Origin of the sequence: Streptomyces adelaidensis, from assembly GCF_016598475.1 — a bacterium.
Lineage (GTDB): Bacteria > Actinomycetota > Actinomycetes > Streptomycetales > Streptomycetaceae > Streptomyces > Streptomyces adelaidensis.
In genome coordinates, this window is record NZ_JAEMUX010000013.1 from 1 (window position 1) to 115343 (window position 115343).

Sequence of the window (115343 nt, forward strand, 5' to 3'; positions counted from 1 at the left end):
ATGGTTCCCGCCTGAGCCGTGGGAGCACACAGGCGCCCTTGTGCGGCCCTATGTCGCAGCGCTGGGCGAGGTGCCGAGGAACGCGCGCGCAGGCTCTTGGGGGCACGTCCAGTGATGACCATTGCTGTGTACCGGATCGATCCGCAGACAGGCGCCCGGACCCTCGTACGCGCCGAGCACACCGTGAAGCCGTCGAAGGTCCCGGATTACTCAAGCCAATATCCGCCGTGCGCGTGTCCGCGCCACAAGGGCAGCGACCAGCGGGAAAGCAGGCTCCGCGCACTGGTGGCCGAAGCAAACCGACGTAGCAGGGGGACACGGTGACGCGCTCTATCATCAAAGCGGCTGAGTGGACGCTCGGCCCGGAAACCGCCCAGGGCGCAACGCAAGGCATCTACTCCGCCGAGTGCATCACGTGCGGCGCACAAGCACAGCCAACTGACAGTGAGCGCTTGCCAGTTGAGGTCTGGGCGTTGAAGCACACGGGTCTGAATCCGGCGCACCGTCAGTTCAAGGCGACGGCGGAAACCTTCTGGCGAGTCACGCCGACGGGAGACAACCCCTACGCCGAGCACGACCAGGCGGACACACAGGCGCCTAGCGCGCGCTAGCGGCAAACCGGATGGCTGCCGCTTCCTGGGCGCTGAGAGGCGCAAGGGCAGCACTGCATGACCACCCGTACTGACCAACCCCACTAGAGAAAGGCAAACAATGCTGGGCGCGATTCTGCGGCTGCTGTGCGACCGATGCGGACAGGAGTACAAGCCGACACCTAGCGGCGGTCTTGCCTGCGGATGCTGACCCTCAGCCGGTCAAGCCTCTAGACCCCCGCACCGGTGCCCCCCGCCCGGTGCGGGAGCGCCCCCGAGTACGTGAGCAAGGGCCGTAGTCGGGGGCGCCTTGCTGTGGCGGCGGTTACGTCTTCGCTACGACTGCCCTCGGGGACGTCCTGGAAGAGGAGGCGGCGGCCCTTGCCGATGCCGGTGAAGGGGTCGTACGGGTCGTCGGGGTGGCGGACGGCGGCGTAGCCGCGGAAGAGCTGGCGGCCGTTGTGCTCCGTGACGGCGGCTTCGGGGAGATCGCCCGTGGAGAGGAGGTGGGCGATCAGTTGGCCCGGGTCCTCCACCTCGTAACCCAGTGCGGCGGCCCAGAATTCGGCCAGGGGCTGGGCGTCCCGGGTGTCGATGACCAGTTTCCAGTTCAGTGCGGCAGTCATGTAACCGGTTATATTGGTTACATGGCATCGTCGTCCAGCGCATCGACTCCGGAGGGGGTGCCGGGAGTGTCGAGAGTGTCCGGAGCGTCGGGAGGGCCGGGCATCCGTCTGCGGGCCCACAGCGGGAACGTCTACCGGTTCGACCCAGGCGCCCTCTGCCTCGAACTGGTCGTCACCGGCGGCCCCGGCGCGCTGTCCCGCTTCGAGGTGCTGCACACCCCCGACGACCTGCTCGCCTGGGCCGAGCAGTCCCGGCTCACCCTCACACACCCCGCCCTCCACCTCACGGCGGACGATGTGGCGTACGCCCGGCGGCTGCGCGACGCGCTGACCCGTACGTTCGTCTCACGCGTCCTCGGCCGCGGGCTCCCCGAGCTGGGCATAGCCCCGGCGGACGCCGCCGACCTCGACGTCGTCAACGAGGCCGCCGCCCGGCCGCCGCTCGCGCCCGCCCTCTCGGCGGACGGCTCCCGGAGCTGGGCGCCCGGGCCCGCGACCGGTGCGCAACTCGCCTCCACCGTCGCCCGTGACGCCGTCGACCTGCTCACCGGCCCGTACGCGGAACGCGTCCGCATGTGCGCCGGCGAGCGCTGCCATCTCGTCTACGTCGACACCTCGCGGCCGGGCCGCCGCCGCTGGTGCTCGATGGAACACTGCGGCAACCGCCACAAGGTCCGCGCCCACCGCGCCCGCCACAGCGAGGAAACCGAGCAACCCGAGTAGACGGGCAACCCGAGTAGACGGGCAACCCGAGCAGACCGAGCAACCCGAGGAAGAGGCGATCCAGGAGAAGGAGTGATCCTCATGCCCACCGGACTCACCAAGGACGCCGGATGGGAGATCGGCGTCTCCCGCACCCTGCCCCGATCCCCCTCCACCGTCTGGGAGTTCATCAGCTCACCGCGCGGCCTGTCCCTGTGGCTCGGCCCCGGCGCCCGCCTCACTCCCGAACGCGGCTCCTCGTACGCCACGGACACGGGCGTCACCGGCGAGGTGCGCGGCTACCGTCCCGGCGACCGCATCCGCGTCACCCACGGCGACACGACCGTCCAGGTCACCGTCTCGGCAGCGACGGCGACGGCGACGGCGACCGTCGGCAGTGGCGGTGACGACGACCGGGCCGTACTCCGCTTCCATCAGGAACGCATGGCGAGCGCGGCGGAGCGTGAGCGTCAACGGGAGTACTGGCAACGGGTGTTGGACCAGGTGGCCGAGGCTCTCGACGACCTGGACTGATTGCGGAGGCGGCCCGGCGGAGTGAGACGTTACGAGTCCGTCGGGTCCACCGTCGCCTGGTGGGCCTCGGCGAGGTGCTCCTCGGCCTTCAGCCACGGCAGGAACTGCGCGCCCTTGCGCCAGCCGCACGTGTCGCATCTGATCGTGCGCTGCACCCCCGAGCGCTGTACCCGCACGGTGTGCTCCCGCCCGTGCTGGTCCCAGCGGCTCACCTTGCTCGTGTTGATCTCCAGCATGACCTCTCCAGCCGATCCAGCCGATCCTGCCGACACATCGGGAATCGTCGAGATTTCACGTATCCCTGTCCGTGAGGAGTGTGCAGCAAGAGCAACATCAACAGGGGTTGTCGAGCGATGAGTTGCCCCACTCCACGCTGCTGATCGACGGCCTGCGCCTGGCCGATCCCTCGCTCCGCGCGCCCCCGAGCCACGCCGTAGCCGTCGCCGTCCGAGCTCAGCGACCTGCTGACTGAGGCCCGTCCTCGTCGCGCTGGCGGGCGGCGAGGATCGCGACGTCGTCCTCGTACGCACCGTTCGTCAGGCGGGCCAGGAACGTGTCGAGCATGTCGTCCAGAGGGCCGTCCGCCGGCAGGCTCAGCGCCTCGAGCGCCCGCACCGACACGTCGATGTCTGTGCCACGTCGTTCTACCAGTCCGTCGGTGTAGAGCAGCAGCGTGGTGCCGCGGTCCATTCGTACGGTGAGCGATTCGTAGCCACCGAGTCCGGTGCCGATGGGCGGGCCGGCCGGGAGCCACAAGACCTCGATGCTGCCGCCCGGCCGCAGGACGGCGGGCGGCAGATGCCCGGCGCTGGCTGCCGTGCAGGTGCCCGCTCTGGGGTCCATGACCGCGAGAAGACAGGTGGCGAGGCGGTCGAGGCCGAGTTGCGCGACCTTGCGGTCGAACTCGGTGAGGATCGAGTCGATGCCTGTGCCGGAAGCGGCGATGGTGCGCAGCAGGGAGCGGTACTGGCTCATGGCGACCGCGGCCTGGAAGCCGTGGCCCATCACGTCGCCCATGACCAGCAAGGTGCGGGAGTCCGCCAGGGGGATCGAGTCGTACCAGTCCCCACCGACGAGGACGCTGCGGCCGGAGGGGAGGTAGCGGGCGGCCACTTCCACAGCGGGGTGGGGGGTGCGGGGTTCGGACAGCAGGGCCCGCTGGAGTTCCAGTGCCATGGTGTGTTCGTAGCTGTAGCGGCGCGCGCTGTCGATGGAGAGAGCGGCCCGGTCGGCCAGGGCCTGGATCGTCACGAGGTCGTCGTCGTTGAAGGGCTGCGACGCGCCCGCCCGCCCCAGAAGGATGACGCCGACCGGGCGGGCGGCCGTGATCAGGGGGACGATGAGAAGTGAGTGAATGCCGGCCGCGCGGAAGAGCTTGGTCCGTTCGGGGTCCACGGTCACCTTCTGGAACAGCTCGTCCGAGGCCAGGTTGCCCAGCCATGGCCGCCCGGTGTCCAGGCAGTGCCGTGTGGCGACGCCACGGGGAACGTCAATATATGGTCCTGTCCCGCCCAGCTGGCGCAGCAGCCATTCCATCCCAGGGGGCGCCGCCCCGGCCACTTTGCGCAGCCGTAGGAAGCCGGGAGGAGGCGGGGGAGACCCGGTGAACTCCTCTTCGACGATTCCCACCGCGGCCATGTCGGTCAGTGAGGGGGCCAGGAGATCGACCAGCTCCTGGCACGTGGTTTCGAGGTCGAGCGTGGTGCCGACGCGTGTGGTCGAGGCATCCAGCAGGGCAAGCCGCAGATGCGCGGTCTCCAGGTCGTCCAGATAGCGGCGCAGATTGCTGATCTCCACGCCGATCCCGCACAGACACGCACCCTGTCCGGGCAGATCCACACGGTGATAGACTGCCCGCCAGAGTCTCTTCCCCAGCGGCGAGGAGACGCCTGTCGTACCCGAGATGGTGGCCTCCCGAGGTTGCCCGTCCTTGAGCACCTCGAACAGGATGTCGTTCGGTCTGTGGAGGTCCGGCAGCACTTCCCCGAGTGTTCGTCCCAGGAACTCGGTGGCGGGTAGGCCACTGACCTTGACCCATGCGGGGTTGACGTACAGATGGCGCAGCCGCTCGTCGAGAACGACGATGGGGGCCAAGGTCCCCTCTACAAGCTGACGCGCTGGAAGGCCGTCACCTTCCGGAAAGTGCCACTGCGGCATGGGGCCCTCACCGTTCACAGGTTCTTTCTCGCTGTCTTCTCCGGAGCCGATCCATACCCCGTCGATGGAGTGGCCTCTCGCGTGAGAACCGCTCAACCTTCGCTGCGAGAGGTCAGGGCTCATCTGCCCATCGCCGGAGGTTCACCTGCCTGAGGGAACCGAGCCGTGTCGTATGGATCGCGTGTGCCGGGTAGGCGACCGCCACGGCAGGCGGTCGCCTGCGGCCGGCAGGCCCCGCGCGGCGGTGTAGTGGGGCCACGTATGGGCCCACCAGAGCCGCACCCAGGGCAAGAGGGCCGTACCACGGCAGCATGACGTCCACCGGATACCGGAAATCCCTGCGTACGCCGGCGGGCCGGCAGCTCCATCCGCACCTGCTCCGGCCGCCGTTCCTCGCACGCGACGTGCTCGGCGAGCCAGGCCGTCAGCTTGTCCGCGTCCGCAACGCCGCACTCGCTGAAGCCCAGGTGCTCCCGGATCCGCGCACGGCTACACCCGGACCCCCGCCGCGTCCCGCACCTCCGGCGACTCCAGCCGCTCAGCCGCCCGGTCGGCGGTCCCCCTTGCCCACGCCCCCGTCGTCAGCGCACCCAGCACCAGCACGGCGAAGCCGCAGGCCGCGACGATCCACCAGGCGGGCCGGGCCGCCGACACGAACGAGGCCGTGTACGAGGACGAGCCGATCCCCGCCGCCAGCACCGCGCCGACCACCGCGACCCCCAGGGTCTGTCCGATCTGGCGGCTGGTGGAGGCGACGGCGGCGGCGACGCCCGCCTGGGCCCGGGGCATCCCGGAGACCGCCGTGTTGGTGATGGGGGCGTTGACGCAGCCGAAGCCGAGGCCGAACAGCACGTACCCCACGAACACTGTGACGTTCGACGTCTCGGCCTCGAACGCGGCGAAGAGGACCCCGCTCGCGGTCATCGCCACCCCGGCGACCAGCAGCGGCAGCCTCGGGCCCCGGCTGCCGACCAGCCGTCCGGCCACGGGTGCGCAGACGAAGCACAGGAAGGCCATCGGGAGCATCCACAGGCCGGCGTGGAGGGCGTCCAGGCCGCGTACGTTCTGCAGGTACAGCGTCGACAGGAACAGGAAACCGCCGAGTGCGGCGAACGCGCTGACCGCGATCACCGTCGCCCCGCTGAACGGCGCCGAGCGGAAGAAGCGCAGGTCGATGAGGGGTTCGTCGCGGCGGGGCTCGTACCACAGGAGGCCGAGGAGCGCGGCGAGGGCGATACCGCCGAAGGCGAGGGTCCCGCCGAGGGGCGCGGTCGGCGCCTCGATGATCGCGTACGTGAGGGAGCCGAGCAGCGCGATGACGAGGAGCTGTCCGACGGGGTCGGGGCGGCGGGCCTTCGGGGCGCGGGACTCGGGGACGAATCGCCAGGTCAGCACGAGGGCGGCCAGGCCGACCGGGAGGTTGATCCAGAAAATGGAGCGCCAGCCGACCGAGTCCACGAGGACACCGCCGATGATCGGGCCGGCGGCCATGGAGATGCCCACCACCCCGCCCCACACACCGATCGCCCGGGCCCGTTCGCGCGGATCGGTGAACGTGTTGGTGATGATCGACATCGCGACCGGGTTGAGCATCGAGCCGCCGACCGCCTGCACCATGCGGAAGGCGACCAGCGATTCGAGGTTCGGGGCGAGGGAGCACAGCACCGAGCCGATGGTGAAGACGACCAGGCCCGCCATGAAGACCCGTTTGCGGCCGATGCGGTCGGCGGTCGACCCGGCCAGCATCAGCAGGGCGGCCAGGACCAGGGTGTAGGCGTCGATGGTCCATTGCAGACCCGCGAGACTCGCGTTCAGGTCGCGCTGTATCGAGGGCAGGGCGACGTTCAGGACGGTGTTGTCCAGGCTCACGATCAGGAGGCTGGTGCAGCAGATCACGAGCACCAGCAGGCGGTGGCGGCGGCTGAGCTCGGGCATGCGTTCCATCGTACGCTCGAATCGATAGTGCGCCTAACTAATGAATGGCGAGCATCGGCCGTCGTGCGTGACAATGGGGGAATGTCCGCGCCCACGACCACGCCCCTGTCCGCCTTGTCCCTGTCCCCCTTGCGGATCGGCCCGCACGCCGTTCAGCCGCCCGTCGTCCTGGCCCCCATGGCCGGGATCACCAACGCGCCCTTCCGGACCCTGTGCCGAGAGTTCAGTGGTGGCAAGGGCCTGTTCGTGAGCGAGATGATCACCACGCGGGCGCTGGTCGAGCGCAACGAGAAGACCATGCAGCTGATCCGCTTCGACGCGACCGAGCAGCCGCGCTCGATCCAGCTGTACGGCGTGGACCCGGCGACCGTCGGCAAGGCCGTCCGCATGATCGCGGAGGAGGGCCTCGCCGACCACATCGACCTGAACTTCGGCTGCCCGGTCCCGAAGGTGACGAGGAAGGGCGGCGGGTCCGCCCTCCCGTACAAGCGCCCGCTGCTCCGCGCGATCCTCCGCGAGGCCGTGAGCGGCGCCGGGGACCTCCCGGTCACCATGAAGATGCGCAAGGGCATCGACGACGACCACATCACCTACCTGGACGCCGGCCGTATCGCCGTCGAGGAGGGCGTCACCGCCATCGCCCTGCACGGCCGTACGGCCGCCCAGCACTACGGCGGCACGGCCGACTGGGAGGCCATCGCCCGCCTGAAGGAGCACGTCCCCGAGATCCCGGTCCTCGGCAACGGCGACATCTGGTCCGCGCGGGACGCGCTGCGGATGGTCCGCGAGACCGGCTGTGACGGAGTGGTCGTGGGGCGCGGCTGCCTCGGCCGGCCGTGGCTGTTCGCGGATCTGGTGGCCGCCTTCGAGGGGCGTACGGACGACATCGTGCGGCCCTCCCTCCGTGAGGTCGCCGACGTCATGGTCCGGCATGCCACCCTCCTCGGCGAGTGGGCCGGCGACGAGGCGAAGGGCGTCGTCGACTTCCGCAAGCATGTGGCCTGGTACCTCAAGGGCTTCGCGGTCGGCTCCGAGATGCGGGGGCGCCTCGCCATCACCTCCTCCCTCACCGAACTCCGCTCCGGGCTCGACGAGTTGGACCTCGACCAGCCCTGGCCGGACGGCGCCGCCGACGGGCCGCGCGGCCGTACCTCGGGCAACAACCGCGTCGTCCTGCCGGACGGCTGGCTCAAGGACCCGTACGACTGCGCGGGTGTGAGCGAGGGCGCCGAACTGGACACCTCCGGGGGCTAGTTGCCCTGTTCTGTGGGTGTTCCGGTCGTTGTGCGGCCGGTTTCCGTCATCTCGGAATGAGTGGGGAAATGTCCGGGTAGCGCCTTTTGGTGTGCGGAGCGAACGAGACACCGAAGCCACCGAAGAAGCCGAAGAGGCCGACGTACAAGCCGACGGAGAAGCCGACCGGGGCGTCGAGGACGTCGAGGGCGTCGAGGACGTCGAGGACGTCCTCGAAACGGCCCGTGCAGAAACCGCCGACCCGGCCCGGTAAACCGTCCCCGCCCTCGGCCCCGTACACCCCGCCCCCCTCCTACGTCCCCCACTGCGCGCACCACGTCTCCTACGTCCTCACCGTCCTCGACCGGCTGGTCCCGGCCGGCACCCGGTGCGCGGTCATCGGCGCGCCGCTGAACTCCAACGTCGGCGACAGCGCGATCTGGCTGGGCCAGCGCTCCCTGCTCGGCGCGCTCGGGGCCGAGGTGCGCTACGCCTGCGACCTGATGTCGTACGACGCCGGGCACCTGGCGGCCTGTCTGCCGGACGGGCCGATCTTGCTGACGGGCGGCGGCAACCTCGGGGACCTGTGGGAGGACAGCCAACTCCTCCGTGAACAGGTGCTGCGCGACTTCCCGGACCGCCGGATCGTCCAGCTGCCCCAGTCCGTGCACTTCACCGACCACGCCAACCTCACCCGCGCCCGGCGCGCCTTCGACGCCCACCCCGACCTCACGCTGCTGCTGCGCGACCGGCACAGCCTGCACCGCTGCCGCACGGTATTCGAGGCACCCGCGCTGCTCGCCCCCGACCTCGCCTTCGCCGTGCCACCGGACGCGCTGGCCGGCGGCACGGTCGCCCATGACGTCGTCTGGCTGGCCCGGGAGGACAAGGAGTCGGCGAAGGGACCACCGGCCGGGCGGGGCGCGGCGCGCAAGGAGCACGGCGGCCCGTACGTCTTCGACTGGGCCCGGGAGGGCGCCGACGCCGAGTGGCGACAGGCGAAGGAGGCGCTGTGGCGGGGCCGTGCCCGCGCCCTGTGCCGCGCCGGCTCCGGCGACCCGCCCGGCGCCGTGCCCGCCCTCCTCGCCGCCTACGACGGTCTCGCCCGGCTCCAACTCGCGCGCGGTTGCCGCCTGCTGATGGCCGGGCGCGTCGCCGTCACCGACCGCCTGCACGGCCACGTCCTCGGCCTCCTCCTCGACCTCCCCCACGTCCTGGTCGCCGACCGCTACGGCAAGGTCCGCAGTTACTGGGACACCTGGACCGAGCCCCGCCCCCCGACCACGGCCACCGCCTGGGCCTGGACGGAGAAGGAGGCGAGGGAAACAGCGGGAAAGCTACTGGCAGGACTTGCTTGAGGGGCCGCGCCCCGAAAGGGGCGCGGGGAACTGCGCGACCAGCCACGACGGACCCGCAGCCCGAGAACAACCCACGCCCCAACGAGACGCCTATGCCCACGCCCCAACGAGACGCCTATGCCCACGCCCCAACGAGACACTTACGCCCACGCCCCAACGAGACACTTACGCCCCGCCCACCGCGGTGAGCAGCGCCAACGGAGCCGCCGCGGACCGGGACTCCCGCACACACGCATGCGGATACGGCACCGGCTCCGGATGCGTGTCACGGCCGTACCCCGCGAGAACCATCGGCAGCCGATGCCCCGTCGCGGTCGCCGCGTCCACGAGCCCGAGGGCGACCGTACGCGCCTCGTCGTGCAGCCCGTACCGCGCGAGCCCCAGCGTGATGAGCGCGTTGTCGTGCGGCCAGACCGAACCCCGGTGATACGAGAGCGGGTGGTACGCGGGCTGGCCCGAGGCGACCGTGCGGATGCCCCAGCCGGAGAAGAAGTCGGGTTCGAGGAGCCGGCGGCCGACCATCTTCCCGTACTGCTTGTCCAGCAGCCCCGACCAGAGCAGATGGCCCGCGTCCGAGGCGAGGGCGTCGATCTGTCGGCCCGTGCTGTCCAACGCCAGCGCGGGGAAGGAGTGTTCGGGCATCCAGAAGTCCCGCTGGAAACGGTCGCGGAGGTCACCGGCGGCCTGTTCGAGGAGCGCGGCGTAGACCTCGTCCTCCCAGACCGTACGGGCGAGGACGGCGGTGCGGCGCAGCGCGTCGTACGCGTAGCCCTGCGCGCCCGCCGCCGTCACCGGGCCGGCGGCGGGCCGGCTGCCGTCGGCGGAGCAGATCGAGCCGGGGGAGTCCTTCCAGTTCTGGTTGGCGAGGCCGCCCTGGTCGGCGCGGTAGACGAGATAGCCGCGGGAGGTGAGGCCGCCGTGGTCCAGCATCCAGCCGATCGCGGCCCTGGCGTGCGGCTCCAGCCGGCGGGCCAGGGTGACGTCCCCGGTCCGCTCCACGTACGCGCCGAGCAGCACCAGGAACAGTGGGGTCGCGTCCACCGAGCCGTAGTAACGCCCGTACGGCACCTGCCCGAAGTGCGCCAGCTCGCCGTGCCGCACCTCGTGCACGATCTTGCCCGGCTGGGCCACCGCGTCGACGCCCACCTCGGTCGCCTGGGCCGCGGCGAGCGCGAGCAGTGTGGCGGCGGCCGGCTCCGGCCGGTAGGGAAGCGTGAAGAGGGAGGCCAGCAGCGCGTCGCGGCCGAGGAGCGTCAGGAACCAGGGCGCCCCGGCGGCGGGGACGCGCAGCGTCTCACCGTCCGGGCCGGTCGCCGGGATCTGGAGCGCGGCGAGGTCGGCGAGGCCGCGCGCGCAGGCGGCGGCCAGCTCCGGCCAGCCCGTGGGGAAGGCCACGCCCTCCATGAACTCGCCCTCCGTGGCGATGAGTTCATCGTTCACGGCGGCCGGTGAGCGGGGCACCCGCAGGGCCCGCTTGTCGCCGTGCGGCCGTGCCATCACCCGCAGGGTCAGCTCCGCCGAGCCGTGCGGTTCGAGTTCGAGTGCCCAGACCAGCCGCCGCGCCCCCGTCCCGGTCTCCTCCACACCGTCCGGCGCGGGCTCGGCCGTGACCGTCGTACAGGACCGCCACTCGCCGCGCCGGTAGCTGAACTCCACCCCGTCGTCGAGGACTTCGCGTTTTCGGACGACACCGCTCTTGGCGTACGTGCGGAAGTCGGAGCGCAGCTCGAACTGGTCGGTGAAGTCGGCGTCGGCCGTGACCGCGAGCCGGACCGTCGTCGCTACGGGGCTGTTGCTGGTGACGCGCAGCGATTCGATGAACGAGCTGTCGGAGACGGCCTGTTCACGGAAGAGCGTGTACGCGGGCGGCTCCTGGCGCCCGCCCCTGGGGACGAGCACACACCGCGCGGTGTCGCCGTCCGCGACCGGTGTCAGCGTCTCGGGAACCGCGCCGTCCACGGTCAGTTGCCACCGGCTCAGGTGCCGGGCGTCCCGTACGAATAACCCGTCCGGGGAGCTGACGCCCCGCACCCCGCTGATGTCGCCGCTGTCGTCCACGGCGGCGAACGTCCCGCCGCGCACGAGCAGGTGATGCCGGTCCGTCATCCCCGGTCCCCTCCCTTGTCACTCATGGCGCACGTATCGAACATGGCCTGGGCCTTGGTTGTCGCCGCTGTTGTCGTTGGCGTGCCGCTGTCCGCGGTCACGGTCCCGGCGGCGCTTGCGGTCGCTGTCGTCGTCCCGGTTGTGGCCGGTGCGGTGGTCGTCGCGGTCGTGGCCGTCGTCGTCCTGGTGCAGCAGGTCGAGGGTGAGCGCGGCGGTCCAGCCGAAGCCGAGCGCTCCGCAGGCCTCGCCGGTGTACGGGTCCACGTACTCGGCGAATCCGGACGACGCCGCGGTCTCCAGCAGCGCCGCCCGCAGCCCGTCCGCCCGCACCGACTCCCCTTGCAGCCGCAGCCCGCGCTCCAGCAGCCAGTTGGTGTTGAACCACGCCGGCCCCCGCCAGTACCGATGCGGATCGAACGCCTCCCCGGTGAGGTCGTACGACGGCACGAGCCGGGTGCTGTCGCCGAGGCCGAAGTGAGGGCCGTGGATCGTGCGTACGAGCGCGGCGGTGATCTCGCGGGGGAGGCCGGGGAGAAGGAGGGGGAGCAGACCGGAGACGCTGCGCTCGGGGATGAGAGCGCTGCTCTGCGAGCGGTGCTCCGGAGCGAGAGCGGTGCTCTGTGAGCGCTGCTCGCTGTCGGGAACGGCGCTCTGCGAGCGGTGCTCGACTCCGAGAGCACTGCTCCGCGAGCGGCGATCCGAATCGAGAGCGCCGCTCGCGCCCTGCGGTCGGGCCCCGTTCACGTCCCGGCAGAAGAACATCCCCTCCGCCGGGTCCCACAACCGCTCCACCAGCGCCGCCGTCAGCCGCTCGGCCCGCGCGTGCCGGGCCGTCCCCGGCGCGCCCAGCTCCTCGGCGATCCGCGCCAGCGCGTGCTCGGAGGCGATGAGGAGGGCGTTGAAGCCGGGGTCCTCGACGGCGAAGTCGCCATCGTCGGCGCCGCTTCCGCCACCCGCCCCATCCCTGTATCCGGCGTCCCGGTAGTCCGCGGCCAGGCGCACGTACCGCCCGTAGTCCAGATCCGTCGGCCGGTCCTCGGGGGCGCCGTGGTCGAGGTCGGCGCGGCGGAAGGAGCGGGCCGGGGCCGGGGTGATCCGGGAGAGGGGCGCGTCCCAGGTGGGGCTGTTGTCCATGCCCTGTTCCCAGGGGTGGACAACGGAAGCCAGCCCGCCCCCGCCGAGGTCGCGGCGGTGCAGCAGATAGCGGTGCCAGGCGGCCAGGCGCGGGTACACCCGGGGCAGGAAGCCGCGCGCCCGGGAGAGCCCGGGGTCCGACCGGTGCACCAGCCACGCGGCCAGCGCGTGCACCGGCGGCTGCACGATGCCCGAGGTCTGCGTGGTGTGCGGGGCGCCCGCGGCACGACCGGCGGTCGAGGAGCGCCAGAAGTCGGGGCTCGGGAAGTACGCGTCGAGCGGTACGGAGGCGTTGAAGACGATGTGCGGGATACGTCCGTCGCCCCACTGCGCGTCGAGCAGTGTCTCCAGCTCGGTCTGCGCCCGCAGCGGCGACAGATGGCGCAGCCCGATCGCGATGAACGCCGAGTCCCACGACCACTGGTGCGGGTACAGCTTGCGCGACGGCACCGTGGACCTGCCCGTCCAGTTGGCCTCCAGCACCTCCGCCGCGCCGAGGTGCAGCGCACCGGCCGACGTGGCCGGATCGTATACATCGACCCCGCCGGGCACGCCCGCGCCGAGGCTGTGATGTGCGACGAACTGGGTTGTGCGGTCCACTCAGGGCTCCCCGAGGACAAGGTGCCGACCGGTTCGGCAGTAGCTACCGTAGGGTTACGTCTATTTAACACGCAAAACTCAATATGTAATGCAGAGTTGGTGAGCGCAAGGGGGTGTGCGGCAATGAACTCCGAGTTACCGCGCGCCGTGGGCGCTCGAGGGGGCCGTCGGCGCGGGTGGATGATCGTGAGAGCGCACAGGTGAGCGGGGAGATGAGCGCGCACGCGGGCGAACGGGTGAGGATCGGGTGAGCGATCGGGGAAGTGAACGGGGAAGTGAACGGATGAGTGGTCGCGCGAGTGCGAGTGCGAGTGCGAGTGCGAGCGGGAGGGCCGTGAGAGTGGGCAGGGTGGGCGGCGGTCACGCCGGTGCCGGAGATCTCCTCGAACTGGTCCGCAGCGGGCGGGCCACCACGCGTGGCGCGCTCCAGCAGGCCACGGGTCTGTCCCGGGCCACGGTCGGCCAGCGCCTGGACCGGCTCTTCCGTGCGGGCTGGCTCCGCGAGGGCGCCGGTGGCCCCGTCGGCTCCCCGCTCGGCGGCCGCCCCTCCATCACCCTCGAATTCGACGACGAGCACGCGGTCGTCCTCGCCGCCGACCTCGACACCCGCCACGCCCGCGCCGCAGTGCTCTCCCTCACCGGAGAGATCCAGGCCGAACACACCGGCACTCTCGTCATCGAGGAGGGCCCCGACGTCGTACTGGACGAACTCGGGCGGTGGTTCGCCGGGTTGCTGGAGAAGGCGGGCCATCCGGCGGACGCGGTCTGCGGCATGGGGCTCGCGGTGCCCGGCCCGGTGGACACGGACACCGGCCGCGTCGTCCAGCCGCCGATCATGCCCGGCTGGGACGGCTACGACATACGCGGCCGCCTGGCCCGTGCCTTCACCGAACACGCGGCCGGCCCCGCCGGCACCCCGGTCCTCGTCGACAACGACGCCAACCTCATGGCGTACGGCGAACAGCGCACGGCCTACCCCGACTGCTCGGCCTTCGTCCTCGTCAAGGTCTCCACGGGCATCGGCGCCGGTGTGGTGGTCCACGGCTCGATATACCGGGGCATCGACGGCGGCGCCGGCGACCTCGGCCACATCCGGGTCCCGCAGGGCGCGAACGCGCTGTGCAGGTGCGGCTCGTACGGCTGTCTGGCGGCCGTCGCGAGCGGTGGCGCGGTGGCGCGGCGGCTGGCGGAGACGGGAGTTCCGGCGGCCTCGGGCTCAGATGTGCGCGACCTGCTGACCGCCGGCCACACCGGGGCGATGGCGCTCGCGCGCGAGGCGGGCCGGGCCGTCGGGGACGTACTGGCGACGGTCGTCACCCTGCTGAACCCCGGCGTCCTGATGATCGCCGGGGATCTGGCCGGAACACCCTTCCTCACGGGCGTACGTGAACTGCTCTACCAGCGGGCGCTGCCCCGCTCCACGGCCCACCTGGACGTGGTGACCTCCCGGCTCGGGGAGCGGGCGGGCCTGGTCGGGGCGGGTGCGCTGGTCGTCGAACACCTGTACGCGCCGCGACGGGCCGAGGAGCGGCTGGCGGCGCTGGGGGTGTGAACCGGTCGGATGGCGCTCTGAGCGGCGCGGAGGCCGTGTGACAGGCGTGTTTCCGTTCCGAGGACCGGTCCGCATGGTGAAATGGCGCCCCCTCGGACTGCGTGATTCTCGCCACCCTTGATAAGGGTTGCGCTCAGATGAGCGGATTGTGGGCGATTCTGCTTCTTCAAAGGGTGGCACTCAGTGCCACCCTTTGATCGTTCATCGGGCGAACTCAGACGTGTCGATTGCCGCTCATGTGAGCGTCGGGGTGCGTTGATGGATGTGGCCGCGTTCAAGAAGTGAACACATCTCCGTGTCGTTCCTTGCCAAGCCTTGACTTTCGATCTGCTGGCGGACGGGTGGTTACGGGCGCATGACGCGCAAGTGGACGTACCCAGGGGCCTTCGATCTGGGTATGTTCCTGGCCGTCAGGGCAGCCACCGCGTCCTCAAGGAGTTGGGACCTGTGTCGGAAAACAAAGATCCCCACGTAGGCCACGTAGCTCGAAGCGTTGAGGGCGTGAAGTTTGTTTATGACTTCACCGAAGGCAACAGGGACCTCAAGGACCTCCTCGGGGGCAAGGGCGCCAACCTCGCCGAGATGACCAACCTCGGCCTTCCCGTGCCTCCCGGCTTCACCATCACCACCGAGGCCTGCAAGGTCTACCTCGACAGCGGCGACGAGCCCGCGGCACTCCGTGACGAGGTCAGCGCCCACCTCGTGGCCCTCGAGGAGAAGATGGGCAAGAAGCTCGGCCAGGCCGACGACCCGCTCCTCGTCTCGGTCCGCTCCGGCGCGAAGTTCTCGATGCCCGGAATGATGGACACGGTCCTCAACATCGGCCTCTCCGACAAGTCCGTGAAGGGCCTCGCCGAGCAGGCGGGCGACGAGCGCTTCGCCTGGGACTCGTACCGCCGGCTCATCCAGATGTTCGGCAAGACGGTGCTGGGCGTCGACGGCGAGCTCTTCGAGGAAGCCCTGGAGGCGGCGAAGGCGGCCAAGAAGGTCGTGGTCGACACCGACCTCGAAGCGGCCGAGCTGAAGAAGCTCGTCACCAAGTACAAGAGGATCGTCAAGACCGAGGCCGGCCGGGACTTCCCGCAGGACCCGCGCGAGCAGATGGACCTCGCCATCAAGGCCGTCTTCGACTCCTGGAACGGCGACCGCGCCAAGCTCTACCGCCGCCAGGAGCGCATCCCGCACGACCTCGGCACCGCGGTCAACGTCTGCTCGATGGTCTTCGGCAACCTGGGCCCCGACTCGGGCACGGGCGTGGCGTTCACCCGCGACCCCGCCTCCGGTCACCAGGGCGTCTACGGCGACTACCTCCAGAACGCCCAGGGCGAGGACGTGGTCGCGGGCATCCGCAACACCGTCCCCCTGGCGGAGCTGGAGTCGATCGACAAGAAGTCGTACGACCAGCTGATGCAGATCATGGAGACCCTGGAGAACCACTACAAGGATCTCTGCGACATCGAGTTCACCATCGAGCGCGGCCAGCTGTGGATGCTCCAGACCCGTGTCGGCAAGCGCACGGCGGGTGCGGCCTTCCGGATCGCCACGCAGTTGGTGGACCAGGGGCTCATCGACGAGGCGGAGGCCCTCCAGCGCGTGACGGGTGCCCAGCTCGCCCAGCTGATGTTCCCCCGCTTCGACGAGGACACGAAGGTCGCGAAGGTCGGCCGGGGCATCGCGGCGTCGCCGGGCGCGGCGGTCGGCAGGGCGGTCTTCGACTCGTACACGGCCGTGAAGTGGTCGCGCTCCGGCGAGAAGGTCATCCTCGTCCGCCGGGAGACGAACCCCGACGACCTCGACGGCATGATCGCCGCCGAGGGCATCCTGACCTCGCGCGGCGGCAAGACCTCCCACGCGGCCGTGGTCGCGCGCGGCATGGGCAAGACCTGTGTCTGCGGCGCGGAGGAGCTCGAGGTCGACACCAAGCGCCGCCGGATGACCGTGCCCGGCGGGCACGTGGTGGAGGAGGGTGACCTGATCTCGATCGACGGGTCGTCGGGCAAGGTCTACCTGGGCGAGGTCCCGGTGGTCCCGTCCCCCGTGGTGGAGTACTTCGAGGGCCGGATGCACGCGGGCGCCAACGACGCCGACGAACTGGTCGAGGCGGTCCACCGGATCATGGCCTTCGCGGACCGGAAGCGCCGTCTGCGTGTCCGGGCCAACGCGGACAACGCCGAGGACGCGCTGCGCGCCCGTCGCTTCGGCGCCCAGGGCATCGGCCTGTGCCGTACGGAACACATGTTCCTCGGTGACCGCCGTGAGCTGGTCGAGCGTCTGATCCTGGCGGACACGGAGGTCGAGCGCGAGGAGTCCCTGAAGGGGCTTCTTCCCCTCCAGAAGCAGGACTTCGTGGAGCTGTTCTCGGCGATGGACGGCCTCCCGGTGACGGTTCGGTTGTTGGACCCGCCGCTGCACGAGTTCCTGCCGGACATCACGGAGCTGTCGGTTCGTGTCGCCCTCGCGGAGTCCCGCCAGGAGCCTCACGAGAACGAACTCCGCCTCCTCCAGGCCGTCCACCGCCTGCACGAGCAGAACCCGATGCTCGGCCTGCGGGGCGTGCGGCTGGGCCTGGTCATCCCGGGCTTGTTCACCATGCAGGTCCGCGCCATCGCCGAAGCCGCCGCCGAACGCAAGGCCGCGAAGGGCGACCCGCGCGCCGAGATCATGATCCCGCTCGTCGGTACGGTCCAGGAGCTGGAGATCGTCCGCGAGGAGGCCGACCAGGTCATCGCCGAGGTCGAGGCGGCGACCGGTACGGAACTGAAGCTGGCGATCGGCACGATGATCGAACTCCCGCGTGCCGCCCTGACCGCCGGTCAGATCGCGGAGGCCGCGCAGTTCTTCAGCTTCGGCACGAACGACCTGACGCAGACGGTGTGGGGCTTCTCCCGGGACGACGTGGAGGCCTCCTTCTTCACCGCGTACCTGGAGAAGGGCATCTTCGGAGTCTCCCCCTTCGAGACGATCGACCGGGACGGCGTGGGTTCGTTGGTGAAGCTCGCCGCCGAGGCCGGCCGCGCCACCCGCCCCGACCTCAAGCTCGGCGTCTGCGGCGAACACGGCGGCGACCCCGAGTCCGTCCACTTCTTCCACGAGGTGGGCCTGGACTACGTCTCCTGCTCCCCCTTCCGCATTCCGGTCGCCCGCCTGGAGGCGGGACGCGCGGCCTCGCAGGCGGCGGGAAGCGACCACCGCTGAGCTGCCATTGACCAACGCCCCTCGGGGCGTTTGAACCACCGGCACCGACGCCTGTCACGTCTCGACCCTCACCGACAGGACGGCGGCACCGGCGCACCGAAGAGGGCGGCATCCCGTGCGGGGGGTGCCGCCCTCTTGTTTGCTCCGTCGCCCGTGGCAGCGGATCGGTGTGGCGCAGGGACGTCAACTCGCCAGTGCGGGAGGAGCGACGGTGCGTGCGCGGTCGTACAGGTCGCGTGCCGTCGCGTTCTTCAGGTGGGGACGCAGAAGGCCGAACATCGTCCTGATCCGGTCGTCCGCGCGGCCGGACTGGACCATGGGGTAGTCGTCGAGGGCTTGGTGCCAGGTGGCGCAGGCGGCTTCGAGGTGGCCGATCTCCAGTTGGCGCTCGGCCAGGGTGCCGCGTCGGTGCACCCGTGTGCGCCGGAAGACACTGTGGCGCAGTTTGTCCGCCTCGTGCATGGCTTCGACGGAGCCAGGAACGTCGCCGAGTTCGTAACGCACCTGACTGATGTGGTAGTTCAGCGCAGCCGGGTCGTACGACCCGAAGGTCTTGCCGCGTGACTCGGCACGGTCCATGGCGGCCTCCGCCTCGCGGATGAACCGGAGTGCGCCTGGCCGGTCGTCCGTCTGGGCAGCGGCGTGTGCCTGCTGGCCGACGAGGAACGCCTGCATCCGAGGGCCCGCCTGTGGTGACGCGGCGGCAGCGGCATCAGCCAGTTCCATGGCCTTCGCCCCGTGGCCCAGATCGACCGCCTGCACGCTCATACCGCGCAGAGTGGTGCAGTACGTGAGGTGGTCCTCGGCTGCTCCCGCCAACTCCAGGGCTTTGACGTAGTAGCGCTGGGCGAGCCCGTGCAGTCCTTCGTCCACGGCCATGTAGCCGGTCAGGTAGAGCAGGTCGGAGGCGGCGGACAGCATCGCCCGGCGGACGTTCTCGGGTGCGTCGGCGCGCAGGTAGGGCGCCACGGTGTTGACCATGAAGGAGGCGGCCATAGGGCGTGCGTGGCGGCCTCCGAACTGGTCGTCCAGTTCGGAGACACGCTCGGTCATGGCGATGACCATGTCCACTTCGTTCATGCCGATGCGTGTCGCACGGCCCGCCCGGACTGCCTCGGCGCGTCCGATCACATCGGGCCAACCGGGAATCGTGACCGCCACCGAGAACAGGCCGGCCCCGAGGACGCCACGACGGGACGGGTCCATGTCCTGCCTCCCCAGGTCGATCAGGCTTTCGACCGTGCCCGCAGGCGTGGCCGACTGGTCACGGGGGACGGGCAGCCCGGCCTCGGTATGGGTGACAGGGCGGCTGAGGCGGCGCGAGAGGGCTTCGAGGATGCACGCCCGCACAGTGTGGTACGGGGAACGGTGCCGCCGAGCCAGTGACTCACGGCCGACTCGTCGTAGCGGAGAGGTCTGCCCGTTTCCGTGCCGACGCGGTTGACGGCCCGGGCGAACTGGCGATATGTCCAGCGGCTCTCTTCCAGCAGACGACCGAGCGCCGCGTTCGGTTCACGCTTCGCCATGTTCTCAACTCCCCAGGCCTTTGCGAACTTTCAAGGCTTTCAAGTCCCAGCGTTGTCGCAACGGTACCGCTCTGCGTGGTCAGACGGTTGCGTAGAGGCAGGGGGAGGTGGGGCGGTGAAGTCGCCGCAGAAGTGACCATCGCTCGGCCAGGAGACCCCGGCGACCGCTGACACGGCCCCGGGGCGCGGCCGATCTGGAATGGAGACCGACATGCACTGTGTATCACGGGCGTTCGAATGGGTGAGAGCCTTCTTGTTCGGACCAGGAGCAACCAACAGATCCGCTGGAACGGCCCCTTCGGCCTCGGCAGCAGTCACGGGACCGGCGATGTCCGGTCTGTCGCCGCAGATGTGGGACGCGATCCTCGCCGGAGCGCGTCGTCGCAGGGCGCCGCACCTGTGGCCGCCCAGTGCCCCGCCCGCCCTCGCGGAGGCGGAGGCCTGGGGCCTTGTGCGCACCTATGTCCTGCTTCCCGAGGAACACCGACCGGCCTTTTCCGTACGTCAGTTCATGGAGGCGGGCCGGTGAACGACGCAAGCGCGGCCGGCGAGGCGGTGAGGGACATTGAGATCCCCATGCTGCGGGCGTACCGGCTGTGGTTCGAGCACGCCCGGAAGTGTGAGGGGTGCAAGTCGGTGCGCCGGGCGCAGGACGGTTGCGAGGACGGACGTGAACTGTGGGGCGCATACCGCCTCGCCCGTAACGGGGGTGGACGGTGAGCCGTACGGCACCGGACATCCCCACGGGCACCCTGGTCCGCGACCTCGCGACCGACCGCGTCGGCATCCTGCGGGACGTGCTCGACCCCGGAGACCCGTACGGCGTCCATCCAAAGGACGGCACGGGCCGCCTGGCCTTCCTCGCTCCCTCGGGTGGCGGCGTCGAGTGGACCACCAGGCCCGAACAGGTCGTCAGGCAACAGCCGGACCAGACAGACGTGACCTGATGGCGGAGCCTTCCACCAGGTGCCGCCGGAGGGTGAAGGCCGACGGCATGTCGCGTGCGCGACGCTCCTAGACTGGCGCGGCCCGCCAAGAGAGGAATGATCCATATGCGTCCGGAACGGTTCCAGGCCTTCGCCCTCGACGTCATCAAGAACGCCCGTGGGGCAGTCCGGGTGCGGAGTCTCGCGGACGCCGGAGACTCCAAGCACCCGTTCGGCTTCGCCGTGACCACGGCGGTCGGAGAGTCCACCTGGCAGATCATGGGGCAACTCGCTGATGGCGAGCGCCACGAGCACCAGGAGTCTCCCGTCGAAGGCGCCCCGGCCGCATGGACGGACGCACAGCCAGGAGACAGCGCGGAAGCATGGCTCGCTGCGGCCATCGGCCAGGCCGAATCCCCGGAGATCTCCCGTATCGACCGTTGGTCGGCGCGCGAGGGAGCCGAGTCGGACCGCCAGGGGCTGACCGTGTTCTTCCACGACGGCTCGCGGGCGTTCGTCCGCATGCTCTAGGCCCTCCCCACCAGCCGCGGTCCCAGCCGTGTGGGGAGCAGCACAGCACCACCGTCAGCACCACTCATCCATGTGAGGAGCTTGATATGGGATGCATGCGCAGTTACCCCGGTGACCGGTTCGACCCGGCCCGCTGCATGGCTTCCTGCCCGGTCTGTGGCTCGTACGGGAGCGCCAACCCCGGTGAGCCATGTGCCCCCCACCAGGCGCCCGGGAGCCGCGAGATGTGCTCCGGCAGCGGACAAGCCGCCGTCTAGATCAATGTGCGGACCGCGCTTGCGGGCGGTCTGTGACAGAGCGGGGCACACGACAGAGAGGGCGGTATCCCGTCCGGGATACCGCCCTCTCGCGCTGCTGCTCAGGTCATCACGGCGGCGGCCGTCTCCCGGGACGGGCGGGGGATGGACCTCGGCACGGTGTTGCGGTGGCCGGCGATCTCCAGAAGGACCTGGACCAGCTCGTGGTGCAGGGCGTCGCTGATGTCATGTGCTTGGGGTGTGTCGACGTGCAGCAGGTTGACGTGGAGGCCGGTGGCGGTGCGGTGGAACCAGTGGCTGATGCCGTTGCCGCGGGCGGCCCAGACGTGCAACATCGGGTTCCAGAGGGGGTGTTGATCGCCTCCGGGCGTCCTTCTGAAGTCGATGTAGGAGAAGAAGTTCACGGGGAACGGCCACTGGTGCCGGGAGAAGGACTCCGGGTCCAGCAGCTCCCACGCCCGTACGAAGGGGATGCCGACGTGGCGCTGCAACTCGCCGTACGCCGCGCGTGCCCGCGCGATGGTGGCGGCGTGGTCCGCGCCACCACCATCGACCGAGCCCATGGTGCCCATCTCGCCCACCTGGAACTCGATGGGCATCGTGTTGACGAACCAGCCGATGGAGTGCTGCCACGGGGCGGGGCCTTCGGTCCGTTCGCTCACGGGTAGCAGGCCCCGGTAGACCCCCGGGCCACCGAAGCGGTGCTGGGCCGTCGCGGCCGCTGCCAGGACGGCGGTGAAGACGCTGCCTCCTGCCGCGCGGGCGCCGGCCGCGAGGTCGGCGGTCCGGTCGGCGTCCAGGAGGGGGAGGGACCGGTTCACCAGGGGGTACAGCGTGTCCTTCGTTACGCCCAGGTCGAAGGGGAACCTGGGGAAGAAGCCGTCGTTGCCGCGGATGAAGTCCTTCCAGTACGCCAGGCGGCCGTCGTCGGGGCGCAGGGACGCGTAGCGGCGGCGCTGGTCGTCGCCGAAGGTCAAGTAGCTGCCTGCAAAGGGGAGTTCAGGGGAGCGGCAGGTGGTGAGGGCGGCGTACACGGTCTGGAGTTCGTTCGCGACGACGGGCATGGACAGGCCGTCGCAGACGATGTGGTCGAAGCAGAGGTAGACCGTCGAACTCGTCTTCCGGACCACCGCGCCCATGAGGAACAGCGGCCAGGACAGCGTGTCGACGCTCTTGAACGTCTTGTCGAGGTGGGTGTGCAGGTCCTCCCCGCTGTGGAAGTGACCGACCTCTTCCGCTTCCAGGCTGATGGACTCGGGGGCGAGCGCCGTACAGCTCAGGTCACCGGCCAGGCGCTGGAACTCGCAGCGGAGCACCTCGTGGCGGCGTACGAGAAGAAGGAGCGCCGATTCGAGTGCCGCCGTGTCGAGTCGGCCCGTGATCTCGAAAGTGACCGCGATCGAACTGGCGATGCCGTCATTCGTACTCCGGGTCGCCTCCGAGGAGGAGTGGTGCTTGTCCTGATTGAAAGAGGCCGATTTGGCGGAGGCCGGTTCCAGATTCTCTCCGTCGTGGGGGGATTGCTTCGTGAGCAAGGACCAGGAGATTACGGTTCCGGGGGCGATGGTGGCGTCGGAGAAGGGGATTTGTAGCACGCCGAGGCTTTCTGTTCGTGATGTGCGGGGGGATAAGAGGTGGGGGGTTCAGTGATTCATAGACAGTCAGGTGAGGTGCGACAGCAGGGAATTCACTGCCGTGTTCACACCGTCCTCCGCCTGGACGACGGGGGCGACTTCCTGTGCCCGGTGTCGTAGGCGGCGGTCCGTCGTCGACGCGCTGATCGCTTCCGCCAGTCGGTGCGCCGTCAGGTCGCGGGCGGTGAGGGGAGCGGGGGCCACGCCGAGGGCTCGCATGCGGGCGGACCAGTGGGTCTGGTCGCCCATGTGGGGGCAGAGGACCTGAGGGAGGCCCGCGGCGAGCGCGGCTCCGACGGTGCCGGGGCCGCCGTGGTGGACGACCGCGGTCATCCGGGGGAAGAGCCAGTCGTGCGGGGCCTGGTCGATCGTCAGGATGTCCGGTGACGGGGGGCCGGACTCGATGCCGCCCCAGCCGGTCGCGACCACGGCCCGTACGCCGGCGAGTCGAACCGCCTCACTGACCAGGGCGTTGTTACGGCGGGCCCGGGTGCCCGTCATGCTGCCGAAGCCGATGTAGACGGGGGGCGGGCCCTCGTCCAGGAACCGGGTCAGCGCCCTGGGGGGCGTCCAGTCGGGGCGGGCGGGCAGGAACCAGAAGCCGGTGGTGCGCACGGCGTCGCCCCACGCCCGGTCGACCGGGGTGACGTGCCGGCTGAACGACTGGAGGACTGGGCGCCGTCCGCCTCCGGGGTCCCGCAGCCACCGGCGCGCGCCGTGTCGGCGGGCCGTCAGGCCCAGCTCGTCCGTCCGCCAACGCTCCACCTCCCGCGACCGCTGGGCCGCGGTGACCAGGGCGTACGTGCTCCGGTTGAGGAGACGCGGCACCTTGGGCAGGGGCATCAGCTGGCAGGGGAATTCGCGGGTCGGGATCCAGCCGGGTTGCAGTGCCACGACGACGGCGGGTACGTCCAGCATGTCGGCCACATGCTGGGCGGGGAACGCGGCCGAGTGCACCACCGCCGCCACGTCCCCGTGGTCGTGCGCGATGGCCGCCACATCCCGCAACGGGGCGATCATCAGCTGTTTGACGCGAGCGACGGTCCGGGCCGCCGCGATCTTTCCGCGTACACCCATGAGGCCGTTGTCGATGAACCGGCGGGTCGCCGTCTCATTGAGAATGCGGTTCGGACCGTCGTCGATCGCGGCGAAATCGACGTCATAAGCCGACGCTTCGGACGCATATGAGGGAGGGGCTGCCAATAACGGCTGATGCCCGTGCCGACGCAGCGCCACGGCCAATGCGAGAAATGGTTGTACGTCCCCGCGAGTGCCGCATGCCGCCAGGAGAACCTTGCGCGGGCGAGCGCCGACTCCGAGGCTCTTCGTCCCCAATTCGTTGGGCATGACCACCCGCTGAACCTAGCAGAAGGCGACGCGAACAAGCCTGGGGCCGAAATGAGCTCGAACGGTCGAGCGGAATTGGGTTATGGGTTCCTATATTTGGTTCCGGAACGGGCCCGTCACCTCGTACGTGATGCCGCCCGACGAACTGCCGCTGGTGCCCCGCCGGCTGGAGAAGTACAGGCGGCGGCCGTCCGGGGAGAAGGCGGGGCCGGTGATCTCCGAGGCGGGCCGGCCGTTGACGCGGAGGAAGGGGGCTATGACGTCGTCCGGGGTGATGACGCAGATCTCCAGGTTGCCGCCGTCCTCGGCGACGAACAGGTCGCCGGAGGAGGTGCCCGTGACGTTGTCGACGCCGGTGAGCGGGGCGGTGCCGCTGGTGACCAGCGAGTCGTCGTAGGCGAGTTCGATGGTCTGGGCGGCCGCGTCGTAACCCCGGTGTCCCGTGCGCGGGCGTCTCGTACGCGGTCGACCAGCTGTACTCGGTGCCGGCGCCGGCGCTCGCGTCGGCGCCTCCAGCCGGGGCGGTCTGCTCCCGCGCGGACAGCACGTGGGGAGCGTGCGGGTCGACTCCATCCCCGATCCCGGCTCCGACCCCAGCCCCAACCCCAGCCCCAGCCCCAATCCCCACCGCGACCCCCGGCCGCTGATGACGTCGCGACACTGCCCGTATCCGGGCCACCAGTTCACGGATGCTGAATGGTTTCGCCAGATAGTCGTCGGCGCCCAGTTCCAGGCCCAGTACGCGGTCGGCCTCCTCGCCGCGCGCGCTGAGGATGATGATGGGGACGTCGGAGGTCCGGCGGATGCCGCGGCAGACGTCGATTCCGTCCATGTCCGGCAGACCGAGGTCCAGCAGGACGACATCGCCGTGCGGACCTCTCAGCCCGTCCGTGCCGGTGGCCACATGGTGGACCGTCAGGCCGAAGTGCCGCAGGCGAGGGCGCGACTGGTCCTCGTAGAGAGGGAACCGCCCGACCGGCCCCCACCCGCCCACGGACAACTGTCGTACGCTGAAACCGTCCCTGCCTCGGGGAGAGAAGGTGGCGTCATGACGGGCTGGAAAGCGCGCGACATCCCCGATCAGAGCGGCCGTGTCGCTGTCGTGACCGGTGCGAACAGCGGGATCGGGTATGTCGCCGCCCGTGAACTCGCCCGCCGCGGGGCCCATGTGGTGCTCGCCTGTCGGAGCGAGGGGCGGGGCGCGGCGGCGCTGAAGCGGATGAGTTCGGAAGTCCCGGACGGCAGCGTGGAGTTGATACGGCTCGACCTCGGGGACCTCGGGTCCGTACGGGAGTTCGCGCAGACGTATGAGCGGGCGAACGACCGGCTGGATCTGCTCGTCAACAACGCGGGTGTGATGGCCGTGGCACAGGGCCGCACGGCCGACGGCTTCGAGACGCAGTTCGGGACCAACCACCTCGGCCACTTCGCGCTCACCGGACTGCTGCTGCCGACCCTCCTCGCTACGCCCGGCGCCCGTGTCGTGACCGTCTCCAGCGGTATGCACATGCGGGCGAACATCGACATCGACGACCTCAACACCGGGCGCAAGTACGGTCGTTGGCTCGCATACGGCCGCTCCAAGACGGCCAACCTGCTCTTCACCCACGAGCTGGCCCGGCGGCTGACAACGGGCGGCTCGGACGTCGTCGCGGCGGCCGCGCACCCCGGCTACGCGGCGACGAACCTCCAGACCGCAGGGCCCAGCGCGGAGGGCCGCAAGGGCGTCGAACGCTTCATGCGCGTCGGCAACCGACTGTTCGCCCAGTCCGCCGAATCGGGCGCCCTGCCCACCCTGTACGCCGCCACCGCGCCCGACGTACGCCCCGACTCCTTCATCGGCCCCGCCTTCGCCATGTGGCGCGGCACCCCCGGCCCGTCCAGGCGAGCCCCCTGGACCCTCGACGACCAGGCAGGCGAACGCCTTTGGGCCGCCTCGGAGCAGCTCACCGGGGTCACGTACGACCAGCTGAAGACGTGAATCACCGAAGGTGCCGGCCGACCCGCGCGGCGATGGCCCGCGCACACTCCATCGACTCCGTGTGCGCGGTGTCCACCTCCAGGTCGTAGACCATGTCCCGGTGGACGGTGTCGGCCTGGGACGCGGCCATCCCGATGACCCGGTCTCCCCGGGCGATCTCACGGCCCGCGGCGATCGCGCCGTCGCACCGGACGCCGACCCACAGCACCGGCATGTCCCCCAGGGCCTTCTGCCACCTCCGCTGCGAGTCCCCGCCACCGAGGAAGACCTCGTCGACGATGATCCGGGCGCCCGCGCGGGCCATCGCGGCGATTCCCTCGATCCAGGCCGCTTCCAGCGTCCTGAACTCGGGCCCGACGATCACCTCGCCGTCCGGCGCGAACTCGATTCCGGCATCCGACGTCCGCATCGACGCGGGCATCGCCTCCACCAGCGTGTCGGTCCCGAAGGCCAGCCACGGATCCGGCAGGACCGCCTGCAGACACCGCACGATCCCGGACTTCCCCGAGCTGGAACCACCATTGAGAACGATCACCTGAGTCACCTGAGTCACCTGGTCACCTGAGCGATCTCAGCGATGTGAGCGATCTGCGTCATCTGCGTCATCTGCGTCATCTGAGCCATCTGAGTCGTCCGAGAACGATCACCTGAGTTCATCACCGCGCCACAGTAGGGGCACCCCCGACAACGCTCCCAGCGGATTTCCGGCGAACGGATCTCAGCCGACCACGGCCTCCATCCCCAGCAGTTCCCGGAACGCCTCGCTCCCCACCGGGGTCACCTTCACCGCGCGTCCGGAGCCGACCCGGCGCACCCACCCCCGCTCCAGCGCCGCGGCGCACAGGGCCGCTCCGAGTGCTCCGGCCAGATGAGGGCGGCGTTCCGTCCAGTCCAGGCAGCTCCGCACCAAGGGCCGGCGGGTGCTCTCGGGGTGCCGGTAGTCAAGGGTGTCGGCCAGCCAGATGCGGCCCGCCGGGGTGACGGCGAGCCCCGCGTCGTCGGCGACCAGGCTCCGGCCGAGCATCGCGTCGGCCAGGGCCACGCCCAGCCGCCCCGCCAGATGGTCGTAGCACGTACGGGCCCTGGCCTCGGCGCTCAGCCGTACCGAGTGGCTCAGGTTACGGGGGCGGGTGGCGTCCGGGGCGTACGAGGCGAGGGCCTCGATCAGGGCGGCCGCCTCCGGGCCGGCGAGGCGGACGTAGCGGTGCCGGCCCTGGCGCTCCTCCGTCAGCAGGCCGCCCTCCACGAGCCGGGTGAGCTGCTCGCTCGCGGTGGACGCCCGCACCTCGGCGCGCCGGGCGAGTTCGCCCGCGGTCCAGGCGCGGCCGTCCAGCAGGGCCAGGCAGAAGGCGGCCCGGGTGCGGTCGGCGAGCAGACCGGCGGTCTCGGCGAGCGGCGACATACGGCCATGATGCCGCAGGCACGGTTCGGGCCGCGCCGAACTGTTCCGGCCCCAGGATCGGGTCCATGACGCGCACGCCGCACACCGAGACCGCGACCGTGACGACCACCACGCATGAGTTCGACCGCTACGCGGACGTGCGGGCCGCGCTCGCCGACCCGGCGCTCGTCCCGGAACCGGCAGCCTGGGACGACGGTCCGGCCGCCGGCGCGAGCGTCGCCTGGTTGCGCGCCACCGCGGCCCGGTTCAGCTCCGGGGAGCCGCACCGGCGCCGACGGGCCCTCGTCGAGGCGGAACTCGCCCGGCTTGAGCCCGCCGCCCTGTGGCAGGCGGCGGCCACGGCGCCGACGGGCGAGGTCCGGACGCGAGTCGTACGTACCCTCGCCGCGGCGCTGGGGATGCCCGAGCCGGAAGCGGTCGCGGAGGACGTGATCGTGATCGCCGGAGCGTACTTCGGCGGCGGCGACCCGGCGGCGGACGCCGCGGTCGCCCGGCTGGTGGCGAGACTGGCACCGCCGCGCCCCACCTCCGAAGCCTCCGAAGCCTCCGAAGCCTCCGAAGTCTCCCTGGCCTCCCTGGAAGCCACCGCCAACCGCATCGCCCTCCTCGTACAGGCCTGCGAAGCCACAGCCACGCTGGTCGAGACCGCCGAAGCCGTCGGCAGCCACGCCGCACGGCTGCCCCGCCTCCTCCGCGACACACCCCCGGTACGGGTCATGCGGCGAGTCGCCGCGAGGGCCACCCGGGTCGCGGGCCGGGAGATCCGTGAGGGCGACGCGGTGATCCTCGATCTCGCGACCGCCAACCGCGCGCACCCGGTACCCCTCACCTTCGGCGCCCCGCCCCGCGTCTGCCCCGGCCGGCACCACGCGCTCGCGCTGGCCGAGGGCCTGCTCCGGCGCCCGCTGACCCCCTTCGCCCGCCTGCACCACCAGTCCACGCCACTGCTGCTGCCCAACGCCTGGGACCACGCCTCCGCGGCCGCGCTGGCGGCGCACGGCTTCCCGGCCATCGGTACGACCAGCCTGGGCGTGGCCGCCGCGGTCGGGCTGCCGGACGGGGCCGGTGTCACCGCCGAGGCGACCGTGGCGCTGGCCCGGCGGCTCGGACAGGGCTCGTTCCTGTTCACCGTCGACGCCGAAGGCGGGTTCAGCGACGACCCGGCGGAAGTGGCCGCGCTGGCCCGGCAGTTGTACGAGGCGGGCGCGGCCGGGATCAACCTTGAGGACGGCCGCCCCGACGGCACGCTCGCCCCTGTGGAGTCGCACGCGGCGAAGATCGCCGCCGTGAAGGCGGCGGTGCCCGGGCTGTTCGTGAACGCCCGTACCGACACCCACTGGCTGGGCCACCGGCGGGAGGAGACCGCGGCGCGTCTCGCGAGCTATGAACAGGCCGGTGCGGACGGGGTGTTCGTGCCGGGGCTGGCGGACCCGGACGGGATCGCCGCGCTGACGGCCGGCCTCGTCGTACCGCTGAACATCCTGTACACGCCCACCGGCCCCACCCTCGCCGAGCTGACCGCGCTGGGCGTACGCAGAGTCAGCCTCGGCTCGCTGCTCTACCGCACCGCCCTCACCGCAGCCGTCACCACCGCGACCGCCATCCGGGACGGCCGCCCGACGGACCGGGGCCCGACGGACCGGTGTCCGACAGACCGGGGCCCGGCCCCGGACCAAGATCCGGAACCGGGCCCGAGTGCCCTGTCCTACGCCGACGTACAGGCGCTGCGACCGACTACGCCGCCCGCACCTCGTACGCCGTGATCCGTACCGTCTCGTCGTCCAGGCACTGCCCGCTCTCCAGGTCGAAGCGCTGCTTCAGCAGGGGGGAGGCGACGAAGGTGCGGCCCTGGTGGCTGCCGGTGAGGCCGCGGGAGAGGACGGCGGCGCCGCCGAAGGGGTCGCGGTTGTCGATGGCGTACAGCTTGCCCGCGCGGTCGAGGAAGAGCGCGGCCTGGTTGCCGTCGGGGAGCAGGGCGGCCACGCCGCGGCCCGGGGTCAGCAGGGTCAGGTCACAGACCGTGAACCAGCCGTCCGCCAGCCGCAGCTGGACCTTCACATCGGTCTTCTCGGGGGCCAGGGTCATCGCTGGGCGCTTCCTTCCAGGACTTCTTCGGCGGCGCCGGGGCGCAGGCCGATGGACAGCAGCGGCAGGTCGGGCTTGATCTGGTCGCGCTCGGGGACGAAGCCGACGACCGGGTCCGGGGTGTCGGGGGCGTTGACGAAGGACACGAACCGGGCGAGCTTCTCGGGGTCGTTGATGGTCGACGCCCACTCGTCGGCGTAGCTCGAGACGTGCGCCGTCATCAGGGACTCCAGCTCCTCGCAGATGCCGAGGGAGTCCTCCACGACCACGTCACGGACGTGGTCCAGGCCGCCGGGGATCCGGTCCAGCCAGGTCGACGTGCGCTCCAGACGGTCCGCGGTGCGGATGTAGAACATCAGGAAGCGGTCGATCAGCTTGATCAGCCCGGCGTCGTCGAGGTCCTGGGCCAGCAGGTCGGCGTGGCGCGGGGTGGCGCCGCCGTTGCCGCCGACGTACAGGTTCCAGCCGTTGGAGGTGGCGATGATGCCGAAGTCCTTCGACTGGGCCTCGGCGCACTCGCGGGCGCACCCCGAGACCGCCGACTTCAGCTTGTGGGGCGACCTGAGCCCCCGGTAGCGCAGCTCCAGGTCGATCGCCATGCGGACCGAGTCCTGGACGCCGTAGCGGCACCAGGTCTGGCCGACGCAGGACTTCACCGTCCGCAGCGACTTGCCGTAGGCGTGCCCGGACTCGAAGCCGGCGTCCACCAACCGGGCCCAGATCAGCGGGAGTTGCTCGACGCGGGCACCGAACATGTCGATGCGCTGACCACCGGTGATCTTCGTGTAGAGACCGAAGTCGCGGGCGATCTCGCCGATCACGATCAGGCCCTCGGGGGTGATCTCACCGCCGGGGATGCGCGGGACGACCGAGTACGAGCCGTTCTTCTGGAGGTTGGCCAGGAAGTGGTCGTTGCTGTCCTGGAGGGCCGCCTGCTCGCCCTCCAGGACGTAGCCGCTCACACCGATCGTCGGGGCGAGGGAGGCGATGATCGAGGCGACCGCGGGCTTGCAGACCTCGCAGCCGTCGCCGCCCTTGGCGTCGTCGCGGCCGTAGCGGTCGAGGAGATCCTGGTAGGTGTTGATGCGCAGGGCGAGGACGATCTCGTACAGCTCCTCGCGGGTCTGGCCGAAGCAGCCGCACAGGCCCTTGTCGACCACGACACCGTTCGCCTCCAGCTCGGAGGTGACCAGCTGGCCGAGGACCTTGACGCAGGAGCCGCAGCCGGTGCCGGCCTTGGTGCACTTCTTTACCTCGGGCACGGTCGCGCACTGGTGGTCGGTGACCGCGCCGCGGATCGCGCCCTTGGTGACGTTGTGGCAGGAGCAGATGACCGCCTCGTCCGGCAGCGCGGACGGGCCGAGCTGGGCGCCGCCGCCGGAGCCCGCCGGGAGCACCAGCTGCTCGGGGGAGATGGGCGGCACCGAGCCGGTCAGGGCGCGCAGTGTGCCGTACGCGTCCGCGTCGCCGACCAGGATGCCGCCGAGCAGCTCGCCGTCGCGGCCGATGACCAGCTTCTTGTAGACGCCCGAGCGGGAGTCGGAGTAGACGACGTCGAGGCAGTCGGCGGTCGCGCCGTGCGCGTCACCGAAGGAGGCGACGTCGACGCCGAGGAGCTTCAGCTTGGTGGACAGGTCGGCGCCGGTGAAGGACGCCTCGTCCGCCGCGATCGTCGCGGCCGCCGTCTCGGCCTGCTCGTAACCGGGGGCCACCAGGCCGTACACCCGGCCGTCGGAGGCCAGCGCGCACTCGCCGATCGCGAAGACATGCGGGTCGTTCACGGTCCGGCACTGCTCGTCGACGCTGATGCCGCCGCGCTCGCCGACCGTCAGACCGCAGTCACGGGCGAGCTGGTCGCGGGGACGGACACCGGCGGAGAACACCACCATCTCGGTGGCGAGTTCGGAGCCGTCGGACAGCTTCATCCCGGTCACGGCGCCCGCCGCGTCCGTGATGATCTCCTGCGTGCCCACACCGGTGTGCACGCTGAGGCCCATGTCCTCGATGGTGCGCAGCAGGGCCGCGCCGCCGCCGTTGTCGACCTGCACCGGCATCAGCCGGGGCGCGAACTCCACGATGTGCGAGGTGAGCCCGAGGCCCTTCAGCGCGCCCGCGGCCTCAAGGCCGAGCAGACCGCCGCCGACCACGGCACCGACCTCGATCTCCTTCGCGTACTCCTCGATCGCGAGCAGGTCGTCGATGGTCCGGTAGACGAAGCAGCCCGTGGCGTCCTTGTTCGGGACCGGCGGCACGAAGGGGTACGAGCCGGTGGCGAGGACGAGGACGTCGTACTCGAAGACCTGGCCGGAGCGGGCGGTGACCTTCTTCGACTCGCGGTCGACGGTCTCCGCCGGGTCGCCGACGTACAGCTCGATGCCGTGCGCCTCGATGAACGCCATGTCCGTCATCGACAGGTCCTCGGGCGTCTTGCCCGAGAAGTACGAGGTGAGGGCGACGCGGTCGTAGGCGGGGCGCGGCTCCTCGCACAGCACGACCACGCGGTGCGTTGCGGTCAGGCCGCGCTCGGCGAGCGCTTCGAGGAAGCGCTGGCCGACCATGCCATGGCCGACGAGCACGATCGTGGGGGTGGCCCCCAGGGCGGCGGTCATTCAGGAGCCTCCATCGTTGGTGAGCAGGTGGAGCAGCGGGCCGTTGTCGGGGAGCGGCTCTGCTCCCTCCCAGGCGCGGGCGAGCGCGCCGACGGTGCCGAGTTCGCCGACGAGCACCCCGCCGACCAGGCGGTCGTCGCGGACGACGACCTTGCGGTAGGTGCCGCGGGTGGCGTCGGCGAGCTGGATGACGTCGTCACCGGGCCGGGGCTCGGTCTCGCCGAACGCGGCGAGATCGAGGAAGTCCTGGCCGGCGAGCGTCAGCCGGGTCAGGGCGCGGGTACCGGTGTAGCGAGCGGCCGGGGAATCAGCGTTCCCGGCCAGCAACTCGGCCAGTACGTCGGCCTGTTCGAGCGCCGGGGTGGCGAGCCCGTAGACCGTGCCCTCGAACTGGGCGCAGTCGCCGATCGCGTGGATGTGCGGGTCGGAGGTGCGCAGTTCCTCGTCGACGATGACGCCCTTGTGCACGGCGAGCCCGGCCTCCTGGGCCAGACCCGCACGCGGGTGGACCCCGCAGGCGATGACGACCAGGTCCGCGTCGAGCGTGTACCCGTCGGCCATCGACACGGACCGTACGGCATGGCCGACGGTGCGCACGGCACGTACGCGCGTCTCGGTGTGCACCTCGACGCCGAGGTCGGTGAGATGCCGACGTACCAACTTCGAGGCGGACGGGTCGAGTTGACGCTCCATCAGCCGCTCGCCCTGCTGGGCGAGGACCACCTGGGCGCCGCGCAGGGCGAGCGCGCGGGCGGCGGAGACCCCGAGGAGCCCGCCCCCGATGACGACGGCCCGCACACCCGGCCGTACGGCCTTCGACAGCCCCAGGCAGTCGTCCATGGTCCGGAAGGCGTGCACCCCGTCGGGGAACTCGTGCCGCTCCGGGTCCCAGAGGCCGCGCAGCGGCGGCAGCACCGGGTTCGAGCCGGTCGCCAGGACCAGCTTGTCGTATGCGATCACCGCACCGTCCGCGAGATGTACGGCTCGCATCTCGCGGTCGATACGGACCACCCGGCCGCGCGTCAGCTCGGACGGCGCGGGCAGGGCGATGACCTCGGGTGCGTACCGACCGGCGAGGACCTCGGCGAGCAGCACCCGGTTGTACGGTGTGTGCTCCTCCTCGCCGATCAGCGTGGCGGGCATGCCGAGCTCTCCGAGCCGCCGGGCGAGACGTACGCCCGCGAGGCCGGAGCCGATCACCACCACACGTTCATTCGAGGTCATGCCCTTGAGCGTGCGGTGCCGGTGTTACCCGACCGCATCACGTCTGTTTCCCACGAGGAACGCTGCCCTCCCTGTGGGCCGCGGGGGAGTGTGAGGGGTTTCCGATAGCCCGGGGTGGCGTGTGAGGACCGGGCCCGGGGCGCTGCTGACCTGGCGATACGGGGCCGAGGCGGGCGTATACGGGACGACGGGGCCGGGCGCGTGGCGAGGCGGGTGCGCCGCGGGGCGGTGCCGTAGGTCACGTGGCGGGACGGCGAGTGGGGGGCGACAGGGTGCCTCCTCGCCGCCGAAGGTCACTTCCGGCCCCCGCCGAACCTCAGAACATCCTCAGGTCGGTGGACGGCACACCTATCCCGCCGCATAGGGTCGCGATCATGCCCGACATATCGCTGACCATGGTCGTCCTCCTCTGCCTCGCCGCCCTCGCGGCGGGCTGGATCGACGCCGTGGTGGGCGGCGGCGGGCTCCTGCTCCTCCCCACCCTCCTGCTCGGCCTGCCGAACGGTGCCTCGGCCGCCCAGTACGCGCTCGGCACCAACAAGGCGGTCGCGATCGTCGGCACGGCCGGCGCGGCGGTGACGTACGCCCGCCGCACCCCGGTGGACGTGCGGATCGCCGTACGGATCGGCCTCGCGGCGCTGGCCGGCTCGACGGCCGGCGCCTTCGTGGCCGCCGGGCTGAGCACCGAGGTACTGAAGCCGGTCGTCATGGTGGTGCTCCTCGCCGTGGGCGCCTTCGTGATCCTCCGCCCCTCCTTCGGCACGGCCCCCGCGACCGGACCGGTCTCCGCGCGCCGCGTCCTCGCCGCGATCGGTCTGGCCGGCGTCGGCATCGGCTTCTACGACGGCCTCATCGGCCCCGGCACCGGCACCTTCCTGGTCCTCACCCTGACCGCCGTACTCCACCTCGACCTGGTCACCGCCTCCGCCACCGCCAAGATCGTCAACTGCTGCACCAACGCCGGCGCCCTCGCCACCTTCGCCTGGAAGGGCACGGTGTACCGGCAGCCGGCCGCGCTGATGGCGGTGTTCAACCTGGTCGGGGGGACGGTCGGCGCGCACACCGCGCTGAAGAAGGGGAGCGGCTTCGTCCGGGTCGTCCTGCTGACGGTGGTGTTCACGCTGGTGGCGAAGATGGGGTACGAGCAGTGGGTGGCGTGAGCGGGACCGGTCATCCGGGGCGGCTTCCCGTGAGATGGGCGAAGACGACCACGTTCCCCTGGTAGCCGGTCGACCTCGAATACCCACCGCCGCAGGTGATGACCCGCAACTCCGGCCGCCGGGCCGCCCCGTACACCTTCTCGTCGGGGAAGTCCCGCGCGTCGTACACCTCCACCGCGTCCACGGTGAACACGGCGATCCCCCCGTCCCGCCGGTCGACCTCGACGATGGCGCCCCGCTTCAGCGCGCCGAGCCCGTAGAAGACGGCGGGGCCGTCGGCGTTGTCGACATGACCGGCGACGATCGCGGTCCCCCGCTCACCGGGCGTGGTGCCCGCCTCGTACCAGCCGGCGAGGTTCTCCTTCTCGGCGGGCGGCACGTCGAGGCTGCCGGCGGGGGTGAGCCCGAGGCCCATGAGGGGGGCGTCCACGCGGATCGAGGGGATACGGATGCGGTCGGGAGGGGAGGGCGGCAGGACGGCGGCTCCGGCGGGGGGCTCGGCGGAACTCGACGGGCGCGACGGGCGCGGGTGCGACGGGTCCACCGGACCGGACGGGCCGGACGGGCCGGACGGGCCGGACGGGTTCGGCCGGATGTGAGCCTGCGCGGCCGACGGCTGCGGCGGTGGGTGCGACGCGGTGCCGTTGCGCAGCAACCAGGCGCCGGAACAGAGGGAGACCAAGGTGACGCCCGCTATGACGGCGTTGGCGAGGCGACGCAAGGGTCCTCCTCCCGTTCTCTCGTTCTCTCGTTCCTCCCCTCCGGGCCGAGGGGCGTCGGGCCCGGAGGGGAGGGGGGGTGGCGGTACCGGTGGACGGACAGCGGAGGGTGTCCGTCAGATCCCGTCGCCTCTCGCCCGGCGATGCAGGAGCCAGGTACCGCCCGCGGCGGCGACGGCCAGGGCCGCCACGCCTGCCGCGGTCTGCACGGGGTCGGGACCGAGTGCGCCCCCGACCCCCGTCTTCACGCTTCCCCTCGGATACGTCGGCTGCTGCCCGGTGCGCGTGCCGGTGAGCGTGACCACCAGGTCGCCGGTGACCCGCCGGCCGCTGCCGGCGCAGGTCGCGACGATCTCGTACGTCCCCGGCTGCGCGCTCGGCGGTACCTCGAACCGCCCGCCGGCCGGCCGTTGCCCGGTACCGGGCGCGAGTGGGAAGGCGCCCGCCCCGACCGCGCTGGCGTCACCCGTGGCCGTACCGTCCGGGCCGCAGGCCGTCGTGCCGACGGTGATCTCGTCGCCGGGGACGACGTCGGCGGGGGACAGTTTCAGTCGTCCGACGGCCTCGCCGCCGTACGCGGGCGCGATGGCGAGGGCCGCGACGGCTACGGCCGGGACGGCGACGGCGAGCGCGGTTCCGGTCAGCGGCCGGGCGGTACGTCGCATCGTGGTTGCTCCTCCGAGAGTCCTCTTTGCTCTTCCGAGGTAAGTGGCACATGGGCCGAAGCGCTTCCTGATGAAGCGTCAGAAATACGGTGAACGGGTGTCGTGGGGGAGGGCGCCGAAGGGTGGGGTGGGAGTGTTTCGGCAGGTCACCGGGGCGTGTACGGCTGCGGAGGGGGCGCGGGCACGAAGGAAGGGCGGCGAGGGTGTGAACGGGTGACTGGGGGGAGGGAGGAGCCGAAGGGGCGGGCGACTTGACCTCAATCAAGGTCGAGGTACGAGGCTGGCCGACATGAAGACAGCCACGGATACACACGTAAGCCCCGCTCCCACGTCCGACCCCGTGCGGGTGACGTTGGTCATCGGCAGCAACCGCACCGGCCGTTTCGGCTCGGTGATCGCCGAGTGGCTGCTGGGCCGGATGCGGGAGCACGACGACTTCGAGGTCGATGTGGTGGATGTCGCCGAGGCCGACCTGCCCACGACCTTCGAACCCACGCCCGAGGCCAAGGCACGGCTCGCCGAGATCACCCCGAAGCTGGCCGCCGCCGAGGCGTTCGTCGTGCTGACCCCCGAGTACAACCACTCCTACCCCGCGGCCCTGAAGAACCTCATCGACTGGCACTTCCACGAGTGGCGCGCCAAACCCGTCGCCCTCGTCTCCTACGGCGGCCTCTCAGGCGGCCTCCGCGCCGCCGAACACCTCCGCCAGGTCTTCGCCGAACTCCACGCCACCACCGTCCGCGACACCGTCTCCTTCCACAACGCCCACGCCTCTTTCGACGACACCGGCCACCTCAAGGACCCCACCGCCCCGAACACGGCAGCCAAGGCCATGCTCACCCAACTGGCCTGGTGGGGACGCTCCCTGAGGGAGGCGAAGGAGAGGCGCCCGTACGGAACTTGAGAGGGGGCGGGGAAGCCGCCTTTGAGGGGCGCGGGGAACTGCGCGACGAGCCACGACGCTCCGACACGTACCCACGCACGACGCGCCCCCTGATGCCTTGGCGGCAGCCCCCAGAGGTCCGTCCCGGGGTCGAAGGGGCAGCGCCCCTGGGGGATGGGACGGGTAGGGGCGGCGGGGGCGAAGGACCCGGGGCAGCCCCCAACCGCACCGCCGCGGCCTCAGCCCCCGCAGCCGTCCCCGGGCTCGGCAGGCGCCGGCTCCACAGGCGCGGGCGCGGGCTCGACAGGAACCGTCTCCGGCGTGTCCGGCGCCGGCTCCACAGGCCCGGGCGCGGGCGCCTCCGGCGCAGGCTCGACCGACTCCGGCGGGGCGGGCGTCTCCTCGACGGGGGTGGGCTCGACAGGCGCGGGCTCGACGGGAGCCGGAGCTTCCGGCGCCGGGTTCTCGGTGCCCGGAGCACCGGTTTCCGGCGTCTCGGCCCCCGGTTCGTCGGCCTCCGGGTACCCGACAACCGGCTCATCCGCCCCCGGCACGTCCCCGCCCGGCGTCTCCGTCGCAGGAGTCTCCGCCTCCGGCACATACGGCGGAGCCTCCGGCACGTACGGCGGAGCGCCGGCATCCGGCGGCTCGGGCGCAGTAGCCTCCGGCTCGCTCCCCTCCCCACCCGCACTGTCATCCCCGTCACCCGGCGGGGTGTCGTCCTTGGGAGCCGTGTCCTCAGGCACCGTCTCGTCGGGCGCCTCCTCCTCAGGCACCGTCACCTCAGGCACCGTCACCTCAGGCACCGTCACCTCAGGCACCGTCACCTCAGGCACCGCTCCATCGTCAGCCGGTATCTCGACGACAGCCTCCCGCGAGGCCTCCTCTCCGTCATCCCCCGCCTGAACCACCACCGTGTCCCGCCCGGCACCCCCACCAAGGCCGACCGAGGTCACACCCCCCGCGTCCGTGAGGCCAACCGCCCCCTCCCGAGGAGCGACCTCCGCCTTCGTCCTGGCGTTCCGGCGGTCGGCCACCTCGGCGGTGGGAGCCTCGGCCCGAGGGGGCACCGGGGCCTGCGCCACGGGCACCCGCTGAGGCGGAACCACGGCGGGATCGAGAGACCCGAGGGCGATCCCGGCAGCGACGGCGGCGGCAGCGACGGCCGTGCTGACGGCGGCGACCGTCGGCCCCTTCGCCCCACCGGCCGCGGCCTGCCGTACGACGTGCAGCAGTTGACCACCACCGTGCCCAGCGCCGGCACCCGCACCCGCACCCGCACCCAAGCCCGCACCCGCCCCGAGCGCCGACCCGGCGGTGAGGGAGAGCAGCAGCTTGCCCGCGCCACCACCCACGACGAAGACCAGCAGAGCCGGACCGACAAGCGCGGGCAGTCGGTTGTTGGTGCGCATCAGGGACGCGAGCCGGGACCGGCAGTCGTCGCACGCGTCCACATGGCTGAGCAGTTGCTCGGACTGCCGCGAGGTCGCCGTACCGCGCACATACGCCGGCATGCGCCCCCAACGCACCTGGCACGCCGGGTCGATCGGCGCCCCGGGCTGCTCGCGCAGGAACGCCTGGCGCATGCCCTCCCGCGCCCGGTGCAACAGCACCGCCGTGGCGCCCTGCTTGGCGCCGATGCGCTGCCCGACCGCCTCCAGCGGCTGGCCCTCCGCCTCGGCCAGCCACAGCGCCTGCACCCACCGCTCGGGCAACTGGCCGAGGACACGCACCAACAGGTCGACGGAGGACACCTGTTCGGCCGGATCGGCGCCGTCGCCGTGATTCCCTCGGATCCCATCGACTCCATGGACATGGGCCTCGACCCGCTCAGGAGCCGTCGGATCCTGCGGCGTCTCCCGCGTCGCGCTGCCGACGGCGGCCGCGAGATGCCGCACCGTCGTCATCAGATACGCGGGCACGTTGTCGATCTCGTGCCCCGCGGCCAGCCGCCGCCACACCCGGAAGTGCGCCTCGGCGACGAGATCCTCGGCCGTCCAGGCGTTCCTGGTGAGGGAGCGCGCGTAGGTGACGAGGCGCGGGTGCTGTTCCTCGTAGATCCGGGTGTACGCGGCGGTCGCGGACACGGACATGGAACTGGACGCGGTCCCCTGGGCGGGTACAGCGGGCATGGTGGCGTGACCGTCGGTCATGGGCTGGAACGCTCTCTGATCGCCTGCTGATGGGACGAAGTCGATTTTGTATGTCGAGATGACAAAAATCTCAAGTAATCACACAACGTGACATGCGTCACAGCGGGTTACTTCGAAAGCGGCGCAATGCCCGGGGTTTGGCGCTACCGCTATCTTCGATCCGATCATCCGACAATTCGGAGTGGGCATGCAGAGGACAGATGAACCGGCCGAAGGGGCGGCGCCGACGAAGGCGGAAGAGGCGACAGAGGCGGAACGGGCCGTCGTGGTCCACCCCGTCGTGGCCCACCCGGAGACCGCCGAAGCCGCCGACTCCGACTCCGACTCCGGCGACGGCGACGGCGACGACTCCGGCCCCACCTCCTGGCCCCGTCACTGGCCCCTCATGCTCCTGGGCGCCGCCGTCCTCCCCGGCGTCGTACTGTTCGCCGTGGGCCGGTGGTCGGACGAACCGGCCGTGCTGGCGTGGCGGACCGTCTGTCTCTCCATCACCGTGCAGGCGCTGCCGTTCCTGCTGCTCGGCACGGCCCTGTCGGGTGCCATCAACGCGTTCGTGCCGACGCGGGTGTTCACCCGGCTGCTGCCCAGGAATCCGGCGCTCGCGGTCCCGGTCGCCGGTGCCGCCGGGGTCGTCCTGCCCGGCTGCGAGTGCGCGTCCGTGCCCGTCGCGCACAGCCTGATACGCCGCGGGGTCGACCCGGCCGCGGCGTTCGCGTTCCTGCTGTCGGCGCCCGCCATCAACCCCATCGTCCTGACCGCCACGGCGATCGCCTTCCCCGGCAGCCCCGCCATGGTGCTGGCCCGGCTGCTCGCCTCGCTCGTCACAGCCGCCGCGATGGGCTGGCTGTGGCTCTGGCTGGGGCGCGCGGAGTGGCTCAAGCCCATCGCGCGGCACACGGGACACCGGCCGGGGCGGAGCCGCCGGCACGAGTTCCGGCTCGGCTTCCAGCACGACTTCCTGCATGCGGGCGGCTTCCTCGTCGTGGGCGCGATGGCCGCGGCCACCTTCAACGTGCTCGTCCCGCGCTCGGTGCTCGACACCCTCGCCGACTCGCCCTGGCTGTCGGTGCTCTTCCTCGCCGCGCTCGCCGTCCTCCTCTCCGTCTGCTCCGAGGCGGACGCCTTCGTCGCCGCCTCCCTCACCGGCTTCTCACCCACCGCGCGGCTGACGTTCATGGTGGTCGGGCCCATGGTCGACCTGAAGCTGATCGCTCTCCAGACGGGCACCTTCGGCCGGGCGTTCGCGCTCCGCTTCTCCGCCGCGACCGTCGTCGTGGCGATCCTGTGCAGCGTCCTGATCGGAGCCGTACTGCTGTGAAACGACCCCTGCAGGCGCTCCTTCTCCTCCTCAGCGGCCTCGGCCTCCTCCACGCCACCGTCCTCACCGACCACTACCTGAGATACGTCAAAAAGGGCATGCTCCCCTTCCTCATCGCCTCCGGCCTACTCCTGCTCGTGCTGGGCGCGGCGGAGGCATGGTCCCTCTGGAGACCGCGCGGGACCGGAGAGCAGGACAGCCCCGACGACGACCACGGCCACGGTGACGACCACGGCCACGGTGACGCCCACGGCCACGACCACTCCACCCCGCCCCGAGTCGCCTGGCTCCTGCTCCTCCCCGCCCTGAGCCTGCTCTTCTTCGCCCCGCCGGCGATCGGCGCGTACACCGCCTCCCGCGAGGCCCCCAAGGCGGTCACGGTCACGGAACAGGACGAGTTCGACCCCCTGCCGACGACCTCACCGCTCCCGATGACGCTCACCGACTTCACCCGCCGGGTGCAGCAGGACCGCGACCGGGCCATCGACGGCCGCACCGTCCAGCTGACCGGCTTCGTCACCCCCGACAAGAAGGGGGCCGGGGGCGACGACCTCTGGTACCTGACCCGCACGATCTTCAACTGCTGCGCCGCGGACGCCCAGTTCGTGAAGGTGCGCGTCCACGGCACCCCGCCCCCGCCCGCCGACACCTGGGTCACCCTCACCGGCACCTGGCACCCCGTCGGCACCCTCGGCACCGGCTCCGCCTCGGCCGCCCTGGACGTCGACACGGTCAAGAAGGTCGACCGCCCGACGAACGGCTACACCGACGCCCTCCCGCCGCCCCGCTCCTGACCTCCGAGGACACCATGCCGTCGAGATCCGCCCCCGCCCACCGCCGCGAGAGCGGATCGATCACGTTCAGCCCCGGCATCCTCCAGCACACCCTCCCCCTCCTCCTGGTCGGCCTGATCGTTGCCGCCGTTCTGTACACGGGCCTCGCCTTCACCGCGGACCCGGTGGGGCTCGGCGAGCTGTGGCAGTGGCTGTCGGGGATGTGGACGGCCGCCGTGCTCGCTCCGCTCCTGCTCCGGCACGACACGGTGACCCTGACCGAGACCGCCCTCGTACGCGGCAGGGGACGTCGCCCGATCGCCCGGACCGACATCCACCGGTTGGAGGTCCGCGGCCTCGCGGGCGTACGTCAGATCGCGGTGCACACCAAGGACGGGAAACACTTCACGCTGCACACTCCGATGTCTCTCCTCGACAAGGAGTTCGACCACAAGGTCCAGACCCTCACACGGTGGTGGCAGACGCAGGACTGAAGAGCGCGCGCCTCTCACACGTGCTCCGCCAGTACCTCCCCCACGGCCCGCCGCCCCACGGCCGTGGAATTGCCCCCGCCACCCGCAGCGGTGACGACCCGTCAGCCGACCGACACGGCACTCCAGGCCGCCGCCACCGCCCCGTGCTCCGGGCTGCCCGCCCCGTACAGATCCCGAGCCGCGTTCAGGGTCGCCGTCCGCGCACCCGCGTAGTTCGTGGACGAGGTCATGTAGACGGTCAGCGCCCGGTACCAGATCGCGCCGAGCTTGTCCTTGCCGATGCCGGTGACCGTCGAGCCGTTACAGGTGGTGCTGGAGTGCTCCACCCCGCCGATGGCCTTGGTGCCGCTGCCCTCGGCGAGGAGATACGCGAAGTGGTTGGCGACGCCGGACGAGTAGTGCACGTCCAGGTTCCCCACCGCCGAACTCCAGCAGTCCGCCGAGGAGCCGTCATCGCTCGGCTGGTCCATGCGGCGGAGCGCGGGCTCACCGAGGCCGGAGCGGACGACCTTCTCGCCGACGAGCCAGTCGCCGGGGTCGGAGGCGTTGTCCGCGTAGAACTCGACCAGCGTGCCGAATACGTCGGACGTCGCCTCGTTGAGGCCGCCCGGCTCGCCCGAGTACGTCAGGCCGGCCGTCGCGGAGGTGACGCCGTGGGTCATCTCGTGGCCGGCCACGTCCAGCGAGACCAGCGGGCCGAGCAGGTTCCCGTCACCGTCGCCGTACGTCATGCAGAAGCAATTGTCGTCCCAGAAGGCGTTGTTGTAGTCGCTGCCGTAGTGGACACGGTTGTACGAGCCCCGGCCGTCGCCGGCGATGCCGTTCCGGCTGTGGACGTTCTTGTAGTAGTCCCAGGTGGTGTCGGTGCCGTACTGCGCGTCGACGGCCGCCGTGGCGCGGTCCGCCGTCGCGCCCGTGCCCCAGTGGTTGTCGGCGTCCGTGAAGAGGGTCGCGGGGGCGCGGCGGACACAGATGCCGAGGATGCAGAGGTCGGTCTGGTTCGCGGCGTCACCGGTGTACGTGTTGCCGCGCGTGGGGTCCTTGAGCTGGTACGTCGACCCGGAGAGGGTGGTCTCCAGGGGGACCGTGCCGCCGTAGAGCGAACGGCCGTCGCCCGTCGCGGTCTCCAGGGCGTCCCAGGCGTCGATCTGCCCGCCGGTGGCAGCGTCGGTGACGAGGTGCCAGCAGGGCGGCGGCCGCGACGGCGGTGCCGGTGGTGGCGAGGTGCGGGCGTCGGAGGTGCCGTATTCGGCTCATCTGTCTCCCAGGAGCGGTGGTGGGGCTGACCACTGATGTCCGACAGGTTTACGTGATCATGACAGAACGTGTCCAGAGCGGGTGTGGTGGGATATGTGAGGGGTCGGAATCGTTTCTGCAACGGCCTCACGGCACACTCGGCACACTCCGAGGAGCCCGAACGGTTGGAGAGGAGAGAACCGTGCTCCCCTTCTTCGTCTACGGCACCCTCCGCCCCGGCGAGCACAACCACGACCTCTTCCTGCGCGGCCGCACCCGCTCCGAGGAACCGGCCCGGATGCGCGGCATGGCCCTGTACGACGGCCCCGGGTACCCGTACGCCGTGGAGGAGACCGGCGAGGGGAGCGAGGCCTGGCCCACGGTGAGCGGCGAACTCGTCACCGCCCGGCCCGAGGCCTACGGCGAACTGCTGCGCGCCCTCGACCGGTTGGAGGACTACGCGCCGGGCGACCCCGCCAACCTGTACGAGCGAGTGGAGCGGCCGGCGACCCTCGACGACGGCACGGTCGTCCGGGCCTGGGTGTACGTCGCCGCCCCGCCCGTCGCCGCCGGGCTGCGGGCCCGGGGGAAGCTGATCGAGGGCGGGGACTGGCGAGTGCGGTGACGGGCGAGGCGGCGACCTGCGACCACCGGCTGCCCTCGGGCGGCCACCGCGTCGGCCGTGTGGGCGACCGCCCCGTGCGGCGGCCCGTTCGGCGCGCCGCCCCGTGCCTACCCTCCGGCCATGACCGACAGCGACATCACCAGGCGGCGCGCGCTGGCCGTGTGCGGCGCGGCCGTGGGCACCGGGCTGGGGCTCGGGATCACCTCCTGCTCCTCGGACTCCGACGACGATTCCGACCCCGGCTCCGACGCGGGCTCCGATTCCGGCTCGGACACGGCGGCCTCCCCGGCCGCGTCGGGCGAGGCCGCCGGCAACGACGTCTGCGTCCTCAACTCCAGCGTCACGGAGGGGCCGTACCACCTGGACGGCCAGCTCTTCCGCAAGAACATCACCGAGGGCAAGAAGGGCGTACCGCTCACGGTGCGGCTCACCGTGCGGGACCAGACCGAGAGCTGCGATCCGATCGAGGGCGCCGCCGTCGAGATCTGGCACTGCGATGCCTGGGGCTACTACTCCGGCTACACGACCACCGGCCCCGGCGGCACCTCGGTCCCCGACGAGAGCGAGGACACCAGCGGAGCGAACGACAAGACCTTCCTGCGCGGCTTCCAGCTGACCGACTCCGACGGGGTCGCCGAGTTCACCACGATCTACCCCGGCTGGTACACCCCGCGCGCCACCCACATCCACGTCAAGGTCCACACCGGCGGCAGGCGCGCCGGCAACACCTACGAAGGCGGCAAGGTCAACTGGACCGGGCAGCTCTTCTTCGCCGACAAGTACGGCGACGCGGTGTACCGGCGGGAGCCGTACAGCCAACACGTCGGTACGCGGACCAAGTTGGACGACGACATGGTGTACGGCGGGGGCGGCGCGAAGGACGGGCTGATGGCCGTCAAGGGCTCGGCGGGCGACGGCTTCACGGGGGCCCTGACGGTCGGCATCGACCCGGACAAGGAGAACACCGGGGCCGGAACCGGGGGTGACGGCAGCCGCCCTCCGGGGGAGCCGCCGAGCGGACTGCCGAGTGAACTGCCGAGCGGACTGCCGACCGGGCAGCCGTCCACCTGAGCACTCGGGCGGCCCTCAGGGAGTCACCACCAGGCTCAGCAACAGGACCGACGGGGCTTCGGGCAGGCTCACCCGAAGCTCCGCTCCGTCCCACTCCGCCGTACCGTTCGTCGCTCGCGGATGCAGAATCTCCACCCGTACGCTCGCCGCATCCGCCAGACCCTCCGCATCCCCCACCCCGTTCTGCTCCGCCAAGTGCGGTAGCGCGAAGGACCGTTCGAAGTCGCCGCCCCGGCGCCACACCGTCACGTACACCGGGGCCGTGCCTGCGACCGGTGGTCGCAGGCCGAGGGCGATCCAGTCGTCCGACCAGCCGGGGAGGCCGAGCGGCCAGAAGGGTACGGCGGCCGGAAGGTCACCCCGGATCGACTTGTAGGTCGCCAACGCGTCCTGCACCAGCCTTAGCTGACGTTCCGTCAACTGATCCAGATGCCCGGACAGATGAACCCGGCCGAGCAGGGCCGAGCCCAGCGTGAAGGCGATCTCGGCGTCCGTGTACGACGGCTGGGGGTAGGCCCACACGGCGCCCTGTTCCGGCGGTACGGCGGTGGGTGCGGAGGCGGCGATGGGCGGGTAGCGCAGGGGGTCCTGCTGGTCGGAGGTGGACTGGAGCTGGGCGACGGCGAGGGAGGCGCCGTCCATGCGCATGCCGCCGGAGGCGCAGTTCTCGACGACGAGCCCGGGGTGGCGGTCCAGGGCCGAGGACAGCCAGGACAGCCAGGCCCGGGAGTGGGCGAGGTGGCCCGGTGCGGTGGTGGTGATGTTGTAGTCGAGCTTCAGGTAGCCGACGCCCCACTCGCCGACGATGCGGTCGACCGTCCGGTCGAGGTGCGCCCGGGCCGCCGGATGGGTCAGGTCCAGCTGATGGCGGCCCTGTTCGGTCACCCGGCTGCCGTCCCCGTGTCGGAGGAAGGCCTCGGCGGGCAGTTCGTCGGCGAGCGGGCTGCGCACCCCGATGACCTCCGGCTCCAGCCACAGCCCCGGCACCATCCCACGCTCCCGGATCCGGTCGAGCACGCCCCGAAGACCCGCCACGCCGCCCCCACCGGGGCCGTCGCCGGGGCCGTCGCCGGGACCCTCGCCGGGGCCGTCGCCGGGACCCTCGCCGGGGCCGTCGCCGGGGCCGTCGCCGGGACCCTCGCCGGGGCCCCCACCGGGGCCGTCGCCGGATCCACCGCCGAGGCCTCCACCGGGACCGTCACCGGATCCACCGCCGGGACCGTCACCGGGGCCGTCGCCGGATCCACCGCCGAGGCCTCCGCCGGGACCGTCACCGGATCCACCGCCGGGACCGTCACCGGGGCCGTCGCCGGATCCACCGCCGAGGCCTCCACCGGGACCGTCACCGGATCCACCGCCGGGACCGTCACCGGGGCCGTCGCCGGATCCACCGCCGAGGCCTCCGCCGGGACCGTCACCGGATCCACCGCCGAGACCCCCACCGGCGCCCTCACCCGAGCCCCCGCCGGGGAAGCGTCGCGCCGACGGCAGCCAGGCGCCGACACTGTCCCACCACCCCCCGGGCAGACCGTCGTCCGCGACGCCCCCGCCGTTCTCGCCGCCCCCGCCCCCGCCCCCGCCCCCGCCCCCGCCCCCGCCCCCGCCCCCGCCCCCGCCCCCGCCCCCGCCCCCGCCCCCGGCCCCGCCACTCCCCTCGTTCTCGGCGCCCTCGTCGTCGTACCACCCCGCGTCCACACAGAAGTACTCCGCGCCCGCCTCGGCCGCCGCGTCGATCAGCGGCAGCAGCTTCTCGGTGGTCGGGTCGCCCATCAGGGTGTTCATGAAGTCGTTGTAGATCACCGGGAGTTGTTCGTGGTCCGGGTGCGGGCGGCGTACGACGCGGCGGTACGACGTCAGCGCGGCCAGCGCCCCGTCGAAGCAGGTGCCGAGCGCGAGGGCGGCCCACTCGCTCGTGAACTCCCCGCCGGGCTCCAGGACTTCGCGCCACTGATGTTCGTCATGGGTCGGGCCGCCCAGCGCGAGGTACGTCTGTCCGGCCGACTCACCGGCCTCCCAGACCCAGCTCGACGCCGACTCGATCTGCCACAGCCAGCTGCGCCCGTCCGTACGGTGCTGGAGTCCGCCCATCGCGAGATGCCCGTCGGTGGGCCAACTGCCGCGCCCGGCGAGGCGGGCCGCCGCGTGCCCGGTCCCCCCGTGCACCTCCGGGTTGATGTCGGGCACCGAGTCCCGCAGCGACTCGACGTACCAACGGCCCTCCGCCAGCCAGTCGTTGCGTGCCCGGAACACCGACAGCGCGTCGGGGGAGGGTAGCCCGCCGAGGAGCAGACTGCCGACGGAGCGGACGGTGACCGCCTCGGTGCCGTCGTTGCGCAGCCGGACCCGGGAGCGCAGCACGGGAATGCCGTCCGGCGAGGCGTACTCGACGAACGCGGTCAACCCGCTTACCGGGTCGTGGAGTTCGAAGGTCAGCCGATGCCAGCCCGCGCCGTCGGCGGAGCCGGGTGCGGCGCCGTACGTGGAGTGGTGTGCGCGGTAGCGGAGCCGGCCGCCGATCGCCGTGCCGGTGAAGCGCGGTCTCGCGAAGCCCGTGCCCTCGCCGAGCAGAACCAGGTCGACCAGCGGCAACGAGGGGTCGGTCTTGGTCTCCTCGGGGCCCGGTTCGGGTTCACCCGGGCGCCGTACGCGCACGAGCCGGGGCGTGTCACCGCTCAGGTCGAAGTCGGCGGTCAGTGTGGAGTGGCCCCAGCGGTACGAGAGGCTCCACGGGAATGAGTCGGTCCACTGGCGGCTGTCGTGCTGCGGCATGCGATCCCCCCGGGGCGGCAGAACTCCCAAGTGTTCATGGCTTGCTGTGAGTCCGCTGTCCACATCCTCCGTGAAGCATCGGGACAACCACACGAGATCTACGTATCAGGACGTGTGAATGTTCAAGTAGCGAGTGTATTGGTGGTGATCAGGGCCAACATCACCCGCACGACCAGCGCCATGAGCACGAGGAGCAGCCCCCACATGACCTCCGTCGCCCTGAACGAGACCGTTTTGAAGAACTCCCGCCGCGAAGTCGACGAGTGGCTCGCCGCGTTCGTCGCACGCAACGGCGGCTTCGTCGGCTCCGTCCATCTCTCCGAGCCCGCCGAGGAGGGCGAGATCGTCCTCGTCGGCTCGCACAACCTGCCGCCCTCGGTGCGCAACGGCACGGCCGTCATACCGATCGGCAAGGGCATGGCCGGTACGGCCGCGCAGCGGCGGGCGCCCGTCGTCATCTCCGACTTCCAGTCCGACACGACCGGCGTCGCCGTCCCCGGTGGCCGGGCCGTCGGCTCCGTGGGCTCCCTCACCCTCCCCGTCTTCGACCCCGCCGACGACACCCGGCTCCTCGCCGTCGTCGGCCTGGGCTTCCCTGAGCGGCGGGACTTCACGGACGAGGACCTCACGAAGTACGGCGAGGACGCGATGACCGTACTCACGGTCATCTGAGCCCCGTTCCTACTTCCCCACCGTCTCCAACCGCACCGCGCACGTCTTGAACTCCGGCATGCGGGAGGTGGGGTCGAGGGCCGGGTTCGTCAGGGTGTTGGCGCGGCCCTCGCCCGGCCAGTGGAACGGCATGAAGACCGTGTCGGGGCGGATCGCGGTCGTGATGCGGGCCGGCGCCACGGCCCGGCCCCGCCGGGAGACCACGGCCACCGGGTCGCCCTCCGCCGCGCCGAGCCGCTCGGCCAGCCGGGGATGCAGCTCCACGAACGGGCCGGGCGCGGCGGCGTTCAGCTCGTCGACGCGCCGGGTCTGCGCACCCGACTGGTACTGGGCGACCACCCGCCCGGTCGTCAGCAGCACCGGATACTCCGCGTCCGGCTCCTCGGCCGCCGCCCGATGCGACACCGGCACGAACCGGGCCCGTCCGTCCTCGGTGGCGAACCGGTCGAGGAACAGACGCGGGGTCCCCGGATGTACGTCCTGAACCGACACGGAGCCCGACACGGAGCCCGACACGGAGCCCGACACGGAGCCCGACACGGAGCCCGACGCGGAACTTGGCGTGGAGCCGGGCGTGACACCCGCTGTGAGCCCGGGCATGGACCCTGGCGCGGAATCCGGACCGGCATCCGGGACCGAACCCCGACTGGCGTCCGGGACGGAATCCCGGCCGGTGTCCGGGACGGAATCCCGGCCGGTGTCCGGGACGGAATCCCGGCCGGTGTCCGGGACGGAATCCGGCTCAGCCCCCGCCCCGAACCCCGGCGGCGCCTCCGACACGACCCCCGGCGGCGCCTCCAGGATGGAGTCCGCCTCCGCCCCGAACCCCCGCGGAGCACCCACCGCAGGGCAAGGCCAGAACACCCCGTTCTCCTCCGCCAGCCGCCGATAGGTGATCCCGGAGTAGTCCGCGAGCCCACCCGCGCTGGCCCGGCGCAACTCCTCGAAGACCTCCTCCGCGTCGGTCGAGAAGCCCTTCTCCACGCCCAGCCGGTCGGCGAGTTCGTGCATGACCTCCAGGTCGCTGCGGACGCCCTCGGGAGGGGTGATCGCGCGCCGCCGCAGCAGTACCCGGCCCTCCAGGTTGGTCACCGTGCCGGTCTCCTCGGCCCACTGGGTGACCGGCAGGACGACATCCGCGAGCGCCGCCGTCTCCGACAGCACGACATCGCAGACCGCGAGGAAGTCCAGCGACTTGATCCGGTCCTCGATATGCCCGGCACGCGGCGCCGACACCACCGGGTTCGACCCCATCAGCAGCAACGACCGGATGTCGGTGCCCAGCGCGTCCAGCAGCTCGTACGCGCTGCGGCCGGGCCCCGGCAGCGAGTCCGGGTCGACGCCCCACACCTCGGCGACATGCCGCCGCGCCTCGGGGTCGACCAGCTTGCGGTAGCCGGGCAACTGGTCCGCTTTCTGGCCGTGTTCACGGCCGCCCTGCCCGTTGCCCTGCCCGGTGAGGCAGCCGTACCCGGACAGCGGCCGGCCGGCGCGGCCCGTCGCCAGCGTCAGATTGATCCACGCGCCGACGGTGTCCGTGCCCTTGGACTGCTGCTCGGGCCCGCGCGCGGTGAGCACCATCGCGTGCTCCGGCTCGCAGAACAGCCGTACCGCCTCGCGGAGTTCGGGAACGGACACCCCCGTGATCCGTTCCACGTACTCCGGCCAGTGCGCCATGGCCGCCGCGCGGGCCTCCTCCCAGCCGCTCGTCCGCTCCCGGATGTACTCCTCGTCCGTCCGCCCCTCGGCCACGATCAGGTGCAACAGACCCAGGGCCAGGGCGAGATCGGTGCCGGGGCGCGGGGAGAGATGCAGATCGGCCTGCTCGGCCGTACGCGTGCGACGCGGATCGATGACGATCAACTTGCCGCCGTTGTCGCGGAGTTCCGTCAGATACCGCAGAGCCGGCGGCATCGTCTCGGCGAGGTTGGAACCGACGAGGACGACACACCCCGTCCTGGGGATGTCCTCCAGCGGGAACGGCAGCCCCCGGTCCAGGCCGAACGCCTTCATCCCGGCGGCGGCGGCCGAGGACATGCAGAAGCGCCCGTTGTAGTCGATCTGCGAGGTGCCGAGCACCACCCGCGCGAACTTGCCGAGAAGATACGCCTTCTCGTTGGTGAGCCCGCCGCCGCCGAAGACTCCGCACGCGTGAGGACCATGTTCCGTACGCGTGCGGGTGAGCCCCTCGGCGATGCGGTCGAGTGCCTCGTCCCAGGAGGCGGGCTCCAGGACGCCCGCCTTTCTGACCAGCGGGCCGGTCAGCCTGACCCGGGACGAGAGCACAGCCGGGGCCGTACGGCCCTTGCCGCACAGGGCTCCCCGGTTCACCGGGAAGTCCGTCCGCTCCGACACCACCACGACACCTTCGGACCCGTCCGCACCGGGCGTCAGGTTCATCCCGCACTGCAGTGCGCAGTACGGGCAGTGGGTGGGCGTCGCGGAGTTCGGCATACCGCTCAGCGTGCGTCCGGCGTGTTACGCGCCGGGACGCTCCCCGTTACACGACCGGCACGGGGACCTCCCGGCGGCGACCCGGGCGGCGTGAGGACCCCGGGCGCCGTGGTGAACGGGCGCCGCGGTGAACGGACGGTTCGCCGATGTCCCGATTCTGTCACCGGATGGAGTTGTCCATGTGCTTAGCGTCCACCAGTTCGGGCCTCACATGTTAAGAACTACGGGCGCCGCAGACACCGGAGCCGAGCGTTTGAGCCCGTGTGGCGCACGTCCTGTCACGTGGCCCGTGAAGGGCCGAGGGGGAAGAAGAGGTAGCACCACCGTGAACCGCATGCGTACCACCGCCGCAGTCCTGGGCGTCACCGGCGCCCTGACCGTCGCCCAGCTGGGCCTCGCCGGGGCCGCGTCCGCCGCGCCCGTCGCACCGCAGGCCGGGCAGGCCGCGAACTGCCCGATCAAGATCAGCTACCTGAAGAACTTCTACATCGACAAGAACAACTGGGTGACCAACGGGGGCCTCAGGTTCGGCCTGAAGAACACCAGCAAGAAGAAGGAGACCTTCAAGAACGTCAGCCTGAAGGTGACCAACACCAAGAGCCTCCGCTTCGGCAAGGCGACCGTCACCACCAAGGGCGCCCGGATCACCCAGAAGACGAACCAGATCGTCAAGGTCGCCGCCAAGACCCTGAAGCCGGGCGCCGGCGCCGCCTTCAAGGTCAGCACCCACATGCTGCGGACCGACCTCTACGAGGTGAAGTTCACCGTCTACGGCAAGACCGCGAGCGGCAAGAACTGGGGCTGCGCCGTGGACCAGGGCTACTGGGGCACCGTCAAGCACTGACCGGAGGCCGGCGAGGCCAGGGAGGCCACGGAGGGCCAGCGAGCCGGGCGGTCGCTAACCCGCCGCCGCGAGCGCCCGCTCCACCCCCGGTTCCTCGGGCCCGAGGAACCGGGGGTCCGGCTCGAACAGGGCGTCCAGCGATGCCTTGCCCGCGGCGAACAGCTCCCGGGTGGCGCCGTAGTACCAGGTCCCGTTGTGCCGGTCCTGCACCCCGATGCCGTACGACTCGACGCCCGCCTCCTGGCACAACGCGACCGCCCGGCGGATGTGGAAGCCCTGGCTGATGAGGACCGCGCGGTCGACGCCGAAGATCTTCTTGGCGCGGACGCAGGAGTCCCACGTGTCGAACCCGGCGTAGTCACTGACTATGCGGCCGTCGGGCACCCCGTTCTCGGTGAGGTAGGCGCGCATCGCGTCCGGCTCGTCGTACTCCTCGCGGCTGTTGTCCCCGGTGACCAGCACCACCTTGATCCGGCCCGTGCGGTACAGCTCGGCCGCCGCGTCCAGCCGGCGCGCGAGGTACGGGGACGGCTCGCCCTGCCACAGGCCCGCGCCGAAGACCACCGCGACCTCGGTGCGCGGCACGTCGGCCGTGGTCCGCAGCCGGTCGTCGGCGGCCGTGAATACCCAGGTCGAGGGCAGCAGCGCCAGCACGCACAGCAGCATGGCCGCCTGCACGGCCCGCCGCCGCCCCGTACGCGTACGCGGCAGCCGGAGGACCCGCCTCACGAGGTCGCCCCGAATGACACGCTTCACCTGGTCCCCCTGAGTGTCCGGACTGTGTGTCCTGGTTGTTTCGGCGGTGCTCGACAGCCCCGCCGATTCGATCAACGAAGACGCCGTCCACGAAGATCCGGTTCACTCCACAGAGTGAGCCGTCTCACTCGACCGGGACGAAACCACAGGTCACGAAGGTTCACACGCCCCCATGGCCCGCCGTGAACCCCCGGAAAACACCCGTCATTCCCGTGCAACGGGAAGGCAACCTCTCCCCGGCACCATCGGTCCATGAAGGCGACGACGAGCAAGTCGAACGCAGACCTCGACAGTACGGCGCACCTCATGAACCGGATCAGTGATCAGTTGGCCGGCCAGCTCAGCCTCCTCTCGCGCAACGGCACCCGGCGCCCCGCCGCCCCCGCGCTCGTCCTGGTGGCGCACGGCAGCCGCGACCCGCGCGCCCTGGCGACCGTACGCACCCTCATGGACCGCGTCCGCGACCAGCGCCCCGGCCTCTCCGTACACCTCGGCCACATCGAGCTGAACGAGCCCCTGCTCCCCGACACCCTGGCCGCGCTCGGCGACCGGGAAGCCGTCCTCGTCCCGCTCCTCCTCAGCCGGGGCTACCACATCAAGCAGGACATCCCCGAGATGGCCGCCGCGGCCGAGGCACACACGCGGATGGCGGCCCCCCTCGGCCCGCACCCCCTCCTCGTGGAGACCCTCCACACCCGCCTCGTCGAGGCCGGCTGGCCCACCCGGATGAGCGAGCCCCGGCGCCGCGCGAGCGCCGTCGTCCTGGCCGCCGCCGGCTCCCGCGACCCCGAGGCGGCCGTCGACACCGGCCGCACGGCCCAGCTCCTGGCCGACCGCCTGGGCGTCCCCGTGACCCCCGCCTACGCCTCCGCCACCACCCCCACCGTCCACGACGCCGTACGCTCCCTCACCGCCCGAGGCCACCACCACATCGCCGTAGCCTCCTACTTCACCGCCCCCGGCCGCTTCGCCACGGAGTGCGCCGAAGCGGCCCCCTGGACAGCCGCGGCCCCCCTGGGAGCCCACCCGGCCATGGCGAAACTGATCCTGCACAGGTACGACCAGACCCTGTCGACCCCGGAGACAGCGGTGGAGCGAGCCCTGGCATCGGCGTAGGAAGCGCCCTGTAAGGGGCGCGGGGCTGTACTGATATGCGGCTCCGCCGCGTGGGCACGACCAGCCACGCACGGACCCGCACGCGCCGATCATCAGAACCCGGCAGACGAGTAGGCGCACCCGTTTGTCACTGCTTGCGCTTACTGTCGAGGGATGGAAGGCGCCGCACCACACCCCCACGAGAACCACACCCCACCCCTCGGCTATGACCCGACGTCAGTCGAACGCTGGGCCCCCGAACCCGACAAACGCCCCGGCCGCACCGCCTTCCAACGCGACCGGGCCCGCGTACTCCACTCCTCCGCCCTGCGCAGACTCGCCGGCAAGACCCAAGTGGTCACGCCCGGCACCCGCAACCAGGCCTGGGACGCCAGCCCCCGCACCCGCCTGACCCACTCCCTTGAGTGCGCCCAGGTCGGCCGCGAGCTGGGCGCCGCCCTCGGCTGCGACCCGGACCTCGTGGAGGCGGCCTGCCTCTCCCACGACCTCGGCCACCCCCCGTTCGGCCACAACGGCGAACAGGCGCTCAACGAATTCGCCGAGGACTGCGGCGGCTTCGAGGGCAACGCCCAGTCCCTGCGCCTGCTGACCCGCATCGAACCGAAGCGCTTCGTACGGACCCCCGAGTCGGACGACCTCATGAGCGTCGGCCTCAACCTCACCCGAGCCGCCCTGGACGCCGCCACCAAGTACCCCTGGCCCCGCGGCGGCCACCCCACCGACCCCGCGTCCCCCAAGTTCGGCGTCTACGACGACGACCGCCCCGTCTTCGACTGGGTCCGCAAGGACGCCCCCGGCGCGAGCACGACCTTCGAGGCCCAGGTCATGGACTGGTCCGACGACGTGGCGTACTCCGTGCACGACGTCGAGGACGGCCTGCACGCGGGCCACATCGACCCGGGCTGCCTGCACGCGGAGCCCGAACGGCAGGCGGTGTTCCAGGTGGCGCTCGGCCGGTACGTGCCCGCCGACACCGACCCCGCCGAACTCGCCGAGGCCCTCGACCGCCTCCTCGACCAGGAGTGGTGGCCGCACGGCTACGACGGCACGGCCGTCGCCCAGGCCCGGCTGAAGGACGCCACCAGCCAGCTCATCGGCCGCTTCTGCCTGGCCGCCGAGGGAGCCACCCGGCAGGCGTACGGCACCGGCCGCCTCACCAGGTACGTCGCCGAACTGGTCGTCCCGCGCGCCGCGCGCCTGGAGTGCGCGGTCCTCAAGGCCGTCGCCGACCGGTATGTGATGCAGCGGGCCGAGCAGGAGCGGCTCCGCGCCGACCAGCGGATCGTCGTTGCCGAGCTGGCCGAGGCGCTCACCGCTCGCGCGCCGGCGGGACTCGAACCCCAGTTCCGCGCGATGTTCGACACGGCGGAGGCCGACCGTGCCCGCAAGCGGGTGATCGTCGACCAGATCGCGTCCCTCACCGACCCCTCGGCCCGCACGCTGCACGCGAGACTGACGGGGCGCAGGTGACAAAGACGTGACCCTCCGTGGCCTGATCGGGTCACTACCTCTTCCCGCATCACGCTGTGTGCGGGACGCTCGCATGTGGACGCACCCTTAAGAGGAGGCATCAAGTGGTCGACGCGGATCAGACATTCGTCATCGTCGGTGGCGGTCTCGCCGGCGCGAAGGCGGCCGAGACGCTCCGAGCGGAGGGCTTCACCGGCCGCGTGATACTGATCTGTGACGAACGCGACCACCCCTACGAGCGCCCGCCGCTCTCCAAGGGCTATCTGCTCGGCAAGGAGGAACGCGACAGCGTCTTCGTCCACGAGCCGTCCTGGTACGCGCGCAACGACATCGAACTGCACCTCGGCCAGACGGTCGACGCGATCGACCGTACGGCGAGGACCGTCCGCTTCGGCGACGACGGCACCCTTGTCCACTACGACAAGCTGCTGATCGCGACCGGCGCCGAGCCCCGCCGCCTGGACATCCCGGGCACGGACCTCGCGGGCGTCCACCATCTGCGCCGCCTCGCCCACGCCGAGCGCCTCAAGGGCGTCCTCGCCGCCCTCGGCCGCGACAACGGCCACCTCGTCATCGCGGGTGCCGGCTGGATCGGCCTGGAGGTGGCGGCGGCGGCCCGCGAGTACGGCGCGGAGGTGACGGTCGTCGAGCCCGAGCCGACGCCGCTGCACGGCGTCCTCGGCCCCGAGCTCGGCAACCTCTTCGCCGAGCTGCACCGCGAGCGCGGTGTCCGCTTCCACTTCGGGGCGCGGCTCACGGAGATCGTCGGCCAGGACGGGATGGTCCTGGCGGCCCGTACGGACACGGGGGAGGAGCACCCGGCGCACGACGTCCTCGCGGCCATCGGCGCCGCCCCGCGCATCGGCCTCGCCGAAGCCGCCGGGCTGGAGGTGGCCGACCGGTCACAGGGCGGCGGCATCGCGGTGGACGCCCGGCTCCGCACGTCCGACCCCGCGATCCACGCGGCCGGTGACGTCGTGTCCTTCCCGCACGCCCTGTTCGACACCCGGCTGCGCGTCGAGCACTGGGCCAACGCGCTCAACGGCGGGCCGGCGGCCGCCCGGGCGATGCTCGGGCAGGACGTCACCTACGACCGGGTGCCCTATTTCTTCTCCGACCAGTACGACCTGGGGATGGAGTACTCGGGGTGGGCGCCGCCCGGCTCGTACGACCAGGTGCTGATCCGGGGGGACGCGGGCAAGCGGGAGTTCATCGCGTTCTGGACGAAGGAGGGTCGGGTGCTCGCGGGGATGAACGTGAATGTGTGGGACGTCACGGAGCCGATCCAGAAGCTGATCCGTTCGCGGGCGCGGGTCGATGTCGAGGCGCTCTCGAATCCTCAGGTGCCGCTGGAGAGCCTGATCGCCTAGGCGTCCGCGGGGCTGGGGCGTGGGGCAGTGCGGGTGGTATGGGGTCGCTCGCGCAGTTCCCCGCGCCCCTTGCGGGGCGCTGCCTGTGCCCCATGGCTGTCAGTGGACCACCGTAGAATCACCGCGTGGCAGGACGGATCAATGACGAGGACGTGAAGGCGGTACGGGACGCGGTCCCGATCGACGCCGTGGTGTCCGAGTACCTCCAGCTGCGCAACGCGGGCGGTGGGAACCTCAAAGGACTCTGCCCGTTCCACGACGAGAAGTCGCCCTCCTTCCAGGTCAGCCCCAGCAAGGGGCTCTTCCACTGCTTCGGCTGCCAGGAGGGCGGCGACACCATCACCTTTGTGATGAAGGTCGACCACCTCTCCTTCTCGGAGGTGGTGGAGCGCCTGGCCGCCCAGGCCGGCATCACCCTGCGCTACGAGGAGGGCGGGTACAACCCCTCCCACCAGCGCGGCGAGCGGATCCGCCTGGTCGAGGCGCACAAGATCGCCGCCGAGTGGTACGCGGAGCAGCTGGCCACGAGCCCCGAGGCCGACACCGGCCGGATGTTCCTCGCCGAGCGCGGCTTCGACCAGGCGGCGGCCGTCCACTTCGGCGTCGGCTACAGCCCCCAGGGCTGGGACCACCTCACCCGTTTCCTCCGCGGCAAGGGCTTCGCCGACAAGGAGCTGCTCCTCTCCGGGCTGTCCCAGGAGGGCCGCCGCGGCCCCATCGACCGCTTCCGCGGCCGCCTGATGTGGCCCATCCGCGACATCGGCGGCGAGGTCGTCGGCTTCGGCGCGCGCAAGCTCTACGAGGCGGACAACGGACCCAAGTACCTGAACACGCCCGACACGGCCATCTACCGCAAGTCCCAGGTCCTCTACGGCATCGACCTCGCCAAGAAGGACATCGCCAAGGCCAGCCGGGCCGTCGTGGTCGAGGGCTACACGGACGTCATGGCCTGCCACCTCGCCGGCGTCACGACCGCCATCGCGACCTGCGGCACGGCCTTCGGCGGCGACCACATCAAGATCCTCCGCCGCCTGCTGATGGACAACGGCAGCGCCCGCGTGATCTTCACCTTCGACGGCGACGCGGCCGGCCAGAAGGCCGCCCTGCGCGCCTTCGAGGACGACCAGAAGTTCGCCGCCGAGACATACATCGCGATCGCACCCGACGGCATGGACCCCTGCGAGCTGCGCCTGGCGAAGGGCGACCAGGCGGTCGCGGAGCTGGCCGAACCCCGCACCCCGCTCTTCGAGTTCGCCCTCCGCCAGATCGTCGCCCGCTACGACCTGGAGACCCCGGCGGGGCGGGCCGCCGCCCTCGACGAGGCCGCGCCCATCGTGGCCCGCATCAAGAACAGCGGCGCCCAGCACGAGGTCGCCGTGCAGCTCGCCGGCATGCTCGGCATCCTCGACACCCAGTTCGTCGTCAAGCGCGTCGCCCAGCTCGCCCGCTGGGCCCGCGACCGCGGCGGCAAGGGCCCCGCCCCGGCCCAGCAGCGCCCCTCCCAGCCGTACGAGTCCGCCTCCCGGCCCCCTTCCGGCCCCGCCCTCACCCTCCGCAACCCGGTCTACGCCACCGAGCGCGAACTCCTCAAACTCGCCCTGCAGCGGCCCGAGTTGGTCGCCCCGGCGTTCGACGCGTACGGGGCCGACGAGTTCACCGCCGACCAGTACGCGGCCGTACGCCAGACGATCATCGAGGCGGGCGGTGTCGAGTACGGCGTGACGGACCCGCAGGAGTACCTGATCCGGGTCCGCGAGGCCGCGCCGGACGACACCGTGCGGGCCATGGTGACCGAGCTGGCCGTCGAGGCGATCATGCGCAAGACGGTCGACGACGTCTACGCGGGCGCCCAACTGGTCACCGTCCGCCGCCGCGCCGTCGAACGCCGGGTGCGCGACGTGCAGGGCAGCCTGGCCCGCGCGAGCACGCACGGCGACCCGGCCCAGCTGGCCGCCGTACAGAACGAGTTGTGGGTCCTCCAGCAGTACGACCAGGCACTGCGGGAGCGGGGCGCGGAGGCGCTCTGAGCCGCGCCGGCCGGGCCCCGGGACGTGAACGCCCCCGGTGCACATATGCCAATACCGCGCCGGAGCCGCCCCGTTCCATACGGCCTTCAAGCGGTTTACGGGCCTCCCAGCAGCGCACTCGTACGGCAGGGTGACCGCGGCGTCACGGACCGGACGCAAAAAGTCACCGCACGCCCCTCGTGGCGGCTGTGTGTCGTACTCCACACTGGGTTCCGGTGCCTGAGTCCTCGGAGCGCGGCCGACCCGTCCCCCATGGGTCCGAGATCCCCGCGGTTCCGCTCGATGAGTACGGGATGGATGGCGGCGAGGCCGCCCGCGCCATCCCCGACGTACCGCTGCCGTACGCCTCAGCAGCGACATTCCTGGAGGTCGCGCCCGTGCAGACCCAGACCCTGATCCAGAACGACACCAGTACGGCCATCAGTACCGACGGCGTGGAGCAGGAGGCGGAGACCGACGTCATCGCCGCGGTCCCCGCCCAGAGCCGCGCCGCGCACCACCCCGAGACGGCGCCGGACGGTCCGCCCGGCCAGGACGAGCCGCCCGCCGCCGAGGTGGAGGCCGTCGAGACGGCCGAGCCGCCCGAGCCCGTGGAACCACCGCGCAGCCGCGCCGACACCAGCGGTCCGTCGTCCGACCTGTTCCGCCAGTACCTGCGCGAGATCGGCCGCATCCCGCTGCTCACGGCCGCCGAGGAGGTGGAACTCGCCCGCAGGGTCGAGGCCGGCCTCTTCGCCGAGGAGAAACTCGGCGGCGCCACCGACCTCGACACCCAGCTCGCCCTCGACCTCGACAAGCTGGTCGTCATGGGCCGCATGGCCAAGCGCCGCCTCATCGAGGCGAACCTCCGGCTCGTCGTCTCCGTCGCGAAGCGCTACGTCGGCCGCGGCCTGACCATGCTCGACCTGGTCCAGGAGGGCAACCTCGGCCTGATCCGCGCCGTCGAGAAGTTCGACTACGCCCGCGGCTACAAGTTCTCGACCTACGCCACCTGGTGGATCCGCCAGGCCATGTCCCGGGCCCTGGCCGACCAGGCCCGCACGATCCGAGTCCCCGTCCACGTGGTCGAGTTGATCAACCGGGTCATCCGCGTCCAGCGCCGCATGCTCCAGGAACGGGGCTACGAACCCACCCCCGAGGAAGTCGCCGCCCACCTCGACCTCCTGCCCGAACGCGTCACCGAGGTCCTCCGCCTCGCCCAGGAACCGGTCTCCCTGCACGCCCCCGTGGGCGAGGAGGACGACGTGGCCCTCGGCGACCTCATCGAGGACGGCGACGCCGCGAGCCCCGTCGAGTCGGCCGCCTTCCTCCTCCTGCGCGAACACCTCGAAGCGGTCCTCTCCACCCTCGGCGAACGCGAACGCAAGGTCGTCCAACTCCGCTACGGCCTCGCCGACGGCCGCCCCCGCACCCTGGAGGAGATCGGCCGCATCTTCGGCGTAACCCGCGAACGCATAAGGCAGATCGAGTCCAAGACCCTGAACAAACTCAGGGACCACGCCTTCGCGGACCAGCTGAGGGGCTACCTGGACTGAGGATCCGTCTGCAGCCCCGTCTTTCAGGGGCGCGGGGAACTGCGCGACCAGCCCCCACGCACCTGCACCCGAAAACGGGGATCGAAGGGGCGCAGCCCCTGGTGATGGGACGGGTAGGGGCGGCGGGGGCGAAAAATCCCACGCCCCCCACCTCCCTCAGTCCACCTCAGCCACAGCCTCGGCGAACTGCGCCTTGTACAGCCGCGCATAAGCCCCACCCGCGGCCAACAACTCCCCATGCGCCCCCTGCTCGACGATCGCCCCGCTCTCCATCACCAGAATCGTGTCCGCGTCCCGGACCGTCGACAGCCGATGCGCGATCACGAACGACGTACGCCCATGCGCCAACTTCGCCATCGCCTTCTGGATCAACACCTCCGTACGCGTGTCCACCGAACTCGTCGCCTCGTCCAGCACCAGAATCACCGGATCGGACAGAAACGCCCGAGCGATGGTGATGAGCTGCTTCTCACCGGCGCTCACCCCGCTCCCCTCGTCATCGATCACGGTGTCGTACCCGTCCGGCAACGTCCGGATGAACCGGTCCGCGTGCGCCGCCCGCGCCGCCTCCTCGATCTCCCCCCGCGTAACCTTCCGCGCCGCGGACGCCCCGTACGCGATGTTGTCCGCGATGGTCCCCCCGAACAGCCACGTGTCCTGGAGCACCATCCCGATCCCGTCCCGGAGTTCGTCCCGTGACATGGACGCGATGTCCACCCCGTCCAGGGTGATACGCCCACCCGTGACCTCGTAGAACCGCATCAGCAGGTTCACCAGGGTCGTCTTCCCGGCCCCGGTCGGCCCCACGATCGCCACGGTGTGCCCCGGCTCGACGGCCAGCGACAGATCCTCGATCAGCGGCTTGTCGGCGTCGTACCGGAAGGACACCCCCGCCAGCGCGACCCGCCCCCGCAGCTCCTCGGGCCGCACCCCGGGCACGGCGTCGGCGGCCTGCTCGTCGGCGTCCAGCAGTTCGAAGACCCGCTCGGCCGAGGCCACCCCCGACTGCACCAGGTTCGCCATGGACGCCACCTGCGTCAGGGGCATCGAGAACTGCCGCGAGTACTGGATGAAGGCCTGCACGTCACCGATGGACAGGGTCCCCGAAGCGACCCGCAGTCCACCCACCACAGCCACCAGCACATAGTTGATGTTCGACACGAAGAACATCAGCGGCTGCATGATCCCGCTGTTGAACTGGGCCTTGAACCCGGCCTCGTACAGCCGGTCGTTCTCCTCTGCGAACTGCTTCGCCGACTCCTCCTGCCGCCCGAACACCTTCACGAGCGTGTGCCCGGTGTACATCTCCTCGATGTGCGCGTTGAGTTTCCCGGTGGTCCGCCACTGCTGCACGAAGTGCGGCTGCGACCGCTTGCCCACCCGGGTCGCCACCACGAACGACACCGGCACGGTGACGAGCGCGACCAGCGCCAGCAGCGGCGACACCCAGAACATCATCACCAGCACACCGATGATGGTGAGGAGCGAGTTGATGAGCTGCCCCATCGACTGCTGCAACGTCTGCCCGATGTTGTCGATGTCGTTGGTCGCCCGGCTGAGGACCTCTCCCCTCTGCCGCTGGTCGAAGTACGACAGCGGCAGCCGCGACAGCTTCGCCTGGAGCTCTTCGCGCATGCGGTAGACGGTCCGGTTGATGGCCCGGTTCGAGAGCCGGGTGGCCGCCGCCATCAGCAGCCCGGCGACCAGGAAGATGCCGAGGGCAACCAGCAGTACGCCGCCGACGGCCCCGAAATCGATGCCCTCGCCGGGCGTGAAGTCCGTGCCCCGCAACATGTCGGCGACACCGCCGTCGCCGCCCGCCCGCAGCCCTTCCAGCACCTCGGCCTTCGTCTGCCCCGCCGGCATCTCCCGCCCGACGACGCCCGCGAACACCAGGTCGGTCGCCTTGCCGAGGATCCACGGCCCCAGCACCGACAACCCGACGCTGAACACACCGCACGCGAGCATCGCGTACATCGTGAACCGCTCGGGCCTGAACTGCGCGATCAGTCGTTTCCCGGACCCCTTGAAGTCCATGGAGTGCTGATCGGGGCCGCCTCCGGCTCCCGCCATCCGTCCCAACGGCCCGGCCATCAGGCTGCCTCCGCTTCCGTGAGCTGGGAGAGCACGATCTCCCGGTAGGTCTCGTTGTCGGCCATCAGCTCGTGGTGGCGTCCGGTGCCGACGACCCGGCCCTCGTCGAGGACGACGATCCGGTCGGCGTCCCGGATGGTCGCCACCCGCTGGGCGACGATCACGACCGTCGCGTCGGCGGTCTCCCGCGCCAGCGCCGCGCGCAGGGCGGCGTCCGTCGCGTAGTCGAGCGCGGAGAACGAGTCGTCGAACAGATAGATCCCCGGGCCCTGCACCAGCGTCCGCGCGATCGCGAGCCGCTGCCGCTGCCCGCCCGACACATTCGTCCCGCCCTGCGCGATGGGCGCGCCAAGCCCGCCGTCCAGCCGGGACACGAACTCCTTGGCCTGCGCCACCTCCAGCGCGTGCCACAACTCCTCGTCGGTCGCGTCCGGATTGCCGTACCGCAGGTTCGTCGCCACGGTCCCGGAGAAGAGATACGGCTTCTGCGGCACCAGCCCCACGGTCCTGGCCAGCAGCCGCGGATCAAGGGTCCGTACGTCGACGCCGTCCACGAGCACCTCGCCCTCGGTGACGTCGAACAGCCGCGGCACCAGCCCGAGCAGCGTCGACTTCCCGCTGCCCGTGGACCCGATGACGGCGGTCGTCTCACCCGGCCGCGCCGTGACCTCGATCGACCTGAGCACCGGCTCCTCGGCCCCCGGGTAGCGGAAACCCGCACCCCGTACCTCCAGGAACCCACGCCGCCGCAGCTCCCGTACGGGCTCGGTGGGCGGCACGACACTCGTCTCGGTGTCGAGGACCTCCTGAATGCGCTCGGCGCACACTTCCGCGCGCGGCATCATCATGAACATGAAGGTGGCCATCATCACGGACATGACGATCTGCATCAGATAGGCGAGGAACGCGGTGAGCGCCCCGATCTCCATGCCCCCGCTGTCGATCCGGTGCGCCCCGAACCACACCACCGCGATCGACGAGACGTTCACGACCGTCATCACGATGGGGAACATCAGCGCCAGCAGCCGCCCGGTCCCCAGGGACACCTCGGTCAGGTCGGCGTTCGCCGCCCGGAAGCGGTCCTTCTCGTAGTCGTCCTTCACGAACGCCCGGATGACCCGGTTGCCGGTGATCTGCTCCCGCAGCACCCGGTTCACCGTGTCGAGCCGCTCCTGCATCAGCCGGAACTGGGGGCGCAACCGGCGCACGATCAGGCTGACGGAGATCCCGAGCACTGGTACGACGGCGAGCAGCACCCCGGACAACGGCACATCGAGACCGAGTGCCAGCACGATGCCGCCCACACACATGATCGGCGCCGACACCACCAGCGTGAACGTCATCAGCACCAGCATCTGCACCTGCTGCACATCGTTCGTCGTCCGCGTGATCAGCGACGGCGCACCGAAGTGACCGACCTCACGCGCCGAGAACGACTGCACCCGGTCGAACACGGCCGCCCTGATGTCCCGGCCGACCGCCGACGCCGTACGGGCGCCGTAGTACACGGCCCCGATGTTGCACACGACCTGCACCAGCGAGATGCCGATCATCAGCGCGCCGAAGGACAGGATGTAACCCGTGTCCCCCTCCACCACACCGTTGTCGATGATGTCCGCGTTCAGCGTCGGCAGATAGAGCGTGGCGCACGTCTGTACGAACTGCAGCAGCACCAACAGGACAATGGGTTTCTTGTACGGACGAAGATGACTTCTCAGCAATCGTATGAGCACGCGAGATCTCTCGGAGTCGAGGACGAGGATGTGGATGCACCACCCCCCATCGTCCGACACTCCACCCGCGTTACCTCAACCGAATTAACCCAACGGTGAAGGATCGGTGTTCCGCCCCCGGAGAGGACGGGCGACCGCCGCGACCAGCCACGACGAACCCGCGGCCGTCCGAAGCCCGGCTACGGCGGGCGTCTACGCCCGAAATGCTCCGGGGTGAGTCTGCTCACGTACCGATACGTACTGCTGCCGAACCGCCTGTCCGACCGCCAGGTCGTCCGCCGGATCCAGCACCTGCGCGGCCGCTCCGGGCCACAGTGGCGGCGTACGCGGATCGAGGGTCCCCTGGGTGACTCCGAGCGCCCAGGCGGCCTGCCGGGCCGCCCCCACCGCCGCGTAGTCCGCCGGCTGCGGCACCACGATCTGCACCCCGAACAGCGCGGGCGCCGCCGCCTGCACCGCGGGCAGTTCGGCCGCCGCACCCAGCAGGAAGATCCGCCGCACATCGACGCCCCGCCCGCGCAGCACGTCCAGCGCGTCCGCGAGCCCGCACAGCATGCCCTCGAACGCGGCCCGCGCGAAGTGCTCCGGCTTCATCGACTCCCGCCGCAGCCCGGCCAGCGTCCCGGCCGTGTGCGGCAGATTCGGTGTCCGCTCGCCCTCCAGATACGGCAGCATGACCAGCCCGTGCGACCCCGGCGTCGACTTCATCGCCAGCTCGGACAGCGCCTCCAGATCGGCCACTCCCAGCATCTCGGTGGCCCCGCGCAGCGTCCGTACGGCGTTCATCGTGGTGACGACCGGCAGATGCATCCCCGTGGCGTCGGCCAGCGAGGTGATCATCCCGGTGGAGTCGACGAGCGCCTCGCTGTGTACGGCCATGACGGACCCGGAGGCCCCCAGTGACACCACCGCGTCGCCGAGCGCGATACCGAGCCCGAACGCGGCGGCCATGGTCTCGCCGGTGCCGGCGGAGATGAGGAGCCCCTCCGGCGTCGTACCCGCGGCGTCCGACGGCCCGAGCACCTCGGGCAGCATGACCTGGTGCCCGAGGGCCATCTCGACGAGATCGGTCCGGTACTGCCCGGTCGCCGCGTTCCAGTACCCGGTCCCGGACGCCCCACCCCGGTCGGTGGTTCTCCTGACAGGCCGTCCCAGCAACTGCCAGACCAGCCAGTCGTGCGCCTGGAGCAGTACGGCCGTACGCATCGCCGCGTCCGGCTCCGTCCGGCTCATCCAGCGCAGCTTGGTCACCGGCTGCGCGGCCCCCGGCACACACCCGACGGCCTCGGCCCACGCCCCGCGCCCCCCGAGCGCGTCGACGAGGTCGGCCGCCGCGACCTGGGACCGCTTGTCACCGCCGACCATCGCCGGCCGCACGGTGTTGCCCTGTGCGTCCAGCGCGATCAGCCCGTTCTGCTGGGACGACACCCCGATCGCCTGCACGCCCTCCAGCAGCCCACCGACGGCCGCCTCCCCCAGGGACAGCAGCCACGCCTGTGGATCGACGTCCGACGGACGCCCCCCGCCCTCCGCCGATTCCAGCGGGTGCGGGGCATAGCCCTGCCTGAGCACGGCCCCTGTGTCCGAGTCACAGACGACAATGCGCGTAAATTCGGGCGAACTGTCCAGCCCGGCGACTATCCCCATGGCGGAAATTCTGCCGCACGGGAAGGGGTGGGAGTGTCGCGCGGCGGCTGGGCCGACGCGATGCGGCCGCTACGTATTACTGGTACCCCAGTCGTCTCCGGCGGAGCCGTTCGCGTTACGCGCGCGCAGCGACCGCACCCGCTCGGTGACCGAGTCGGGCACATGGTCCCCGACCTTGTCACTGACCACGTGGTACGCCTTGCCCGCGAACACGCGCCCCTGCTGGGCCGCCGACTCCGCGGTGTTCCGCACCGCCGGGTTCTGCGCGACCTGCCGGGCGGACTTCTTCAACTGCTCGTAGCGTTCGCGCCCGGCACGTGTGCCCAACACGTAACCCAGGGCCAGTCCGGCAAAGAACGTGAGCCGATAGCGCATGGCGACCACCCTTCCCTTACGTCTGCTTCGGTCCCGTCCGTTGCCCCTGCGTGGGCGACGGACACGGGGATACCGATTGGCGGAGCACCCCCCTGCTTGCGCTAATGTATGTGTCGCAGCGAGCGCACGCCCCCTGGCGAATACCCAGGGAGGTACGTTCGATGCAACGAGGCAATCCTCCGTAGCTCAATTGGCAGAGCAGCCGGCTGTTAACCGGCAGGTTACTGGTTCGAGTCCAGTCGGGGGAGCTTCGATCTTCCGTAGCTCAATTGGCAGAGCAGCCGGCTGTTAACCGGCAGGTTACTGGTTCGAGTCCAGTCGGGAGAGCAACCTGAACGAGGACCCCGTCGGGGTCCTTTTTCACGTCCGGGGGAACCGCGCGGGCCGCGCCCAAGTCCTCAAGGTCAAGAAGCGCATGCGAAGGCCGATCATCCGAAGCAGGAGATCGTATGAGCGGCTATGCTGCGGCAGACGGCGCGCACAAATGTGCGCGACACGCCGCACGGGGCGGTAGCTCAGCCGGTTAGAGCAGCGGACTCATAATCCGTCGGCCGTGGGTTCGAGTCCCACCCGCCCCACTTCAGCAGGGCTCTGACCTGCGGAAACGTTCATTTTTGGGTGTCGGAGCGTCAACTTTGCCTGAACGGACTGAATCCGCTGCTCGCGAGTCTGAGATCTCGCCGGTCCTGTGGTGCTCGGAAATTGTTTGATCGCTCTGACCTGCGACGGAACAGGTATCCAAGGATGTCGTCGGCCTCCGGGGCCGCTGCCCGGGGGGCTCGAAGCCAAGGTCCAGGGACCAGACAGGGACCAAGACGGCGCCGACACAATGCGTCGCGTGTGTGGGATCCGGGACGGGGCGCTTCTCATCCGCTGGCTGTGGGCTGTCGTCCGCGATGTATCCGGTCGGGTGCCGGGTGCACCGGGCGTAGTGGATGGTGGTGCCTCTTGGCGCTGTCAGTGGCGGGACGGCGCGTGTTGCTGATGGCGTGGCCGATCGGCGATCCCGGTTGTTGAGAGTCAGTTGCGCCCCCCCCCGGCGTCTGTCGGGGCGGGAGGGGATCGGCGCCCTGCTCACCGACTTCCTCACGGGCCTGGACCGGCAGTCCGACGCCCTGCGGCCGTCCGACGCGCCGCGCCTGGGAAGGGTCGTCCTCGACCTGCTGTCGGCCTGGATCGCCCAGGTACGGGAGGCGGCGCGCCCTGCCGCCGGAGACCCGCCACCGGGCCCTGACGGAACGCATCCGGGCGTTCATCCGGCAGAACCTGCACGATCCGGAGCTGACGCCGCCCGTGATCGCCGCCGCGCACCACATCTCCGTCAGCCATCTGCACCGCGTCTTCCAGGAACAGCAGCGGGGCGAGACGGTCGCCTCCTGGATCCGCCGGCAGCGTCTGGAGGGCGCCCGCCGCGACCTCGCGGACCCCGCGCTGCGCACCACGCCGATCCACACCATCGCCGCCCGCTGGGGCCTGCCGCGCGCCTCCGACTTCACCCGTGCCCATCGCAGGGCGTACGGGATGTCGCCCATGGAGTACCGCCTTCGCGCACGCCTGGAGCGGGAGTAGACGCACAGCCAAGTCCCAGTGGAGACCCATAGCTAACGACTCCATCAGCAGTCACCCCGCATCCTGATCAGGCACCTGCACCACCGGCACATCGACGAAATCAGAGAGGTACTTGCTGTCATGATCATGAAGTCACTGACGAAGCTCTCAGCAGTCGCGGCCACGGGGGTGTGCGCCGTCGCCTTCGCCACACCAGCCAACGCGGCAGCAACCGCCTACGAGACGCTCTACAACGCCGCGACCTCGAAGTGTCTGGCCGTCCCCGGCGCGAACACGGCCAACGGCGTCGGTCTGGTCCAGTGGACATGCAGCGGCAACAGCGAGCAGCAGTGGCAACTGGAGTCGGTCGCGGGCGGAAACGGCGACCGGTACATCGTCAGAAACCTGAACAGCAACAAGTGCCTCGCCATGCCGAACGCCAGCACGGCCATCGGCACCCAGGCCATCCAGTGGACCTGCAACGGCGGCAGCGAACAGATCTGGATCCACGACAGCGCCAACCGCCTGCGCAACCTGAACAGCGACAAGTGCCTGGCCATCCCCAACTCCAGCACCACCAACGGCACCGAGGCAATCCAGTGGACCTGCACCACTAGCGGCGACCAGGTGTGGGTCTGGTAGAAGGAACCGCCGGAGCGGCCCTCCCCACGAGGGCCGCTCCTCCTTCGGCAACAGCAGGAACGGCTAAGGAAACTCCCGAATGAGAAGACGCATCGCCGCCACCACGGCGGCCATCGCGATGCTGAGCGCGCCTCTGCTCACCGGCTCTGCCCTGACCGGTACGGCGTCGGCGGCCGAGACAGCCGAGGCAGTCGTCAACGCCCGCCTCTACAACATGGGCACCGGCCTCTGTCTGGCCAACCCGGGCTCCGACCAGGACCAGGGCACCGTGATGATCCAGTGGACGTGCAGCAACAGCGACAGCAACTACTGGTCCCTCCAGCCGATGACCGGCGGCGGCTACCACGTGGTCAACAAGGCGAGCGGCCAGTGCCTGGCCATCCCCAGCGGGAGCACGACGCTCGGCGTCAAGGCCATCCAGTGGCCGTGCCAGGACACGCAGAACGATGAGCAGGTCTGGGTCCACGACGGGCTCGACCAGCTGAGGAACGCCAGGACCGGACTGTGCCTGGCCATCCCCAACAGCACCACGACCGCCGGCACGGAGGCCATCCAGTGGAACTGCGACGCCGTGACCGAGACGGCTCCGAACCTGGACCGGGAATGGCTGTGGTGACCCGCAAGCGCGGCTGGACCGCGCTCATGACCGCACTCGCCCTCGCCGTCCTGACCGGCCTCCTGATGCCGGGCCCGGCCTCCGCCGAGGGCACGTCGGCCGAGAAGACCGTGTACACCAACACGGTGACCGGCGGCGACGGCCCCCGTACCCCGGACATCATCAGCACGAGCGCCAGCAACGCGGTCGTGGCCTGGCGGGAAGGCCTGCGGCCCGGCAATCGGGACATGGGCTACATGCGGTACTCGTACACCACCGACGGTGGCGCGACCTGGAGCCGCCCCCAGACGCTGGCCCAGGAGACCGACCAGTACGCCTGGCACTACGTGATGCTCTACAAGTCGGGCAGCGAGCTGTTCGCGTTCCTCGGGCGCACCCCGGTCGCGGACACGAGCGAGACGGACGGGGACGGCTGGAACAACGACGGCCTTCCGATCACCGCCACCGTCGTCAAGCGCAGCACCGACGAGGGCCACACCTGGCAGGACTACCCCGTCACCATGCCGACCATCGGCAACCTCGCCATCTCCGGCCGCCCGATCAAGCTGGCCAACGGCAACACCGTCCTCCCGTACTGGGGCACGGGCCGGGAGAACGGGGTGCTGATCGCCACGAACCCGGACCTGAAGACCTGGACCAAGGGCGGCACCGTCTCGAACGGGAACGCCACCGGTGTCAAGGCCGGTGAGAACCAGATCGTCGTCTCGCCGGACGATCCGAACACGCTGATCATGGTCGCCCGCGCCGACAACGCCAACGCCATGACGGCCACGAGTACCAACGGCGGCGCGAGCTGGACGGCCTTCACAGCCGCCACCGGTCTGCCGAGCAACAACGCGGCCAGGAGCTACTTCGGCAAGGACAGCAACGGCCAGCTCCTGTACATCTACACGACCGGCGACACCAACACCCGCCCGGCCCTCTACTACAAGACCAAGCGCCCCGGCGCGACGGCTTGGAGCGCGGCCAAGTTCTTCGCCGACGGTCCCGCGAGCCAGGAGGATCCGACACCGGCCGGCACCGGCGCGGGCTGGGACACGTACCCGATGGCCGACGAGTACGCGCCGGGCAAGTTCTTCGTCACCTGGGAGTTCGACACCACCCGCATCAAGGTGAACAAGCTGGACATCTCCGACGCTCCCTGATCCTCGACCGCAACCGCCGTACCCCCTGTCGCCCGCCGGCCAGGGGGTACGGCAGCATGGGGCGTCCACAGACCCGTACGACCGAAAGGCCCCCGCCCATGACCGCGGCACCCGAGCCCGAGATCCTGGCCGCGTTCGAGGCGGCGAAGGGATTCATGCCGGTGAACGCGGGCCTGGCCCTGTACACGGCGGCCGCGGAAGCCGGGCAGCTCGGCCTCCCACTCCTCGAGGTCGGCACGTACTGCGGGCGCTCCACGATCCTGCTCGCCGACGTGGCCCGCGAGACCGGGACCACCGCGCTCACCGTCGACCACCACCGGGGCAGCGAGGCGCAGCAGCCGGGCTGGGACTACCACGACCCAGAGACCGTCGACCCCGAGATCGGCTACCGAGGACCCTTGTCGATTGCCTCGTGTCCCAGGCATTGGACCGCCGAAGGCCCCGCCCCGGAATCATGGGCCGGGACGCTGGGGGAGCGGGGCGAGCAGCAGGTTTTCCCCATCTCCAGGTAGCGTTCCAGGTCCTCCGTCCAGCCGGGGATGAGCCCGCGCTTGCCGCAGTCGGCGACGGGGTGGCAGCGGCAGCCGTGCTCCGCGCCGACGAGGTGACGGGCGATGGGCCGACTACGGGAGTGCGGACTCAGCGGCGGATGAGGCGTAGCTGCAACCACAACGAGAGCCTGTCGTCGGGGTCGTTCAGCGATATGTCGAAGAGTTCGGTGGTCCGGCGCAGCCGATAGCGCAGGGTGTTGGTGTGCACCCCCAGCCGGGTCGCCGCTTCGGCGACGTTGCCCACCGCGTCGAGCCATGCGAGGACTGACACGGCGAAGTCCGTACCGTGCTCGGCATCGTGGGCGGTCATCGCGGCAACAGCTGGATGTCTCAAGCGGGGTTCATGGCTGAGTTCGTCGGCGACACGAGCCAGCAGGAGCCGCGCGTGTACGTCGGTCAGCCCGGCCACTGGCGGGGCCTCCGCGTGGGCAGTTGTCACCCGGAGGATGTCGTCGATCTCCCGGCGCATGGCCGGCAGGGCCGCCGGATCTGTTTCGGTGGGTGCGACCGCCGCGCGGACGTGGTCGCCGAAATCCTTTCGGATCGCGGTGAGCGCGCCCATCGCGATCCGTGTCGCAGCCTGTGAACCGCCGCCCGGTAGCAGGGCATAGACCGCACGGGACGTTGTTGCGATGCTCGCGTCCGGACGAAATGGGATGATGTAGCGGGACAGCGCATGGCTGAAGTGAGCGGTCAATGCCAGGGAACCCGTCGCGTCGGCTGCGGTGGCAAATCCCAGAAGTCCGAGGTCGGCTCCCGAGGGAATAGACAGACGAAAGACTATTTCGTGAGCCGCCCACGAGCCTTCCAGTGCCCCGAGCAGCGCGCTCTCGCGCTTCTGGAGCTCCAGTTCGTTTGCGTTGCGGCTGCGAAGAATATGGAGGGTGGCCAGCCGTGCGCAATCGATCAGTGCCTGTTCGCCATCGCTTCCGAGGCCATCGGCGCTTTCGATGGCCCAAATCGTGCCGAGTGGTTGAGTTCCGGCCCTGATGGCGATCGCTGCGCGTGGCAGGGCGCCGAGTTCTTTGGGGAAGCGCACGACATCGTCGGAGCCGAGCACGATTCGATAGCGTTCGAGATTGTGGTCGATCTCCGGGACCCGGCGGCTCAGAATGCCTTCGCGACGAAGTGCGTCGATGCGCTGGTCCGGCGAGGACGAATAGGCCATCACGCGCCGGTCCAGGTCCTCGATCGCGACGGATCCGCCGATAGCGGCACTGGCGGCGTTCGCCAGGAGGAACAGCCCGTCCCCGGAGCCGGTTCTCGGATCGCCCCCGACGCCTTGCGAACCCAGGGCGGAGAGCAGCAGCGCGTCGAGGTGGCGCCAGGAGACCTCGCTCGCCGCGGCGAGCAGGGTGAGGCCGCTGGTCGACGATTCGGAGACGAGCGCGCTGGTGTCGCTCCCTCTGAGCTTCAGGATCATCGCGCAGTATCCGCGGCGGGCGGCCTCCCGTACGAGCTCCACGGCGCCGGGCTGGTCGCCCTGGAGCCCTGGCACCAGCAAGAGCTGGTCCACGCCGCCCGTCAGGGAGTCGTTGGGGTCGTGCAGCACGGTCCCCCGCACCGACTGTTCCAACCCACGTGGCGCGGTCAGCACCTGCAGGACCGGCGACCCGATGGTCGTGACGAGGTGCTGAACCGTCGTGGCCGGTGTGTCGGCGACGATCTCGCTGCTTGGGCGATCGGACAAGGCCATGACCAGATCCTAGGGCAATCGGACCAGGACGGATGGTCCGGCCGGGGTCAACAATCACCGCAATGACCTTTCTGTTCCGGGGCTCTTCCCGGAAAGAGTCGTCGAGATTCCTCAACCGGCCGGACAAGTGACGCGTGACCTGAGCCCGAAATGCCGGGCGCCGTGCGTCGGGTCACCCATGGCTGTCTATTCGAATAGAGACGCACATGACCAGAAGCCGTTTCACCGTCGCGACTCTCGCAGTGGGGACCGCGGGAATTCTCCTCAGTGCCTGCAGCGGCACGTCGGCCACCAGTGACACCGCGACCCCAGCCGCGAGCGGAAGCACACTTCAGCCGTCGATTATCGCTGACGCCAAGGTCGCGGCACTGCTGCCCAAGCGGTTCAAAGGTGGGATCAACGTGGCCAGCGGCGTCTACGCGCCGATGGAGATGCTCGACTCCAACCAGGAGTGGACCGGATTCGACTACGACTTGGGGCAGGCGCTCGGAGTGAAGCTCGGCGTCTCGTTCAACTTCAAGAACCAGGCATTCGACAGCATCATCCCCTCGCTGCAGTCGGGCAAGCACGACATCATCATGTACGGAATGAATGACACGTCGGAACGGGAAAAGAGTCTGTACTTCGTCGACTACTTCCAAGCCGGAATGGAAATTGTCGTGAAGAAGGGTAATCCGGAGAAGATCAGCAAGGTGCTCGATCTGTGCGGCAAGTCTGTCGCGGTCGCCAAGGCCACCACGCAGGCCGACCTGATGAGGGCCCAGGAGCCGAAATGTGAAGCCGCCGGAAAGAAGCCGGTCACGGTGATCGAACTGCCCACCGAGGGTGACGCCCTCCTCGCGGTTCGCGCAGGGAAGGCCGTCGCGGACGTGCTCGACGCGGCACCCGCCAGGTACAACGCCGCCACGGCAGGAAACGGCACCGTATTCGAAGTCGTGAGCGACCCCGCACATCCCACCGGATTCGGTCCGGTGTACACCGGCATCGGGGTGCTCCGAAAGGACCACGACCTCGTCCTCGCTCTGCAGGCGGCGCTGAACGCGCTGGTGAAGGACGGTGCTTACAAGCAGCTCCTCGACAAGTACGATCTGTCCGCGTACGGCGTCAAGTCGGCGATCATCAACCGCGGATCATGACCGACGAGATCGCGACGGCCAAGAAGCCGAGCCGCCTCACGCCGGATGAGCGGACCGCCGCAGGGACGCACGATGTAGCTGCCACGCCCCTGCGGCACCCGGGACGATGGGTGGCCGCCGCGGTGCTGATCGCCCTGTGTACCGGCTGGATGTTCTCGCTCTGGCACAACCCGAACATCGAGCACCTGACGATCGCTGACTTCCTGTTCGACGGGCGGATCGTCCAGGGTGTCCTATTCACGGTCGCACTGACCGGCTGCGCGATGGTTCTGGCGACGACTCTCGCCATCCTGCTGGCGGTGATGCGGCTGTCCGCCAACCCGGTGCTGCGCGTGATGTCGTGGGCGTACACGTGGTTCTTCCGGGGCACCCCCCTGCTCGTCCAGATCGTGTTCTGGGGATACCTCGGCCTGCTGTACCAGGAGCTCACCCTGGGTATCCCCTTCACCTCGATTCAATTCGCCTCCGCGGACACCAACGCGATCGTGACCCCCTTCGTCGCCGGCTTGCTGGCCCTGGGGATGAACGAGGCCGCATACGCATCCGAGATCGTCCGCGCAGGACTGCTCTCAGTCGATCACGGCAACGTCGAAGCGGCCCACTCGCTGGGGATGTCGCCCGCGTACACGCTGCGGCGCATCGTTCTGCCCCAGGCGATGCGGGTGATCATCCCGCCCATGGGCAACGAGACGATCTCCATGCTCAAGAACACGGCCCTGCTTCAGCTCATCGCGGTGCCGGAGCTCTACACGCAGACCAGCTGGATCTCGGCGCAGAACCTGCGCCAGGTCGAGCTGCTGATCGTCGCAAGCGCCTGGTACCTGGTCCTCACCTCCGTGCTCTCCGTGCCGCAGTACTACCTGGAGCGCAGATACGGCCGCGGCACCAACCGAAGCCTGCCGTTGACGCCCTGGCAGCGGGCGCGCCGCTTGGTGGGCCAGGTGCGGACCCGTGTCGCACAGGTCGCACACACCGACGCAAGGACGGAAGGAGAGGCATGAACACACAGGCCCTCGACGGACCGAAGCCGTTGGTGGAGGCGCGGGACGTCCGCAAACGCTTCGGCGCGAATCTGGTGCTCAGGGGGATCGATCTCCGTGTCGAGCGCGGGCAGGTGATGTGCCTGCTCGGGCCCTCGGGCTCAGGCAAGTCGACATTCCTGCGCTGCATCAATCACCTGGAGTGGGTCGACGGCGGGCGCATATACGTCGACGGTGAGCTGATGGGCTACCACGAACACGGTGGTCGTGCCCGGCAGATGAAGCCGAGTCAGATCGCGGCCCAGCGCCGGAGCATTGGCATGGTCTTCCAGCGGTTCAACCTGTTCCCGCACCTGACGGCGTTGGAGAACATCGTCGAGGCCCCGGTCGGTGTGGCGCGCCGGAGCAAGGCCGACGCTCGCACCAGAGGCATGGAACTACTGGAGCGAGTCGGTCTCACCGATCGTGCAGGCATGTACCCGGCTCAACTGTCGGGTGGTCAGCAGCAGAGGGTGGCCATCGCCAGGGCGCTTGCGATGGATCCGAAACTGATGCTCTTCGACGAGCCGACTTCGGCCTTGGACCCGGAGCTCGTCGGCGATGTGCTGAACGTGATGCGCGATCTGGCGAAGAGCGGCATGACGATGATCGTCGTGACACATGAGATCGGCTTCGCCCGCGAGGTGGCAGACCAGGTCGTGTTCATGGACGACGGCATCGTGGTCGAATCCGGTGCTCCGACCGACGTGATCAGCAACCCGCGGCACGGCAGAACGAAGACATTCCTGGACAGCGTCCTGTAGACCGCTACCGCTCCGGCGTGTCCGGTTCGGGACTGCGACGGTTCGCTGACCACCTTGTGCCACAACGAGAGGGCCACCCCTGTGCGTGACGTCGTCAATCGGCCGCTGATTGCGGTAACCCTGGGACGGGACCTGCCCGACCGTCCGTCCGTCTTCAGGCTGGCCGACAGCTACGTCCAGGCTCTGGCGAGTTCGGGAGCGATACCGATCGCCATCCTGCCCGGCGTCGACGACGCGGCGATCCGGCACGTGATGGAACGCGTCGATGGCCTGTTCCTGCCCGGCGGAGTCGACCCGCACCCCCGTCATTTCGGCGAGGAAGTGCACCCCAAGACGGTCATCGACGAGGACCTCGACGCTTTGGAGATGAACGCTATCGCCATCGCGGACGGTTGGGAGATGCCCATACTGGGGGTTTGTCGAGGCTGCCAGATCCTCAACGTCGCCCTGGGCGGGAGCCTGGTCCAGCACCTGGAGCCAGGCGGCCCGGTTGACCATCTGCAGGATCTGCCGTTGAAATCGGCGGTCCATGAGCTTCGGATGGAAGGTGACTCCCGCCTCGCCAGACTGTCCGAGACCCGGCTTCTTCGTGTGAACAGCCTGCACCATCAGGCCATCGGCGGCCCGGCGCGGGCGCTGAGGGTGGTCGGTACGGCGGAGGACGGCGTTGCTGAAGCGGTCGAGGCGAGGGACCCCGAGCGGTGGATCGTGGGCGTCCAGTACCACCCGGAGGAGCTCATCGACCAACGGGCCCACCGCAATCTCTTCGATGACTTCGTCTCCTCCTGCACCCGATTCGCGGCCGCTCGGAAGACAGCGACAGAGTGACGTGTCGTCCAGCTGTCTGAAGGCAGCCCCCTCACAGACCGCTCGTAGAGCCGGCGCTGATATTGGCGCCTCTGTCCACCCGAACAACTCCCACTACTCGGGCCGGCGCCTGCGCGACGTGTCCGGCACGGCCTTGCCGGGCGTTCAAGGGAACAAACCCGAAAGGAATCCGAATGACCGGCTCTCAAGCAGCCGAACGGCGCGAACGCATCCTGGGTGCGGCCGTACGCCAGCGGCTTCTCGACCCCGACGATGCCGTACTGGCGGCGTTCGTCGACCTCGACGGTGTCGCCGCGAGCGTCGAGGCGCTGCACCGCGCCTTCCCACCCTCAGTTCAGGCCCTGCACGCGTTCGCGGCGAAAGCGAACTGCCTGGTGCCGGTGCTGGAGGAGCTGCGGACGCATGGCATGGGCTGTGAGGCAGCCAGCCCCGGGGAACTCGCTCAGGCTCTGGCCGCCGGCTTCGCGCCCGAACGGATCGTATTCGACTCCCCGGCGAAGACTCGCGCGGATCTCGACCGGGCGCTGGCCCTGGGTGTCGCGGTCAACGTGGACAACTTCCAGGAACTCTCCCGCGTCGACGAGATCCTGGCGGTTCGTTCGTCAACCTCCCGGATCGGTGTGCGGATCAACCCTCAAGTCGGCAGCGGGGACATTGCGGCGATGAGCACGGCCACCGCCACCTCCAAGTTCGGCATACCGCTGGAGGACGACGGAAACCGGGAGCGGCTCCTGGACGCTTACCGGGATCGTCCATGGCTCACGTGGGTTCACGCCCACGTCGGATCACAGGGCTGCCCGCTGGATCTGATCGCCCAGGGCATCGCGAAGGCCGTGACCTTCGCCGAGAAGGTCAACTCCGATCTCGGCCGGCGCCAAGTGATCGGAATCGACATCGGTGGCGGGCTCCCCGTCAACTTCGGCAGCGACGAGCCGACACCCACCTTCGACGAGTATGTGGCTCGACTTCAGGCCCACGCACCGGCCTTGTTCAGCGGCTACTTCCAGGTCGTCACCGAGTTCGGGCGGTCCCTCCTCGCCAAGAACGGATTCACCGCCGCGTACGTCGAATACACCAAGACCTCAGGCGGACGCCCGATCGCGATCACCCACGCCGGTGCCCAAGTCGCCACGCGGACGGTGTTCATGCCCGAAGCCTGGCCGCTGCGGATCACCGCACATGACCCCGCCGGCGCCCTCAAGCACGAGGATGTCGTACCCCAGGACATCGCAGGCCCTTGCTGCTTCGCAGGCGACCTCATCGCCCAGGCCCGTCCGCTGCCCAGGCTCGCGCCCGGCGACATTGTCGCGCTCCTCGACACCGGCGCCTATTACTCCTCCACACCCTTCCACTACAACAGCCTTCCCGACCCGGCTGTACATGGCGTGCGCATTGATGCCGACGGAAACGTCCGATTCCGGCTTCTCCGGCCCGCGGAGACCGCCCAACACGTGCTCGCCCGAACCGGGGGGTGGATCCGAGCCCACCCCACCGGCCCTGGGGCCCCGTGAGGGCTCCAGTCGGGTCACGCGGACCGGACAGGGAGCATCGGCGGGAAATGGGTGCGGGGCCCGATGGGAGCCCGACCCGGGGTACGCGACCGCGTAGACCTGCTGCCCGGCGGAGCCTCAGCGCATGGGAAGGGGAATCCGCTGCGGGTGAGTTCGAACTCCCGTTCGTAAACCGGCGCGAATACTGTTCAGCGCCTCGATCCGCTCTCATAGGGACCTATTGAGGCCGCGTTGAGGCCGCAAGGACAAGAACAGACTGACAAGGGCCGAGAAGCACCGACCTACCCCACTTCATTTGACCTGCAAAAACGTCACGGATCGACGTTGATCGGCAAGGCCCGCCAAGATCCTCAAAGGACTCGTAATCCGTCGGCCGTGGGCTCGAGTCCCACCCGCCCCTCGCCGGCGGGGACGGCCACCATGCCTTCGGGGGTCACCCGGCGGACTGCGGACGGCGCCGCCTCCGCCGTCCGGTCCGCGCCCGGCCACCGGACGGTGCACAACAGCTCATTGCGCCCCCATGACGCGCCGGTGCAGTCCACCGTCGAACTCGGACGCGGTGGCCGCAAACGGCCTGCCCCTGATCTCGGATGTCCGCCAAAACGGATCAAGCCCACGGACCTCCTGCGCCGGCCCGCTGTCGTCGCCGAGGCCGCACCCGCCGACAAGGTGAAGGTCGTCGAGGAGCTGACGCGGCCATGATCTGTCCCAGGCACCGCATGCCGGCGATCAGGCTTGGGACGGCGCCGGTTCCGTCGCCCGGGGCAGTCGGCCGATGCCCCGGTTGAAGCGGCGTAGGAGGAGTACGGCGGTGGTGGCGAGGCCGGTGAGGAGGCCGAGCCAGATGCCGAGGGTGTCCAGACCGAGGGTGAGTCCGAGGAGGGCCGCGGCGGGCAGGCCCACGAGCCAGTAGCCGACGAGAGTGACGCGAAAGCCGCCCTTGGTGTCGTCGAGGCCGCGGAGGAGGCCCACGCCGATGTTCTGGGCGCAGTCGAAGAACTGGAGGACCGCGGCGACCAGGAGCAGTTGCGTGGCGATGTCCATCGCCCTGTCGTCACCGCTGCCGAGGAAGGGGGCGAGCACCAGGCCGGGTGCGGTCACGTACACCAGCCCGACGACGGCCATCACCGCCGCCGCGCAGGCCAGGGCTGTGGTCTTCAGCCGCTGGGCCGCGGCCAGGTTGTGCAGCGCCAGCTCCCGGCTGACGCCGATGGACGCGGCGTGGGAGAGGCCGACGGCTATCTGGAAGACGATGTAGACGAGCTGGTTGACGGCGGTGTGCGCGGCCAGCGCCGACGTGCCGAAGCTGCCCGCGAAGAGCGCGACGACGAAGAAGAACCCCGCCTCGGAGCCGTACGTGGCGGCGATCGGCGTACCCAGCCCGGTGAGCCGGCGCAGGGTGGCAGGGCGGGTCTTCCAGATGCTGAGCGACAGTATGGGGGCGAGCCGGGGGTCGCGCCGGGCGGAGACGTACAGGGCCAGGCAGGACAGGGCGTACACCAGGCTGGTGGACAGGCCGATGCCCCGCAGACCCAGCTCGGGGAAGATCCAGGTGCCGTGGATGAAGGCCCAGTTGAGGCCCGCGTTGACGGCGATCGAGGCGAGGGTGATGCGCAGCAGGGCCTGCGGGCGGCGCATGCCGACGGTGAACTGCCGTATCGCCTGGAACCACAGGCAGGGGATCAGTCCGGGCGCCATCGTGTAGAGGACGGGCTTCGCGGCGTCGACCACCTCCGGGTCCTGGCCGAGCCAGATCACGGCGTGCCCGATGAGCACCATCAGCACGGCGCCGACGAGGCCCACGAGGGTCGACAGCAGCAGACTCGCCCGGACGAGGTCCCGGACCTCCTCCTCGGCGGCCCCCGACGACTCGGCCGACTCCGCCCGCGCGTCGGCGGCCGCGACCTGGTTGCCGACAGCGGTGACCATGCCTACACCCATGGTGCGCAACTGGTTGAAGATCACCATGGCGAGACCGCCCGCCGCCAGGGCCTCGGTGCCGATGAGGCCCATCATGACGGTGTCGGTGGTGGTGAGGGCGACCTGCGCGAGCTGGGTGAGTGCCAGCGGCACGGACAGCGAGGCGAGGGCACGGCTGTCGCCGAGGAGGCGGGCGAGGGCGGGCGGCATCGGTTCCGTTCCTGGATGGAGGAGGAGGGTTACGAGGGGAGGGGCTACCCCTGGACTTCAGGTGCGACGCGGCGCAGCTTGGCGAGCAGCTCGTCCACCTCACGTTCGACGTCGGGGGAGAGCAGGTCCCGGGCGCTCATCCAGTCGTCGTCGAAGACGGTGTCCAGGTACTTCTCCCCGCCGTCGTTGATCAGCGCGACCATAGTCGTCCACGGCGCCGACGAGGACATCCGGGTCAGCGCCTCGTACACCACCCCGCCCGCCGAACCGCCGAGCAGCAGCCCGGTGCGGCGGGCCACGGCCCGGGCCGTGGCGAAGGCATCGACATCACCGACCTTCACGCCCTCGTCCAGCAGCGAGTAGTCGACCATGGCGCCGATCGTCGCGCCCTCAGGGGTTCCGGTGCCCGACTGGTGGTAGTCGTGCGCGGGCGGTCCGAAGGCGATGGACCCCTTCGGCTCGACCCCGACGATCCGGACGCCCGGCACGGTCCGGCGCAGCTCGCCCCCGGTGCCGAACAGTGCGCCGCCGGTGCCGACCGCGCCGATCAGGATGTCGATACGGCCGTCCAGCGCGGCTTCCAGCTCCCGGGCCACCGGGCGGTAGCCCACCCCGTTGGCGAGGTTGTTGTGCTGCTCGGTGAAGTACGCGTTGTCCGACTCGGCGGCCATCCGTTCCGCCAGGTCCTCGCGCGCCGCCGTGGCGAGGTCCTCGTCGCCCTCCTCGGCCACGTAGACCAGCTCGGTGCCCATGGCCTTCATGGCGCGCAGTTTGTCCTTGGAGGCGTGGTGGTCGACGACCGCGGTGAACGTGTAGCCGCGCTCGGCGGCGACCACGGCGAGGCCGAGTCCGGTGTTGCCGGAGGTGGACTCGATGATCCGGCCGCCGGGGCGAAGCAGTCCGCGCTCCTCGGCGTCGATGACCATCTGCCGGGCCATGCGTATCTTCGCCGTCCCGGTCGGGTTGAACTGCTCCAGCTTCAGCAGCAGCCGGACGTCGCTGTCCGTGCGGCACAGCTCGAACAGGGGGGTGGCGCCGATGAGTTCGGAGACCTGGCGGACTACGGGCGGGCGGTGCAGGGGGTGGGGGTCCGGGTGGTTCATGGCTGGGAACTCCCTACGGGTGGCGGTCCAGGCGCCAGCGGGGGCGGACGGAGGGCGAGTGGTACGCGGATGACTCGATGACGACCTTGGGCGGCAGCGGCAGCTCGTGGAACGGGGACTCGTTGGAGTCCATCTGGTAGCCCGCCGTGTTGAGGTAGACGATCAGGTCGCCGGTGGCCGGCCGGACCGGGAAGGGGAGTTTGCGCCAGGTCAGCATGTCCGACTCCAGGCAGGTGGCGGCGCCCACACAGGCCGGGTACGGGCCCGCGTCGGCGACGTCCGCCCGGGCGGACGGCACGAGCACCGGGTCGGGCAGGAACTCGCTGTCGAACCACTGCTCGGAGAGGCTGAGGCTGCTGCCGTCCACGGTGAGGATGTCGTAGCCGTCGCGTTCCTTGACGCCCTGGACCCGGAAGACGGTGCAGCCCGCCTGGTCCAGCAGCGCCCTGCCCGGCTCGACGAGCAGCGTCACCCCGGCCGCCCGTACGAGGCCGGCCAGGCTCGACTCCTCGCCCGCGGGGGTCAGCGCGAGCATGGCGGCGAGGGCGTCGGCTCCGGCGACGGGGGAGTGGTACGGGTAGTAGTCCGAGAAGGTCTTGTGCTGGTGAAAGTGCTCGGGGCGGGTGCTCCGGTTGAAGCGCCGCCAGTCCTCCTCGTCCACGTAGTCCACCGCGAAGCCACCGCCGACGCTGACCCGGTCCGCCCGCAGCCCCAACGTACGGGCATGGGTGCACAGCCGTACCGACTCGGCCGCGAGGTCGGCCCGTTCACGGATGTCGTAGCCGGACAGATGGAAGCTGAAGCCCGCCATGTCCACGTGCTCGGTGCGGCAGCGGCGCAGGGCCGTCTCCATCTCGCCGTCGTCCAGCCCGAAGCGGCTGTGCGGCTGGCCGGAAGGAAGGCGGCGCAGCAATACCTGGGCGGCGCGGCCGAGTTCGGCGGCGAGGGCGAGGACGCGGTCCAGTTCGTCGAGGGCGTCCACGGCGACGAGCGCGCCGTGCAGCACGGCGACCCGCAGCAGCTGGTCGTCCTTGGCCGGGCCGGTGACGACCAGGTCCGTACCGCGCACCCCGGCCGCCAGCGCCTCGCGCAGCTCCCCGTGGCTCGCCACGTCCACGCCCAGGCCCGCGACGGCCGCCCGCTCCACGTAGACGGCGGCCTTGTTGGCCTTCTTGGCGTAGTACACCCGGCCGTCCACGCCCGCCTCGGTGAACGCCTGCCGGAAGGCGGCGGCGTTGGCGTCGAACCGCTGCGGGAACAGCACGTGGTACGGCCCGCCCAGACCGTGGCCCAGCTCGTGGAGAAGGGCGCTGCCGGGCGGGGTGAGGAGCGCGCGCACCTCCTCGGTGGTGTGCGAGGTGAGGGCGGTGGTCACGTCCACAGCGGCACCGCCGTGCCCAGCCCCTGGGCGAGCGCGAGCTGTGCGAACCGGTGGCCGAGGGCGATGTCGGTGACGACCAGCCCGCTGTTGTACGCGAAGATCCGCTGCCCCGGGTCCGTACGGCCCTCGGCGCGGCCCGCCAGCACCTCCGGGAACTCGGCGTGCGCGTCCGGGAGTTCGCCGTCGGCGTCGGCCATGTCCGTGCCCGTGACCCGCATCTGGGCCTCGCTGGTCGCGATGACCCGGTCGGCGGTGTGCAGGGTGGAGGGCGCGATGCCGTAGCCGACCAGCACCGACAGGGCGGACGGCTTGAGCCACTCGGCCTCGACGGACGCGGGGGTGCCCGGTCCGGCGGTGGCGAGGACCACGTCCGCGTCCTCGGCGGCGGCCCTCAGGTCCGTGACGAGTTCCACCTCCCGCTCGGGGAAGTACGCGTGCAACTGCTCGCGCACGGCCCGGATGCCGTCCGGATGGGTGCCGAAGAGCATCAGCCGCTCCAGGTCCGGCAGGGTGCTCAGCAGGAACGGCAGGGCGAGCCGCCCCTGGGTGCCGGTGCCTATGACGAGGGCGCTGCGGCTGCCCGGCGCGGCGAGTTCCCGGGCCAGCAGCGCGGAGACCGCCGGGGTGCGCAGGGCGCCGACCCGGCCGCAGTCGAGCATGGCGACCGGCAGGCCCGTCTTGTCGTCGTAGAGGGTGAGCGTCGTGTAGTAGTGCTGCTTGTCGCGGTCCTCGTGGAGACCGTACTTGTAGGAGGTCTTGATCGCGACGACCCCGCGCACCCCGTCCCGGCCGAGCATCGCGTACGCGACGGAGTGGCCGTCCTCGGGCTTCACGGTGAGCTTGCGCGGGTTGTCGGAGCGGCCGTCCGCCAGCGTCCGGTACGCCTGCTCCACCACGGAGACCACATCGGGCAGCGTGATGTCGATGCCGGCCACGTCGCTGGTGCTGAGCACGCGCAGGGTCTTGTCGTCGGCCGCCATGCTGCCTCCCTGGGGTATGTCGGTGCCGGTCATGCGAACGCCTCCACTGCGGCCTGGCCGTATCCGTGCTCCGACTCCTCGGCCGGCGGACGGGTCTGACGGCCCTGCACACGCACGGAGGAACGTTTCAGCCATCGGTCCATGCCGTCGTAGCGGGCCTTGAAGGGGACACGGCCGTGGACGACCAGATCGTTGTCGACGACCAGGACTTCACCGGGGTTCAGGCTCACCGCCACGCTGACGCGGGCGAGTTCGTCCTCCAGGCGGCCGTAGGCCGAGCGGTGGTCCTCGGACGCCCGGTCCAGCGGGGTGTAGGCCGGGTCGAAGCGCAGGGTCAGGCCGTCCTCGGACTGCCACAGTGTGGGCACGGCCGGCGGCTCGCCCTCGTACCCCTGGGCCTTCTCGTAGGCGTCGTCCGGCAGTATCGGCAGGACGGGGCGGCTGAGCAACTCCACGTCTTCGTCGGACAGTTCGACCTGACGGATACCGGCGGCCGTGGTGGCGACGGAGTCGGGGTTGCGCATGCAGCCGAGCACCAGGAGGTGGGCGCGACCGGGGTGGAAGGCGTCCTCGGTGTGCGGGCTGAGCAGCACGCTGCTGCTGGCGCCGGTCTGCTCCTCCTCGTGGCCGGGACTGGGCACGATGTTGTGCACGAACCGGCCGTCCTGCTGGCCCTCCCAGGCGATGGGGGTGCCCATCACGGTCGAGAGCAGAAGCAGGACGACGTCGTATACGGCACTCGCGTCACCGGCGGTCGACCAGTGGCCGGGGGTGGGGCCGATCGCCGCGTCGTCGACGGGCAGCCCGCGCAGGACGAACAGACCGTCGGCGGTGTCGACGGGGCGGCAGGCGTGGCGGATCGGGTCGCTCAACGAGGCGGCGACAGCAGGGACTCGGGCCAGCAGGCCGGGGTCGGCCGGTGAACCGTCGAACGAGGAGAGGAGGGTGCGGGCGGCGGCGGTCAGTTCGGCCACCGAGTCGGGATCGAGCAGGCGTGCGGGGGCGATTCCCGAGGGCATGGGGGATCCGTCCGTTCCAGTGCGGGGTGCGGTGCGGGGCGCGTGCAGTGGTCTACGGGCATGGCGAAGAAGGCTTCCCCGAAGTGGACCGGCTGGTCCGGAGCGTCTCGGGGAGCCCGTCGGAAACATAGCCAGCCCCCAAGAAATAGGGAAGGCTTACCTAAGGAAGATCTATGTCACACTGTTCGCGGTCTTGTCGTACAGGTGCGGCACAGGGTAGGTAAGGCTAAGCAATCCAGCCAACTGCGGGAAAATGAGGAACAAGTGGAGCTGACGCGACGTCACATGCTCTGGGTCGGCGGCGCCATCGGCGCAGGCGCCCTGCTGACCGCCTGTGGGGGCGCCGACGACGAGGAGCCGACCGGGTCCGCCACCGGCGACTCGGCCAAGCCCCGCAAGGGCGGCACGCTGCGGGTCGGCGCGCTGGGCCGCGCGGGCGCCATCACCCGTGACCCTCACGGCACTCAGGCCAACGAGAGTGACTACCTCATCCTCAGCCTGATCTACGACACACTCACCGTGCCCGGCACCAAGCCCAACATCGAGCCCCGGCTCGCGGCGAGCTGGAAAGCCTCCGACGACCTGAAGACGTGGCGGTTCACGATCGCCAAGGGTGCGAAGTTCCACGACGGTTCGGCGGTCACCGCCGAGGACATCGTCTTCTCACTCAAGCGACTGCGCGCCACCCCGGCCGGCGCCTCCCGGCTGCCGGGCATCCAGGAGAAGAACATCAGCGCCGAGGGCACCGACACCGTCGTCCTCGTCTCCGACTACGCCAACGCCGAACTGCCCCTGCTGGCGCGCCTCACCACCTTCGTCATACCGAAGGGCACCACCGACAAGGACATCGCCAAGGCTCCCGGCACCGGCCCCTTCAAGCTCGACTGGTTCCGCGGCGGCAACGCCCGCCTCGTCCGCAACGACGACTGGTACGGCGGTGACGTGTACCTCGACGCCATCGAGGTCAAGATCTTCGAGAGCCCGCAGGCCATGGCGAGCGCCCTGCTCGCCGACCAGATCGACGTCGCCTCCAACGTCGGCGCCGTCGCCGCGCGCACGGCCGAGAGCCGCAAGGACATCCAGACCGTCCGCCGCCCCAACGACATGGCGATGCCCATCGTCATGCGCACCGCCGACGGCCCGTTCGCCGACGCCAAGGTCCGCGAGGCGCTGCGCCTGGCTGTCGACCGCGAGGCCATGGTCAAGCAGGTCCTCTCCGGCTACGGCACCGTCGCCAACGACATCCTCGGCACCGGCGACCCGGCCTACGACAAGAGCCTCCCGCAGCGCACCCGCGACCTCGACAAGGCCAGGGAGCTGCTGAAGGAGGCAGGCTTCGACACCTCCAAGACGTACGAGCTGTACACCACCGAGGACATCTCCGGCCTCGCCGAGTCGGCCACCCTCTTCGCCACCCAGGTCCGCGAGGCCGGTGTGAAGGTGAAGGTCGTCAAGCAGGAGTCGGGGACCTTCTGGGACAAGACCTGGCTCAAGGGCGACCTCTACACCACCTACTGGGGCACCAACGACTCCGTGGTCTTCTTCGCCAGCAAGACCATGGTCTCCGACAGCGGCCAGAACGAGGCCGGCTGGAAGAACGAGACCTTCGACACGGCGTACGAGGAGGCCATCGGCACCGCCGGCGCGGTCGAGCGCACCGCACTGCTGAAGCAACTCCAGCGAATCGAGTACGACAGCTCCGGCTACCTGCTGTGGGGCATGGCCGACGGCATCGACCTCGCTGGGTCCGCCGTCCACGGGCTGCCCACGCTGCCCGGTTACGGCAGGGTCCAGCTCGAACAGGCATGGCTGGCCCGTTGACCCCTGAGACAGCCGCGCCGGCCGGGCCCTCTCCCATGGTGGAGAAGGCCCGGCCGACCCGCGCTCCCGTCCGGTTGCTCGCCCGGACCGGCCTCGTCGTCGTCAAACGGGCGGTACTGCTCGCAGTGCTCCTCGCGCTGGTCTTCGGCACGGTCGAGCTGCTGCCGGGCGACGCCGCGACGGCCATCTCCGAGCGCGGCGAGAGCGCCGCCGACACCGAGGAGCGGCGCCGGCTGCTAGGCCTCGACCAGCCGGTCCTGGAACGCTTCTGGGACTGGATGAGCGGCCTGCCCACCGGGGACCTGGGTACCTCGGCACGCGGCGAGAAGGTCACGGACCTCCTCTCGACCGCCTTCCCGAACACGCTGTTGCTGGGCGGCCTGGCACTGCTGCTCACCGCCCTGTTGTCCACCGTTCTCGGCTGCTGGGCCGCGCTCCGGCCGGGCGGCCGGGTCGACCGGGCGGTGTCCGGCTCGGCCACCGCCGTGCTGGCTCTCCCCGAGTTCGTGGTCGCCGTGGCCCTGGTCCTGACGCTGTCACTGTGGACCGGCTGGCTGCCCGCCGTGACCATCGCCGACGCCGACGGAACTCCCGCCTCCTGGGAGATGCTGATCCTGCCCGCGCTCGCCCTGACCATCCCGCAGGTCGGCTGGAACGTACGCATCGTGCGCGCCGCCCTCGCCGACGAGGCCCGCGCGCCGTACGTGGAGACCGCCGTCCTGGACGGCCTCCCACCCCACCGCGTCCTCACCCACCACGTCCTGCCCGGCGCCCTGCCCACCATCACCGCCGGCCTCGCCACCTCCACCGGCATGCTCCTCGGCGGCGCCGTCGTCGTGGAGACCATCTTCAACTACCCGGGCGTCGGCTCCGTCCTCGCCTCCGCGGTCACCGACCGCGACAGCCCCGTCATCGCGGGTGTGACCGCCCTGTCGGGCGCGGTCATGAGCGGCGTACTGCTACTGGCCGACCTTGTACGCGACCTGACGGCGGGAGCACGGCGATGAATCCCCAGCGGCTGCCGACGACTGTCGGAGTCCTCGATGCCGGAGGCCGCCGATGACCCCCCGAACGCGTGCCACGCTCATACGCGTTCTGCCCGCCCTGCTGCTCATGTGCCTCGCCGTTGCCGGACCTTGGCTCGCGCCGCACGCCATCGACGCGCCGGTCACCGCGCCGTACGGAGAACCGGGCGCCGATGCCGCGCTCGGCGGCGACCAGCTCGGCCGGGACGTACTCACGCGGCTGCTGGCGGGCGGCCGCGACCTGGTGCTCTCCTCGCTGCTCGTCGCGGGGCTCGTCACCGGCAGCGCGGCGGTCCTCGGTGCGACCGGCGCCCTGCGGCCGCGCGTCGGGCGCCTGGTGGAACGGGTCGCCGACGTGCTGATGCTGCTGCCCTCCGTGCTGGGCATCCTGCTGGTCGCCCTGTCATGGCCGGACGGCGGTCGGCTCGCCGTCATCACCGCCGCCGTACTGCTCGGCGTGCCGTACGCGGTGCGGCTCGCGGCCGGCGCGGCGGCACCCGTCGCCGCCTCCGGGTACGTCGAGGCCGCCGCGGCGGGCGGCGAACGCCTCTGGCACCTCGTCCTGCGCGAGGTCCTGCCCAACCTGCGCGCCACCCTCCTCGCCCTGTTCGGCCTGCGCTTCGTCGCCGCCGTCTACCTGGTCGCCACCGCCGGGTTCCTCCAGGTCGGACCCCAACCCCCGGCCGCCGACTGGGCGTTGATGATCCGCGAGAACTCCTCCGGCATCCTCCTCAACCCCTGGGCGGTCGTCGCCCCCAGCATCGCCATCGGCCTCCTCGCCCTCAGCGTCAACCTCGCCGCGGCGGCCCTCGCCCCGCAGACCGGCCGGAAGGCGGTGACCGTTCTGTGAGCCACGTACCCGACCGGTACCGGAAGGACGACGACAACTCGACCTCCGACGGCACCGCGACTCTCCCTGCCGAAGCGGTAGTCAAGGTCTCCGGCCTTACCGTCGCCGCCCCCGACGGCCGGGTGGTCCTCCAGGACGCCGAACTCGCTCTCCACCCGGGCCGGGTCGTCGCCCTGACCGGCCCCTCCGGCTCCGGCAAGACCACGCTGCTGCGGGCCCTCACCGGACTACTGCCACCCGGTACACGACGCACCGCCGGCCGGGTCGAAGTCCTCGGCCACGACGTGTTCGCCCTGCCCGAACGGGAGTTGCGCGCCCTGCGCCGCGAGCGGCTCGCCTACGTCGGCCAGGACCCCGGCTCGGGACTGAACCCCCGTATGCGCGTCCACTCCCTGCTCCGCGAACTCGCCGACGACCGGACCCCGAAGGCGATACGGACGCTCCTCGCCGAGGTACGGCTCCCGGACGACGGAGCCCTCGCCGCCCGTCGCCCCGCCGCCCTGTCCGGCGGACAGCAACGCAGAGTGGCCCTCGCCCGTGCCCTGGCCCGCCGCCCCAAGGTCCTGCTCCTGGACGAGCCCACCGCTGGGCTGCATCCCGAACTGCGGGACGAGATCGGTGAGTTGCTACGGCACCTGGCCGCTGAGCACCGCCTCGCCGTCGCGCTCTCCTGCCACGACCCCGGACTCGTCGAGCGGATCGCGGACGAGGTGGTGGAACTCGGCAGGTACGGCGGCGTCGCTCATACCGGCACCTCCATCGGGGGGACCGCCGCAACCCGTACGACCGGGGAACCGCCGGAGCGGCAAACGCCCGCGGCCGCAATCGAAGCCGTGCTCGACATCCGCGACCTCCGTGTCACCTTCGGCCGTCGCTCGGACGCCCCCGCGCTGAACGGCGTTGCCCTCGCCGTCGCGCCCGGCTCGGCGACCGGGATCGTCGGTGCCTCGGGCTCTGGCAAGACCACGCTGGTCCGTGCCGTGGTCGGGTTGCAGCCGGTCACCGCAGGCACGATCAGCCTCGACGGGGTGCCGCTGAGCACCGGCCTGCGCGGCCGGAGCCGCGAACAGAGGCGCCGGGTCCAGCTGGTCACCCAGAACCCGCTCGGTGCGCTCAACCCCAGCCGCACGGTCGGCGCCACGGTCGGCAGGCCGATGAGACTGCACCGGCGGTGCGGGGCGGGCGACGTGGCCGCGCGTGTGGTGGAGTTGCTCGAGCAGGTAGGACTGCCGCCCGAGTTCGCCGACCGCTATCCGCACGAACTGTCCGGCGGGCAGCGTCAGCGCGTGGCCATCGCCCGGGCGCTCGCCGCCGATCCGGACGTCCTGATCTGCGACGAGGTCACCTCGGCGCTGGACTCCGCCAGCGCCGAGGCGATCATGGACCTGCTGGTCCGGCTGCGAGAGGAGCGCGGCACCGCCCTCGTCCTCATCAGCCACGACCTCCCGCTCATCGCCGACCGCACCGACACGGTCACCGTCCTCGACGGGGGCCGCACCGTCGAGTCCGGCCCCACGGCAACCGTCTTCACCGCTCCAGGCCACTCGGCCACCCGGGCTCTCCTGCGGACACCGGCGGGGACGGCGTGACGTACACGGTCTTTCTCTCCGGGTAGACGTCCCGGCCTTCAGGAGGGCTGTCGAGGCTCCGTCCCGAACAACGGATCGATACCTCTGCGCGGGGAAGGGAGATCCGCTGCGCGAAGGTTACGACCCTCTCACCCAACTGTGTGGATGCCGGCTGCCGCGTGTGGGGGACGCGGCGGCCCCTGCTGATCTGTCCTGCGTCGCCGAACGGAAGCGCCTCGACCTCCTGCACGCCTCCCTTGAGTGGTCGGTGTCCGGTGTCCGTCACGCAGATTGATCTCGACGACGAGGCGCTGGCCGAGGCCATGCGGCTCATTCATTATTACCGTCCATGTTCCGAGGGTCGACTGGCTCTGATAGCCAGAGGAAGTCCACTATTGTGAACCCGGCCCCGGCCAACAGTGAGGAATTTAGCAATAGCTCGATCCGCGCGTACCCTATGTTCTTTGAGGTTGACTCGGAGAATTACAGGGGCGGCGTTCTGTCCCATTCCGTCGGTGATGACCGTTGGCTACGGCCCTGAGACGACTCGGTAGCGAGCACGGTGTCAGGCGACGAGGGCTCAGATTCCGTCGGCCGCCTCGGCCGGTACGGCTCCCAGCCTTCCGGCCTTGAAGTCATCGAACGCCTGGGCCAAATCGGCGTGACTGTTCATCCGAACGGTCCGTAGTGCGCCATCGGCTCCTGGAACGGCTGTCCACCCAGCAGCACGACGTCCAGGCCGGGAGTGTGCGCGTCCTGCTTCTTGTCGGCCTGTACGGTCAGCGATGACCCGGCGTCGAAGACGGCTGTCCGGCCCATGTGTACCGGGCGGTGCCCAGGCTGCCTCGCCTGGGCACTGGGCCCGCGCGGTCTCCGCGGTTCTGGTCGCCACCACCCTCAGCGGTGTTGCAGGCCCCAATCTGGCCGCGCCCACCGGCGCTTCGCCGACCGGCTCGGCATCCCCACCCTGGCGGGTTCGTTGCTCCCCGCCGGTGCCGCCTACGCGGTTGCCGCCCTCGTCCTTGCCGTCTGGCCGCGCCCAGGCCCGCTGCTGTTCGCCCGCAGCCCGGAGGGCGAGCAGCGGACCGAGGCCACCCCGGACGAGGCGGCGCCGGTGCGCCGCCAGGAGCTGGTGTTCGGCGTGGCATGTCCGCCCCGGGAGAAACCTTCGAGGCGTACCGGAAGTTGATCGACGACCTCAAGCACGAGGGGCCGATCTGGAAGCACCAGGTCGGCGCGCAGATGGCCGTCTCCCTCACCGAGTAGCAAACGAATCGGCGGACGGACCGGAAAATCCGGTCCGTCCGCCGATCGGGGACGAACGGCGGGCGTCAGTCCGTCAGTCCGTCAGTTGAGCGTCCACTTCTGGTTGCTTCCGTTGTTGCACGTCCACAGGTCGATCTTGGTGCCGTTGGCGGTGCCGTTGCCGACGGCGTCGAGGCAGAGGCCGGACTGGTTGTTGGTGATGGTGCCGTTGGAGTTGACGGTCCACTTCTGGTTGGTACCGCCGGTGCAGTCCCAGATGATGACCTTCGTACCGTTGGTGGTGCCGTTGTTGTCGGCGTCGAGGCACTTGTTGCCGTAGACCACGAGCTCGCCGCGCGACGTGGAGGTGAAGGTCTGGTTGTGTCCGCCGACGCAGTCCCAGAGGGAGAGCTGGGTGGCGTTGGTGATCGTGTTCTTGGCGAGGTCGAGGCAGCGGTTGGAGCCGGTCCCGATGATCTCGTTGCCGTTGGCGCCCGCGATGCCCTGAAGGAGGACGGCGTCGAGGTTGGGCGACCAGCCGCCGCTGTTGGAGAACTTCATGGTGTTGGAGCCCTTGGCCATACCGACCAGCACGGAGACGGTGCCGGGAGTGGTCCAGGAGCCGGTCGACGGGAACGAGACCACCGTGGGCTGCTGGCCGTTGACCTGGAGCGTCGCCGTACGGGCGGCGCTGTCACCGTTGACGTAGGCGATGGTGGCGAGCTTCACGCCGGAGGCCGAGGCGTTGACGCCGTTGAACGTCAGGGTGTTGGCGGAGCCGTTGCCGACCCAGCCGACCAGCGAGCCGCCCGAGCAGTTCGCGCAGGAGCCGGTGGCGGCGCTGCCGGCAAGGGTGTTGGACGAGGACTCCGCCTCGTAGGTGGTGCCGGAGGCCTCGGTGCCGGAGACGGTGAGCAGCACCGCTTCGCCGGCCGGGACGCTGGTGGTGTGGCTCGTCGCGGAGCTGCCCGCGTTCGTCGCCGTCCATACGTCGCGCACGGAGGCGGAGGCCGTGGTCAGGCCCAGGTCGGCCCAGCGGGCGGTGATGGACGCGGCGGAGGAGGTGCGGTTGAGCAGCAGCACGGCACGCTTGCCGGTGCCCGACAGGACCTTGCTGTAGACCTGCAGACCCTTGGTGTCCTCGGCGACCTTGACGCCCTGGAGGCCGCGGGCGTCCTGGTCGATGGCGATGACCTCGGAGTTCTTGAGGATCGACGCGGTGGTGGAGCTCATGGTGGCGAGGTTGTTGCCGGCCAGCAGCGGCGCGCCGGAGATCGCCCACAGGCCCATGTGCGTGCGGTTCTGGGCGGCACTGAAGCCGTTCATGCCGACCATCAGCATGTCGGGGTCGTTGTAGTACCCGGTGTGCTGGGACGAGGGGTGCAGCGCCTTGTCGAAGTTGGCCAGCATGTTGGCCGTGGACGGGCTGTTGCCCCAGAAGATGACGTCGGTGCTGGTGCGCCACATCGGGGCCGTGCCCGGCGCCCAGTTCCAGGGGTTGCCGGTGCCCCACTCGCAGAACGACAGGACCAGCTTGCGGCCGGTGATCGCGGCAGCGGCGTCGTTGGCCGCGCTCATCTCCTTGTAGGTGGTCTCCTGGTCGAGGCCCTCGGCGTTGCCGCCGCACCAGTCGATCTTGACGAAGTCGAAGCCCCACTCCTGGAACGTCTGCATGTCCTGCTGGTAGTGGCCCTCACTGCCGGTGTTGGGCGCCGCGGGCCTGGTGGTGGGGTAGTAGTAGCCGCAGCCCTGCTTGCCCGCGTCGGTGTATATACCCGCCTTCAGGCCCTTGCTGTGGATGTAGTCCGCCATGGCCTTCATACCGCCGGGGAACAGGCTCTCGTCGGTGACGATCTTGCCGTTGCTGTCGCGGGCGCCCTGCCACCAGCCGTCGTCGATATTGACGTACTTGTAGCCGGCGGCGGCCATGCCGGACGAGACGAGGGCGTCGGCCTGGGCCTTGATGGTGTTGTAGTCGATGCTGCTGGCGAAGCTGTTCCAGGAGGCCCAGCCCATCGGTGCCGACGGAACCGCGACCTGGTTGGTGGTCACCGCGACCGGCTCGGTCCGGCCGAGGTCCGCCGACGGTGTCCGGCCGCCGCCCATGGCCGCAAGCCCGGCGAGAGCCAGGCTGAGGACCAACGCCTGGACGGCGATACGTCTTGTCCAGTGGGGCACGGCGGTTCTCCCTGATGACATGGAATCGACTCTTTCCTCATACGAATGAACAGCACAGATGGGGACTATGGGCAGCACCTGTTCAGGCGTGTGCCAAGAGGTTGAACAGGTGAGATTGTGAAGTTCGCCCGACATGGGGCCGGCGAGCACCGGACAGCCGTACGAGCGGCGGCTGCTGCCCTCCTCGCGTCCGGCCAGGGCGCACGGAGTCCGCGCCCGGCACGGAACCGGCTCCTCGCGGTTCAGCGGTCTAGGACCCAGAAATGTTACCGTTCACAGTTTTGGGCTCCGTGGGACTAGCAACGGACGGTGGCGGGAGAAGGCGCAGCAAGGCTTGCATCAAGGGTGAGTGCGAGGTGGGCGCCCTGCGCGTGGGTGTCCCTGCACGCACCCGACATCGGACTTAACGCGTCGGTGACGCAGGGGTAGTGTGAACGGTAACATTTGCCCTTCGCAATACTCCGCGTGGAACTTTTCTCTTGGCGTTCCGTCAGGTGAGGGCGGTCGGGAAGCTTCCAGGGCGCGCCTACGGTGGCGCCGAGCCCGGGGACAACGGGGTCTCGGTAATGCGCTCTACTCTGAACGGTGACTTCGTGGTTGAAGGAAACCGCGGACGAGGGAACGAGGAGCCGTCCCCACCATGCAGGAAGCGACCCCCGCCCCCCGCTCCGCCGGGGGACCGCAGGCTCCGAAGACCGTCAGTATCCGGGACGTCGCCAAGGAAGCGGGCGTGTCCCACCAGACCGTCTCCCGAGTCGTCAACGGCCATCCCAAAGTCAAGGAGTCGACCCGGGCCCGGGTCCTGGATGTCATCGCCGAGATGGGCTACACACCCAACCGGATGGCCCGGGCGCTGGCCGGCGGTGCGGTGCGCTCGGTGACCGTGCTGACCTCCGACACCTCCTTGTACGGTGCCTCGGCGACTCTGAAGGGCATCGAGGAGGCGGCGAGGGCGGCTGACTTCGCGGTCGGGATCAGCGTGCTCGACACCGGCGCGGCCCAGCAGCCCGCGGATGTCGCTGCCCGGGTCAGCCGGCCGGGGGAGGCGGTGCTGGTGATCGCCTTCGACGCCCCGGGCGTACAGGCGTGGCAGGCACTGCCCGTCGGGTTCCCGGCAGCGGCGGCGGTGGAACGGCCGGAGGACGGCAGCCCCGGCGACCGGCCCCAGCTCTGGCTGGACGACCGGGCGGCCGCGGCTCAGGCCACCCGTTATCTCCTCGGTCTCGGCCACGAGACCGTGCGGTACCTGGCGATCCCGTCCTCCACCACCCGCGTCGGCCGGCGCACCGAGGGCTGGCGCGACGCCCTGCGAGCGGCCGGCAAGCCCCTCCCGGAACCGCTGGACGCCGGCTGGAGCCCCCGCTCCGGCTACCTCACCGCCCGCTCGCTGCTGGCCGACCCGTCGGTCACGGCCGTGCTCTGCGGCAACGACGACCTGGCACTCGGTGTACTCCGCGCGGCCAGGGAGGCGGGCCGTGACGTGCCGGGCGACCTGAGCGTGGTGGGCTTCGACGACGCCCCCCATGCCGCCTACGCACACCCCGCCCTGACCACCGTCCGCCTCGACTTCGAAGGCCTCGGCCGGGGCTGCTTCGGCCTGCTCCACCGGCTCCTCGAGCCCGATACCGCCCCGGCCCTGCCCCTGTGGGCCGAGCCCGAGCTGATCGTGCGGGAGAGCAGCGGCCCTGCCCCGTCACGGCGGGACCGGCCCAAGGGCTGAACCTCCAGGACGCGAGGAATCGGAACCGCCACGACACCACCGCCGCGCGTGCGGTCGGCGAGAGGCTTGGTGCCCGTTCGTGCGACCGTGCGGGCTCTGCTGTCCGAGGTCGACCACCGAGTGCGCGCCCGTGGCCGCCCGTCAGTGCCCGGAGCCTTACGGCGTCCGCTCCCGCGCCACGCACTGGCGGAGCGTGCGAAGGGTGTCGATGACGTCGTCGGCACGGGCGTCCGGGTTGACGAAGGCCGATGCGCAGCACCGTTGCGCCGTTCCCCTGGGTCGGCACGCACAGCATGGCGCCTGTCTCGGCGGCACGGGCGGACCACGACGCGTAGTCCTGCGGGCCCCAGCCAGGGCGTTCTAAGAGGACGACGGACAGCTCGGGCTCGATCGTCGGGCGTAGATGGTCACTGGCACGTACGGCGTCGGCGACCAGTCGGCTGGTGGTCAGTGTCTGTTCCACCGCGCGCGAGTACCGCTCGGTTCCGTGGACGGCCAGGCTGAACCGGAGCGGCAGACCGCGGGCGCGGCGGCTGAGGTGGAGGGCCAGGTCCGCCGGATTGTGGGCATCGCGGTCGATGGCGTCGAGATAGTTGTCGCCCGGGACGCCGAAGACCTGCACCGTGTCACGAACCTGTTGCTGGAAGCGTCTGGGGTCGTCCGGTCCAACACCACCATCGTCCTTCTCGAGGTGCAGTCCTTCAGCGTCCGGTCCCTGCTGGAGCGACACGCCGGCTCCTGACGATGGTCAGGACCGGGCGACCACGCCGGGCCCTGACGATGGTCATTGGGGAGGGGAAGGGGGGGAGGGGGGGAGGGGGGAGGGGAGGAGATCCCGGAGACGCTGGGCGTGACGTGCGGTCAACTCACCGACGGTCAACGGAAGTTCATCTGCCTCTGCCTCTGCCTCTGCCTCTGCCTCTGCCTCTGCCTGCCGACGACGTGCCCGTTCCCGTCCGGGCCGCGTCCGCGCCCCAGCTGGCCAGCAGTCGTAGTGCCTCCGCGGACGGGGAGCCCGGTTCGGCGTGGTACGTCACCAGCATCTGTTCGTGGTCGTCGGCCAGGTGCAACGACTCGAGGCGGAGATCGAGTTCGCCGACGAGCGGGTGCCGCAGGCGCTGGATGCCGTGGCACTTCTCCTTGACGTCGTGGGTGGCCCACAACCGCCTGAACTCCTCGCTCTTCACGGAGAGTTCGCCCACCAGCGCGGACAGCCGGGGGTCGTCCGGATGGGAGCCGGCGTCCATGCGCAGCAGAGAGACGACGTCGATCGCCTTCTGTTCCCAGTCGAGGAACAGGTCGCGGTACTCGGGCCGCAGGAAGACCAGCCGCGCCCAGTTCCGCTCGTGCGCCGGCAGCTCCGTCCAGTCGCCGAAGACCGCTGCGGCCGTCCGGTTCCAGGCGAGGATGTCCGAGCGCCGCCCCGCGAGGATCGCCGGGACGCCGTCGATGGTGTCCAGCAGCGTCCGCAGGGTGCCCCGCACCTGCTGGCTGCGGGCGCCCGGCTTCTTCTTCTGCTTCGGCTTCGCCAGGTGCGTGAGGTGGGCGTGCTCGGCGTCGCTCAGCCTGAGCGCGCGGGCGATGGCGTCGAGGACCTCCGCCGAGACGTTCCGCCCGTTGCCCTGCTCCAGGCGCGTGTAGTACGCCACCGACACCCCGGCCAGCTGCGCCAGCTCCTCCCGCCGCAGCCCCGGCACCCGCCGGTGCCGTCCGAAGTCGGGCAGCCCCACGCCCGCCGGCTTCAGCCGAGCCCGCCGGGTGCGCAGGAACTCGCTGAGCTCGGCACGCGGGTCCAGAGCGCCGGCGGCGGGCCCGTGCACCGGCTCGGGGTATTCGTCCATGCCTCGAGTATCCACGGCTGGACGCACACCATCCTGACCCCGCCAGTAGCAGGATCAGCGGACGTACGCAAAGCCGGGGCCTGGGTGAATGCCGGGTCGTCCGCCACGTTGGAGACCGCCGGCCGGGAGGCAGCCGGGCACGGAACCGCTGCCCGGTGATCCCAGGCCACGAGATCGCGGGCGCCGTCTCCGAGATCGATCCGGTGTGACGCCGCCCGCTTCATCGGCGCGTGTGGCGAGGCAAGACGCGGTGTTTCAGGCCGGAGTCCCTCTGGCCCTGTCGCAGGTGCCTGATGGCGCCCCCAAGAGAACGAGCCCTCGGGCGAACCGGAGGAATGACACGGTGGAGATCGAGCTGCGGATCAATGGATCCGCCCGGCGGCTGGACGTCTCGCCACAGGTGAGTCTGCTCGACGCGTTGCGCGAGTATCTGGGCCTGACCGGCACGAAGAAGGGCTGTGACCAGGGCGCGTGCGGCGCGTGCACGGTGCTCGCCGACGGCCGGCGGATCAACGCCTGCCTCGCACTGGCGGTGCAGTACCAGGGTCGTGAGATCACGACCATCGAAGGGGTCGACCACCCGTTGCAGGCGGCGTTCGTGCGCGCGGACGGATTCCAGTGCGGCTACTGCACGCCGGGTCAGATCTGTTCGGCGATCGGCATGCTCGCCGAGCACGAGGAAGGCGCGCCCAGCGCGGCGACCGAGCACCTCGCCGCCACCGGCGGGGAGCTGGACGAGAGGGAGATCCGGGAGCGGATGAGCGGCAACCTGTGCCGCTGCGGCGCCTACAACGGCATCGTCTCGGCGATCAGGGAGGTCGCGAAGTGAAGTCGTTCTCCTACGTCGGCGCACCGGACCTGGACACGGCGCTGCGCACGGTCGCGGACGGCGAAGACGTGAAGTTCCTCGCGGGCGGGACGAACCTCGTCGACCTCATGCGTGAGGGCATCGAACAGCCCGGGACGGTCGTGGACATCACCCGCCTGCCGCTGACGGGGATCGAGGAGCTGCCGGACGGCGGGGTCCGTGTGGGGGCGCTGGTGAGCAACAGCCGGCTCGCTGCGGACCCCGTCATCCGGACCCGTTACCCGGTGCTGGCGCAGGCGGTCCTGCACGGGGCGTCCGCCCAGCTGCGGAACATGGCGACGGTGGGCGGGAATCTGCTGCAGCGCACCCGCTGTATGTACTTCTACGACGAGAGCGCCGCGTGCAACAAGCGGGCGCCCGGCAGTGGTTGTGACGCGGTCGGCGGGTTCTCCCGCGGCGGCGCGGTGCTGGGGGCGAGTGAGCCCTGCGTCGCGACGCATCCCTCGGACATGGCGGTGGCGCTGGTCATGCTCGACGCGGTCGTCGAGGTGCAGAGCGTGCGCGGCATCCGGCGTGTCCCGGTCGCCGGGTTCCACCGGCTGCGGCGGCATCGTGATGGGCCTTGGCCTGGCGATGGCGGAGGAGACCCTCGTCGACCCGCGCACCGGACGGATCATGAACCCCAGCCTGTCCGAGTACCACGTCCCCGTGCACGCCGACGTCCCCCCGATCGACGTGTCCTTTCTGGACGACCCGGACCCGATCGCGCCCCTCGGCATCCTCGGCGCCGGCGAGGTGGGCATCACGGGTGTCGGTGCGGCCGTGGCGAACGCCGTCCATCACGCGACCGGCAAGCGGGTGCGGGACCTGCCGATCACGCTGGACAAGCTGCTCTGAGGCGACGGCGGTCCGCCCCGTCCTACGACAGAAAGGCATGCACATGCTAAACCTCGCGGACGAGCTGAACCGGTGGCTCGAGGAGAGGCGGGACTTCGCGGTCGCCACGGTCGTTGCCGTCAGCGGCAGCGCGCCGCGCGGACCGGGTGCCGCGCTCGCCGTCGACGCCGACGGCACCGCCATCGGATCGGTCTCCGGCGGCTGTGTCGAAGGCGCGGTCTACGACCTGTGCGCCCAGGCGCTGAAGGACGGCCGGACGGTGCGCGAGCGCTTCGGCTACAGCGACGAGGACGCCTTCGCCGTCGGGCTGACCTGCGGCGGCGTCCTCGACATCCTCATCACGCCGGTGCCCGCCGACGGGCCGGGCAGGAAGGCGTTCCGGGTGGCGCTGTCGGCCGCCGCCCGGGGCGAGGCGGCGGCACTCGCCCGCGTGGTCCGGGGTCCGGCACAACTCCTCGGCCGGGCACTGGCGGTCCGCCAGGACGGCTCGTACGCAGGCGAACTCGGCGGACATGCGGACCTGGACCGCGCCGTCGTCAACGAAACCCGCTCCCTGCTGAACGCCGGCCGCACCGGCGGGCGCCAGTGCTCCGGTGCGAGCGGTGCGAGCGTCCCCGTCCCCGTCCCCGTCCCCGTCCCGGGACCGGGAGCCGGGGAGTGCGGCGGCGCACGCACACCATCCTGACCCCGCCAGTGGTAGGACCGGCGGACGTACGCAAAGCCGTGGCCTGGGTGAATGCCGGGCCGTTCGGCAGGCTGGACTCCGTGCCCGGCCGGAAGGCAGCCGGGCACGGAACCTCTGCTAGGAGAACCCCCGGCATGACCACTGTCGCTGCGTACGCCGCCCCCGCCGCCAAGGCTCCCCTGGAGCGCACCACCATCGAGGTCCGTGCGGTCCGCGAGTTCGATGTGCTGATCGACATCAAGTACGCGGGCATCTGCCACTCCGACATCCACCAGGTCCGCGAGGGCTGGGGCGAGGCGATCTTCCCGATGGTCCCCGGCCACGAGATCGCGGGCGTCGTCTCGGAGGTCGGCCCCGGCGTGACCAAGTACAAGGTCGGCGACCGCGTGGGCGTCGGCTGCCTGGTCGACTCCTGCCGCGAGTGCGACAACTGCGAGGCCGGCCAGGAACAGCACTGTGTACGGGGGGCTGTCCAGACGTACAACGGCATCGGCCGTGACGGCGAGCCCACCTACGGCGGCTACGCCACGCACGTCGCCGTCGACGAGAACTTCGTCGTCCGTATCCCCGACGGGTTGTCCCTGGACGTCGCCGCGCCGCTGCTGTGCGCGGGCATCACCACGTACGCGCCGCTCAAGCAGTGGGGTGCGGGACCCGGCAAGAAGGTCGCCGTGGTCGGCCTGGGCGGCCTCGGCCACATGGGCGTCAAGATCGCGCACGCGCTCGGCGCCGAGGTCACCGTCCTGTCGCAGTCGTTGCGCAAGAAGGACGACGGCCTGAAGCTGGGCGCCGACCACTACTACGCCACCAGCGACCCGAAGACCTTCGAGGAGCTCGCCGGCTCCTTCGACCTCATCGTCTCCACGGTGTCGGCGCCGCTGGACTTCGGCGGGTACCTCAGCCTGCTCCGCACGGGCGGCGCCCTGGTGAACGTGGGCGCCCCGGAGGAGCCCATCGCTCTCAACCTGTTCTCCCTCATCGGTGGCAACAAGATCCTCGCCGGTTCGATGATCGGCGGCATCGCCGAGACCCAGGAGATGCTCGACTTCTGCGGCGAGCACGGCATCGGCTCGGAGATCGAGCTGATCGCCGCCTCCGAGATCAACGAGGCGTACGAGCGGGTCACCGCCAGCGATGTGCGCTACCGGTTCGTGATCGACACCGCGACCATCTAAAGACCGGTGGCGCGAACGAGGGCCCCGGCGGATCCGCGTCGGGGGCTGGGGCGAGGCGGTGTTTCCCGAGCTTCTCAGGGGCGCCGCAGGGCGTAGGTGTTCCAGAGTTCGCCGGCGAAGAAGCGGCCGAAGCGAGTGAGTGCCGCGGTGCCGTGCGGGCCCGTGGTGCGGAACGTGGTGAGCAGGCGGGCGAGATCGGTGGCGCCGAGATCCGCCGTCCCCGTGCCCAGAAGTGCGGCGTCGGTCCCGCCCGGTTCGTGGACGTGTCCGTCCAGGACGCGGAAGGTCAGCCTGGTCGTGTCGGTCCACAGGCGGGCCGGGGCGCCGGGCGCCAGGTCCTTGCGGCCGGCGAGGGTGCGGGGCTGACCGTCGGCGTCGGTGAAGTGGATCCGGTAGCGCATCGTGCGGCGGCCGTCCGCGAACAGGCGGACGCTGCCGTGCGGGACGGGGCGGCGCCCTCCGAAGGAGGGGCTGTCGATCCAGCCGTCCGCGCGCGCCTCATGGTCCGGTTCGTCCAGGAAGGCGTCCACGTCGTCGGCCGTGACGGTGAGCCGGAGCGCGAACGGTTCGGTCCGGGACCCGTCCGCACCGGGTGCGTAACGTCCGCGCAGTTCCTCCGTGAACTGCAGAGAGGTGCGGCGGGGGTACGTGCGGTGCGTGACCGCCCGTGGGGTGGCGGGCCGGTGCTCCAGCAGCCGGGTGCACATACGGTCGGCCAGGGCCGCGATGGTGAGGGCCGGGTTGGGGCCCACCGGGCCGGGCATCGCCGCCCCGTCCGCGACGTACAGGCCCGGGTGGCCGAAGACCTCGCCGTACGGATCGCAGACCCCGGTGCCGGGGTGCCGGCCGATGGGGGCGCCGCCGAGCGGGTGCACCGTGAGGACGCGCTCCCGGTGCCAGAGCGGATGGTCGGCGTATCCGCCGCCGAGCGTGCCGGCGATCTGCCGCATGAGTGCGCGCGTCCGCTCGAACTGGGCCGCGCTGCCGCCCCGTACCGTCCAGGTGCTGTCCAACCGGCCGCCACGCATGCGCAGTTCGCCGTCCGGCACATCTCGGCCCATCGCGAGCAGCGGCAGGGACGTACCGGTGAACGCGCCGTCGCCGAGGAGCCCGGCGAACGCGCCCGAGAGGCTGGGGTCCGGGGCGCGGGAGATCCGGTCGAGCAGCCTCCCGGCCAGGAAGCGGGCCGCCCGGGAGACTCCCTGCGGTGCGTGAGCGCCTTCGACGAGCCACTCCACGAAACCCGGGTATCCCGCGTCCTGGACGTACCCTCCGCGCCCCGCGCCCGGTACGCCGTCCAGTTCGTCGGGCAGCCGGATGGAGCTGGTGATGACCGGACCGTGGCTGGGCCGCATCGGCCGGGGCTCGTCGCCCTGCCTGGCCCGGAGCACGAACGCGAGGTGGTCGCCGTTCGTCGAGAACCGGCTGCCGATCGCCGGGCTCAGACCGGGCAGGTTCCGGCGGGAACGCAGCAGCAGCGAGACCGTGTTGAAGGTGCCGGCGGCCAGGACCAGACGGTCGCAGCTGATGGTGTGGAGCGTTCCGGAGGTACGGGGTGATCCGGACACGCCTCCTCCGCCCCCGCGGCCGTCCGGATCACCCCTTTCCCCTCCCCCTTCCCCGTCCCTTCCCCCGTCCCCGTTCCCTTCGGCTTCGCCATCCGGTCCGTGTCCACCGGGACCACCGTGTCTGACGTAGTCCACCGCGTATCCGCCTCGCGCGAGCGCCCGCACCGCGCGCACCTCGTGCCCGGTGCGCAGTTCGGCACCGTGCCGCCGGGCCGCCGGCAGATAGGTGTGGTCGAGGCTGTTCTTGGCACCGTCGTTGCAGCCGAGGTTGCACTCACCGCACAGCCGGCAGGTACGGCGGCCGACACCGTGCAGGTTGCCCTGGCCGGTGTCGGCCATCGGCAGTCCGGGCTCGGGTTCGGCGCCCGGTTCCGGGGCGAAGCTGATCCCGAGCGGTGGCCGCTGCGCCGTCAGGCCCAGCCGTTCGGCCGCTTCACGCATCGCGTGCGCCCGGGGTGTGTCCGTGTAGCCGGGGCGGTCGAGCGGGTACGGGACCGGGCGGAGCATCCGCTCGACCTCGTCGTAGTGCGGGTCGAGTTCGGCGCGGCCGACGGGCCAGGTCTCGTAGCCGCCGCCGGGCAGCGGCTGCTCGTCGACGAACCAGCGTTCGTCCTTGCGCAGCAGCACGCTCGCGTAGATGAGCGATCCGCCGCCCAGTCCGCTGGCGACGACGGAGTCGAAGGCGCGGAAACTCCACACGTCGAACAGGCCGTGCAGGCCTGCCCGCGGGTCCCAGAACGCACGGCCGAGTTCGGCCGGGGACCGGGCGAAGCCGCCGGGCGGGTAGGCGCGTCCGCGTTCCAGAAGCACCACCCGCTGTCCGGCCGCGGCCAGCCGGTACGCGGCCACCGAGCCGCCGAATCCCGAGCCGACGACGACGGTGCCGACGTGTTCGGCGAGCGACTCCGTCATCTCATACCGCCCTTCGGTGGAGGAAGTCGAGGAGGTGCGGGAACACGTCCCGGTGCGCGTCCCGGCCGATGATCGTGTCCACGTAGCCGTAGCCGGGAGCGACGAACAGTTCGTAGCGGTCGGGGTCGGCGGTCTCCCGCGACATCTCCTCGTGCTCCAGGACGACGGAGTCCCCGAAGACGCGGTTGTGCTCGCCGGTCAGGAACAGCACCGGTGGGCCGCCCTTGGCCGCCACCGCGAGGTAGTCGTCCGGGAGGCGCGCGTGGCGCGGCTCGGCGTCGTCGTACTTCACGGCACGACCCGCTCGTACGATCCTGCCGATGTGCCGGTGGTAGCCCAGCCCGACAGGGCCGAGCAGGTCCGCGACACGGTCGTGAGTGACGGGGTCCAGTTTGTCGTGGCTGTAGAGCGCGGGCCAGCCGGTGCCCCACATGAAACTCACCATGTGGCAGGACGGGTTGTCGCACTCAGGGTGCGCCAGTGACACCAGACGGGAAAACAACCCGCTCCGGCTGAACCAGGCCGCGTCGCCGCTCCGCGGGTCGAGCTGGGACAGCCCGAGCGCGCCCTCGACGAGCGCGGGGCCGTACGCCAGCTTCCAGCGCGACCAGGCCGGTACGCGCATCAGCAGGCCGACCGCGCTGGTGACGACGCTGGTGATGTCCCGTACGGCGCCGGCGTACAGGCTCATGAGGAAGGTCATCGACCCGAGACAGTGCGCCACGACGTGCACCCGTCGTTCGCCGACATGCCGGCGCAGTTCGGCGAGCGCGGCCGGGTAGTCGTACAGGGCGATGTCGTCGAGGGTGTGCGCGTGCGGTTCCGTGTTGTACGGGAAGCGGTTGCTCATCCGCATGTCGAGCGTCCACACGTCCGCGAAACCGTTGTCGAGGAGGCACGTCGCCAGATTCCGGTGCTCGGGCATGATGAACAGGTCGCTGGACGCGGTCAGTCCATGGACGAGGAGTACGACGTCGTCGCACTCCGCCCGGCGGAAACGGGTCAGTTGCAGGCCGAGTCCGTCGTCCGTGGTGACCGGGTGGACGGTGACCTGGGCGTCGGGAACGCCGGTTGTGGTGTGACGGGGTACGGCGGCGCCCTTCTGGATCGGCATGATCGTCCCCCCTCGGTCGGTCGGCCGCCCCACGATGGCGTCGGTGGCCAGGCAGAGGCCATCGTGGCGCTCCCGTCTTCGGTAAACCTGCAGCAAACCTGAAATCGGCAGGTCACGGCGCCGATGCCAGGGCAGGGTCCTCGTGCCCCGCACCGCCCTGTCGGCGTGGGGCCTCAGGGCGGACTGCAGCAGGAGCGAAGCTCCCGCAACCAGTCCTCCCGCGGTCGGCGCCCCCGGGATGTCAGTAGAGGTAGACCGAGCTCAGCAGGTCGTTCCACGTGCCGCCTCCCATCCTCCCGTCGGACTGCCACGCTCCGACGAAGACATTGGACGGGTTGGTCCCCCTGCCGTCGTTGTCCTTGGCGAAGGAGGTGGCGCAGCTGCCGGTCCTGTAGGAAGAGGTCTGGTCGTTGAAGCCGTAGTCGCCCAGGTTCTGCCAGTAACCGCTGTCGTAGAACGACAGGATCCGGCCCTCGGGGAAGGGGGAGAGGTTGAAGTTGGCGTGCTCGTAGAGGCGTAGCGGGGTGGAGCAGTAGCCCAGGGCGGCGCTGGGGCTCGCGGTCTTGGCCTGTTGAGCGGCCCTCGCGTCGCTCTTCTCGGCGGTGCGGAAGCATTCGATGACGCCCTGCTGGACGTTGCAGGCCTTGGCGGCGCCCCAGTCCTCGGACAGGTCGATCGTCTTGCCCTCGAACCGCGCGATGGTCGACGTCCCCGCCGACTGGGCGGTCGGTGCCATGACGGTGGCGCTTCCTACTGCCAGCGCGAGTCCGCCGAGCGTGATGCCGGTCCTGGCAAGGATTCTCTGCATTCTGCTTGCTCCCTGGTTGGGTCGGTTCGAGGCCTGGCGGAGGGTCACTCGCGTTCGTCCTCCCTGCTCGACGCCTGTCGAGCTGGGCCTCCGGGTTGTGCGGCCCGCTCTTTCCTGTCCTGGACCACGGTGCGCGGCCGACCGTCGGTGAATCTTGGACAAACGTTGAATCGGCTGGTCGAAGGTGCTATCCCAAGGTGGGGGACTTGAGACTCGGGGGAGCGCGGTGACGGTTGAGTTCGATGTGCTCGGCAGTGTCGAGGCGCGTGTGGACGGCCGAATCGTGGATCTGGGGCATGCCCGGCAGCGGTGTGTGCTGGCAGTGCTGCTGGTGGACGCCAACCGGGTGGTCTCGGTGGACCAACTCGTCGAGCGCGTCTGGGCCGACCGTCCTCCGCAGCGGGTCCGGAACACCCTCTACGGGTACCTCTCCCGTCTGCGGCAAGCCCTGGCCGTCGCGGAGGGGGCGGATATCGTCCGGCGATCCGGTGGCTATGTCCTCGACGTCGAGGCGACCGCGGTGGATCTGCACCGTTTCCATGACGTCACCGCACGCGCCCGCGCGGCCGCGCGCAGCGAGCGGGACGAGCAGGCCGAAGCCCTGTTCGGGCAGGCACTCGGCCTCTGGCGGGGTGATGCCTTCGCGGGTCTGGACACCCCTTGGATCAACGCACTCCGCGACGCCGTGGGCCAGGAACGGATCGCGGCCGAACTGGACCACACCGACGTTCGGCTCCGCTGCGGTCACCACAACGGACTGCCGGCCGAATTATCCGCCCGGGTCGAGACCCACCCACTGGACGAACGACTGGCCGGCCAGTTCATCCTCGCCCTGTACCGCGGTGGCCGCCCGGCCGATGCCCTCAGCCACTACGAGCGCACCCGGCTCCTGCTGGCCGAAGAACTCGGCTGCGACCCCACCCTCCCGCTGCGGCGACTGCACCAGCGGATCCTCGCCGCCGATCCCGCTCTGAACGTCCCGGCCGCCGGCCCCGCGGCCGGGCGCGCCACGGGATCCGCCCCTGACCTCCCGCCGCGCCCGTCACCCATGTCCCCGCCGGTGCCCACCGGGTGGGACGGCGGAGCCCCGCCCGGTCCGCCGACATCGCGGCGGCGCTGGACGGGGAGTCAGCTGGTCGGGCGGGCGGCGGAGTTGACGGTCCTCGACGGTGCGATCGAGGATGCCCTGGCCGGTGCGCCAGGGGTGGTCGAGGTGGTCGGGGAACCGGGTATCGGAAAGACCCGGCTGCTCGGCGAACTGGGCGAGCGCGCGAGACAGCGCGGCTTCGTGTCCTTGGCCGGACGCAGTGCGGAGTTCGACCGGGCTCCGTACGGTGCGTTCGTGGACGCCCTGGACGACCACCTCGGCACGGTGGACTTCCGCCGGCTCCGCCATGACGGATCACCGCCCGGCGCGTTCGCCCTGCTGAGTACGGTCTTCCCGGCACTCAGTGATCGTTTCCCGACCGGGCCGGATCCGGTGACGGTCGAACGGTACTGGTTCCACCGGGCGGTGCGAACGTTGCTGGAGACGCTGAGTGCCGACGGCGGGCTCGTGATCAGCCTGGACGACCTGCAGTGGACGGACGACGGTACCGCCGAGCTGATCGACCATCTGGTGCGGCATCCGCCGAGGACACCGCTGCTGCTCGCCCTCGCCTACCGTCCCAGGCAGGCCCCGCCACGTCTGGCCGCGGCACTGGCCCGGGCGGGAACGGAGGGAAGGGTGGCCAGGGTCGAGCTGGGTCCGCTGTCTCCGGCCGAGGGAGCGGAGTTGTGCGGGGCCAGGACGGATCACTGGCGTTTCCAACGGCTGTACGAGGCCGGCGGCGGCAACCCGTTCTACCTGGAGGCGCTGACCAGAAGCGCCGGCGACGAAAGCCCGCCGGTGGCCCCGGCCGTCTCGGCATCTGTCGTCGGCGATCTGCCGCGATCGGTGCGTGCCGCACTGCTGGAGGAGCTGGGAGGTCTGTCGGCCACCGCGAGGGTCTGTACACAGGCGGCCGCGGTGCTCGGCGACTCGTTCGAAGCGGACATGGTGGCGGTCGTGGCTCAAACCGGTCAGGCGCAGGCCCTTGCCGCCCTGGACGAGGTGGCGGAGCGGGACCTCGTACGTCAGATCGGCTCCACGCGCCAGTTCCGGTTCCGGCATCCGCTGGTGCGGGCAGCGGTGTACCAGGGGGCGGGCGCCGGTTGGCGGATCGAGGCGCATACCCGTGCCGCGGACGGCCTGGCGCTGCACGGCGCACCGCTGACCGCCCAGGCGTCGCACGTGGAGCGTTCGGCGCGCGTGGGGGACGAGCATGCCGTGGACGTCCTCGTACGGGCCGCCCGTCAGGTGATGACGATCGCACCGGCCACCGCCGCGCATTGGACACAGGAAGCCTTGCGGCTGCTCGGCGAGCAGAGTCGGCTGCGGCCCGAACTCTGGCTCCAGCAGGCCAATGCGCTGGGCATGGCCGGGCGGCTGCTGGAAAGCCGCGACATCCTGCGCACGGCCGCCACCCTCCTGCCCGCGCGAGCAAGCGGCCGGCGGGCCCAGCTGACCGCCCTGCGAGCCACCATGGAGTGGGCGCTCGGCCGGTACGAGGAGGCCATGGTTCTGCTGCTCCGGGAGCTGGCGGACCACGAGGGCCAACTGCGGCCCGAGACCGCCACTTTGGAGTTGGGTGTCGCGGTGGTCGCGCTTCGTACGAACGACTTCTCCACGGCCATCGACTGGGGCGAACGCGCGTTGCACTCCGCGGAACGCCTCGGCGACCCGCCGCAGACCACCGCGGTCCGCGCTCTCCTGGCCCTGGCCCATACCTTCGCGGGCGACACCCGGGCGGCCGACTACCTCGACCCCGTGGTGGAAGTGCTCGACGACACCGACGACCAGCAACTGGCCGGGCAGATGGACACGCTCGTCATGACGGGCTGGACGGAGATGCTCCACGGACGCTACGAACCCGCGCTGCGCCATCTGAGCCGAGGCCTGGAGGTGTCCCGCCGCACCGGCCAGAGCCTTGTGCTCGCCGATCTCTTCGCCGCCTCCGCCTACGCCTACCTGTGGCTCGGACGCCTGGACGAGGCGGCGACCTACGCCGACGACGCCCTGGAGGCGGCGTCACTCGTCGGCAGCGGCGAGCCGCGCTCGTTGGCCGAGGTGGTGAGCGCGGCAGTGCTGCTGTGGCGGGGAGACTTCGCCGGAGCACTGAAGATCTGTGAGGAGTCACTCTCCACGGCCGGCCCCGCACTGGGCGCGCACCGGTCGGCGATGGTGGGGATGCTCGGCCAGACGCTGCTGCTCAACGGCGATCCGCAGGGCTGTGTCAGCAAGGTGCTCGAAGCGGGCGGCGGCCCGCACCTGCTCGGGTTCGAAGCCCCGGTCCGCCCGATGTGGTTCCGGCTGCTCGTTGTCGCTGAACTGGCCCTGGGAGACGTGACAGCTGCCGAGATGTGGGCCGACCGTGCCGGCGCCGCCGCGGCCTCAGACCTGCCGCCCGGCCGGGGTTTCGCGTTGCTGGCCCGCGCCGAGGCGCAGATGGCCCGGCAGAACCCGGCGGCAAGTCCCACCGCGTGCCGGGCCGCTGCCGAGTTTCGCGCGGCCCGGATGCCCCTCAACGAGGCCATGGCCCGCCTGACGGCCGGTACCGCACTGGCTGCCTCCGGCCACCGGGCCGAAGCACTCGCCGAGCTGGAAGAGATGAAGTCCCTGGCCGTTGCGTGCGGGGCCCTCGCCGTCTCCGAACTGGCTGATCAGGAACACCACCGGATCGCCGCGGAAACCCGCCCTCCGACGACCGGTACGACCCCCGGGAGCTGAAGTTCCCCAACGCCGCCCTTCAGGGGGCGGCGGTCGCCCCGTCGGCAGGGGGCGACCGGCATGCCGGGCGGGGGCCGGGAGTCGCCGCGGTGGAGGGTGCAGATCCGGTCCAGCCGTACTGACCTGGCCGCTTCCTACCTTGGGAACCACGGCGCAGCACATGCTGGGCCCCACGCCTGAAGGAGAAGACATGGTCATCAGAACCAGAACCAGAACCAGAACCAGAACCGGACGACGGCACCCGGCCCTCGTCCCCGCGACGCCGGCCGTGCTCACCGCGTGTCTCATGGCGCCCTCGACGGCCGCGAGTGCCGGGACGGGGCCGCAGATGGCGGAGCAGGTCGGCGCCGCCATGGTCAATAACGGCTTCGCGTTCTGGGCGGACGAGTCCGGTGCGACACCGGGGATCTCGTGGGTGCCTCTCGTGGGTGCCCTGGACGCCGCCCGGACCGCCGCCGCCCTCAGCGACGAGGACGGCGACAGCCACAGCCGCGCCACCGCTCAGCTCGCCCTCGGTGGGGTCCTGCTGACGGTCGGCCGCCGGGACGAGGCGGCCACGGCCTTCGAGGAGGCGCTGACACCCGGCCCGTAGGCGCGGGGCCCGCGACATCGAGGCGCGCTCCCTCCTCGGGCCGGCCTCCGTCTCCGTTCCCACCGATCGCCGGCGGGCCACCGCCGCACTCGATCTGGCCCGCCGCTCGGAATACCGCCTGGTGGAGAACGAGGCGCTGACCGTGCTCGCCCACTGCGGGCTGGAGTACGGGCAGCCGGTCGTCGCCGTCGAGTTCGGTCGCCGCCGCGACCGCCGACCCGGTGCCGTACTGGACGGAGGCCCTGGAGATCCTCGACGCCCTGGGTGCTCCCGAGGCCACGGCCTTGCGGCACCGGCTCGCCGGGCAAGAGCGATGTGCGGGGTCGCCACCGCGGAACGATGTCGATCAGGGTGTCGTCGCGTTCGGCGATCTCGCGCCTCAGGTCGACCAGGGCTTGCGATGACGAAGAACATGTCCTGATCCACGACGCTGTACCTTCGTCGACGGGAAGGCCGGTCGGCTCCGGGCCTCGCCCGCGGAAGAGGGGATGGTGGAGATGACCACACAGGCCGGCTCCGCCACGCGACCCCGCGCTCCCTTGAACAAGGAGCGGGTTCTGGCTGCCGCTGTCGCCCTCGCCGACGAAGGCGGAGTCGACGCGCTCAGCATGCGCAAGATCGCGCAGGTGCTCGGCGTCGTGCCCATGGCGCTGTACAAGCATGTGGCCAACAAGAACGAGCTGCTGGACGGCATGATCGACGTCCTCGTCGCTGAGATCGACCCGCCGGTCGGCGACACCGACTGGAAGACCGCCGTTCGCCGCCGGGTGCTGTCGGCCCGCCGCATGCTGCTGCGCCACCCGTGGGCGCCCGAGGTCATCGAGTCGCGGATCAAGGCCCGGACCACGCCGACGCCCGCGGTCATGGAGTACCTGGACTCGATGATCGGGATCTTTCGGGCCGGGGGGTTCTCGATCGACCTGGTCCATCACGCGATGCATGTCATGGGCAGCCGCCTGCTGGGTTTCTCCCAGGAGTTGTTCGAGGACACCTCTGACCGTGAGCCCGATCCGGACGCGATGCCGCCCGAGGAGATGGCCGCGCGCTACCCCCACATCACCGAACTGGCCATGGCGGTCGCTCACGACCAGGAGTCCGTGGTCGGGTCGGGCTGCGACGACCAGTTCGAGTTCGAGTTCGCTCTCGACCTGACGCTGGACGGCCTGGAGCGGCTCCACGGCACGGGCTGACCTTCGCCTGCGCCCTTCACCTGCGCCCTTCACCTGCGCCCTTCACCTTCGCCTGCGCCTTCACTTGACCTGCGCCTTCACTGACCTGCGCCTTCACTGACCTGCGCCTTCGTCATCGTTGTCACCGGGAACGGGCCGGCCCTTGACGGGTGTACGGCGTACACCTACCGTGCCATCAGGTAGGTGTACGCCGTACATCCGTACGAGGTATGGGGGAGAGTCGATGAAGGCGATCGTTCAGGAGCGGTTCGGCCCGCCGGACATTCTGCGGCTGGCGGACATCGACCGGCCCGAAGTCGGGGCCGACCAGGTGCTGGTGCGGGTGCGTGCCGCCGCGGTCAACCCCTACGACTGGCACATGATGCGCGGCGACCCGTTCGTAGCGCGGCTGATGGGGCCCGTGGGGCTGACCCGGCCGAAGTGCCGGGTGGCCGGGATCGACGCGGCCGGACAGGTGGAGGCGGTCGGCTCCGGCGTACGCGGGTTCAAGCCCGGCGACGAGGTGCTGGGCTTCTGTCCGGGCTCCTTCGCCGAGTTCGCGCGCACCACCGCGGATCTGCTGGTGCCCAAGCCCGCGAGTCTGACCTTCGAGCAGGCCGCGGCCGTACCGGTGGGGGCGGTGACCGCCCTGCGCGGCATCCGGACCGTGGGCCGGGTGAAGGCCGGACAGCGTGTGCTGGTCAACGGGGCCGCCGGTGGCGTGGGCACGTTCGCCGTGCAGATCGCCGCGGCCCTGGACGCGGAGGTCACCGGGGTCTGCGGCACCCGCAACGTCGACCTGGTGCGCTCACTGGGCGCCGCGCACGTCGTCGACTACACCCGGGACGACTTCACCGACCGGCGCACGCACTACGACGTGATCCTGGACAACGTGGGCAACCGCCCGCTGAGCCGGCTGCGCCAGGCGCTCACCCCGACAGGGATTCTGGTGGCCAACGGCGGCGGCTCGCCCGGCCATGTGTTCGGGGCGGTGGGCTCCCTGCTGCGGCTGATGGCGGTCAACGGGTTCGTCCGGCAGCAGCTCCGCCCGATCCTCCCGGCCGCCCCGGCCGGGCCGGCCCACGACGACCTGCTCGCCGTCACCGCGCTCATCGAGGCCGGCACGCTCACCCCGGTTGTCGACCGGACCTACTCCCTGGCCGACACGGCCGAGGGCGTGCGGCATGTGGAGCATGGCCACGCCCGGGGCAAGGCAGTGGTCACCGTGCCGTGAGCACGCGTGGCGGCGGTTCGAGCGCCTGTCGGCAGGCGGGCGTCCGGGGTGGGCGATCCGAGCGAACGCGGCCGGTGTCGGCGCACTCGCACTCGCACTCGCACTCGCACTCGCACTCGCACTCGCACTCGCACTCGCCCTCTCGGCGTGCAGGGCACCGATGGTGTCGGCCCGGCTCAACCACGGCAACGGGCCGCGTGCCGCACTCGGCGCGGTGCTGGGCAGTGTCGAGGGGATGCGTCGGCGCGCCGTACGGCTGATCACCAGCCGGGGACACGGGCGCGGGCACCGGCGTGGGCATGTGCCCGCATGAGGGCGAGGTCGACGTACCCGGGCGGCGCGCGGACGGAGTATTGACCGTGCCTCGCGCGGGTACCCGGCGGAAATGACCACGATCCGATACGAAGCGGCTGCGACGAATCCCGGCGGTGGGCTCGCGATCCTCATCGTCGGTCTGGTTGTCGCCGGTGGGCTCATCTGGGCGGTGCGGCTCGGCATGAAGGTGCGGCGCCGCGAGTCGAGAACCCCCCGGCGCGGTGAACATCCCACTGGGCCTGCGGACGGGCCGGTGCGCGAGACCCGGGAGATGCGGGAGCCGGACGAGGTGCCCAGGGCGGAGGACGGGAGCGAGCGGCTCACCCCGCACGACCTGCACGGATCCGGCAGCAGGCCGAGTCAGGACCAGAAACGCCCGCGCTGGGATCCCGGGTCCGGTGGGTCCTTCGGCAGCGGCGGGCCGGGCAGTACGTGAGGAGGTCCGGCCCGGGGAGGAGTGGGACGGGCGAGCCATCGCGATGGCTCGCCCGTCCGGGGTACCCGTCCGGCTCGGGGCAGACCTGAGGAGGCAGGACATGGGACTGAGGGATCACGTGGTGGTGGTGACCGGGGCGTCCAGCGGGATCGGGCGGGCCACGGCCGAGGCCTTCGCACGCAAGGGATGCGCCGTGGTGTTGGCGGCGCGCCGGGAGGAGGCTCTGGAGGCGGCCGCGCAGGAGTGCGACAAGCATCGCGGGGCGCGGACCTTGATCGTGCCGACCGACACGGCGGATGCCGGGGCGGTCGAGAATCTGGCGCGGCGTGCCGTGGAGGCTTTCGGCAGGATCGACGTCTGGGTCAACAACGCGGCCGTCAACGCGTTCGGCCTGTTCGAGGACGTGCCGCTGGAGGACTTCCGCAGGGTCCTGGACGTCAATGTGATGGGTTACGTGTACGGGGCCCGAGCGGCTCTGCGCGTGATGCGGGAGCAGGGTACGGGCACGCTGGTCAACATCTCGTCCGTCGCGGGCGCCGCCGCCCAGCCGTACAGCCACCCGTACAGCATGTCGAAGCACGCTGTCCAAGGGCTTGGATCGAGCCTGCGCCAGCAGCTACGGGTGGAGGGGGCGAAGGGCATTCGGGTGTGCACCGTGATGCCCGCGACCATCGACACCCCACACTTCGAGCAGGCGGCCAACTACACCGGGCGCAAGGTGGTCGCCATGCCTCCGGTGTACAGCCCCGAGCGGGTCGCCCGGGCCGTCGTCGATCTCGTCCATCACCCGCGTCGTGAAGTGGTGGTCGGGCCCGCGGGCAGCGCGCTCGTACGGCAGGCCCGGTGGACACCGGGGATCGCGGAGCGGGCGATGGCGCGGCAGGCGCACAGGACTCATCTGGCTCACGACGAGAGGGCTCCCGACACCCACGGAGCGCTGCACGTACCGGCTCCCGGGGAAGGGGCGGTGCACGGCGGCTGGGGCGGGCGGCGGCGCACCGCGATGCGCAGGACGGCCGTCGCCGCCGCGCTGGTGGGCGCGGCCGTCACCGCTGGACGGCGGATGAGCCGCAATCCGTTGGGCGCGTGAGTCGCGCGAGTCGCGTGAGCCACCGGCCGGCAACCACCGTCAGCCCGCCGCGTCAGCCCGCCGCTCGTCCCGCGCTGTGGGCCGGCGCCATTCCCGCACGGCCTCGATGACGAACCCGCTGCGTACTCGAGGGGGATTCCGGCCCACTCGCAGACGCCTCGGGTGAGAATCCGGCTCGCCTCGTCGAACAGCACGACCGCCGGGCGGCCCGGCCACGACTCCGCGGCCTCGTCCCACACCGAGACGACGCGCTCCACGACGCCGGCGACCGCCTCCGGCCCGGTGAGCAGGGAGAAGAGGAACAGGTCCTTGCGTACGCGGTGGGCCCTTCTGTCCAGGGTGTGTACCGCTCCGTGCCCGAACAGGGTGCTCAGCACCGGACCGGGAGCGCTGTACGGCGCTTCACATGCCCTTCGTCGTAGAAGGACCGCACCGCTTCCGGCCCGTGCAGGGCGACGGCGTGCTGTCCCATGACCCGGGCCCGCACCGCGGGCGCGGCGGTACGGCGTCGGCGGTCGGGCAGCCACGCGTATCCGTTGGCGAGTACGGCGAGTGAGCTGTCGATCAGTGCATCAAGCACCGGCATCAAGCACCGCGTACTCGGTACCCGGTACTCGGTACTTCCGAGGGGAAGCTCCTGAAGATCACCGAATCCACCGGGGAGGCGGACATGAGCGACGAGACGATGGCGGACGACGTCTATCAGCCCACCGGGAGCAACGAGGAGCAGGAGGACGCCGCCCCGCTGGATCTCCAGGACGCGGTGGACGAGCGGACCTACGACGACATGCTGGACGAGGGCTACTCCCCGCCGGAGAAGCCGCTCGGCGTCACCAAGGCGGGCACCACGGCGGCCGAGCAGCGTGAGGGGGAGTCCCTCGACGAAAGACTGCGGCAGGAGGTTCCCGACGTGCGGGAGCCGGCCGGGGACGGTATCGGCGACCTGCCCGGCGGCGAGGGCGAACCACGCGACCCCGAGGCCGGCACGGACCGCGCCGGCCGCCTGGTGGCGCCCGACGAGGGCGCGCACCCGGACACCACCAAGGAACTCGTCGCCGATGACCAGGGCATCGACGGCGGAGCGGCGGGTGCCGAGGAGGCAGCGGTCCACATCGTGCCGGACGACCAGCTGCCGCCACCGGCGGACGAGCGCGGGGAATGATCAGAACCGGCGACCGCGATGCGCGGCTTCAGGTGGCGGTTCGAGCGGCCTGTGAGGTGAGCGGGGCGTCGGGACCGGGCGGCGGTGGAGGGGGCCGGTGCCGTGGGAGAGGGGCAGGCCGGTGGCCTCGTGGCTGCGGGCGATGATCTCGGCGACGATGGAGATGGCTGTTTCCTCGGGTGCACTCCCCGATCGGCCCCGAGGCCGAGGCCGATCGGGGAGTGCAGGCGGGTGAGCTGCCGCTCGGACACGCCGGATCGGCGCAGCCGCCGATCGCGGTCCTCGTGGGTGCGGCGGGAGCCCATCGCGCCGACGTGGCCGACGGGGAGGCTCAGCGCCGGGCTCAGGAGGGGGATGTCGAATTCGGCGTCGTGGGTGAGGACGCGGATGGCGGTGCGGGCGTCCACCTCGGTGGCGGCCAGGTAGCGAGCGGTGGGGTCGGTCGACGACCACCTCGTCCGCGTGCGCGAAGCGGGCGGCGGTGGCGAAGACGGGCCGGGCGTCGCAGGCCGTGACCCGGTAGCCCAGGAAGGCCCCGGCCTGACTGAGGGCGGCGGCGAAGTCGACGGCGCCGAAGATCAGCATGAGGGGTGGGGCGGCGTGGGTGTGGACGAGGAGCGAGAGGTCGGCGGGGCAGGTCTCGGAATCCCGGCCCATGCCGATCCGCCGATGTCGATCCTGGCGGTGCGTCCCGCCCTCAGCAGCGCGCGGGCGGCCGCTCCACGACCCGCCCGGTCCTCGTGGTCGCCGCCCAGGGTGCCGTCGTACGCGGCGCTGTCCCCGTCACCGAGAAGGCTGAGGGTGCGGCCGAGGAGGTCCTCGGGGCCGTCGACGGGCGCTGCGCACTCGTCGTCGACACGCTCCTGCACGGCGCGGGGCCACCCCACTGAGCCGCGGCTCCCCGGGAGGGGGTCCGGGGGCCCCGGTTCCCTGGCGCAGTCCTCTCGTCCCTTGGTCCGTCGTGCCAAAATGGGCCTGACGTTCGTTCCGTTCGGCTGTGCTCCGTTTCGCCGTTACCCGTTCCGCCGTCCTCCGCCCGTACTGATCCTCCGAGGTTGTCTCCGTGACCAAATCCGTGGGCCGCGAGCCGTTGCGTCGTAATTCGCGGTCCAATCGGGCACGCATTCTGGCCACGGCCCGGGAGGAGTTGGGGCGGAACCCCGACGTCACGCTGGAGGAGCTGGCGCGGGCCGCCGGGGTCGTGCGGCGCACTCTCTTCGGGCACTTCCCAGGGCGGGCGGCGCTGCTGGAGGCCCTCGCCGAGGAGGCCTCCGAGACCCTGCGGAGCACGGTGGCGGCCGGGCCGAAGCCCACGGAGCCGGCCGAGCGGGCGCTGGCCCAGTTCGTGTTCACCATGTGGCCCGTGGGGGACCGTTACCGGATGCTTCTGGCGCTGGCCCGGCGGGACCTGGGGATCGAGCGGGTGGCCGCCGTGCTGGCGCCGGCCCGCGACGAGGTCACGGCCATCCTGGAGCGGGGCCAGTTGGACGGTGTCTTCCACTCCCATCTGCCGCCCGCCGTACTGAGCGCCGGGCTGGAGGCCATGCACGTCGCCCTCCTGGAGGCCGTCAACACCGGGGCGTGGGAGGACGACGGATCCCGGATCGCCGTGGCCACCCTCATCGGGGCCGGCGTGCCGGAGAAGCGGGCGAGTGCCGTGGCCGAGGAGGTCGCGGCGGCGATGCGTGCGACGGCGGCGGCGGCCGAGGACGCCTGAGTCGTCGTACGGCTGGCCCGCCGACCAAGGGTTCTGCCCGCTCGGCGGGGCTCGACCGCACCGGGTGCGTGAGCAGCCTCTCGTTCGGCGTGCCCTGGGCACGGAAGATAACTACCCGTCGATGTGCAATTATCTTGCTGCCCTGACTTCCGACCCGTGTGGAGAAGTGCAGTGAACCTCGGCGGCACAGACGACCCGACCTTCTTCCACCCGGTGGCGGTACTCGGCGACCGGTACGAGCTGCGGCTGCTGCTCGGCAGCGGTGGCATGGCCGAGGTGCATCTCGCGTACGACGTGCGGCTGGACCGTGGTGTCGCGGTGAAGACGTTGCGG

Annotated in this window: 90 protein-coding genes, 3 tRNA genes and 10 pseudogenes (1 of these 103 running past the window's edge); 63 read left to right on the plus strand and 40 right to left on the minus strand. The window is 70.7% G+C overall.

Translation table 11 applies throughout. The features are described 5' to 3' along the window. Positions 1-320 precede the first annotated feature (320 nt). A complete protein-coding gene (locus tag I8N67_RS10095) occupies positions 321-611 on the plus strand; it encodes a DUF7848 domain-containing protein (protein ID WP_200302348.1) in 291 nt (96 codons plus the stop codon). 209 nt (positions 612-820) lie between these two features. On the opposite strand, the gene I8N67_RS10100 is transcribed toward I8N67_RS10095, so the two are convergent. Beyond that, complete coding sequence (locus tag I8N67_RS10100; RefSeq protein WP_200302350.1) at positions 821-1216, minus strand: VOC family protein; 396 nt, start codon at positions 1214-1216, stop codon at positions 821-823. 75 nt (positions 1217-1291) lie between these two features. On the opposite strand from I8N67_RS10100, the gene I8N67_RS10105 reads away from it, so the two are divergent. Next, on the plus strand, positions 1292-1939 hold the full coding sequence (locus I8N67_RS10105) for a CGNR zinc finger domain-containing protein (RefSeq protein ID WP_307835196.1): 648 nt from the start codon (positions 1292-1294) through the stop codon (positions 1937-1939). An 81-nt stretch (positions 1940-2020) separates the two neighbouring features. After that, the gene (locus I8N67_RS10110; RefSeq protein WP_200302356.1) at positions 2021-2452 is read left to right on the plus strand and encodes an SRPBCC domain-containing protein; all 432 of its coding nucleotides are present in this window, start codon (positions 2021-2023) and stop codon (positions 2450-2452) included. Between the two features lie 29 nt (positions 2453-2481). On the opposite strand, the gene I8N67_RS10115 is transcribed toward I8N67_RS10110, so the two are convergent. From I8N67_RS10115 to I8N67_RS10125, 3 genes are all read right to left on the minus strand, one after another. Next, positions 2482-2688: a hypothetical protein gene (locus I8N67_RS10115; RefSeq protein ID WP_200302358.1), complete on the minus strand. Its 207-nt coding sequence runs from the start codon at positions 2686-2688 to the stop codon at positions 2482-2484. Positions 2689-2905: 217 nt separating this feature from the next. Continuing rightward, positions 2906-4732 (minus strand): SpoIIE family protein phosphatase, encoded by a 1827-nt coding sequence (locus I8N67_RS10120; RefSeq protein ID WP_307835197.1) that lies wholly within the window; start codon positions 4730-4732, stop codon positions 2906-2908. A gap of 366 nt (positions 4733-5098) precedes the next feature. Then, a complete protein-coding gene (locus tag I8N67_RS10125; protein ID WP_200302362.1) occupies positions 5099-6544 on the minus strand; it encodes an MFS transporter in 1446 nt (481 codons plus the stop codon). Between the two features lie 81 nt (positions 6545-6625). Here I8N67_RS10125 and dusB point away from each other — a divergent pair, with 81 nt between their 5' ends. The 3 genes from dusB to I8N67_RS10140 all read left to right on the plus strand — a co-directional run bounded on the left by dusB (position 6626) and on the right by I8N67_RS10140 (position 9135). Next, a complete protein-coding gene (dusB, locus tag I8N67_RS10130; RefSeq protein WP_200302364.1) occupies positions 6626-7798 on the plus strand; it encodes a tRNA dihydrouridine synthase DusB in 1173 nt (390 codons plus the stop codon). Positions 7799-7889: 91 nt separating this feature from the next. Beyond that, entirely contained in the window at positions 7890-8051 is a 162-nt protein-coding gene (locus I8N67_RS44170) for a hypothetical protein (RefSeq protein WP_200302366.1), read from the plus strand. Continuing rightward, positions 8023-9135: a polysaccharide pyruvyl transferase family protein gene (locus I8N67_RS10140; RefSeq protein ID WP_200302368.1), complete on the plus strand. Its 1113-nt coding sequence runs from the start codon at positions 8023-8025 to the stop codon at positions 9133-9135. Before I8N67_RS44170 ends, I8N67_RS10140 begins: the two co-directional genes overlap by 29 nt. A gap of 165 nt (positions 9136-9300) precedes the next feature. Here I8N67_RS10140 and I8N67_RS10145 read toward each other — a convergent pair whose 3' ends face one another. Continuing rightward, complete coding sequence (locus I8N67_RS10145; RefSeq protein ID WP_200302370.1) at positions 9301-11241, minus strand: amylo-alpha-1,6-glucosidase; 1941 nt, start codon at positions 11239-11241, stop codon at positions 9301-9303. Positions 11242-11259: 18 nt separating this feature from the next. Next, complete coding sequence (locus I8N67_RS42470) at positions 11260-12975, minus strand: MGH1-like glycoside hydrolase domain-containing protein (RefSeq protein WP_372443681.1); 1716 nt, start codon at positions 12973-12975, stop codon at positions 11260-11262. A 283-nt stretch (positions 12976-13258) separates the two neighbouring features. Here I8N67_RS42470 and I8N67_RS10160 point away from each other — a divergent pair, with 283 nt between their 5' ends. Together I8N67_RS10160 and ppdK are read left to right on the plus strand one after the other, a co-directional pair. Next, positions 13259-14527, plus strand: a complete 1269-nt coding sequence (locus I8N67_RS10160; protein WP_234045422.1) for an ROK family protein — start codon at positions 13259-13261, stop codon at positions 14525-14527. Positions 14528-14974: 447 nt separating this feature from the next. After that, on the plus strand, positions 14975-17722 hold the full coding sequence (ppdK, locus tag I8N67_RS10165) for a pyruvate, phosphate dikinase (RefSeq protein WP_372443682.1): 2748 nt from the start codon (positions 14975-14977) through the stop codon (positions 17720-17722). A 183-nt stretch (positions 17723-17905) separates the two neighbouring features. On the opposite strand, the pseudogene I8N67_RS10170 reads toward ppdK, so the two are convergent. Then, positions 17906-19248: pseudogene (locus I8N67_RS10170) on the minus strand (NsdA family TPR-like regulatory protein). 328 nt (positions 19249-19576) lie between these two features. Here I8N67_RS10170 and I8N67_RS10175 point away from each other — a divergent pair. The 4 genes from I8N67_RS10175 to I8N67_RS10190 all read left to right on the plus strand — a co-directional run bounded on the left by I8N67_RS10175 (position 19577) and on the right by I8N67_RS10190 (position 20705). Further along, positions 19577-19777, plus strand: a complete 201-nt coding sequence (locus I8N67_RS10175; RefSeq protein ID WP_200302376.1) for a hypothetical protein — start codon at positions 19577-19579, stop codon at positions 19775-19777. Continuing rightward, the gene (locus I8N67_RS10180) at positions 19774-19968 is read left to right on the plus strand and encodes a hypothetical protein (RefSeq protein ID WP_200302378.1); all 195 of its coding nucleotides are present in this window, start codon (positions 19774-19776) and stop codon (positions 19966-19968) included. The genes I8N67_RS10175 and I8N67_RS10180 overlap by 4 nt, the downstream gene beginning before the upstream one ends. Continuing rightward, positions 19965-20195 (plus strand): hypothetical protein, encoded by a 231-nt coding sequence (locus I8N67_RS10185; protein ID WP_200302380.1) that lies wholly within the window; start codon positions 19965-19967, stop codon positions 20193-20195. The genes I8N67_RS10180 and I8N67_RS10185 overlap by 4 nt, the downstream gene beginning before the upstream one ends. A gap of 105 nt (positions 20196-20300) precedes the next feature. Then, positions 20301-20705, plus strand: coding sequence for a hypothetical protein (locus tag I8N67_RS10190; RefSeq protein WP_200302382.1), 405 nt, complete (start codon positions 20301-20303; stop codon positions 20703-20705). Positions 20706-21063: 358 nt separating this feature from the next. On the opposite strand, the gene I8N67_RS10195 is transcribed toward I8N67_RS10190, so the two are convergent. The 3 genes and pseudogenes from I8N67_RS10195 to I8N67_RS44580 form a co-directional block, all read right to left on the minus strand. Continuing rightward, positions 21064-22497 (minus strand): condensation domain-containing protein, encoded by a 1434-nt coding sequence (locus I8N67_RS10195; protein WP_234045424.1) that lies wholly within the window; start codon positions 22495-22497, stop codon positions 21064-21066. Positions 22498-22623: 126 nt separating this feature from the next. After that, positions 22624-23943 (minus strand): glycosyltransferase, encoded by a 1320-nt coding sequence (locus I8N67_RS10200; protein WP_200302386.1) that lies wholly within the window; start codon positions 23941-23943, stop codon positions 22624-22626. 102 nt (positions 23944-24045) lie between these two features. Further along, positions 24046-24877, minus strand: a pseudogene (locus I8N67_RS44580) (response regulator transcription factor); the annotation flags it as partial. Positions 24878-24991: 114 nt separating this feature from the next. Here I8N67_RS44580 and I8N67_RS10215 point away from each other — a divergent pair. Further along, positions 24992-25924: an oxidoreductase gene (locus I8N67_RS10215; RefSeq protein ID WP_200302388.1), complete on the plus strand. Its 933-nt coding sequence runs from the start codon at positions 24992-24994 to the stop codon at positions 25922-25924. A 1-nt stretch (position 25925) separates the two neighbouring features. Here I8N67_RS10215 and cpt read toward each other — a convergent pair whose 3' ends face one another. Beyond that, on the minus strand, positions 25926-26468 hold the full coding sequence (cpt, locus tag I8N67_RS10220) for a chloramphenicol phosphotransferase CPT (RefSeq protein ID WP_307835204.1): 543 nt from the start codon (positions 26466-26468) through the stop codon (positions 25926-25928). Between the two features lie 174 nt (positions 26469-26642). Further along, a complete protein-coding gene (locus tag I8N67_RS10225) occupies positions 26643-27326 on the minus strand; it encodes an ArsR/SmtB family transcription factor (RefSeq protein ID WP_200302390.1) in 684 nt (227 codons plus the stop codon). Positions 27327-27391: 65 nt separating this feature from the next. On the opposite strand from I8N67_RS10225, the gene I8N67_RS10230 reads away from it, so the two are divergent. Then, positions 27392-29089 (plus strand): isocitrate lyase/phosphoenolpyruvate mutase family protein, encoded by a 1698-nt coding sequence (locus I8N67_RS10230; protein WP_200302392.1) that lies wholly within the window; start codon positions 27392-27394, stop codon positions 29087-29089. Here the strand turns inward: I8N67_RS10230 and nirD are convergent. Genes nirD through I8N67_RS10245 form a run of 3 tightly spaced genes read right to left on the minus strand, consistent with a single transcriptional unit; the run spans position 29061 to position 33244 of the window. Further along, positions 29061-29411, minus strand: a complete 351-nt coding sequence (gene nirD / locus I8N67_RS10235) for a nitrite reductase small subunit NirD (RefSeq protein ID WP_200302394.1) — start codon at positions 29409-29411, stop codon at positions 29061-29063. The two genes, I8N67_RS10230 and nirD, sit on opposite strands and share 29 nt — an antisense overlap. Then, positions 29408-32020, minus strand: a complete 2613-nt coding sequence (gene nirB, locus I8N67_RS10240) for a nitrite reductase large subunit NirB (protein WP_200302395.1) — start codon at positions 32018-32020, stop codon at positions 29408-29410. Before nirB ends, nirD begins: the two co-directional genes overlap by 4 nt. Then, positions 32021-33244 (minus strand): NAD(P)/FAD-dependent oxidoreductase, encoded by a 1224-nt coding sequence (locus tag I8N67_RS10245; RefSeq protein ID WP_200302397.1) that lies wholly within the window; start codon positions 33242-33244, stop codon positions 32021-32023. 374 nt (positions 33245-33618) lie between these two features. Here I8N67_RS10245 and I8N67_RS10250 point away from each other — a divergent pair, with 374 nt between their 5' ends. After that, on the plus strand, positions 33619-34404 hold the full coding sequence (locus I8N67_RS10250) for a sulfite exporter TauE/SafE family protein (protein ID WP_200302399.1): 786 nt from the start codon (positions 33619-33621) through the stop codon (positions 34402-34404). 10 nt (positions 34405-34414) lie between these two features. Here the strand turns inward: I8N67_RS10250 and I8N67_RS10255 are convergent, their stop codons facing one another. Both I8N67_RS10255 and I8N67_RS10260 read right to left on the minus strand, forming a co-directional pair. Further along, positions 34415-35125, minus strand: coding sequence for a class F sortase (locus I8N67_RS10255; RefSeq protein ID WP_200302401.1), 711 nt, complete (start codon positions 35123-35125; stop codon positions 34415-34417). A 114-nt stretch (positions 35126-35239) separates the two neighbouring features. Next, on the minus strand, positions 35240-35788 hold the full coding sequence (locus tag I8N67_RS10260) for a GVDTG sorting domain-containing protein (RefSeq protein ID WP_200302403.1): 549 nt from the start codon (positions 35786-35788) through the stop codon (positions 35240-35242). 289 nt (positions 35789-36077) lie between these two features. Between I8N67_RS10260 and I8N67_RS10265 the strand changes: the two genes are divergently transcribed. Further along, positions 36078-36692: an NADPH-dependent FMN reductase gene (locus I8N67_RS10265; protein WP_200302405.1), complete on the plus strand. Its 615-nt coding sequence runs from the start codon at positions 36078-36080 to the stop codon at positions 36690-36692. A gap of 218 nt (positions 36693-36910) precedes the next feature. On the opposite strand, the gene I8N67_RS10270 is transcribed toward I8N67_RS10265, so the two are convergent. Beyond that, positions 36911-38824 (minus strand): sigma-70 family RNA polymerase sigma factor, encoded by a 1914-nt coding sequence (locus I8N67_RS10270; protein WP_234045426.1) that lies wholly within the window; start codon positions 38822-38824, stop codon positions 36911-36913. Between the two features lie 187 nt (positions 38825-39011). Between I8N67_RS10270 and I8N67_RS10275 the strand changes: the two genes are divergently transcribed. Genes I8N67_RS10275 through I8N67_RS10285 form a run of 3 tightly spaced genes read left to right on the plus strand, consistent with a single transcriptional unit; the run spans position 39012 to position 41409 of the window. Next, positions 39012-40142, plus strand: a complete 1131-nt coding sequence (locus I8N67_RS10275; RefSeq protein ID WP_200302407.1) for a permease — start codon at positions 39012-39014, stop codon at positions 40140-40142. After that, complete coding sequence (locus I8N67_RS10280) at positions 40139-40936, plus strand: TIGR03943 family putative permease subunit (protein ID WP_200302409.1); 798 nt, start codon at positions 40139-40141, stop codon at positions 40934-40936. Before I8N67_RS10275 ends, I8N67_RS10280 begins: the two co-directional genes overlap by 4 nt. Before the next feature lie 14 nt (positions 40937-40950). After that, entirely contained in the window at positions 40951-41409 is a 459-nt protein-coding gene (locus I8N67_RS10285) for a hypothetical protein (RefSeq protein WP_200302411.1), read from the plus strand. A 101-nt stretch (positions 41410-41510) separates the two neighbouring features. On the opposite strand, the pseudogene I8N67_RS10290 reads toward I8N67_RS10285, so the two are convergent. Next, positions 41511-42587, minus strand: a pseudogene (locus tag I8N67_RS10290) (M4 family metallopeptidase); the annotation flags it as partial. A gap of 260 nt (positions 42588-42847) precedes the next feature. Between I8N67_RS10290 and I8N67_RS10295 the strand changes: the two are divergent. Both I8N67_RS10295 and I8N67_RS10300 read left to right on the plus strand, forming a co-directional pair. Next, positions 42848-43270 (plus strand): gamma-glutamylcyclotransferase family protein, encoded by a 423-nt coding sequence (locus I8N67_RS10295; RefSeq protein ID WP_307835198.1) that lies wholly within the window; start codon positions 42848-42850, stop codon positions 43268-43270. 120 nt (positions 43271-43390) lie between these two features. After that, positions 43391-44341: an intradiol ring-cleavage dioxygenase gene (locus I8N67_RS10300; protein WP_200302413.1), complete on the plus strand. Its 951-nt coding sequence runs from the start codon at positions 43391-43393 to the stop codon at positions 44339-44341. A gap of 15 nt (positions 44342-44356) precedes the next feature. Here the strand turns inward: I8N67_RS10300 and I8N67_RS42475 are convergent, their stop codons facing one another. Further along, complete coding sequence (locus I8N67_RS42475; RefSeq protein ID WP_234045427.1) at positions 44357-47110, minus strand: glycoside hydrolase family 36 protein; 2754 nt, start codon at positions 47108-47110, stop codon at positions 44357-44359. Positions 47111-47314: 204 nt separating this feature from the next. Between I8N67_RS42475 and I8N67_RS10315 the strand changes: the two genes are divergently transcribed. Beyond that, complete coding sequence (locus tag I8N67_RS10315; RefSeq protein WP_200302414.1) at positions 47315-47782, plus strand: GAF domain-containing protein; 468 nt, start codon at positions 47315-47317, stop codon at positions 47780-47782. A 9-nt stretch (positions 47783-47791) separates the two neighbouring features. On the opposite strand, the gene I8N67_RS10320 is transcribed toward I8N67_RS10315, so the two are convergent. Next, positions 47792-50236: a molybdopterin oxidoreductase family protein gene (locus I8N67_RS10320; protein ID WP_200302415.1), complete on the minus strand. Its 2445-nt coding sequence runs from the start codon at positions 50234-50236 to the stop codon at positions 47792-47794. 334 nt (positions 50237-50570) lie between these two features. On the opposite strand from I8N67_RS10320, the gene I8N67_RS10325 reads away from it, so the two are divergent. Then, positions 50571-51080 carry a hypothetical protein gene (locus tag I8N67_RS10325; protein WP_234045428.1) on the plus strand — a complete coding sequence of 170 codons (510 nt, stop codon included), beginning with the start codon at positions 50571-50573 and terminating at the stop codon, positions 51078-51080. 54 nt (positions 51081-51134) lie between these two features. Here I8N67_RS10325 and I8N67_RS10330 read toward each other — a convergent pair whose 3' ends face one another. Then, positions 51135-51746: a SanA/YdcF family protein gene (locus I8N67_RS10330; protein WP_234045443.1), complete on the minus strand. Its 612-nt coding sequence runs from the start codon at positions 51744-51746 to the stop codon at positions 51135-51137. Between the two features lie 342 nt (positions 51747-52088). On the opposite strand from I8N67_RS10330, the gene I8N67_RS10335 reads away from it, so the two are divergent. The 5 genes from I8N67_RS10335 to I8N67_RS10355 all read left to right on the plus strand — a co-directional run bounded on the left by I8N67_RS10335 (position 52089) and on the right by I8N67_RS10355 (position 59354). Next, positions 52089-52952, plus strand: a complete 864-nt coding sequence (locus I8N67_RS10335) for a sirohydrochlorin chelatase (protein WP_200302417.1) — start codon at positions 52089-52091, stop codon at positions 52950-52952. A gap of 153 nt (positions 52953-53105) precedes the next feature. Continuing rightward, positions 53106-54422, plus strand: a complete 1317-nt coding sequence (locus I8N67_RS10340) for a deoxyguanosinetriphosphate triphosphohydrolase (protein ID WP_200302418.1) — start codon at positions 53106-53108, stop codon at positions 54420-54422. A gap of 104 nt (positions 54423-54526) precedes the next feature. Then, complete coding sequence (locus tag I8N67_RS10345) at positions 54527-55792, plus strand: NAD(P)/FAD-dependent oxidoreductase (protein WP_200302420.1); 1266 nt, start codon at positions 54527-54529, stop codon at positions 55790-55792. 125 nt (positions 55793-55917) lie between these two features. Next, positions 55918-57819 (plus strand): DNA primase, encoded by a 1902-nt coding sequence (gene dnaG, locus I8N67_RS10350; RefSeq protein ID WP_200302422.1) that lies wholly within the window; start codon positions 55918-55920, stop codon positions 57817-57819. Between the two features lie 215 nt (positions 57820-58034). Beyond that, entirely contained in the window at positions 58035-59354 is a 1320-nt protein-coding gene (locus I8N67_RS10355; RefSeq protein WP_200302424.1) for an RNA polymerase sigma factor, read from the plus strand. Between the two features lie 156 nt (positions 59355-59510). On the opposite strand, the gene I8N67_RS10360 is transcribed toward I8N67_RS10355, so the two are convergent. The 4 genes from I8N67_RS10360 to I8N67_RS10375 all read right to left on the minus strand — a co-directional run bounded on the left by I8N67_RS10360 (position 59511) and on the right by I8N67_RS10375 (position 65203). Beyond that, positions 59511-61448, minus strand: coding sequence for an ABC transporter ATP-binding protein (locus I8N67_RS10360; protein WP_200302426.1), 1938 nt, complete (start codon positions 61446-61448; stop codon positions 59511-59513). Then, positions 61448-63181 (minus strand): ABC transporter ATP-binding protein, encoded by a 1734-nt coding sequence (locus I8N67_RS10365; RefSeq protein WP_200302428.1) that lies wholly within the window; start codon positions 63179-63181, stop codon positions 61448-61450. Before I8N67_RS10365 ends, I8N67_RS10360 begins: the two co-directional genes overlap by 1 nt. A gap of 192 nt (positions 63182-63373) precedes the next feature. Further along, the gene (locus I8N67_RS10370; RefSeq protein ID WP_200302430.1) at positions 63374-64828 is read right to left on the minus strand and encodes an FGGY family carbohydrate kinase; all 1455 of its coding nucleotides are present in this window, start codon (positions 64826-64828) and stop codon (positions 63374-63376) included. Positions 64829-64897: 69 nt separating this feature from the next. Further along, on the minus strand, positions 64898-65203 hold the full coding sequence (locus I8N67_RS10375; protein ID WP_200302432.1) for a YtxH domain-containing protein: 306 nt from the start codon (positions 65201-65203) through the stop codon (positions 64898-64900). 175 nt (positions 65204-65378) lie between these two features. On the opposite strand from I8N67_RS10375, the gene I8N67_RS10380 reads away from it, so the two are divergent. The 8 genes and pseudogenes from I8N67_RS10380 to I8N67_RS10415 all read left to right on the plus strand — a co-directional run. Beyond that, positions 65379-65451 (plus strand) — tRNA-Asn (locus I8N67_RS10380). A gap of 6 nt (positions 65452-65457) precedes the next feature. Next, positions 65458-65530: transfer RNA gene (locus I8N67_RS10385), tRNA-Asn, on the plus strand. Positions 65531-65707: 177 nt separating this feature from the next. Further along, positions 65708-65781 (plus strand) — tRNA-Ile (locus tag I8N67_RS10390). 459 nt (positions 65782-66240) lie between these two features. Beyond that, positions 66241-66772, plus strand: a pseudogene (locus I8N67_RS10395) (helix-turn-helix transcriptional regulator); the annotation flags it as partial. A gap of 120 nt (positions 66773-66892) precedes the next feature. Beyond that, positions 66893-67393 (plus strand): RICIN domain-containing protein, encoded by a 501-nt coding sequence (locus I8N67_RS10400; RefSeq protein WP_200302434.1) that lies wholly within the window; start codon positions 66893-66895, stop codon positions 67391-67393. A 79-nt stretch (positions 67394-67472) separates the two neighbouring features. Next, a complete protein-coding gene (locus I8N67_RS10405) occupies positions 67473-68009 on the plus strand; it encodes an RICIN domain-containing protein (RefSeq protein WP_200302436.1) in 537 nt (178 codons plus the stop codon). Then, entirely contained in the window at positions 67997-69154 is a 1158-nt protein-coding gene (locus I8N67_RS10410; protein WP_200302438.1) for a sialidase family protein, read from the plus strand. The genes I8N67_RS10405 and I8N67_RS10410 overlap by 13 nt, the downstream gene beginning before the upstream one ends. A gap of 98 nt (positions 69155-69252) precedes the next feature. Continuing rightward, positions 69253-69540: pseudogene (locus I8N67_RS10415) on the plus strand (class I SAM-dependent methyltransferase); the annotation flags it as partial. A gap of 253 nt (positions 69541-69793) precedes the next feature. Here I8N67_RS10415 and I8N67_RS10420 read toward each other — a convergent pair. Continuing rightward, the gene (locus tag I8N67_RS10420) at positions 69794-71401 is read right to left on the minus strand and encodes a PucR family transcriptional regulator (RefSeq protein WP_200302440.1); all 1608 of its coding nucleotides are present in this window, start codon (positions 71399-71401) and stop codon (positions 69794-69796) included. A gap of 206 nt (positions 71402-71607) precedes the next feature. Between I8N67_RS10420 and I8N67_RS10425 the strand changes: the two genes are divergently transcribed. From I8N67_RS10425 to I8N67_RS10450, 6 genes are all read left to right on the plus strand, one after another. After that, a complete protein-coding gene (locus tag I8N67_RS10425) occupies positions 71608-72537 on the plus strand; it encodes an ABC transporter substrate-binding protein (protein WP_200302442.1) in 930 nt (309 codons plus the stop codon). After that, entirely contained in the window at positions 72534-73538 is a 1005-nt protein-coding gene (locus tag I8N67_RS10430; protein WP_200302444.1) for an amino acid ABC transporter permease, read from the plus strand. Before I8N67_RS10425 ends, I8N67_RS10430 begins: the two co-directional genes overlap by 4 nt. Continuing rightward, on the plus strand, positions 73535-74320 hold the full coding sequence (locus I8N67_RS10435) for an amino acid ABC transporter ATP-binding protein (RefSeq protein ID WP_200302446.1): 786 nt from the start codon (positions 73535-73537) through the stop codon (positions 74318-74320). The genes I8N67_RS10430 and I8N67_RS10435 overlap by 4 nt, the downstream gene beginning before the upstream one ends. An 81-nt stretch (positions 74321-74401) precedes the next feature. After that, positions 74402-75148 carry a gamma-glutamyl-gamma-aminobutyrate hydrolase family protein gene (locus tag I8N67_RS10440; protein ID WP_200302448.1) on the plus strand — a complete coding sequence of 249 codons (747 nt, stop codon included), beginning with the start codon at positions 74402-74404 and terminating at the stop codon, positions 75146-75148. 173 nt (positions 75149-75321) lie between these two features. Further along, the gene (locus tag I8N67_RS10445) at positions 75322-76659 is read left to right on the plus strand and encodes a type III PLP-dependent enzyme domain-containing protein (RefSeq protein ID WP_200302450.1); all 1338 of its coding nucleotides are present in this window, start codon (positions 75322-75324) and stop codon (positions 76657-76659) included. 420 nt (positions 76660-77079) lie between these two features. After that, complete coding sequence (locus I8N67_RS10450) at positions 77080-77361, plus strand: hypothetical protein (protein WP_200302452.1); 282 nt, start codon at positions 77080-77082, stop codon at positions 77359-77361. A 27-nt stretch (positions 77362-77388) separates the two neighbouring features. Here the strand turns inward: I8N67_RS10450 and I8N67_RS10455 are convergent, their stop codons facing one another. From I8N67_RS10455 to I8N67_RS10475, 5 genes are read right to left on the minus strand one after another with little or no spacing between them, the layout of a single operon-like run. Further along, on the minus strand, positions 77389-78789 hold the full coding sequence (locus tag I8N67_RS10455) for an MATE family efflux transporter (RefSeq protein ID WP_200302454.1): 1401 nt from the start codon (positions 78787-78789) through the stop codon (positions 77389-77391). A 44-nt stretch (positions 78790-78833) separates the two neighbouring features. Continuing rightward, on the minus strand, positions 78834-79892 hold the full coding sequence (locus I8N67_RS10460) for a cysteine synthase family protein (RefSeq protein WP_200302456.1): 1059 nt from the start codon (positions 79890-79892) through the stop codon (positions 78834-78836). Positions 79893-79905: 13 nt separating this feature from the next. Continuing rightward, on the minus strand, positions 79906-81267 hold the full coding sequence (locus tag I8N67_RS10465; protein WP_200302458.1) for an alanine racemase: 1362 nt from the start codon (positions 81265-81267) through the stop codon (positions 79906-79908). Further along, positions 81264-82286, minus strand: coding sequence for an ornithine cyclodeaminase family protein (locus I8N67_RS10470; RefSeq protein WP_200302459.1), 1023 nt, complete (start codon positions 82284-82286; stop codon positions 81264-81266). Before I8N67_RS10470 ends, I8N67_RS10465 begins: the two co-directional genes overlap by 4 nt. Then, a complete protein-coding gene (locus tag I8N67_RS10475) occupies positions 82283-83272 on the minus strand; it encodes a TauD/TfdA family dioxygenase (RefSeq protein WP_200302461.1) in 990 nt (329 codons plus the stop codon). The genes I8N67_RS10470 and I8N67_RS10475 overlap by 4 nt, the downstream gene beginning before the upstream one ends. A 285-nt stretch (positions 83273-83557) precedes the next feature. Here I8N67_RS10475 and I8N67_RS10480 point away from each other — a divergent pair, with 285 nt between their 5' ends. From I8N67_RS10480 to I8N67_RS10495, 4 genes are read left to right on the plus strand one after another with little or no spacing between them, the layout of a single operon-like run. After that, on the plus strand, positions 83558-85093 hold the full coding sequence (locus tag I8N67_RS10480) for an ABC transporter substrate-binding protein (protein ID WP_200302522.1): 1536 nt from the start codon (positions 83558-83560) through the stop codon (positions 85091-85093). Continuing rightward, complete coding sequence (locus I8N67_RS10485; protein ID WP_372443684.1) at positions 85078-86100, plus strand: ABC transporter permease; 1023 nt, start codon at positions 85078-85080, stop codon at positions 86098-86100. The genes I8N67_RS10480 and I8N67_RS10485 overlap by 16 nt, the downstream gene beginning before the upstream one ends. Positions 86101-86152: 52 nt before the next feature. After that, positions 86153-86968 carry an ABC transporter permease gene (locus tag I8N67_RS10490; protein ID WP_200302463.1) on the plus strand — a complete coding sequence of 272 codons (816 nt, stop codon included), beginning with the start codon at positions 86153-86155 and terminating at the stop codon, positions 86966-86968. Continuing rightward, a complete protein-coding gene (locus tag I8N67_RS10495; RefSeq protein WP_307835200.1) occupies positions 86965-88557 on the plus strand; it encodes an ABC transporter ATP-binding protein in 1593 nt (530 codons plus the stop codon). Before I8N67_RS10490 ends, I8N67_RS10495 begins: the two co-directional genes overlap by 4 nt. Before the next feature lie 559 nt (positions 88558-89116). On the opposite strand, the pseudogene I8N67_RS10500 reads toward I8N67_RS10495, so the two are convergent. After that, positions 89117-89367: pseudogene (locus I8N67_RS10500) on the minus strand (pirin-like C-terminal cupin domain-containing protein); the annotation flags it as partial. Here I8N67_RS10500 and I8N67_RS42480 point away from each other — a divergent pair. Then, positions 89367-89647, plus strand: a pseudogene (locus tag I8N67_RS42480) (MFS transporter); the annotation flags it as partial. The pseudogenes I8N67_RS10500 and I8N67_RS42480 sit on opposite strands and share 1 nt — an antisense overlap. 236 nt (positions 89648-89883) lie before the next feature. Here I8N67_RS42480 and I8N67_RS10505 read toward each other — a convergent pair. Continuing rightward, a complete protein-coding gene (locus I8N67_RS10505; RefSeq protein ID WP_200302465.1) occupies positions 89884-91980 on the minus strand; it encodes a ricin-type beta-trefoil lectin domain protein in 2097 nt (698 codons plus the stop codon). Between the two features lie 619 nt (positions 91981-92599). Between I8N67_RS10505 and I8N67_RS10510 the strand changes: the two genes are divergently transcribed. Further along, the gene (locus I8N67_RS10510) at positions 92600-93679 is read left to right on the plus strand and encodes a LacI family DNA-binding transcriptional regulator (protein WP_200302466.1); all 1080 of its coding nucleotides are present in this window, start codon (positions 92600-92602) and stop codon (positions 93677-93679) included. 403 nt (positions 93680-94082) lie between these two features. After that, the gene (locus I8N67_RS42485; protein ID WP_234045431.1) at positions 94083-94421 is read left to right on the plus strand and encodes a hypothetical protein; all 339 of its coding nucleotides are present in this window, start codon (positions 94083-94085) and stop codon (positions 94419-94421) included. Between the two features lie 145 nt (positions 94422-94566). Here the strand turns inward: I8N67_RS42485 and I8N67_RS10520 are convergent, their stop codons facing one another. Further along, positions 94567-95520 carry a helix-turn-helix domain-containing protein gene (locus I8N67_RS10520; protein ID WP_200302467.1) on the minus strand — a complete coding sequence of 318 codons (954 nt, stop codon included), beginning with the start codon at positions 95518-95520 and terminating at the stop codon, positions 94567-94569. A gap of 343 nt (positions 95521-95863) precedes the next feature. Here I8N67_RS10520 and I8N67_RS10525 point away from each other — a divergent pair, with 343 nt between their 5' ends. The 5 genes and pseudogenes from I8N67_RS10525 (at position 95864) to I8N67_RS10545 (ending at position 99085) form a co-directional block, all read left to right on the plus strand. Then, positions 95864-96349, plus strand: coding sequence for a (2Fe-2S)-binding protein (locus tag I8N67_RS10525; RefSeq protein ID WP_200302468.1), 486 nt, complete (start codon positions 95864-95866; stop codon positions 96347-96349). Beyond that, positions 96346-96930 (plus strand): annotated as a pseudogene (locus tag I8N67_RS10530) (FAD binding domain-containing protein); the annotation flags it as partial. The gene I8N67_RS10525 and the pseudogene I8N67_RS10530, both read left to right, overlap by 4 nt. Positions 96931-96961: 31 nt before the next feature. Continuing rightward, positions 96962-97225, plus strand: a complete 264-nt coding sequence (locus I8N67_RS10535; protein ID WP_234045446.1) for a hypothetical protein — start codon at positions 96962-96964, stop codon at positions 97223-97225. A 43-nt stretch (positions 97226-97268) separates the two neighbouring features. After that, positions 97269-97859 (plus strand): annotated as a pseudogene (locus I8N67_RS10540) (XdhC family protein); the annotation flags it as partial. Positions 97860-98044: 185 nt separating this feature from the next. After that, complete coding sequence (locus I8N67_RS10545) at positions 98045-99085, plus strand: NAD(P)-dependent alcohol dehydrogenase (RefSeq protein ID WP_200302469.1); 1041 nt, start codon at positions 98045-98047, stop codon at positions 99083-99085. Positions 99086-99159: 74 nt separating this feature from the next. Here the strand turns inward: I8N67_RS10545 and I8N67_RS10550 are convergent, their stop codons facing one another. The 3 genes from I8N67_RS10550 to I8N67_RS10560 form a co-directional block, all read right to left on the minus strand. Next, a complete protein-coding gene (locus tag I8N67_RS10550) occupies positions 99160-101565 on the minus strand; it encodes a GMC oxidoreductase (RefSeq protein WP_200302470.1) in 2406 nt (801 codons plus the stop codon). A 1-nt stretch (position 101566) separates the two neighbouring features. Next, positions 101567-102679 (minus strand): alpha/beta fold hydrolase, encoded by a 1113-nt coding sequence (locus I8N67_RS10555; protein WP_200302471.1) that lies wholly within the window; start codon positions 102677-102679, stop codon positions 101567-101569. Positions 102680-102920: 241 nt separating this feature from the next. After that, positions 102921-103487 (minus strand): hypothetical protein, encoded by a 567-nt coding sequence (locus I8N67_RS10560; protein ID WP_200302473.1) that lies wholly within the window; start codon positions 103485-103487, stop codon positions 102921-102923. A 226-nt stretch (positions 103488-103713) separates the two neighbouring features. On the opposite strand from I8N67_RS10560, the gene I8N67_RS10565 reads away from it, so the two are divergent. The 6 genes from I8N67_RS10565 (at position 103714) to I8N67_RS10590 (ending at position 112131) form a co-directional block, all read left to right on the plus strand. Beyond that, a complete protein-coding gene (locus tag I8N67_RS10565) occupies positions 103714-107295 on the plus strand; it encodes an ATP-binding protein (protein ID WP_200302474.1) in 3582 nt (1193 codons plus the stop codon). 286 nt (positions 107296-107581) lie between these two features. Then, a complete protein-coding gene (locus I8N67_RS10570) occupies positions 107582-107887 on the plus strand; it encodes a tetratricopeptide repeat protein (protein ID WP_200302475.1) in 306 nt (101 codons plus the stop codon). A gap of 497 nt (positions 107888-108384) precedes the next feature. Then, on the plus strand, positions 108385-109077 hold the full coding sequence (locus I8N67_RS10575; protein ID WP_234045433.1) for a TetR/AcrR family transcriptional regulator C-terminal domain-containing protein: 693 nt from the start codon (positions 108385-108387) through the stop codon (positions 109075-109077). Between the two features lie 223 nt (positions 109078-109300). After that, positions 109301-110290, plus strand: a complete 990-nt coding sequence (locus I8N67_RS10580) for an NAD(P)-dependent alcohol dehydrogenase (RefSeq protein ID WP_200302477.1) — start codon at positions 109301-109303, stop codon at positions 110288-110290. 385 nt (positions 110291-110675) lie between these two features. Continuing rightward, positions 110676-111041 (plus strand): DUF6479 family protein, encoded by a 366-nt coding sequence (locus tag I8N67_RS10585; protein WP_200302478.1) that lies wholly within the window; start codon positions 110676-110678, stop codon positions 111039-111041. Positions 111042-111141: 100 nt separating this feature from the next. Further along, on the plus strand, positions 111142-112131 hold the full coding sequence (locus I8N67_RS10590; protein WP_200302479.1) for an SDR family oxidoreductase: 990 nt from the start codon (positions 111142-111144) through the stop codon (positions 112129-112131). A 370-nt stretch (positions 112132-112501) separates the two neighbouring features. Here I8N67_RS10590 and I8N67_RS44175 read toward each other — a convergent pair whose 3' ends face one another. Continuing rightward, on the minus strand, positions 112502-112717 hold the full coding sequence (locus tag I8N67_RS44175; protein WP_307835201.1) for a hypothetical protein: 216 nt from the start codon (positions 112715-112717) through the stop codon (positions 112502-112504). Positions 112718-112801: 84 nt separating this feature from the next. On the opposite strand from I8N67_RS44175, the gene I8N67_RS10600 reads away from it, so the two are divergent. Further along, entirely contained in the window at positions 112802-113293 is a 492-nt protein-coding gene (locus I8N67_RS10600) for a DUF5709 domain-containing protein (RefSeq protein ID WP_200302481.1), read from the plus strand. On the opposite strand, the pseudogene I8N67_RS10605 reads toward I8N67_RS10600, so the two are convergent. Continuing rightward, a pseudogene (locus tag I8N67_RS10605) lies at positions 113294-114135 on the minus strand (XdhC family protein); the annotation flags it as partial. A 221-nt stretch (positions 114136-114356) separates the two neighbouring features. Here I8N67_RS10605 and I8N67_RS10610 point away from each other — a divergent pair. Both I8N67_RS10610 and pknB read left to right on the plus strand, forming a co-directional pair. Continuing rightward, positions 114357-115010: a TetR/AcrR family transcriptional regulator gene (locus tag I8N67_RS10610; RefSeq protein ID WP_200302482.1), complete on the plus strand. Its 654-nt coding sequence runs from the start codon at positions 114357-114359 to the stop codon at positions 115008-115010. A gap of 171 nt (positions 115011-115181) precedes the next feature. Then, positions 115182-115343: the 5' end (the start) of a Stk1 family PASTA domain-containing Ser/Thr kinase gene (gene pknB, locus I8N67_RS10615; protein ID WP_200302483.1), read on the plus strand. The gene runs 1878 nt beyond the window's last position; 162 of the gene's 2040 nt are visible here — the first part of the coding sequence; its start codon is at positions 115182-115184; its stop codon lies off the right edge, out of view.

Excerpts from the sequence above, each read along its gene's own strand:
- I8N67_RS10175 (WP_200302376.1), top strand. The coding sequence starts at position 19,577 with ATGTCCGGTCTGTCGCCGCAGATGTGGGACGCGATCCTCGCCGGAGCG.
- I8N67_RS10445 (WP_200302450.1), top strand. The coding sequence starts at position 75,322 with ATGACCGGCTCTCAAGCAGCCGAACGGCGCGAACGCATCCTGGGTGCG.
- I8N67_RS10410 (WP_200302438.1), top strand. The coding sequence starts at position 67,997 with ATGGCTGTGGTGACCCGCAAGCGCGGCTGGACCGCGCTCATGACCGCA.
- I8N67_RS10450 (WP_200302452.1), top strand. The coding sequence starts at position 77,080 with ATGCCTTCGGGGGTCACCCGGCGGACTGCGGACGGCGCCGCCTCCGCC.
- I8N67_RS10160 (WP_234045422.1), top strand. The coding sequence starts at position 13,259 with ATGAGTGGTCGCGCGAGTGCGAGTGCGAGTGCGAGTGCGAGCGGGAGG.
- I8N67_RS10320 (WP_200302415.1), bottom strand. The coding sequence starts at position 50,236 with ATGCCGAACTCCGCGACGCCCACCCACTGCCCGTACTGCGCACTGCAG.
- I8N67_RS10315 (WP_200302414.1), top strand. The coding sequence starts at position 47,315 with ATGACCTCCGTCGCCCTGAACGAGACCGTTTTGAAGAACTCCCGCCGC.
- I8N67_RS10435 (WP_200302446.1), top strand. The coding sequence starts at position 73,535 with ATGAACACACAGGCCCTCGACGGACCGAAGCCGTTGGTGGAGGCGCGG.
- I8N67_RS10535 (WP_234045446.1), top strand. The coding sequence starts at position 96,962 with ATGGCGGAGGAGACCCTCGTCGACCCGCGCACCGGACGGATCATGAAC.
- I8N67_RS10110 (WP_200302356.1), top strand. The coding sequence starts at position 2,021 with ATGCCCACCGGACTCACCAAGGACGCCGGATGGGAGATCGGCGTCTCC.
- I8N67_RS10360 (WP_200302426.1), bottom strand. The coding sequence starts at position 61,448 with ATGGCCGGGCCGTTGGGACGGATGGCGGGAGCCGGAGGCGGCCCCGAT.
- I8N67_RS10425 (WP_200302442.1), top strand. The coding sequence starts at position 71,608 with ATGACCAGAAGCCGTTTCACCGTCGCGACTCTCGCAGTGGGGACCGCG.
- I8N67_RS10100 (WP_200302350.1), bottom strand. The coding sequence starts at position 1,216 with ATGACTGCCGCACTGAACTGGAAACTGGTCATCGACACCCGGGACGCC.
- I8N67_RS10125 (WP_200302362.1), bottom strand. The coding sequence starts at position 6,544 with ATGCCCGAGCTCAGCCGCCGCCACCGCCTGCTGGTGCTCGTGATCTGC.
- I8N67_RS10145 (WP_200302370.1), bottom strand. The coding sequence starts at position 11,241 with ATGACGGACCGGCATCACCTGCTCGTGCGCGGCGGGACGTTCGCCGCC.
- nirD (WP_200302394.1), bottom strand. The coding sequence starts at position 29,411 with ATGACCCTGGCCCCCGAGAAGACCGATGTGAAGGTCCAGCTGCGGCTG.
- I8N67_RS10590 (WP_200302479.1), top strand. The coding sequence starts at position 111,142 with ATGGGACTGAGGGATCACGTGGTGGTGGTGACCGGGGCGTCCAGCGGG.
- dusB (WP_200302364.1), top strand. The coding sequence starts at position 6,626 with ATGTCCGCGCCCACGACCACGCCCCTGTCCGCCTTGTCCCTGTCCCCC.
- I8N67_RS10580 (WP_200302477.1), top strand. The coding sequence starts at position 109,301 with ATGAAGGCGATCGTTCAGGAGCGGTTCGGCCCGCCGGACATTCTGCGG.
- I8N67_RS10455 (WP_200302454.1), bottom strand. The coding sequence starts at position 78,789 with ATGCCGCCCGCCCTCGCCCGCCTCCTCGGCGACAGCCGTGCCCTCGCC.
- I8N67_RS10585 (WP_200302478.1), top strand. The coding sequence starts at position 110,676 with ATGACCACGATCCGATACGAAGCGGCTGCGACGAATCCCGGCGGTGGG.
- I8N67_RS44175 (WP_307835201.1), bottom strand. The coding sequence starts at position 112,717 with ATGCCGGTGCTTGATGCACTGATCGACAGCTCACTCGCCGTACTCGCC.
- I8N67_RS10555 (WP_200302471.1), bottom strand. The coding sequence starts at position 102,679 with ATGCCGATCCAGAAGGGCGCCGCCGTACCCCGTCACACCACAACCGGC.
- I8N67_RS10460 (WP_200302456.1), bottom strand. The coding sequence starts at position 79,892 with ATGAACCACCCGGACCCCCACCCCCTGCACCGCCCGCCCGTAGTCCGC.
- I8N67_RS10485 (WP_372443684.1), top strand. The coding sequence starts at position 85,078 with ATGGCTGGCCCGTTGACCCCTGAGACAGCCGCGCCGGCCGGGCCCTCT.
- I8N67_RS10420 (WP_200302440.1), bottom strand. The coding sequence starts at position 71,401 with ATGGCCTTGTCCGATCGCCCAAGCAGCGAGATCGTCGCCGACACACCG.
- I8N67_RS10275 (WP_200302407.1), top strand. The coding sequence starts at position 39,012 with ATGCAGAGGACAGATGAACCGGCCGAAGGGGCGGCGCCGACGAAGGCG.
- I8N67_RS10225 (WP_200302390.1), bottom strand. The coding sequence starts at position 27,326 with ATGTCGCCGCTCGCCGAGACCGCCGGTCTGCTCGCCGACCGCACCCGG.
- I8N67_RS10470 (WP_200302459.1), bottom strand. The coding sequence starts at position 82,286 with ATGACCGGCACCGACATACCCCAGGGAGGCAGCATGGCGGCCGACGAC.
- I8N67_RS10570 (WP_200302475.1), top strand. The coding sequence starts at position 107,582 with ATGGCGCCCTCGACGGCCGCGAGTGCCGGGACGGGGCCGCAGATGGCG.
- I8N67_RS10480 (WP_200302522.1), top strand. The coding sequence starts at position 83,558 with ATGCTCTGGGTCGGCGGCGCCATCGGCGCAGGCGCCCTGCTGACCGCC.
- I8N67_RS10200 (WP_200302386.1), bottom strand. The coding sequence starts at position 23,943 with ATGCCCAACGAATTGGGGACGAAGAGCCTCGGAGTCGGCGCTCGCCCG.
- I8N67_RS10330 (WP_234045443.1), bottom strand. The coding sequence starts at position 51,746 with ATGCTGCTGTGCGTGCTGGCGCTGCTGCCCTCGACCTGGGTATTCACG.
- I8N67_RS10335 (WP_200302417.1), top strand. The coding sequence starts at position 52,089 with ATGAAGGCGACGACGAGCAAGTCGAACGCAGACCTCGACAGTACGGCG.
- I8N67_RS10375 (WP_200302432.1), bottom strand. The coding sequence starts at position 65,203 with ATGCGCTATCGGCTCACGTTCTTTGCCGGACTGGCCCTGGGTTACGTG.
- I8N67_RS10545 (WP_200302469.1), top strand. The coding sequence starts at position 98,045 with ATGACCACTGTCGCTGCGTACGCCGCCCCCGCCGCCAAGGCTCCCCTG.
- I8N67_RS10405 (WP_200302436.1), top strand. The coding sequence starts at position 67,473 with ATGAGAAGACGCATCGCCGCCACCACGGCGGCCATCGCGATGCTGAGC.
- I8N67_RS10510 (WP_200302466.1), top strand. The coding sequence starts at position 92,600 with ATGCAGGAAGCGACCCCCGCCCCCCGCTCCGCCGGGGGACCGCAGGCT.
- I8N67_RS10325 (WP_234045428.1), top strand. The coding sequence starts at position 50,571 with ATGCGTACCACCGCCGCAGTCCTGGGCGTCACCGGCGCCCTGACCGTC.
- I8N67_RS10505 (WP_200302465.1), bottom strand. The coding sequence starts at position 91,980 with ATGTCATCAGGGAGAACCGCCGTGCCCCACTGGACAAGACGTATCGCC.
- I8N67_RS42485 (WP_234045431.1), top strand. The coding sequence starts at position 94,083 with ATGGTCACTGGCACGTACGGCGTCGGCGACCAGTCGGCTGGTGGTCAG.
- I8N67_RS10300 (WP_200302413.1), top strand. The coding sequence starts at position 43,391 with ATGACCGACAGCGACATCACCAGGCGGCGCGCGCTGGCCGTGTGCGGC.
- I8N67_RS10370 (WP_200302430.1), bottom strand. The coding sequence starts at position 64,828 with ATGGGGATAGTCGCCGGGCTGGACAGTTCGCCCGAATTTACGCGCATT.
- I8N67_RS10490 (WP_200302463.1), top strand. The coding sequence starts at position 86,153 with ATGACCCCCCGAACGCGTGCCACGCTCATACGCGTTCTGCCCGCCCTG.
- I8N67_RS10260 (WP_200302403.1), bottom strand. The coding sequence starts at position 35,788 with ATGCGACGTACCGCCCGGCCGCTGACCGGAACCGCGCTCGCCGTCGCC.
- I8N67_RS10340 (WP_200302418.1), top strand. The coding sequence starts at position 53,106 with ATGGAAGGCGCCGCACCACACCCCCACGAGAACCACACCCCACCCCTC.
- I8N67_RS10600 (WP_200302481.1), top strand. The coding sequence starts at position 112,802 with ATGAGCGACGAGACGATGGCGGACGACGTCTATCAGCCCACCGGGAGC.
- I8N67_RS10575 (WP_234045433.1), top strand. The coding sequence starts at position 108,385 with ATGACCACACAGGCCGGCTCCGCCACGCGACCCCGCGCTCCCTTGAAC.
- I8N67_RS10245 (WP_200302397.1), bottom strand. The coding sequence starts at position 33,244 with ATGACCTCGAATGAACGTGTGGTGGTGATCGGCTCCGGCCTCGCGGGC.
- I8N67_RS10475 (WP_200302461.1), bottom strand. The coding sequence starts at position 83,272 with ATGCCCTCGGGAATCGCCCCCGCACGCCTGCTCGATCCCGACTCGGTG.
- I8N67_RS10215 (WP_200302388.1), top strand. The coding sequence starts at position 24,992 with ATGACGGGCTGGAAAGCGCGCGACATCCCCGATCAGAGCGGCCGTGTC.
- nirB (WP_200302395.1), bottom strand. The coding sequence starts at position 32,020 with ATGACCGCCGCCCTGGGGGCCACCCCCACGATCGTGCTCGTCGGCCAT.
- I8N67_RS10550 (WP_200302470.1), bottom strand. The coding sequence starts at position 101,565 with ATGACGGAGTCGCTCGCCGAACACGTCGGCACCGTCGTCGTCGGCTCG.
- I8N67_RS10265 (WP_200302405.1), top strand. The coding sequence starts at position 36,078 with ATGAAGACAGCCACGGATACACACGTAAGCCCCGCTCCCACGTCCGAC.
- I8N67_RS42475 (WP_234045427.1), bottom strand. The coding sequence starts at position 47,110 with ATGCCGCAGCACGACAGCCGCCAGTGGACCGACTCATTCCCGTGGAGC.
- I8N67_RS10115 (WP_200302358.1), bottom strand. The coding sequence starts at position 2,688 with ATGCTGGAGATCAACACGAGCAAGGTGAGCCGCTGGGACCAGCACGGG.
- I8N67_RS10400 (WP_200302434.1), top strand. The coding sequence starts at position 66,893 with ATGATCATGAAGTCACTGACGAAGCTCTCAGCAGTCGCGGCCACGGGG.
- I8N67_RS10250 (WP_200302399.1), top strand. The coding sequence starts at position 33,619 with ATGCCCGACATATCGCTGACCATGGTCGTCCTCCTCTGCCTCGCCGCC.
- I8N67_RS10270 (WP_234045426.1), bottom strand. The coding sequence starts at position 38,824 with ATGACCGACGGTCACGCCACCATGCCCGCTGTACCCGCCCAGGGGACC.
- I8N67_RS10230 (WP_200302392.1), top strand. The coding sequence starts at position 27,392 with ATGACGCGCACGCCGCACACCGAGACCGCGACCGTGACGACCACCACG.
- I8N67_RS10430 (WP_200302444.1), top strand. The coding sequence starts at position 72,534 with ATGACCGACGAGATCGCGACGGCCAAGAAGCCGAGCCGCCTCACGCCG.
- I8N67_RS10285 (WP_200302411.1), top strand. The coding sequence starts at position 40,951 with ATGCCGTCGAGATCCGCCCCCGCCCACCGCCGCGAGAGCGGATCGATC.
- I8N67_RS10190 (WP_200302382.1), top strand. The coding sequence starts at position 20,301 with ATGCGTCCGGAACGGTTCCAGGCCTTCGCCCTCGACGTCATCAAGAAC.
- I8N67_RS10120 (WP_307835197.1), bottom strand. The coding sequence starts at position 4,732 with ATGAGCCCTGACCTCTCGCAGCGAAGGTTGAGCGGTTCTCACGCGAGA.
- I8N67_RS10560 (WP_200302473.1), bottom strand. The coding sequence starts at position 103,487 with ATGCAGAGAATCCTTGCCAGGACCGGCATCACGCTCGGCGGACTCGCG.
- I8N67_RS10520 (WP_200302467.1), bottom strand. The coding sequence starts at position 95,520 with ATGGACGAATACCCCGAGCCGGTGCACGGGCCCGCCGCCGGCGCTCTG.